The sequence below is a fragment of the Rhizobium sp. 25PS6 genome (genome assembly GCF_032464655.1).
Classification (GTDB): Bacteria; Pseudomonadota; Alphaproteobacteria; order Rhizobiales; family Rhizobiaceae; genus Rhizobium; species Rhizobium laguerreae.
On sequence record NZ_JAWDIV010000001.1, the window covers coordinates 461,374 to 573,272 of the forward strand.

Annotated in this window: 113 protein-coding genes and 5 pseudogenes (1 of these 118 running past the window's edge); 74 read left to right on the top strand and 44 right to left on the bottom strand. The window is 60.3% G+C overall.

The window, feature by feature from the left end; all coding sequences use genetic code 11:
* The 8 genes in view from RWK44_RS02055 to RWK44_RS02090 are tightly spaced (at most 42 nt apart) and all read right to left on the bottom strand, a layout consistent with a single transcriptional unit that may run on beyond the window.
* On the bottom strand, positions 1-59 hold the start of the coding sequence (locus RWK44_RS02055) for an ABC transporter ATP-binding protein (protein ID WP_168280878.1). Its footprint begins 796 nt before the window's first position; the window shows 59 of its 855 coding nt (coding positions 1-59); it begins with the start codon at positions 57-59; its stop codon lies beyond the left edge, outside the window.
* Entirely contained in the window at positions 56-991 is a 936-nt protein-coding gene (locus tag RWK44_RS02060; protein WP_020047134.1) for an ABC transporter permease, read from the bottom strand. The genes RWK44_RS02055 and RWK44_RS02060 overlap by 4 nt, the downstream gene beginning before the upstream one ends.
* Positions 992-995: 4 nt before the next feature.
* Positions 996-2,093: an ABC transporter permease gene (locus RWK44_RS02065; RefSeq protein ID WP_168280873.1), complete on the bottom strand. Its 1,098-nt coding sequence runs from the start codon at positions 2,091-2,093 to the stop codon at positions 996-998.
* A gap of 5 nt (positions 2,094-2,098) precedes the next feature.
* Positions 2,099-3,685: an ABC transporter substrate-binding protein gene (locus RWK44_RS02070; RefSeq protein WP_316028300.1), complete on the bottom strand. Its 1,587-nt coding sequence runs from the start codon at positions 3,683-3,685 to the stop codon at positions 2,099-2,101.
* Positions 3,686-3,727: 42 nt separating this feature from the next.
* The gene (locus RWK44_RS02075) at positions 3,728-4,678 is read right to left on the bottom strand and encodes a dihydrodipicolinate synthase family protein (protein WP_222060711.1); all 951 of its coding nucleotides are present in this window, start codon (positions 4,676-4,678) and stop codon (positions 3,728-3,730) included.
* A complete protein-coding gene (locus RWK44_RS02080) occupies positions 4,675-5,604 on the bottom strand; it encodes an SMP-30/gluconolactonase/LRE family protein (protein ID WP_316028301.1) in 930 nt (309 codons plus the stop codon). Before RWK44_RS02080 ends, RWK44_RS02075 begins: the two co-directional genes overlap by 4 nt.
* The gene (locus RWK44_RS02085) at positions 5,601-6,431 is read right to left on the bottom strand and encodes an NAD-dependent epimerase/dehydratase family protein (protein ID WP_131641243.1); all 831 of its coding nucleotides are present in this window, start codon (positions 6,429-6,431) and stop codon (positions 5,601-5,603) included. Before RWK44_RS02085 ends, RWK44_RS02080 begins: the two co-directional genes overlap by 4 nt.
* 20 nt (positions 6,432-6,451) lie before the next feature.
* On the bottom strand, positions 6,452-7,165 hold the full coding sequence (locus tag RWK44_RS02090) for a FadR/GntR family transcriptional regulator (RefSeq protein ID WP_026160238.1): 714 nt from the start codon (positions 7,163-7,165) through the stop codon (positions 6,452-6,454).
* A 317-nt stretch (positions 7,166-7,482) separates the two neighbouring features.
* On the opposite strand from RWK44_RS02090, the gene RWK44_RS02095 reads away from it, so the two are divergent.
* The 6 genes from RWK44_RS02095 to RWK44_RS02120 all read left to right on the top strand — a co-directional run bounded on the left by RWK44_RS02095 (position 7,483) and on the right by RWK44_RS02120 (position 15,813).
* The gene (locus RWK44_RS02095; protein ID WP_316028302.1) at positions 7,483-9,420 is read left to right on the top strand and encodes an ABC transporter substrate-binding protein; all 1,938 of its coding nucleotides are present in this window, start codon (positions 7,483-7,485) and stop codon (positions 9,418-9,420) included.
* A gap of 123 nt (positions 9,421-9,543) precedes the next feature.
* The gene (locus RWK44_RS02100; protein ID WP_003562632.1) at positions 9,544-10,530 is read left to right on the top strand and encodes an ABC transporter permease; all 987 of its coding nucleotides are present in this window, start codon (positions 9,544-9,546) and stop codon (positions 10,528-10,530) included.
* Between the two features lie 9 nt (positions 10,531-10,539).
* A complete protein-coding gene (locus RWK44_RS02105) occupies positions 10,540-11,661 on the top strand; it encodes an ABC transporter permease (RefSeq protein WP_168320429.1) in 1,122 nt (373 codons plus the stop codon).
* 7 nt (positions 11,662-11,668) lie between these two features.
* Positions 11,669-13,405, top strand: coding sequence for an ABC transporter ATP-binding protein (locus RWK44_RS02110; RefSeq protein ID WP_222060703.1), 1,737 nt, complete (start codon positions 11,669-11,671; stop codon positions 13,403-13,405).
* On the top strand, positions 13,402-14,613 hold the full coding sequence (locus RWK44_RS02115; protein WP_222060701.1) for a mandelate racemase/muconate lactonizing enzyme family protein: 1,212 nt from the start codon (positions 13,402-13,404) through the stop codon (positions 14,611-14,613). The genes RWK44_RS02110 and RWK44_RS02115 overlap by 4 nt, the downstream gene beginning before the upstream one ends.
* A gap of 12 nt (positions 14,614-14,625) precedes the next feature.
* The gene (locus RWK44_RS02120) at positions 14,626-15,813 is read left to right on the top strand and encodes a galactarate dehydratase (RefSeq protein ID WP_168280856.1); all 1,188 of its coding nucleotides are present in this window, start codon (positions 14,626-14,628) and stop codon (positions 15,811-15,813) included.
* Positions 15,814-15,993: 180 nt separating this feature from the next.
* Here RWK44_RS02120 and RWK44_RS02125 read toward each other — a convergent pair whose 3' ends face one another.
* The 7 genes from RWK44_RS02125 to RWK44_RS02155 form a co-directional block, all read right to left on the bottom strand.
* Positions 15,994-16,566 carry an NADPH-dependent FMN reductase gene (locus RWK44_RS02125; protein ID WP_316028303.1) on the bottom strand — a complete coding sequence of 191 codons (573 nt, stop codon included), beginning with the start codon at positions 16,564-16,566 and terminating at the stop codon, positions 15,994-15,996.
* Positions 16,567-16,650: 84 nt separating this feature from the next.
* Positions 16,651-17,316, bottom strand: a complete 666-nt coding sequence (locus RWK44_RS02130) for a nitroreductase (RefSeq protein ID WP_168280854.1) — start codon at positions 17,314-17,316, stop codon at positions 16,651-16,653.
* Positions 17,317-17,696: 380 nt separating this feature from the next.
* On the bottom strand, positions 17,697-18,050 hold the full coding sequence (locus RWK44_RS02135; RefSeq protein ID WP_168280852.1) for an ArsR/SmtB family transcription factor: 354 nt from the start codon (positions 18,048-18,050) through the stop codon (positions 17,697-17,699).
* 194 nt (positions 18,051-18,244) lie between these two features.
* Positions 18,245-18,937, bottom strand: coding sequence for a response regulator transcription factor (locus RWK44_RS02140; RefSeq protein WP_168280851.1), 693 nt, complete (start codon positions 18,935-18,937; stop codon positions 18,245-18,247).
* Between the two features lies 1 nt (position 18,938).
* Positions 18,939-19,316: a response regulator gene (locus RWK44_RS02145; protein WP_017991339.1), complete on the bottom strand. Its 378-nt coding sequence runs from the start codon at positions 19,314-19,316 to the stop codon at positions 18,939-18,941.
* A 2-nt stretch (positions 19,317-19,318) separates the two neighbouring features.
* Positions 19,319-19,960, bottom strand: coding sequence for a response regulator transcription factor (locus tag RWK44_RS02150; RefSeq protein WP_168280849.1), 642 nt, complete (start codon positions 19,958-19,960; stop codon positions 19,319-19,321).
* Entirely contained in the window at positions 19,957-23,592 is a 3,636-nt protein-coding gene (locus RWK44_RS02155; RefSeq protein WP_316028304.1) for a PAS domain-containing protein, read from the bottom strand. Before RWK44_RS02155 ends, RWK44_RS02150 begins: the two co-directional genes overlap by 4 nt.
* A 351-nt stretch (positions 23,593-23,943) precedes the next feature.
* Between RWK44_RS02155 and RWK44_RS02160 the strand changes: the two genes are divergently transcribed.
* The 12 genes from RWK44_RS02160 (at position 23,944) to RWK44_RS02215 (ending at position 35,466) form a co-directional block, all read left to right on the top strand.
* Positions 23,944-24,696 (top strand): SDR family oxidoreductase, encoded by a 753-nt coding sequence (locus tag RWK44_RS02160; RefSeq protein WP_316028305.1) that lies wholly within the window; start codon positions 23,944-23,946, stop codon positions 24,694-24,696.
* Positions 24,697-24,784: 88 nt separating this feature from the next.
* Positions 24,785-25,018, top strand: a complete 234-nt coding sequence (locus RWK44_RS02165) for an AbrB/MazE/SpoVT family DNA-binding domain-containing protein (protein ID WP_221946378.1) — start codon at positions 24,785-24,787, stop codon at positions 25,016-25,018.
* Positions 25,015-25,419 (top strand): type II toxin-antitoxin system VapC family toxin, encoded by a 405-nt coding sequence (locus RWK44_RS02170; protein ID WP_168280837.1) that lies wholly within the window; start codon positions 25,015-25,017, stop codon positions 25,417-25,419. The genes RWK44_RS02165 and RWK44_RS02170 overlap by 4 nt, the downstream gene beginning before the upstream one ends.
* A 579-nt stretch (positions 25,420-25,998) precedes the next feature.
* Positions 25,999-27,192: a plasmid partitioning protein RepA gene (repA, locus tag RWK44_RS02175; RefSeq protein ID WP_168267341.1), complete on the top strand. Its 1,194-nt coding sequence runs from the start codon at positions 25,999-26,001 to the stop codon at positions 27,190-27,192.
* Positions 27,193-27,196: 4 nt separating this feature from the next.
* A complete protein-coding gene (gene repB, locus RWK44_RS02180; protein WP_222010463.1) occupies positions 27,197-28,198 on the top strand; it encodes a plasmid partitioning protein RepB in 1,002 nt (333 codons plus the stop codon).
* Positions 28,199-28,352: 154 nt separating this feature from the next.
* A complete protein-coding gene (repC, locus tag RWK44_RS02185; protein WP_316028306.1) occupies positions 28,353-29,657 on the top strand; it encodes a plasmid replication protein RepC in 1,305 nt (434 codons plus the stop codon).
* A gap of 109 nt (positions 29,658-29,766) precedes the next feature.
* Entirely contained in the window at positions 29,767-30,651 is an 885-nt protein-coding gene (locus RWK44_RS02190) for a dihydrodipicolinate synthase family protein (protein WP_168280832.1), read from the top strand.
* A 7-nt stretch (positions 30,652-30,658) separates the two neighbouring features.
* Positions 30,659-31,336, top strand: coding sequence for a GntR family transcriptional regulator (locus RWK44_RS02195; RefSeq protein WP_011648806.1), 678 nt, complete (start codon positions 30,659-30,661; stop codon positions 31,334-31,336).
* Positions 31,337-31,391: 55 nt separating this feature from the next.
* Positions 31,392-32,720: an ABC transporter substrate-binding protein gene (locus tag RWK44_RS02200; RefSeq protein ID WP_027664815.1), complete on the top strand. Its 1,329-nt coding sequence runs from the start codon at positions 31,392-31,394 to the stop codon at positions 32,718-32,720.
* Positions 32,720-33,658, top strand: a complete 939-nt coding sequence (locus RWK44_RS02205; RefSeq protein ID WP_011648808.1) for a carbohydrate ABC transporter permease — start codon at positions 32,720-32,722, stop codon at positions 33,656-33,658. The genes RWK44_RS02200 and RWK44_RS02205 overlap by 1 nt, the downstream gene beginning before the upstream one ends.
* A complete protein-coding gene (locus RWK44_RS02210; RefSeq protein ID WP_020047105.1) occupies positions 33,658-34,473 on the top strand; it encodes a carbohydrate ABC transporter permease in 816 nt (271 codons plus the stop codon). Before RWK44_RS02205 ends, RWK44_RS02210 begins: the two co-directional genes overlap by 1 nt.
* 18 nt (positions 34,474-34,491) lie before the next feature.
* The gene (locus RWK44_RS02215; protein ID WP_316028307.1) at positions 34,492-35,466 is read left to right on the top strand and encodes a sugar kinase; all 975 of its coding nucleotides are present in this window, start codon (positions 34,492-34,494) and stop codon (positions 35,464-35,466) included.
* On the opposite strand, the pseudogene RWK44_RS02220 reads toward RWK44_RS02215, so the two are convergent.
* Positions 35,463-35,887: pseudogene (locus tag RWK44_RS02220) on the bottom strand (anion permease); the annotation flags it as partial. The gene RWK44_RS02215 and the pseudogene RWK44_RS02220 sit on opposite strands and share 4 nt — an antisense overlap.
* Positions 35,882-35,984: pseudogene (locus RWK44_RS02225) on the bottom strand (nuclease PIN); the annotation flags it as partial. The pseudogenes RWK44_RS02225 and RWK44_RS02220, both read right to left, overlap by 6 nt.
* 255 nt (positions 35,985-36,239) lie before the next feature.
* On the opposite strand from RWK44_RS02225, the gene ugpB reads away from it, so the two are divergent.
* The 7 genes from ugpB to RWK44_RS02260 all read left to right on the top strand — a co-directional run bounded on the left by ugpB (position 36,240) and on the right by RWK44_RS02260 (position 42,863).
* Entirely contained in the window at positions 36,240-37,562 is a 1,323-nt protein-coding gene (ugpB, locus tag RWK44_RS02230) for a sn-glycerol-3-phosphate ABC transporter substrate-binding protein UgpB (protein ID WP_222060680.1), read from the top strand.
* A gap of 65 nt (positions 37,563-37,627) precedes the next feature.
* Positions 37,628-38,512 carry a sn-glycerol-3-phosphate ABC transporter permease UgpA gene (ugpA, locus tag RWK44_RS02235; RefSeq protein ID WP_316028308.1) on the top strand — a complete coding sequence of 295 codons (885 nt, stop codon included), beginning with the start codon at positions 37,628-37,630 and terminating at the stop codon, positions 38,510-38,512.
* 12 nt (positions 38,513-38,524) lie between these two features.
* Positions 38,525-39,373, top strand: coding sequence for a sn-glycerol-3-phosphate ABC transporter permease UgpE (gene ugpE / locus RWK44_RS02240; RefSeq protein WP_003550144.1), 849 nt, complete (start codon positions 38,525-38,527; stop codon positions 39,371-39,373).
* A 1-nt stretch (position 39,374) separates the two neighbouring features.
* Positions 39,375-40,421 (top strand): sn-glycerol-3-phosphate import ATP-binding protein UgpC, encoded by a 1,047-nt coding sequence (locus RWK44_RS02245; protein WP_316028309.1) that lies wholly within the window; start codon positions 39,375-39,377, stop codon positions 40,419-40,421.
* Between the two features lie 55 nt (positions 40,422-40,476).
* On the top strand, positions 40,477-41,226 hold the full coding sequence (locus RWK44_RS02250; RefSeq protein ID WP_168280821.1) for a glycerophosphoryl diester phosphodiesterase: 750 nt from the start codon (positions 40,477-40,479) through the stop codon (positions 41,224-41,226).
* A 9-nt stretch (positions 41,227-41,235) separates the two neighbouring features.
* On the top strand, positions 41,236-42,021 hold the full coding sequence (locus RWK44_RS02255) for a DeoR/GlpR family DNA-binding transcription regulator (RefSeq protein ID WP_168280819.1): 786 nt from the start codon (positions 41,236-41,238) through the stop codon (positions 42,019-42,021).
* The gene (locus RWK44_RS02260; protein WP_168280817.1) at positions 42,018-42,863 is read left to right on the top strand and encodes an HAD-IIB family hydrolase; all 846 of its coding nucleotides are present in this window, start codon (positions 42,018-42,020) and stop codon (positions 42,861-42,863) included. Before RWK44_RS02255 ends, RWK44_RS02260 begins: the two co-directional genes overlap by 4 nt.
* Here RWK44_RS02260 and RWK44_RS02265 read toward each other — a convergent pair.
* The 3 genes from RWK44_RS02265 to RWK44_RS02275 all read right to left on the bottom strand — a co-directional run bounded on the left by RWK44_RS02265 (position 42,821) and on the right by RWK44_RS02275 (position 45,944).
* Positions 42,821-43,666, bottom strand: coding sequence for a carbohydrate ABC transporter permease (locus RWK44_RS02265; protein WP_003550150.1), 846 nt, complete (start codon positions 43,664-43,666; stop codon positions 42,821-42,823). The two genes, RWK44_RS02260 and RWK44_RS02265, sit on opposite strands and share 43 nt — an antisense overlap.
* 3 nt (positions 43,667-43,669) lie before the next feature.
* On the bottom strand, positions 43,670-44,608 hold the full coding sequence (locus RWK44_RS02270; RefSeq protein WP_168280815.1) for a carbohydrate ABC transporter permease: 939 nt from the start codon (positions 44,606-44,608) through the stop codon (positions 43,670-43,672).
* An 88-nt stretch (positions 44,609-44,696) separates the two neighbouring features.
* Complete coding sequence (locus RWK44_RS02275) at positions 44,697-45,944, bottom strand: ABC transporter substrate-binding protein (RefSeq protein ID WP_316028310.1); 1,248 nt, start codon at positions 45,942-45,944, stop codon at positions 44,697-44,699.
* A 573-nt stretch (positions 45,945-46,517) separates the two neighbouring features.
* Here RWK44_RS02275 and RWK44_RS02280 point away from each other — a divergent pair.
* On the top strand, positions 46,518-47,552 hold the full coding sequence (locus RWK44_RS02280; protein ID WP_131662790.1) for a LacI family DNA-binding transcriptional regulator: 1,035 nt from the start codon (positions 46,518-46,520) through the stop codon (positions 47,550-47,552).
* A 20-nt stretch (positions 47,553-47,572) separates the two neighbouring features.
* Here RWK44_RS02280 and RWK44_RS02285 read toward each other — a convergent pair whose 3' ends face one another.
* Together RWK44_RS02285 and RWK44_RS02290 are read right to left on the bottom strand one after the other, a co-directional pair.
* Positions 47,573-48,508, bottom strand: a complete 936-nt coding sequence (locus RWK44_RS02285; protein ID WP_168280811.1) for an alpha/beta hydrolase — start codon at positions 48,506-48,508, stop codon at positions 47,573-47,575.
* On the bottom strand, positions 48,505-49,653 hold the full coding sequence (locus tag RWK44_RS02290) for a Gfo/Idh/MocA family protein (protein WP_168280810.1): 1,149 nt from the start codon (positions 49,651-49,653) through the stop codon (positions 48,505-48,507). Before RWK44_RS02290 ends, RWK44_RS02285 begins: the two co-directional genes overlap by 4 nt.
* A 278-nt stretch (positions 49,654-49,931) precedes the next feature.
* Here RWK44_RS02290 and RWK44_RS02295 point away from each other — a divergent pair, with 278 nt between their 5' ends.
* Positions 49,932-50,750 (top strand): sugar phosphate isomerase/epimerase family protein, encoded by an 819-nt coding sequence (locus RWK44_RS02295; RefSeq protein ID WP_168280808.1) that lies wholly within the window; start codon positions 49,932-49,934, stop codon positions 50,748-50,750.
* Positions 50,751-50,842: 92 nt separating this feature from the next.
* Here RWK44_RS02295 and RWK44_RS02300 read toward each other — a convergent pair whose 3' ends face one another.
* Positions 50,843-51,604 carry a DeoR/GlpR family DNA-binding transcription regulator gene (locus RWK44_RS02300; RefSeq protein ID WP_168267378.1) on the bottom strand — a complete coding sequence of 254 codons (762 nt, stop codon included), beginning with the start codon at positions 51,602-51,604 and terminating at the stop codon, positions 50,843-50,845.
* Positions 51,605-51,848: 244 nt separating this feature from the next.
* On the opposite strand from RWK44_RS02300, the gene RWK44_RS02305 reads away from it, so the two are divergent.
* From RWK44_RS02305 to RWK44_RS02340, 8 genes are all read left to right on the top strand, one after another.
* Entirely contained in the window at positions 51,849-52,649 is an 801-nt protein-coding gene (locus RWK44_RS02305) for a class I fructose-bisphosphate aldolase (RefSeq protein ID WP_168280806.1), read from the top strand.
* Between the two features lie 3 nt (positions 52,650-52,652).
* A complete protein-coding gene (locus RWK44_RS02310; RefSeq protein WP_168280804.1) occupies positions 52,653-53,594 on the top strand; it encodes a PfkB family carbohydrate kinase in 942 nt (313 codons plus the stop codon).
* A 340-nt stretch (positions 53,595-53,934) separates the two neighbouring features.
* The gene (locus tag RWK44_RS02315; protein WP_168280802.1) at positions 53,935-55,080 is read left to right on the top strand and encodes an ABC transporter ATP-binding protein; all 1,146 of its coding nucleotides are present in this window, start codon (positions 53,935-53,937) and stop codon (positions 55,078-55,080) included.
* Positions 55,081-55,213: 133 nt separating this feature from the next.
* Positions 55,214-56,290, top strand: a complete 1,077-nt coding sequence (locus tag RWK44_RS02320) for a Gfo/Idh/MocA family protein (protein WP_168280800.1) — start codon at positions 55,214-55,216, stop codon at positions 56,288-56,290.
* Positions 56,290-57,135, top strand: coding sequence for a sugar phosphate isomerase/epimerase family protein (locus tag RWK44_RS02325; RefSeq protein WP_316028311.1), 846 nt, complete (start codon positions 56,290-56,292; stop codon positions 57,133-57,135). The genes RWK44_RS02320 and RWK44_RS02325 overlap by 1 nt, the downstream gene beginning before the upstream one ends.
* Positions 57,132-57,941, top strand: coding sequence for an alpha/beta fold hydrolase (locus RWK44_RS02330; protein WP_316028312.1), 810 nt, complete (start codon positions 57,132-57,134; stop codon positions 57,939-57,941). Before RWK44_RS02325 ends, RWK44_RS02330 begins: the two co-directional genes overlap by 4 nt.
* 4 nt (positions 57,942-57,945) lie before the next feature.
* Positions 57,946-58,647: a ribulose-phosphate 3-epimerase gene (locus tag RWK44_RS02335; protein ID WP_221952250.1), complete on the top strand. Its 702-nt coding sequence runs from the start codon at positions 57,946-57,948 to the stop codon at positions 58,645-58,647.
* Between the two features lie 14 nt (positions 58,648-58,661).
* The gene (locus RWK44_RS02340) at positions 58,662-59,627 is read left to right on the top strand and encodes an ROK family protein (protein WP_221952298.1); all 966 of its coding nucleotides are present in this window, start codon (positions 58,662-58,664) and stop codon (positions 59,625-59,627) included.
* 57 nt (positions 59,628-59,684) lie between these two features.
* On the opposite strand, the gene RWK44_RS02345 is transcribed toward RWK44_RS02340, so the two are convergent.
* The gene (locus RWK44_RS02345) at positions 59,685-60,698 is read right to left on the bottom strand and encodes a substrate-binding domain-containing protein (RefSeq protein WP_221952252.1); all 1,014 of its coding nucleotides are present in this window, start codon (positions 60,696-60,698) and stop codon (positions 59,685-59,687) included.
* A 269-nt stretch (positions 60,699-60,967) separates the two neighbouring features.
* On the opposite strand from RWK44_RS02345, the gene RWK44_RS02350 reads away from it, so the two are divergent.
* The 6 genes from RWK44_RS02350 (at position 60,968) to RWK44_RS02375 (ending at position 67,170) form a co-directional block, all read left to right on the top strand.
* The gene (locus RWK44_RS02350; RefSeq protein ID WP_316028313.1) at positions 60,968-62,233 is read left to right on the top strand and encodes an ABC transporter substrate-binding protein; all 1,266 of its coding nucleotides are present in this window, start codon (positions 60,968-60,970) and stop codon (positions 62,231-62,233) included.
* Positions 62,234-62,302: 69 nt separating this feature from the next.
* Complete coding sequence (locus RWK44_RS02355; protein ID WP_316028314.1) at positions 62,303-63,289, top strand: carbohydrate ABC transporter permease; 987 nt, start codon at positions 62,303-62,305, stop codon at positions 63,287-63,289.
* The gene (locus RWK44_RS02360; protein WP_131662803.1) at positions 63,289-64,119 is read left to right on the top strand and encodes a carbohydrate ABC transporter permease; all 831 of its coding nucleotides are present in this window, start codon (positions 63,289-63,291) and stop codon (positions 64,117-64,119) included. The genes RWK44_RS02355 and RWK44_RS02360 overlap by 1 nt, the downstream gene beginning before the upstream one ends.
* Before the next feature lie 11 nt (positions 64,120-64,130).
* Positions 64,131-65,156, top strand: coding sequence for an ABC transporter ATP-binding protein (locus RWK44_RS02365; RefSeq protein ID WP_316028315.1), 1,026 nt, complete (start codon positions 64,131-64,133; stop codon positions 65,154-65,156).
* 62 nt (positions 65,157-65,218) lie between these two features.
* Entirely contained in the window at positions 65,219-66,004 is a 786-nt protein-coding gene (locus RWK44_RS02370; protein WP_316028316.1) for a ThuA domain-containing protein, read from the top strand.
* Between the two features lie 128 nt (positions 66,005-66,132).
* Positions 66,133-67,170: a Gfo/Idh/MocA family protein gene (locus RWK44_RS02375; RefSeq protein WP_077977001.1), complete on the top strand. Its 1,038-nt coding sequence runs from the start codon at positions 66,133-66,135 to the stop codon at positions 67,168-67,170.
* Positions 67,171-67,315: 145 nt separating this feature from the next.
* Here the strand turns inward: RWK44_RS02375 and RWK44_RS02380 are convergent, their stop codons facing one another.
* The 5 genes from RWK44_RS02380 to RWK44_RS02400 all read right to left on the bottom strand — a co-directional run bounded on the left by RWK44_RS02380 (position 67,316) and on the right by RWK44_RS02400 (position 72,496).
* A complete protein-coding gene (locus RWK44_RS02380) occupies positions 67,316-67,711 on the bottom strand; it encodes a DUF4112 domain-containing protein (RefSeq protein WP_011648837.1) in 396 nt (131 codons plus the stop codon).
* Between the two features lie 171 nt (positions 67,712-67,882).
* Positions 67,883-68,956, bottom strand: coding sequence for an alcohol dehydrogenase family protein (locus RWK44_RS02385; RefSeq protein ID WP_131661101.1), 1,074 nt, complete (start codon positions 68,954-68,956; stop codon positions 67,883-67,885).
* A 14-nt stretch (positions 68,957-68,970) separates the two neighbouring features.
* On the bottom strand, positions 68,971-70,350 hold the full coding sequence (locus RWK44_RS02390; protein WP_131662809.1) for an aspartate aminotransferase family protein: 1,380 nt from the start codon (positions 70,348-70,350) through the stop codon (positions 68,971-68,973).
* A gap of 31 nt (positions 70,351-70,381) precedes the next feature.
* Positions 70,382-71,878 (bottom strand): NAD-dependent succinate-semialdehyde dehydrogenase, encoded by a 1,497-nt coding sequence (locus RWK44_RS02395; RefSeq protein WP_131662810.1) that lies wholly within the window; start codon positions 71,876-71,878, stop codon positions 70,382-70,384.
* Between the two features lie 120 nt (positions 71,879-71,998).
* A complete protein-coding gene (locus RWK44_RS02400; RefSeq protein ID WP_316028317.1) occupies positions 71,999-72,496 on the bottom strand; it encodes an Lrp/AsnC family transcriptional regulator in 498 nt (165 codons plus the stop codon).
* Positions 72,497-72,597: 101 nt separating this feature from the next.
* On the opposite strand from RWK44_RS02400, the gene RWK44_RS02405 reads away from it, so the two are divergent.
* The 10 genes from RWK44_RS02405 to doeB all read left to right on the top strand — a co-directional run bounded on the left by RWK44_RS02405 (position 72,598) and on the right by doeB (position 82,206).
* Positions 72,598-73,983 carry a MocR-like ectoine utilization transcription factor EhuR gene (locus RWK44_RS02405; protein ID WP_168281547.1) on the top strand — a complete coding sequence of 462 codons (1,386 nt, stop codon included), beginning with the start codon at positions 72,598-72,600 and terminating at the stop codon, positions 73,981-73,983.
* A gap of 121 nt (positions 73,984-74,104) precedes the next feature.
* The gene (ehuA, locus tag RWK44_RS02410; RefSeq protein WP_164563679.1) at positions 74,105-74,890 is read left to right on the top strand and encodes an ectoine/hydroxyectoine ABC transporter ATP-binding protein EhuA; all 786 of its coding nucleotides are present in this window, start codon (positions 74,105-74,107) and stop codon (positions 74,888-74,890) included.
* A gap of 56 nt (positions 74,891-74,946) precedes the next feature.
* Positions 74,947-75,795, top strand: coding sequence for an ectoine/hydroxyectoine ABC transporter substrate-binding protein EhuB (gene ehuB, locus RWK44_RS02415; protein WP_168281545.1), 849 nt, complete (start codon positions 74,947-74,949; stop codon positions 75,793-75,795).
* Positions 75,796-75,876: 81 nt separating this feature from the next.
* The gene (gene ehuC, locus RWK44_RS02420) at positions 75,877-76,536 is read left to right on the top strand and encodes an ectoine/hydroxyectoine ABC transporter permease subunit EhuC (protein WP_020047068.1); all 660 of its coding nucleotides are present in this window, start codon (positions 75,877-75,879) and stop codon (positions 76,534-76,536) included.
* Positions 76,537-76,540: 4 nt separating this feature from the next.
* A complete protein-coding gene (gene ehuD / locus RWK44_RS02425; protein ID WP_003550192.1) occupies positions 76,541-77,200 on the top strand; it encodes an ectoine/hydroxyectoine ABC transporter permease subunit EhuD in 660 nt (219 codons plus the stop codon).
* Positions 77,201-77,202: 2 nt separating this feature from the next.
* Positions 77,203-77,982, top strand: a complete 780-nt coding sequence (gene eutA, locus RWK44_RS02430; protein WP_168281544.1) for an ectoine utilization protein EutA — start codon at positions 77,203-77,205, stop codon at positions 77,980-77,982.
* A 4-nt stretch (positions 77,983-77,986) separates the two neighbouring features.
* Complete coding sequence (gene eutB / locus RWK44_RS02435; protein ID WP_316028318.1) at positions 77,987-78,988, top strand: hydroxyectoine utilization dehydratase EutB; 1,002 nt, start codon at positions 77,987-77,989, stop codon at positions 78,986-78,988.
* Positions 78,985-79,977: an ectoine utilization protein EutC gene (gene eutC / locus RWK44_RS02440; protein ID WP_221946347.1), complete on the top strand. Its 993-nt coding sequence runs from the start codon at positions 78,985-78,987 to the stop codon at positions 79,975-79,977. The genes eutB and eutC overlap by 4 nt, the downstream gene beginning before the upstream one ends.
* 32 nt (positions 79,978-80,009) lie before the next feature.
* Positions 80,010-81,191 carry an ectoine hydrolase DoeA gene (gene doeA, locus RWK44_RS02445; RefSeq protein WP_221946346.1) on the top strand — a complete coding sequence of 394 codons (1,182 nt, stop codon included), beginning with the start codon at positions 80,010-80,012 and terminating at the stop codon, positions 81,189-81,191.
* A gap of 7 nt (positions 81,192-81,198) precedes the next feature.
* Positions 81,199-82,206: a N(2)-acetyl-L-2,4-diaminobutanoate deacetylase DoeB gene (gene doeB, locus RWK44_RS02450; protein ID WP_221946345.1), complete on the top strand. Its 1,008-nt coding sequence runs from the start codon at positions 81,199-81,201 to the stop codon at positions 82,204-82,206.
* Between the two features lie 152 nt (positions 82,207-82,358).
* Here the strand turns inward: doeB and RWK44_RS02455 are convergent, their stop codons facing one another.
* On the bottom strand, positions 82,359-84,176 hold the full coding sequence (locus RWK44_RS02455; protein WP_316028319.1) for a methyl-accepting chemotaxis protein: 1,818 nt from the start codon (positions 84,174-84,176) through the stop codon (positions 82,359-82,361).
* Between the two features lie 200 nt (positions 84,177-84,376).
* Between RWK44_RS02455 and RWK44_RS02460 the strand changes: the two genes are divergently transcribed.
* The 15 genes and pseudogenes from RWK44_RS02460 to RWK44_RS02535 all read left to right on the top strand — a co-directional run bounded on the left by RWK44_RS02460 (position 84,377) and on the right by RWK44_RS02535 (position 94,477).
* Complete coding sequence (locus tag RWK44_RS02460) at positions 84,377-84,625, top strand: plasmid stabilization protein (RefSeq protein WP_077977063.1); 249 nt, start codon at positions 84,377-84,379, stop codon at positions 84,623-84,625.
* Between the two features lie 339 nt (positions 84,626-84,964).
* Complete coding sequence (locus RWK44_RS02470) at positions 84,965-85,612, top strand: TetR/AcrR family transcriptional regulator (RefSeq protein ID WP_131662820.1); 648 nt, start codon at positions 84,965-84,967, stop codon at positions 85,610-85,612.
* A gap of 5 nt (positions 85,613-85,617) precedes the next feature.
* A pseudogene (locus RWK44_RS02475) lies at positions 85,618-85,902 on the top strand (DUF1217 domain-containing protein); the annotation flags it as partial.
* A 193-nt stretch (positions 85,903-86,095) separates the two neighbouring features.
* Positions 86,096-86,481, top strand: a pseudogene (locus RWK44_RS02480) (TetR/AcrR family transcriptional regulator); the annotation flags it as partial.
* A 257-nt stretch (positions 86,482-86,738) separates the two neighbouring features.
* Complete coding sequence (locus RWK44_RS02485; protein WP_025397315.1) at positions 86,739-87,578, top strand: transporter substrate-binding domain-containing protein; 840 nt, start codon at positions 86,739-86,741, stop codon at positions 87,576-87,578.
* A gap of 117 nt (positions 87,579-87,695) precedes the next feature.
* Positions 87,696-88,358: an amino acid ABC transporter permease gene (locus tag RWK44_RS02490; RefSeq protein WP_025397316.1), complete on the top strand. Its 663-nt coding sequence runs from the start codon at positions 87,696-87,698 to the stop codon at positions 88,356-88,358.
* A gap of 5 nt (positions 88,359-88,363) precedes the next feature.
* Positions 88,364-89,023, top strand: coding sequence for an amino acid ABC transporter permease (locus RWK44_RS02495; RefSeq protein WP_011648868.1), 660 nt, complete (start codon positions 88,364-88,366; stop codon positions 89,021-89,023).
* Between the two features lie 12 nt (positions 89,024-89,035).
* Positions 89,036-89,806, top strand: a complete 771-nt coding sequence (locus RWK44_RS02500; protein ID WP_025397317.1) for an amino acid ABC transporter ATP-binding protein — start codon at positions 89,036-89,038, stop codon at positions 89,804-89,806.
* Between the two features lie 152 nt (positions 89,807-89,958).
* Positions 89,959-90,213: a FitA-like ribbon-helix-helix domain-containing protein gene (locus RWK44_RS02505; protein ID WP_025397318.1), complete on the top strand. Its 255-nt coding sequence runs from the start codon at positions 89,959-89,961 to the stop codon at positions 90,211-90,213.
* Positions 90,210-90,635: a type II toxin-antitoxin system VapC family toxin gene (locus RWK44_RS02510; RefSeq protein WP_025397319.1), complete on the top strand. Its 426-nt coding sequence runs from the start codon at positions 90,210-90,212 to the stop codon at positions 90,633-90,635. Before RWK44_RS02505 ends, RWK44_RS02510 begins: the two co-directional genes overlap by 4 nt.
* Before the next feature lie 195 nt (positions 90,636-90,830).
* A complete protein-coding gene (locus tag RWK44_RS02515; protein ID WP_025397320.1) occupies positions 90,831-91,589 on the top strand; it encodes a GntR family transcriptional regulator in 759 nt (252 codons plus the stop codon).
* Positions 91,583-92,368: a transporter substrate-binding domain-containing protein gene (locus RWK44_RS02520; RefSeq protein WP_025397321.1), complete on the top strand. Its 786-nt coding sequence runs from the start codon at positions 91,583-91,585 to the stop codon at positions 92,366-92,368. Before RWK44_RS02515 ends, RWK44_RS02520 begins: the two co-directional genes overlap by 7 nt.
* 78 nt (positions 92,369-92,446) lie before the next feature.
* Complete coding sequence (locus RWK44_RS02525) at positions 92,447-93,118, top strand: amino acid ABC transporter permease (protein WP_316028320.1); 672 nt, start codon at positions 92,447-92,449, stop codon at positions 93,116-93,118.
* Positions 93,115-93,774 carry an amino acid ABC transporter permease gene (locus RWK44_RS02530; protein WP_025397323.1) on the top strand — a complete coding sequence of 220 codons (660 nt, stop codon included), beginning with the start codon at positions 93,115-93,117 and terminating at the stop codon, positions 93,772-93,774. Before RWK44_RS02525 ends, RWK44_RS02530 begins: the two co-directional genes overlap by 4 nt.
* Positions 93,752-94,477, top strand: coding sequence for an amino acid ABC transporter ATP-binding protein (locus RWK44_RS02535; RefSeq protein WP_025397324.1), 726 nt, complete (start codon positions 93,752-93,754; stop codon positions 94,475-94,477). The genes RWK44_RS02530 and RWK44_RS02535 overlap by 23 nt, the downstream gene beginning before the upstream one ends.
* 264 nt (positions 94,478-94,741) lie before the next feature.
* Here RWK44_RS02535 and RWK44_RS02540 read toward each other — a convergent pair.
* From RWK44_RS02540 to RWK44_RS02565, 6 genes and pseudogenes are all read right to left on the bottom strand, one after another.
* Positions 94,742-95,116 (bottom strand): annotated as a pseudogene (locus tag RWK44_RS02540) (type II toxin-antitoxin system RelE/ParE family toxin); the annotation flags it as partial.
* On the bottom strand, positions 95,116-95,373 hold the full coding sequence (locus tag RWK44_RS02545; RefSeq protein ID WP_025397325.1) for a ribbon-helix-helix domain-containing protein: 258 nt from the start codon (positions 95,371-95,373) through the stop codon (positions 95,116-95,118). The gene RWK44_RS02545 and the pseudogene RWK44_RS02540, both read right to left, overlap by 1 nt.
* A 111-nt stretch (positions 95,374-95,484) precedes the next feature.
* Positions 95,485-95,991, bottom strand: a complete 507-nt coding sequence (locus RWK44_RS02550; RefSeq protein WP_025397326.1) for an RES family NAD+ phosphorylase — start codon at positions 95,989-95,991, stop codon at positions 95,485-95,487.
* Positions 95,988-96,473, bottom strand: coding sequence for a type II RES/Xre toxin-antitoxin system antitoxin (gene parS / locus RWK44_RS02555; RefSeq protein WP_025397327.1), 486 nt, complete (start codon positions 96,471-96,473; stop codon positions 95,988-95,990). The genes RWK44_RS02550 and parS overlap by 4 nt, the downstream gene beginning before the upstream one ends.
* Before the next feature lie 281 nt (positions 96,474-96,754).
* The gene (locus RWK44_RS02560) at positions 96,755-97,489 is read right to left on the bottom strand and encodes a PspA/IM30 family protein (protein WP_025397328.1); all 735 of its coding nucleotides are present in this window, start codon (positions 97,487-97,489) and stop codon (positions 96,755-96,757) included.
* Entirely contained in the window at positions 97,486-97,932 is a 447-nt protein-coding gene (locus RWK44_RS02565; protein ID WP_041472593.1) for a YjfI family protein, read from the bottom strand. The genes RWK44_RS02560 and RWK44_RS02565 overlap by 4 nt, the downstream gene beginning before the upstream one ends.
* Positions 97,933-98,035: 103 nt before the next feature.
* Here RWK44_RS02565 and RWK44_RS02570 point away from each other — a divergent pair, with 103 nt between their 5' ends.
* Genes RWK44_RS02570 through RWK44_RS02590 form a run of 5 tightly spaced genes read left to right on the top strand, consistent with a single transcriptional unit; the run spans position 98,036 to position 101,946 of the window.
* Complete coding sequence (locus RWK44_RS02570) at positions 98,036-99,091, top strand: ion channel (RefSeq protein ID WP_222420682.1); 1,056 nt, start codon at positions 98,036-98,038, stop codon at positions 99,089-99,091.
* The gene (locus RWK44_RS02575) at positions 99,088-99,744 is read left to right on the top strand and encodes a YjfK family protein (protein WP_025397331.1); all 657 of its coding nucleotides are present in this window, start codon (positions 99,088-99,090) and stop codon (positions 99,742-99,744) included. The genes RWK44_RS02570 and RWK44_RS02575 overlap by 4 nt, the downstream gene beginning before the upstream one ends.
* Before the next feature lie 35 nt (positions 99,745-99,779).
* Entirely contained in the window at positions 99,780-100,181 is a 402-nt protein-coding gene (locus RWK44_RS02580; RefSeq protein WP_003550237.1) for a DUF350 domain-containing protein, read from the top strand.
* Positions 100,182-100,193: 12 nt separating this feature from the next.
* On the top strand, positions 100,194-100,787 hold the full coding sequence (locus RWK44_RS02585) for a DUF1190 domain-containing protein (RefSeq protein WP_025397332.1): 594 nt from the start codon (positions 100,194-100,196) through the stop codon (positions 100,785-100,787).
* A gap of 1 nt (position 100,788) precedes the next feature.
* Entirely contained in the window at positions 100,789-101,946 is a 1,158-nt protein-coding gene (locus tag RWK44_RS02590; RefSeq protein WP_025397333.1) for a glutathionylspermidine synthase family protein, read from the top strand.
* Between the two features lie 105 nt (positions 101,947-102,051).
* Here RWK44_RS02590 and RWK44_RS02595 read toward each other — a convergent pair whose 3' ends face one another.
* The 4 genes from RWK44_RS02595 to RWK44_RS02610 form a co-directional block, all read right to left on the bottom strand.
* Complete coding sequence (locus tag RWK44_RS02595; RefSeq protein WP_025397334.1) at positions 102,052-102,948, bottom strand: alpha/beta hydrolase family protein; 897 nt, start codon at positions 102,946-102,948, stop codon at positions 102,052-102,054.
* Between the two features lie 107 nt (positions 102,949-103,055).
* Entirely contained in the window at positions 103,056-103,448 is a 393-nt protein-coding gene (locus tag RWK44_RS02600) for a tautomerase family protein (protein ID WP_025397335.1), read from the bottom strand.
* Between the two features lie 58 nt (positions 103,449-103,506).
* Entirely contained in the window at positions 103,507-104,862 is a 1,356-nt protein-coding gene (locus tag RWK44_RS02605; protein ID WP_316028321.1) for an MFS transporter, read from the bottom strand.
* Between the two features lie 61 nt (positions 104,863-104,923).
* Positions 104,924-105,910 carry an NAD(P)H-dependent flavin oxidoreductase gene (locus RWK44_RS02610; protein ID WP_025397337.1) on the bottom strand — a complete coding sequence of 329 codons (987 nt, stop codon included), beginning with the start codon at positions 105,908-105,910 and terminating at the stop codon, positions 104,924-104,926.
* Positions 105,911-106,024: 114 nt separating this feature from the next.
* On the opposite strand from RWK44_RS02610, the gene RWK44_RS02615 reads away from it, so the two are divergent.
* The gene (locus RWK44_RS02615; RefSeq protein WP_316028322.1) at positions 106,025-106,951 is read left to right on the top strand and encodes a LysR family transcriptional regulator; all 927 of its coding nucleotides are present in this window, start codon (positions 106,025-106,027) and stop codon (positions 106,949-106,951) included.
* A 66-nt stretch (positions 106,952-107,017) separates the two neighbouring features.
* On the opposite strand, the gene RWK44_RS02620 is transcribed toward RWK44_RS02615, so the two are convergent.
* The 4 genes from RWK44_RS02620 to RWK44_RS02635 all read right to left on the bottom strand — a co-directional run bounded on the left by RWK44_RS02620 (position 107,018) and on the right by RWK44_RS02635 (position 109,387).
* On the bottom strand, positions 107,018-107,197 hold the full coding sequence (locus RWK44_RS02620; RefSeq protein ID WP_221997864.1) for a hypothetical protein: 180 nt from the start codon (positions 107,195-107,197) through the stop codon (positions 107,018-107,020).
* A gap of 135 nt (positions 107,198-107,332) precedes the next feature.
* Entirely contained in the window at positions 107,333-108,040 is a 708-nt protein-coding gene (locus RWK44_RS02625) for a molybdopterin-dependent oxidoreductase (RefSeq protein ID WP_246621068.1), read from the bottom strand.
* An 82-nt stretch (positions 108,041-108,122) separates the two neighbouring features.
* Entirely contained in the window at positions 108,123-108,773 is a 651-nt protein-coding gene (locus RWK44_RS02630; protein WP_316028323.1) for a cytochrome b/b6 domain-containing protein, read from the bottom strand.
* Positions 108,774-108,781: 8 nt separating this feature from the next.
* Positions 108,782-109,387 (bottom strand): hypothetical protein, encoded by a 606-nt coding sequence (locus RWK44_RS02635; RefSeq protein WP_246621058.1) that lies wholly within the window; start codon positions 109,385-109,387, stop codon positions 108,782-108,784.
* Between the two features lie 185 nt (positions 109,388-109,572).
* On the opposite strand from RWK44_RS02635, the gene RWK44_RS02640 reads away from it, so the two are divergent.
* Positions 109,573-110,244: a heavy metal response regulator transcription factor gene (locus RWK44_RS02640; protein WP_221997858.1), complete on the top strand. Its 672-nt coding sequence runs from the start codon at positions 109,573-109,575 to the stop codon at positions 110,242-110,244.
* A complete protein-coding gene (locus RWK44_RS02645) occupies positions 110,241-111,623 on the top strand; it encodes a heavy metal sensor histidine kinase (protein ID WP_316028324.1) in 1,383 nt (460 codons plus the stop codon). Before RWK44_RS02640 ends, RWK44_RS02645 begins: the two co-directional genes overlap by 4 nt.
* The last annotated feature ends 276 nt before the right edge of the window (positions 111,624-111,899 follow it).

The following is a 111,899-nucleotide window of genomic DNA, read 5'->3' on the forward strand; positions in this document are numbered from 1 at the left end:
CGCACCTGTCCGCCGCCGAAGGCGATTTCGAGGTTCTGAATATCGATCAGGTCAGTCATTCCGAACCTCGCGGATCGAGAACATCGCGAAGCGCATCGCCGACGAGGTTGAAGGCGAGGCTGACGAGCGCAATGGCAATGCCGGGTGCTGCGATGACCCAGGGGCTGTCGAGCATGAATTCACGTCCGCTGGCGGCCATCGAACCCCATTCCGGCCATGGCGGCTGCGCGCCGAGGCCGAGGAAGCCGAGACCGGCGGCAGTGATGATGATGCCGGCCATGTTGAGGGTGACGCGGACGATCACCGAGGGAATGCACATCGGCAGGATGTGACGAGTGATGATCGCAATTGATGTCGCGCCCTGCAGGCGTACGGCGGCGATGTAATCCGCCTTGCGGAGGCTGAGGGTCTCGGCGCGCGCAAGGCGCGCGATCGGCGGCCAGGCCGTCAGCGAGATCGCGATGATTGCATTGGTGATGCCCGGACCGAGCGCTGCGGCAAAACCCAGCGCCAGCACGAGGCCGGGGAAGGAGAGAAAAATATCGGTGACGCGCATCAGGATTTCATCGACGATGCCGCCGAAATAGCCTGAGACAGTGCCGATCAGCAGACCGAGCGGGGCGACGATGACAGTGACGAGCATGATGATGTAGAGCGTCGTGCGGGCGCCATAGATCACCCGGGAAAAGACGTCGCGGCCGAAATTGTCGGTGCCGAGCCAATGGCTCGCCGATGGCGCGGCAAGCCGCCCGGCCATGTCCTGAACGATCGGATCGTAGCTCGTCAGCAGGGGTGCGGCCAGTGCCACGACGATCAGCAGCAGGATGATGGCTAATCCGGCGAGGCCAAGCGGGTGCAGGCTGAATTTCCGCCAGCCCTGATGAATTTGCTGCGCCGACGACTGGAACCAGCCTCGCGGTTCCGGCGCGAGCAGCCAGTTGCGAAGGCCGCCGGTATTGACGCTGTCTGCGTGCTCAGAGGAGATCGTCATGGCGTCACCGTGTCCTCGGATCAAGAATGCGATAAAGGAAGTCCGACAGGATGTTGATCGTCAGGAAGACGGCGCCGATCGTCAGGACGGAACCCATCACGACGTTCATGTCATTCATCTGCAGCCCCCGGGTCAGGTACTGGCCGAGCCCCGGCCACCCGAAGACGGTCTCGATCAGCACCGCGCCTTCGAGCAGCCCGCCGAAGGTCAGCGCCATGATCGTCAGGAGCTGCACGCGGATGTTCTTGAATGCATGGCGCCAGACCACCTTGCGGGTGCCGAGCCCCTTGGCCCGCGCGGTGATGATGTATTCCTGGCTCAGTTGCTCCAGCATGAAGCTCCGCGACATGCGGCTAATATAGGCGACGGAATAGTAGCCGAGGATTGCCGCCGGCAGGATGATGTGGCCGAGCGCGTTGTAAAACACGTCCCATTGCCGCTCTATCGCCGCGTCGATCAGGAGAAAGCCCGTCATCGGCGTGACGAGGCCTTCATAGAAGACATCGATCCGGCCCGAGGCGCCGACGAGCTTCAGCTTTGCATAAAAGACGAAGAGCGCCATCAGCCCGGTCCAGAAGATCGGGATGGAGTGGCCGGCAAGGGCAACGATCCGCGCGATGTGGTCGATAACGGTTCCGCGCCTGACCGCAGCGGTGATCCCTAAGGGAATGCCGACGATCGCCCCGATGATCATGGCGATGATCGCAAGTTCGATCGTCGCGGGAAAGATCGTCAGGAGATCGGTGAGGATCGGCTGGCCCGTCGTCGCCGACATGCCGAGATCGCCTGTGGCGATCTTGCCGACGTAGGAGAGGAACTGCATCCAGATCGGCTGCGCAAGACCCAGCTCGTTATAGACGCGATCGTAAACCTCCTTGCTGACCTCCGCCCCGGTGATTGATAGCACCGGGTCGGCGGGCAGCAGGCGGCCCATCGAGAAGGTCAGGAAGAGCAGGCCGAGCAGCGTCGTCACGACGGCTACGACTCGTCCCGCCAGGCGCCGCAGCAGGCTCAGTGCCGGGTGCGGGGCCGCCTCGGCGAACCCGCCCGCCGGGGAGTGCCGGCTGCTCCCACCCTTCGATGTCATATCGGCGCTCGCCACGCGTTCTACTCCTTGGTCACGTCATGCCAGCGCGTCGACCAGGTCGTATGCCCATGATAGCCCTTCACGTTGGCGCGCATGACATAGGGGTCCGTTCGCTGGAAGAAGATGACCAACGGCGAAGCCATGCCGGCATAGATGCCATCCATCTTCTTGAAGATGTCGGTGCGCTTTTCCGTGTCGCGCTCCTTCATCGATTGGTCGATGAGCGTGTTGAGCTCGTCCACCTTCATGCCCGTGCGCCAGAGGTAATAGCTGCCGAGGCGTGCCTCGTCGCTATTGTCTGGGTTGAAGGCATATTGCGTGGCGACCGCGAAGGGATCGGGCAGGCGGGCGCCGGAATTGCCGAGCAACACTTCGAATTTGCGCTCGCGGAAGGCGGGCGTGAACTCGCCGGGCACGAGATCGAGATCGAGGCCGGCGGCGCGGGCACTCGCCTGCAGCGCTTCGGCGAAGGGCAGGGTCGGGGCTCCCGACGGATTGAGCACCTTTTTCAGGCCATTGGGATATCCAGCCTCCGCCAGCAGTTGCTTGGCCTTGGCAGGATCGTAGTCGTAGCGCACCTCCGCCTCGCCGGGAGCGCCGATCATGCCGCGCGGGATCATCGACTGCCAAGGAAAGCCGGTATGGCGCATGATGTTGCCGGAGATCGCTTTCCAGTCGAAGGCATGCTGGAAGGCCTCGCGAACCTTTGGCTTCTGCAGATCCGGGTCTTTCTGATTGAGGGCGATATAGTAGAAGCCGAGACCCGGGACATTCTCGATGACCATGTCCTTCTTGGTGGCGAGCGCATCGAGATCGCCGCTTGCGACATACTGGCCGACATCGACGTCGCCGGCTTCGAGCTGAAGCCGGAGATTGCCGGATTCCGGGATATGACGAGCGACGACGCGCGCCATGGCCGGCTTGCCGCCCCAGTATTTCGGCTGCGCATTGAAGATCGCGACATCGTTCGGCCGCCACTGCGCCAGGCTGAACGGGCCGCTGCCGGCGGAATTGGCGGAAAGCCAGGCGCCGCCGAAATCGCCGTTCGCCTCGTGCGACAGCACCGTCTTTTTGTCGACGATGCCGATCGACGAGCCCGCCAGCGAATAGAGCACCAGATCGGTATTGACTGCCTGCGGCAGCTCGATCTCGAGCGTGTGTTCGTCTTTTGCGCGAACGAGCTTTTCGACGTTTTCAGGCGTGAAGCCCCAGAGCGCGATGTCGGTGGAGCCGACCTGGCCCATCTTGATGACGCGCTGGATCGACCAGGCCGCATCCTCGGCGGTCACCTTGTTGCCGCTCTGGAAGACCGCATCGTCGCGTAATGTCAACGTGATGATCTTGCCATCCGCCGAGACGCTCCATTGCGTCGCGAGCATAGGCTTCAGCGTTTTTAGATCGTCTGGCGACAGCTGCACGAGGTTGTCGTAGAGGTTCGAGATCAGTTCGGAAACCGTGCGGGCATTGTTCTGCGCTGGATCGAGCGTCCTTATACCGGTGAGATTGGTGCCGATCACCAGCATGTTGGGCGGCGACGCCGCGAAGCTGGGCTGCGCCGTCGTCAGGGCGCCGGCAATTGCGATCGTTGTCAGTACTTGTCTCAGCATCTCAAGACCTCCCAATCCTGTTGTTCGTGGATAATGTCGAAATCAGCCGGCCGCCTTTACGGCCGGCTGGTCTGAATGAGTTTGAATGTCGCCTTCGGCCTCCCAGCCTTGAAGCAGCCGATGAAGCTCCTCGCGGTCATGCTGGTCGAGCTGCGGCAATCCCGGCACACGCACGGGACCGACATCGAGACCGGAATAGGTGACGGCTTCTTTGACGACGGTCACGTTCGCGCCATTGCGGAATTTGGTTCGCATCCGCTCGAATGGCTCGAGCTTGTTGACGATCGCTCTGGCGGCGGCAAAATCGCCTTTTTCAAGCGCAGCGTGGACCCCAAGCGAGAGCTTCGGCGCGACGTTGACGAGGCCGGAGGTGAAGCCGCGGGCGCCGGCCGCGGTAAATGTCGGCGCCCAGCTTTCCGCCAGGCCGCAGACGAACAGCGCGCCGCCGGGGCTCGCCGCCGGGATCGCTCTCGACAGCAACATCAGATCGGTCGTGGCGAATTTGATGCCGGCAATATTGCCGTGATTTGCGAGGCGGACGATATCGGCGACGGCGAAACCATCCGCCCTGACATAGGCGATGAGCGGCAGGGACGAAGCATCCGCAAGATTGCAGAAATAGTCGATCTGGGCCGCAGGTGCCGCGAAAGGATCGACGGGCTGATGTGACATGACGGCGGATGCGCCGATCGTGGCTGCATCTTTCGCCATGCCGATCGCCTCGCGCAGCGACCGGCCGATCGCCGCCGTTACCGGCGCCTTGCCGTTGACGCCTGAAACCGCCGCCTCATGGACGATCCTGATTTCCTGCGGCGTCAGAGCATAGAATTCCCCGGTATTGCCGGCAGCGACGATGTTGTGAATACCCGCTGCCGCCACCCGCTCATAGACCTTCGCCGTGATCCGGGGTTCGACTTCACCCTTGCCGTCATAGGCGGTGACGGGAACACCCGATACGCCTGTAAGCGCCTTGCGCATGGTTGCGATGCTCATCTTTCTTCCCCGTTATCTTTCCATCTGTTCGCCGTCATTCCGACGGGACGATCCCCGAAGCGGAAGGGCGGCAGGCCCACTGCGTCCACGTCGAAGGCGATCACCGTCCCCGCCTCGAAACGTCCAGTGCGGTCTGTCGACAGGCTCGTGACGAAGAGGGTGCGCAGATCCGGCCCTCCGAAACACGGCATCGTCGGTGCGGGGACCGGCAGAATGTAGATTTCGACGATGTCGCCTTCGGGCGATATTCGGTTGAGGCGACCGGCGGACACGCCGGCGCTCCAGTAGAACCCGTCACGATCGGTTGTCGCTCCGTCCGGCCGACCCTCGTCTTCCGTGAAGCTGCGAAGCCGGCGCCCATCGCCGAGGTCGCCCGTATCAGGATCGAAGTCGAATGCCTGCAGGAAGCATTGCCGGCTGTCGGAGTGATACATCCGCCGGCCGTCCGGCGACCAGGCAAGGCCGTTGGAACTCGTCAGTCCGGTTGCAACGGTCCGCGTGCGGCCATCGGCGCCCACGCAGTAAAGTGCGGCCTCATCGGTCTGCGGCTTGGCTTCGCTGAACGAGCCGATCCAGAAGTGCCCGTCGGGGCCGACCTTTCCGTCATTGAGGCGGCAGTTGACGTGGCGCCCGACTGGATCCGACACAAGCTCGAAATCTCCCGAGACAGGATCGAAGAGATGGACGCCCATCTGAAGCGCCACGACGATCCTGTGATCGCGGCAAAGCCCGAGCGCGCCGATTGCGGCCGGCATGTCGAAGCGGTCGATCTTTCCTGAATGCGAAAGCCGGACGAGTGCCGGCGCCAGAATATCGACGAACCACAGAGTGCCGGTCTCCTCGTCCCATACCGGCGATTCACCGACCGTCAGCGGTTGCTGGATAACGGAACGGACGTCCGGGCGGATGACCCGAGGCGCCGTCATTCAACCGTCTCCGGGCTCTTGGCCAAGCCATCGGCGTCGCGCATACGGATGGTGCCGTCGTGATTGATCTCACAGAACCCGCCACCCTGGAACGCCAGCGCGACCGGCCCCTCGGATCCCTCTTCGATCAGGGCGTGGTCACGCGGCCGGTCCTGCGGCTGGTAGCCCAATCGTGTCGCCAGATCGTTCTCCCACCACATCTCCTCGGTGTCGGAAACGCCGTAGACCACTGTTGCTGCGATCAACGGGTGCGAAAGGCCGATCCTGACCAATTGCGCCAGGTCTCGCGCGCTGATCCAGATCGCAATGGATCGCTCGCTGTTGGGATAGGTGCCCGCATTGCCGATGCGGATGGAAAGAGAGCGAATGCCCGATGTGTCGTAATAAAGCCCCGCCACAAGCTCGCCCCAGCATTTGGAAAGTCCATATGGGCTGTCGGGGCGCATCGGGTCGAGCGGCGACACGAGCTGGCCGCGCGGGTAAAAGCCGGTGGCATGATTGCTCGATGCATAGACGACCCGCTGAACCTTGTTGATCCGCGCCGCTTCGTAGAGATTGTATGTTCCAAGCACGTTCGCGTGCAGAATGGCGTTCATGTCCGTGCCGCTTGCGATACCCGCCAGATGGACGACGCCATCGATATCCTTCAGCGCAGCCGTCGCCTCGTCGAGCTTTGTAAGGTCGGCCTTTACGAAATTCTCGTTTTCGCCAAGCCCGTCAGGTTCCTGGAGATCGATCAAGCTGAGGTGCTCGACATGCGACCGAAGAAGCGGACGCAGCAGCGTCCCTACACGTCCGGCAGCACCCGTCATAGCGACCCGTTTCATCGTCTCTCCTCCCATATCGCTCAAACGCCCTGGAACATGCGGGCGCGCGCATTCAGTATGTGTCTTTTCATCGCATCGTGCGCTTCGGTTTCCCGGTGCGCGAAGATCGCCTCGACGATCACCGCATGCTCATCCTGGACGCTGCGGATCTGTTCCGGCGTCCGCTTCAAGCTCAAGCTTCGCGTAACGGAATGCCCGATGGCGAAATGCGGCTTGAACCACTCGCGCAGGGTGATGTGGAACTGGTTACCAGTCGCCATGGCAATTGCATCGTGCAGAGCCTGGTCCTCCTCGGCGCCAAGCTCCCCGTTGCGCAGGCATTGCTCGATCGAAAGAAGCGCTGCCGTTATCCGCTCCTTGTCGACCGGTTGCCAGTTTCGCGCTGCAAGCTCCGCCGCCTCGGCTTCGAGACCGGCGCGGAATTCGAAGAAGCGCTGGACATCGGCCAAGGAGCCGACCGGCACCATTTTCAGCATCGACGAATCCGGCCTTTGCCTGACATAGGAACCGGAACCCTTGCGCGAAACGACCAGGCCATCGGCTCTCAAGCGTTCGAGCGCTTCGCGCACGACGGGTCTCGATGCGCCGAAATCAGCGGCGAGCTTCGTCTCCGGCGGCAGCCGTTCGTTCACCGGAAAGTTGCCGTCGGCGATCATCCCTACGATCTTCTCGTAGATGATGTCGCTGAAGCGCGTTGCGCCCCTGTTCGAAACGGCATCGACCGCGAATGTCATCATGGTCCTTTTCTCTCAACGCCACGTGCGCCGGGTCGGCGGCCGCACCCTGGCTGTCGCCGACCATAGGTTCAGAGCGGCGTACAGCATTTGACAGACCCAACGTTTTTCGTCCTGTTGACCGTATTTCAGCGGCACAACGTCGCATTTCAATGCAGCATGGCTACAAAATTTGTAATTATCTGTCAACTCTTGTAATCATTTGAGAACGTGTCTATGGTTTCGGTCGTAGCGCCGAGGAGGGCGTCAGCGTCGGGTCGGGAGCCCGCCGCATCAGCCGGTGCAAAGGCTGCGCCGGCACAAAAGGGAGGAATTCGATGGCCAAAGAAATACTGTCGCGTGGCGTCACCCGCCGCGCCGTGCTTGGCGGCATGGCTGGTGTCGCGGCGCTGTCTATCGCCGGTCGCGTCTCTGCCGCAGGCGGCGAAGCGCCGGCCCTTGCGCAGCTCGCCAAGGATGGAAAGCTGCCGCCGCTCGCCGAGCGCCTGCCGAAAAAGCCGATGGTCGTGACGCCGTTCGAGAAGGTCGGCACCTATGGCGGTTCGCTGCGCCGCGGCCTTCGCGGTTCATCCGACCATAACGGCATCCTGCGTATGGTCGGCAACCAGAGCTTTGTGCGCTGGAACCTCGATTTTACCGCCGTGCAGCCGAACCTTGCCCAGCGCTGGGAGGTCAGCGACGACGCAACACAATTCACCTTCCATCTGATCGAAGGCGTGCGCTGGTCCGACGGTCATCCCTTTACGGCCGATGACGTCGTCTTCGCGATTGAAGACTGTGTCAAGAACACCGAGCTCTACAGCTCGACACCGGCGCAGCTTGCTGTCGCCGGCAAGCCGGTCACGGTCGAGAAGATTGACGATTATACAGTGAAGTTCACCTTTGCTGCGGCCAACGCGCTTTACCTGGAAAACCTCGCCACACCGCTTGGCCAGCATCCGACGCTGTTCCCGAAACATTACTGCAGCCAGTTCCTGCCGAAATATAATCCCAATATCGAGGCCGATGCGAAGAAGGCCGGCGTCACCAGTTGGACAGAGCTGTTCCGCAGCCGTTGCGGCGACATCGAGATCCCGTCGCGATGGGGCAATGTCGACAAGCCGACGCTCGATCCATGGGTGGTCAAGGAGCCCTATGCCGGGGGTGCCACGCGCGTCGTCATGACCCGCAATCCTTATTTCTGGCAGGTCGATACCGAGGGCAATCAGCTCCCCTACATCGATGAAATCAACTTCGGCATCTCGCAGGACGTCGAATCGCTGATGCTGAACGTCATCTCTGGAAAGATCGACATCCAGGAACGTCACATCAGCGTTCTCGCCAACAAGCCGACGCTGTCCAAGAACATGGAAAAGGGCGATTATCGGCTGCTGACACTCGTGCCTTCGGCCGCGCAACAGTGCCAGATCTACTTCAACATCACCCACAAAGATCCTGCCATGCGTAAGATGTTTGCCGACAAGGCGTTCCGGCAAGCGCTCTCGATCGGCATCAACCGCCAGGAGCTCATCGACATCGTCTATTTCGGACAGAGCGAGCCCTACCAGGCCGGGCCGCGTCCGACCCATCCCTGGTATAACGAGACATATGCGCGCCAATTCACCGAGTTTGACGCCGACAAGGCAGGCGCAATGCTCGATGAGGCCGGCTATAAGAAAGGCGGCGACGGTTTTCGCCTCCGGCCGGACGGCCAGAAGGTGTTCTTCTCGATCGACGTCATTCCGACGCTTTATCCCGACCTCGTCGATGCCCTGGAACTGGTCAAGGCGCATTGGGCTCAGATCGGTATCGACATGAAGGTCAACACGATCGAGCGGGCGCTCTATTACACCCGCGGCGACGACAACGCCCATGATGCGGCGGTGTGGCCGGGTCCTGGCGGTCTCGATCCGATGCTCGATCCGCGCGATTTCTTCGCCTTCCATCCGCAGGGTTCGCGTTACGCCATCCCGTGGACGCTTTGGTACACCTCCAACGGTGCCCGCGGCGAAGAACCGCCGGAAAGCCAGAAGAAGCGCATGAAGCTCTTCGACGAAGCGCGTTCGACGGCCGATCTCGACAAGCGCGGCGCGATCATGAAGCAGATCTTCGACATCGCGGCCGAGGAGTTCGAGACCGTCGGCCTTTGCCTTGCCGTCGGCGGCTTCGGCATCATCCGCAACAATCTGCGCAATGTCCCCGAGAAGGAGCCGGATAGCTGGTCCTGGCCTAATCCAGGGCCTGCGCTGCCGCAGCAATTCACCTTCACGAGCTGATTCTCGTCTTAAGCGCCGTACCATCAGGTACGGCGCTTTCTTTCAGTTCGCCCTCCGAGATGCCTTGCTGGTCCTGACGGCCGACAAGGCCGGGAAGGCGGCGTTCAATGCAAGAGGCGCCTCATGCTGGTCTTTATCGCCAAACGCTTCCTATGGATGATTCCATCGCTGTTTGCCGTCAGCTTCCTGGCTTTCGTGCTGATCCAGCTGCCGCCGGGCGATTATGTCACGACCTATATTGCGACGCTGGCAGCATCAAACGAGATCGTCGATCAGAACACGGCGGCGCAATTGCGCGAGCGCTTCGGCCTCGGCGACCCGATGCTCGTCCAATATTTCAAATGGATATGGGGCATTCTCACGCGCGGCGATTTCGGCATCTCCTTCGAATGGCAGCAGCCGGTCTCGGACCTGATCTGGGAGCGCATGGCGCTGACGCTGGTTCTGGCCCTGTCGACATTGATCGCTACCTGGGCAATCGCGCTGCCGATCGGAGTCTATTCCGCCGTGCGCAAATATTCGATCGGCGACTATTTCTTCACCGCCTTCACCTTCTTCGGCCTGGCCGTTCCGTCCTTTCTGCTGGCGCTGGTGCTGATGTATGTCGCGGCGGTCGAATTCGGACAGGATGTCGGCGGGCTCTTTTCGCCGGAATATGAGAACGCGTCCTGGAGCTTCGCCAAGATGGTCGACCTCTTCTCGCATCTCTGGCTTCCCGTCATCATCCTTGCCGTCTCTTCGACGGCGAGCCTCATCCGCGTCATGCGCGCCAACATGCTCGATGAACTGCCGAAACCTTACGTGACCACGGCACGGGCAAAAGGGCTCTCTGAATTCCGGCTGCTGATGAAATATCCTCTGATGATCGCGCTCAATCCGTTCATCTCGACGATTGCCTGGTTGCTGCCCAACCTCATTTCCGGCTCGGTCGTCGTTGCCATCGTTCTCAATCTGCCGACGGCGGCACCTTTGCTGCTGCAGGCGCTGATGGCCCAGGACATGTATCTCGCCGGCGCCTTCGTCCTGCTGATCTGCGCGCTGACGCTGATAGGCTCTTTGATCAGCGACATACTGCTTGCGCTGGTCGATCCCCGCATCCGGTTGGAATAGGAGCCTCACATGGCCGACATCACCGTTACGAACATTCCGCCGGATCGCGCCGCCGTTGCATCCCAGTGGCAGCTCATCTGGTGGGCTTTCCGCCGGCACCGGCTGGCCATGGTGGCGCTCGTCGTCACCGTGCTGATGTATATCGTCGCCCTTATTCCCGGCTTCTTCGCCATCAACGATCCGTACCTGCAAAATGCGCGAGCGACCTTTCACCCGCCGCAGAAATTGCATCTGATCGATACCGAGAACGGGTTCTCCTTCGGCCCGCATTATTATCCGATGAAGCTGACCCGCGATCCGGAAACGCTGGCCGCCATCTTCAAGGAAGACACGACGAAACGTGTCGATGTCCAGTTCTTCGGGCGCGGCTATGAATATTCGGTGTTCGGCCTGTTCAGGACCAACATCCATCTGATCGCCTCGCCCGACAAGACGACGCCGCTGCTTCTGTTCGGCGCCGACAGGCTTGGGCGCGACGTCTTCAGCCGAACGGTGCAGGGCTCGCAGATTTCGTTGTCGATCGGCCTCGTCGGTGTCTTCTTCTCGCTGATGCTCGGCATCGTGCTCGGCGGCATCTCGGGGTATTACGGCGGCCGCATCGATTTCTTCCTGCAGCGAGTGATCGATTTTGTGCTGTCGCTGCCGACGATCCCGATCTGGCTGGCGATGGCCGCGGCCCTGCCGCAGGACTGGCCTGCGACGCTGCAATATATGATGATCACGATCATCCTCTCGCTGACCGGCTGGGCGCAGCTCGCCCGCGTCGTTCGCGGCCGCTTCCTGTCCTTACGCACCGAGGAATTCGTCGCCGCCGCGAGGCTCGACGGCGTTCGCGAAAGGCGCATCATTTTTCGCCACATGCTGCCGAGTTTCGCCAGCCATATCATCGCGTCGATCACGCTTGCGGTGCCGGCGATGATCCTTGCCGAAACCTCTCTCTCTTTCCTGGGGCTCGGTCTGCAGCCGCCGACCATCTCCTGGGGCGTGCTTCTGCGCGAGGCCCAGAACATTCGCTCGATCGCCACCGCGCCATGGCTCTTCATGCCGGGCTGCGCCGTCGTGGTCGCCGTGATGGCGCTCAACCTTCTCGGCGACGGCCTGCGCGATGCGGCCGACCCCTACAACAAATGAGGCCGGCATGACCGATATCCTTCCTATTGCCGGCAGGCCGCTATTGCAGGTGAAAAATCTGACGGTCGAGTTCCCTCTGCGCACCGGCGACTTTCGCGCCGTTAGCGATCTGTCTTTCTCGATCGAGCCGGGCAAGACCCTCTGTGTCGTCGGCGAAAGCGGATCCGGCAAGTCGGTGACGGCGCGTTCGATCCTGCAGATCGTCGATGCACCCGGCCGCATATCCGGCGGATCGATCACACTGAACGATCAGAACGGCGGGTCGATCGATCTGACCAGCCTCAATCCGCGCGGGCGTCAGATCCGAGCGATCCGCGGCCGCGACATCGCCATGATCTTCCAGGAGCCGATGTCGTCGCTCTCACCGATCCACACGGTCGGCAACCAGATCGTCGAGGCGCTTCGCCTTCACACCCGGATGAGTAAGGCAGAGGCGCGCGCGGAAGCCATATCGCTGCTCAGCCAGGTCGAGATTCCCTCGCCGGAAAAAGCGCTGGACCGATATGCCTTTCAATATTCCGGCGGGATGCGCCAGCGCGCGATGATTGCCATGGCGCTCGCCTGCAAACCGCAGCTGCTGATCGCCGACGAGCCGACCACGGCCCTCGACGTGACGACGCAGGCCGAAATTCTCGACCTGATCGCCCGGCTGCAGAAGGCCAAGGGCATGGCCGTTCTCTTCATCACGCATGACATGGGTGTTGTGGCGCAGATCGCCGACGATGTGCTGGTCATGCACAACGGCGTCGCCAAGGAATATGCGCCGGTCGAGCAGATCTTTCATGCGCCGAAAGACGACTATACCCGCATGCTGATCGGCTCGGTGCTGAAGCTGGAAGCGAAGGCCGAAATCCGGCTGGCGCGCCCGCCGCTCGACACGACGGCGCCACCGATCCTCGAACTTCGCAATGTATCAATGGATTTCGGCGAGGTGAAAGCGCTGGACGATGTTTCCATTTCGCTTCTGCCGGGCGAGACTCTCGGCATCGTCGGCGAGAGCGGATCCGGCAAGACGACGATGGGCCGCTCGATCATGCGGCTGATCGATCCGACTGCAGGCGAAATCCTCTATCGCCGCGCCGACGGCGACATCATCGATCTGGCAACGGCAAAAGGTCAGACGCTTGCCGCAGCAAGGCGGGAATTGCGGATGGTTTTCCAGGATCCTTTCGGCTCCCTCAACCCACGCATGACCGTCTCCCAGATCATTGGCGAGCCGTTGCTCGTCAATGGCGTCGCAAAGGGGCGGGCGCTGGAGGAGCGCGTTTGCCATCTGATGGAGCAGGTTGGCCTCGACCCGAGGGCGCGCGAGCGCTACCCGCACGCATTCTCCGGCGGTCAGCGTCAGCGCATCGGCATTGCTCGCGCCATCACCCTCAATCCGCGCGTCATCGTTGCCGACGAGGCAACCTCGGCGCTCGACGTCTCGGTGCGCTCGCAGGTGCTCGATCTGTTGATGCGCCTGCAGGACGAACTCGGTCTCGCCTATATCTTCATCAGTCATGATATCGGCGTTATCCGCTACATGTGTGACCGTGTCGGCGTCATGTACAAAGGCCAGCTCGTCGAAATCGGTGACGCCGAGAAGGTCTGCCGCACACCCGAGCATGCCTATACGCAGGCGCTCATATCAGCGATCCCGCGCCCCGATCCGCGTGATCGCGATCAATCGCGGCGTTTCCGATACGTCGCGCCAGATAATCTGAAGCCAGGCATTCTGAAGAATGGAACTTTTCAGAGATGAAAATCACCGGGATCCGCACTTTTCTCATGCATGTCGGTCAGCCCGATCCCGCGAACTGGGCTTCCGACCAACGGTCCAGTAGTGGCGCCTCGAAACAGTTCGGCGGCACCAGGAACTGGCTCTTTCTGAAGATCGATACCGATGAGGGCATCACCGGCATCGGTGAATGCTCCGGCTGGCCGCGCGTTGTCGAGACGGCGATCCATGATCTCGCCCCACTCCTCATTGGCGAAGATCCGGCCCATACCGAGCGGCTGTGGCAGAAGATGCATATCGCCATGATGGGCCATGGCATGCTCGGGACGGTCGGCGGCGGTGCGATGACCGGGATCGACATGGCGCTATGGGACATCAAGGGCAAGGCGCTCGGCGTGCCTGTCTGGATGCTGCTCGGCGGCAAGGTGCGCGACCGGATCCCGATCTATTCGCATGCGAATACACCCGAGCGCGCGCTTGCCCTCAAGGAGCGCGGCATAAAGGCGATCAAGTGCGGCGGCGTCGCCGATCCGGTCCGCAAGGTTGCTGCGCTGCGTGAGGCCGTCGGCGACGACATGGACATCGCCATCGATCTGCATGGGCCGCCGTGGCTGACGCCTGCGGATGCCTGCCGGCTGGTGCGGGCGCTCGAACCCTATGAATTGATGTGGGTGGAAGATCCGATCGCGCCGGAGAATGTCGACGGCTACCGGCGCATCCGCGACGCAGCGCATGTGCCGCTTGCCGCCGGCGAGCGCTTTGCGACCATCTTCGGCGAGCGGGAGCTCATCGAGAAGGAACTGGTCGACGTGATCCAGCCGGATACCGGGAGGGCCGGCGGCATTACTCAGATGAAGAAGATCGCAGCCATGGCCGAAGCGCATCATATTCAGATGGCGCCGCATTCGGGCTCGCTCGGGCCGGTGGCGGAATATGCGGCCCTGCAACTGCTTGCGGCGATCCCCAACGCCCTCATCCTCGAACGCCTCGACGACGACTGGGACGGCCGCCGCCAGACGATCGTGCCGCACCCGCAACAGGTCGACGGTTTGATCGCCATTCCCGATGGCCCGGGACTTGGCTGCGATATCGACGAGGCCTTCGTGGCGCGATTCCCCAGCGACGGCAATGTCTCGGTGCCGCAAAGCGCCGGCGCCTACAATCCCGGAACCGACAATGAGCATGTCTACGTCCAGACGCGCCAGTCGCGCCGCACCTATTTCAATCGCTAGAAGGACAGAAAGATGAAGATCGACCGCATGCGGGTTTTCATGACCCGCGACAAGGACCGCCCCCGCGTGATCGTCGCGCTCGACACCGATGACGGGCTGATGGGCTGGGGCGAATGCTACAATCACGGCCCCGATAAGGCGCTGCCGCCCCTCTTGGATTATCTGTACGAATTTCTCTCCGGCCAGGATCCGACACGCGTCGACTATCTCGTCAATCTGCTGATCCAGCAAAGCCGGTTTCCGCCGGGAGCGCTTGGTCTTGCCGCGATCTCCGCGCTCGATCACTGCCTGTGGGACCTTGCTGCCAAGGCGGCGAATGTCCCGGTCTACAAGCTGCTGGGTGGCGAAGTGCGCGACCGCATCAAGGTCTATGCCGGTGTCTACACCGCACCGGATGCGCCGGCGGCCCGCGACGAGTTCGATCGTCTCAAGGAGGGGTGGGGTTTTACCGCCTTCAAGCTCAGCCCCTGGCGCATCGACATGCACTCTAACCGCTGGGGTAATGTCGTCAAAGCCTCGGCGGATTATTTCCGCTCGCTTCGCGAAACAGTCAATGACGAATACGAAATTGCCTTCGATGCCCATGCGAAGATTTTCGAGCCGATCGCGGCTCGCCAGCTCGGCAATGCGCTGGCGCCTTATGATCCGCTGTTTTTCGAGGAGCCGCTGCGTCCCGAAAATATCGAGGCCTGGGGCGACCTGAAACAGGGCCTCAACTGCACGCTTGCGACCGGCGAGTCGCTCTACAACAGAAACGAGTTCCTGCGGCTGCTGCAGGTCAAGGGCGCCGATCTCATCCAGCCCGACATCTGCGTCGTCGGCGGCATCAGCGAAATGCGCCGCATCGCCACTCTCGCCGAAGCCTTCTTCGTCGGCGTGGCGCCGCACAACCCGATGGGTCCGCTTGCGACGGCGGTCAACGTTCATTTTTCGGCGGCGGCACAGAATTTCCGCATCCTCGAATACCGGCTGCCGAAGGGACAGGCCTACGTTTATGGCGGCCTCGATATCGAGAAGCGGGAGGGGGAAACCCGTTACGTCGTCGATCCCTATCTGCCGAAGGACGGCTATCTGGAGCTGCGTCCCGACCGGCCGGGCTGGGGCGTCGAAATGGACGAGAAGGCGATGGAAGAGGAAGGTTACATCCATTGGCAGCGGCGCGTGCCGAAGCGGCCCGACGGCTCCTACGCCTTCGCCTGAAGGCATCGCCCGCTTAAAACAGGAGCTGGCCGCTCGGATGGCGCGGCCAGCTCCCGCAGGGCGACGCTTCTAGAGCATGATGCCGAAAAGTGTGAGCGGTTTTCGGGCGACATCATGCTCTAACTACTTAATTTAGAACAGGATTCAGATTTTAGGCCGCCGGCCTAAAATCATTCTGTTCTAGGCATCTTTCGGCAGCACTGAGCGAACCCTTGCGATGAAGATATGGAAGTCCTGCATGAAGGTGCGAAGGAAATCGGCGGTTTTGTCGTTCGTGACCTCGCCGTCATCGGTGATCAGCCCCGGTGTGAACTGAATGTAAGCTTCCGGGGCATTCATCTGGGGAGAGTTGCAGAAACTGAGCACACTGCGCAAATTCTGCTGGGCGACTGCTGTGCCTATCGCGCCCGGCGACGTGCCGATCACCGCTGACGGCTTGCGTGTGAACGAGTTGGTGCCGTAGGGGCGGCTCGCCCAGTCGATTGCATTTTTCAGCCCGCCGGGTATGGATCGATTGTATTCCGGCGTGACGCACAGCACGGCGTCGACGGCCGCTATTGCCGCCTTGAATGCCTTGCCAGCCGGAGGGTAGTCGGCGTCATAGTCGTAGCTGTAGAGCGGCAGGTCCTTGAAGGATATCTCCGACATTTCAAGTTCCGGCGGCGCGAGCCGAACCAACGCTTTCGCGAGCTTGCGGTTGATCGAGCCCTTTGCGAGGCTGCCGATGAGATAGCCTACTTTATGCGTGGTCATGGCGGTCTCCAATATCTCGCATGATAAAGGATCTATCATACGCAAAAATCAAAGAAGGGTCTCTTGTCCTTCGATCGCAGGCAACTAATCGCCGACGAACGTGACCGTCTCGTCGAGCGGGGCGCGGCCTGTGCGGGTGTAACTGACCGTGGGATCCTCGTACCCGATCGACATGCCGCAGAAGAGGATGAGCTCGTCCGGGGGTGACAGGACTTCTGCGACCGTCTCGCGAACCTGCGACCACGCCATCTGCGGGCAACTGTGCAGACCTTCGGCGCGGAGCAGCAGCATGACGGTCTGCAGATACATGCCGACATCGGCCCATTGGGCTAGGCCCAAGTCACGGTCGATGTAGCAGAACAGGGCGGCGGGCGCGCCGAAACAGTTCCAGTTGGCGATCGCCGCCCGCTGGCGCGCCTCCCAGTCCTCGCGCGCAATGCCGAGCGCGCTGTAGCGCTCCTTGCCGAAGGCGGATCGGCGCTCCCCGTAGGGGGACTTCAGCACGGCCGGGTACATCTCGTACTGCCGCTTGTCCCACGCGTCGCCGTGGGCCACGCGCTCGACGGCGGACGTCTTGAGCTCAGCCAGCGGTGCGCCGGTCATCACATAGGTGTTCCACGGCTGGATGTTCGATCCTGACGGCGACCAAGCTGCGGCGGACAGCACTCGCTCAAGCACCTCCCTCTTCACAGGCTCGCCTTTGAATCCGCGCACCGCCCGTCGGCTTGTGACTGCCTCATATACGTCCATGATCGCCTCCATGCCGCCGGTCGTTCGGTACGTCCATAGTCATGGTCGTCTCCTCCTGACTATTCCCGTTCCTGATGTGGTTCATTATCTCCATTCGCAATGGAGGCGTAATCACACCGTCGTCTAGGAGGCGTATATCAAACGTACATCAGGGATCGAGGCATTCGAGGGGCATGTGGGCGAAGCATCGCGGGACCCCCGTGATTGCATCCAGGCCTTGGAATTTCGCCCATTGATCGGCAGTCATCTTCCTCGACACCGTGGTCTTCGCCTTTGCATTGCTCTTCGTTGCCGCGGCGCCGATCCTGAGGTGACTACAAAATCATCCTCAGCGGAATTGGGCGCCAATCATAAGCCGCAAGAGCAACGCTTCGCCTTTGTCAGGCGCCCACGGCTCGCGCACGTGCTATTTCGGTGTGAGGGTACCATCCGAAGATGTCGGCGAGCGTGTCGAGCATCGCTCTGGCCGCGTCGGATTGAAGTGAATAGTAGATCGTCTGGGCAGCCCGTCGCGTTTGCACGAGGTCCTGTTCTCGAAGAATTGCCAAATGCTGGGAAGTCGAGGATTGGCTCAATCCCACCTCGTCAGCCAGGACGGACACGGACATTTCTCCTTCGGCCAACAGATGCAGAATGTGAAGCCGTTTGGCATTCCCCATGGCCGACAGGAAATTTGCTTCGTTGTCGAAGGCGTTGGTTTCAGGGGGAGGCGCAGCTGACGATTGATTGTTCAAGGCGAGATCTCCTTTGGGGAACCAAAGCCGGGCACCAGGTCATATCCCCGAGCTTTAATTTAGAGATAACGCATGGGTGCGGGGCCGAAACCCATTTTCGGCGCCGTACCGTCTTTTCCGGCGCGAATCGGATACGGCGCGCATCAAATGGACAGCGGCGGCAGATCCTCTTCGAGGCCGGCATCCTTCGCCTACTAGCGCGGGCCGACCTGGCGCATTTGTGCGGGCAGTGTTTCCCAGGCCCGGATCAGTTCGCCGATGGAGGCCGCCTCCATCTTGTGCATGACATTGCTGCGATGCAGCTTGACCGTCACTTCGCTGATGCCGAGGTCGAAGGCGATCTGCTTGTTGAGGCGGCCGCGCGCCACTTCATGCAGGACCTCGCGCTCGCGCTGCGTCAGTGTCTCCAGGCGTTTGATATTGCGCTTGGTGATCGCCGCTTCGGCTCGTCGCTCGGCATCCATCGCAATGCCGGCAGTCACGGCGTCGAGCAACGTCTGGTCTCGCACCGGCTTGGTGAGAAAATCCACGGCGCCGGCCTTCATCGCCTGGACGGTCATCGGGATGTCGCCATGCCCGGTCAGGAAGATGATCGGCTTGGAAATGCCGTTTTCGGCCAGATGGCTCTGCAGGTGAAGGCCGCTTGCGCCTGGCATGCGCACGTCGAGGATCAGGCAGCCGGGGCAGTCCAATATATCGGCGTCAAGCAATTCTCGGGTCGAAGCAAAACTGGTCGACTGGAAACCCGCCGACAGGATCAGCTCCGACAGCGCTTCGCGAACCGATGCGTCGTCATCGACGATAATGACAAGCGGCTGGTTCTCTTCATAACTGTACTGCAATGATAGCGGCGCCGATCTCCGCAGCAACGGCTGGTCAACTCTCATGTCACCCTCCATCTGTCGATTTACGCAAAGCGTTGGCAATGGCCGCCAGCAGGGCCTGGGCATCGAAGGGCTTGCGGAAAAATCCGCTCGCGCCTTGAGCGCGTCCCTGATCCGCTATTTCGTGGCGGCCCGTGATCATGAATACCGGCAGCTCCGGACGCGACTTCCTCACGAGGTCACGAAGTTCGAAGCCGTCGATGCCAGGCATTCCGATATCGGTGATGAGCAGGTCGAGGTCCGACAGCCCGTTGACGAGCAGCGAGCCCGCCGATGAGAAGCTGCGGGCCACATAGCCCGCCGATTCCAAAAGGTCGCCCATCGATTCAAGCAATCTTGGATCGTCATCGACAATTGCCACGACATGTCTTGTCTTGTTCATGTTCAATTCCCTCCCACTCTGCGCGAGTGGGTTATCGGTATTTCCAATCTCTCCGCGATCCGCACCAGATCGGCGAGTGATGCCGCGGCCATTTTCTGCATCACGTTTCTTCTGTGGATCTGCAGCGTGACTTCGCTGATCCCCAGTTCGGCTGCGGCCTGCTTGTTGAGAAGGCCGCTGACGACGAGCGGCAGCACCTCGCGCTCGCGCGGCGTCAGGTCGAGATATTGTTGTCTGAGCATGTCGATCTCGGCGCGCTCGGCTCTCTTTTCCCGATCCTGAGCAATCGCCGCGTGGATTGCCGCCATCAGATCCGCATCGCTGAACGGCTTGGTCAGGAAGTCCACCGCGCCATGCTTGATCGCACGCACGGAGGAGGGAATGTCGCCGTGTCCCGTAATGAAGACGATCGGCGGATGATCCCTGTCGGCGATCTGTCTCTGCAGATCGAGACCGTTGATGTCAGGCAGCTCGATATCCAGTACGAGGCAGGCGGGCACATCCGGCTTGTCCGCTCTCACGTAGTCGCAGGCCGATTCGAAGGCGATGGCGTGCATGCCGTGCGAGTCCAGCAGCTCGACGAGCGCTTCCCGGATACGTTCATCGTCGTCGACGATGAAGACGATATGGTCGTCGGCCGTCATGGCGCCGCCTTCGTTTCAATAGGCAATGTGAAGATCAACGTCGCTCCGCACGGATTGTTCTTCTCGGCCCACAATCGTCCGCCGTGCAGTTCGACGATCGAGCGGCAGATGGCCAGCCCCATGCCCATGCCGTTTTCCTTCGTCGTGAAGAACGGCTCGAACATCTTTTCGGGAAATTCGATGCCCTGGCCGCGATCGCTGATCTCGGTCTGGAGGATATTCCCGATCTGGCGCACGCGGATTTCAATGACCCTGTCGCCTGTCGTGGCGTCCATTGCCTCGATGCCGTTGCGGATGAGATTGATGAGAACCTGCTGGATCTGGACGCGGTCGATTGCGATGAGCGGAAGGGTGGCGTCGACCTCCACCTCCATCCGAACGTGACGACGCCAGGCCTCGTCGGCCATGAGGTTGCGCGCTTCGTTGACGATACCGGAGAGCGTCGATGGGGTCCTCCTGTCTACGGATTGCTTGAACAGAGCGCGAATGCGGCTGACGACATCCGCCGCCGAGTTGGCATCCCGGATGATGCGCTCGACCGTCCTCTGTGCCCGCTCCATATTCGGCGGCTCGGCCATGAGCCAGCGCTGGCAAGCGTGTGAGTTGGCCACGACGGCCGCGAGCGGCTGGTTCACCTCGTGCGCAATGGAGGCTGAAAGTTCGGCCAGGCTCGCCACTTGGCTCGCCCGTGCAAGACCCTCTCGCGCTCGACGCAGATCTTCCTCCGTGTGAACCTCACCGTCGATATCAAGGCAGATGACATTCCACTGGACGATGACGCCTTCGGCATTGCGCATCGGTGCCGCACGCGTCTCGACCCAGCGATATTCACCATCATGGCGCCGCAGACGGTGCCTACGCGCATAGGGCTCGCCAGTGGACAATGAATGGGCATAGTTTTCCTTGACACCTGCCAAATCGTCGGGATGAACACCGGCATCGAGTGTGCCGTCCAGCCGGGTTTTGTCCGTTCCATCCAGCTCTTCGAGATTATAACCGAGGAAATCGCGCAGTTGCTGGCTGCGATAGATCGGTTCTCCATCAGGTGCTGCGCAATCGATCATTGCCGGCAGCGTTTCAACGAGCTGCCAAAGCGAACGCTCTCTCTCCCGCAGTGCCTCCTCGACGCGCAGTTGATCGTCGATGTCATGCGACAGACCATACCATTGGACGATCCGGCCGCCCTGATCCCGCAGCGGCTCCGCGCTGCCTTTCACCCAGCGGTAGACGCCATCGGCACGCCGCAGGCGATACTGGCTGGAGAAGCGCTCCCCGGTGGCGAAGGAATGGTTGAGCGCTTGCTCGAGGCCGGCGGCATCGTCGGGATGGACGGCGGCCTCGATGAGCGCCGCCAGCCGGCTGACGCCCGGCTTTTCCATATCGGCGATATCGAAACCGAGAAAATCGATCAGGCGTTGGTTGAAGAAGGTCGGAGAGCCTTCCGGATTGAGCCGCCAGAGCAGGCTCGGAACCATGTCCACGAGTTGGGAAAGCTCCCGCTCCCGGTCGCGCAGCGCTTCCTGCGCGCGCATCTCATCGTCGATGTCGACGGAGATGACATACCATTGCATGATCGCGCCGCTTTGATCGCGTAGCGGCTCGGCTCGGCCATCGACCCAGCGATAGGCTCCGTCGAAACGGCGCATGCGATATTTTATCGAGAAGGGATCGCCGCTGGCGAGGGAATGATGAACCGTCTCGAGCAACCTTGATGCGTCATCGGGATGGACGAGGGTGTGAATGACCGACGAGAGGCGGCTCATGCCTGGCTTGTCCATATGGCCAACATCGAGACCGAAAAAGTCGATCAGGCGCTTGTTGAAGAAGACCGGCTCGCCTTCCGGCGTCAGGCGCCTGATCTGCACCGGGACCATGTCCACGAGCTGCGAGAGCTCGCGCTCTCGGTCGCGCAACGCCTGCAGCGCACGCACCTCCTCGTCGATGTCGAGGGAGACGCCGTACCATTGCACGACCGTTCCGTGGTCGTCACGCCGAGGCTCCACTCTGCATTCCGCCCAGCGATAGACGCCGTCCTTTTCAAGCCAGCGGAACCGCATGGTGGTGCCGCCGCCGGTTTCGAAACAGGTGTGCAGCGTGCGCTGCACTTCGGACGCATCCTCGGGATGGACCAGCTGCTGCAGCAGTTCATCGATGCGCGGTTCGGCCTGCGCGTCAAAATTGGCAATGACGGCGTGGAAATGATCCTGGTAGCGTTTGTTGAAGTAGATCGATCCGCCTGTTGGTTCCACGCTCCATATGCGGACCGGCACGGCATCGATCATCTGTTGAAGCTGCCGTTCGCTCCGGCGCACGGTCTCTTCGGCATGCACCTGATCGTCGATATCGTGACAAAGCCCGTACCACTGGACGATGTTGCCGGCCTGATCGCGCATCGGCTCGGCGCGGCTCGACATCCAGCGATAGAGACCGTCGGCGCGCCGCAGCCGATACCGCATGACGAAGCTCTCGCCGGTCGCAAGGCAATGGCGAAGGGCGTCCCTGAACCCAGCTGTATCATCGGGATGAACGGTGGCCTGCAGGACCGCCTCCAGCCGGCTCATGCCTGGCCTGTCCGAGTCCGCCACGTCGAGACCGAGGAAATCGACCATCCGCCTGTTGAAGAAGGTCGGCTCGCCGTCGGGCGTCAGACGCCAGACATGGCTCGGAACCATGTCCACGAGCTGCGAGAGTTCCCGCTCCCGGTCGCGCAACGTCTCCACGCTTTGGCGCAGTGTCAGCACCGCCAGCTGGTGCTGCCGGGATATAGCGGCAACGATGAGCGCCGAAAATGCCGAAATGGCCAGAAACAGCTGCAGCATGATCTGCTTGTGTTTCTGGGACTCGGCGTCGCCGACAAATTGGCTGGCGCCGGTTATCGTAAATACCGCCGTGATCAGAGCGAGCAGGGCGAGCGATACGGCTGCACCCTTGAACTCGAAACGGACCGCCGCCCAAAGAAGAGGCGGCATGATGATATAGGCGAAGGGAAGATAGCCGCTGAGCGAAAGAGCCGCGACACCGAGAAAGATGAGCCCCAGGACGCAGGCTTCCACCCATTGCGCGGTCGAGAACTGCGTCTTGCCGCGCCAGCTGTGAAAGAGCACCAGCGCCAGCGGCGCTACGATCAGAACCCCGGTTGCGTCTCCGATCCACCATAGCGGCCAGGCCGTCGCGAAGGATTGCGATTGGATCGCGAACCAGGCAAGGGTCGCACTTCCCACGGTCGCGCTCACGATCGGTGCGATTCCGGCAGCTAGGGCGACGAATGTGAGAACCTCCTGCAGGGTCTCCATCCGAACCGGATGCTCCAGGGCCCGATTCACCAGCCATGCTGCGACCATTGCTCCAAGAGCGTTGCCGACATAGATCAGGAAGGCCGCCGGCACGGGGCTGTAGAACCATAGGAAATTGCTGAACATTTCTGCCAGGCAGCCAGCCAGGATCCACCATGGCCAGCTGCGCCTGGAGGCAAGAATGAGCGTAGCGACGAAAAGCCCGCCCGGAGGCCAGATGGAAATACCCGTTCCCGGCACGATTGCCAGCGACTGTGCGAAGCCGCAGGCGAGTACATAGGCGAAGAAGAAAAGCCCCAGATGCAGGAACTGGGGACGGTGCGACCAGACGCTCAGCATCAACTGCCCCTGCCGGGCAGAGAGAATCGGGGGATCATCAGCATTTCTTGCAGCAGTCGTTCTCGATTTTGGGGCTGGCGAGCTCATGTTGCAAAGCGTAATCCCGCTGCACCACAACCGCAACTCATGGAAACCCATGCATTGCGCGGAAATGTAGCCGGAATGTTCGGGCGAACGACGGATTGGAAGAATGCTCTGTTTTCCCGATGGCGCATCCTAGACTTCAGGCTGGTTCCGATATGCCGTAAGGCTAGGGCGCCAGACCTCAGGCACGATGGAAGGCGTCCGGCTTTCCGGTCATTGTCGATCCGCGTGAGGCATGGCAGAAGGCATGCAACAGAGGATGCCGATATGAAAGTTACGGTGGTGGGAGCAAGCGGTCTCATCGGAACGCGGCTCAGCGAGAAGCTGCGCCGATCGGGCCACGACGTCGCGGCCGCATCATTGTCGCTTGGCGTCGACACGGTTACCGGCAAGGGTCTGGACCTGGCGATGGCGGGAACCGAAGTCGTAGTGGACGTGACCAATGCCGCATCGTTCGGTGACAGTTCGGCGCTCGATTTCTTCAAGGCGTCGACGAAGAACTTGCTCGCAGCTGCAGCGCAAGCCGGCGTCCGGCACTATCTTGCACTCTCGGTCGTCGGCACGCCGCGCCTCGTGGAAAGCGACTATTTTCGCGCGAAAATGGTGCAGGAAAATCTGATCCGCGCTTCAGGTCGACCTCATACGATCCTCCGCTCCACGCAATTTTACGAGTTCATAAACGGATTGATCGACATCGGCGCTGAAGGCAATGTCTTTCGATTGCCATCGGCCTTCATGAGGCCGGTCGCAGCCGGGGACGTCGCCGCATTCCTGGCGGAGTTGGCCGCCGGCGCTCCCTCGGGCGATGTCGTCGAAATCGGCGGCCCGGAGCAGTTCGGCATCGATGAAATCGCCCGGATCTATCTCGCCGCGAACGAAGACGAACGCCAGGTGATAACCGATCAATCCACGTCGTATTTCGGCGTCGAACTGATCATCGACGCACTGATTCCCGGCGCCGGTGCGCGCATGGCGAGCCAGACGCTTTCCGACTGGCTCTACCAGTCGATGGCCGCTTAGCAACCGGTTTCCGCAGCAAGCATTGGGCTTGAAATTTTACAATGCAGGTAATACTCTTCAACAGGAAAGTATTACAAAGGCGCCCAATATGGCCACGACAGTTACCGCAAAAGGGCAGGTGACCATTCCAAAGCGGGTCCGGGATTTGCTTGGCATCGTTCCCGGCAGCCAGGTCGATTTTCATCGCGCTGCCGACGGCAGTGTGATTCTGATGCGCGCCGACAGGAAGCGGCCGGCTAGCCGCTTCGAGAAGCTGCGCGGCCATGCCGGCAAGGGCCTCGATACCGACGCCATCATGGCTTTGACGCGTGGCGAAACGTGACGCTCGTCGACACCAATGTTCTTCTGGACCTGGTGACCGATGACCCGAAATGGTCGAGTTGGTCCATAGCCCAACTCGAGACGGCGAGCGTCGAAGGTTCCCTGCTGATCAATGATGTCATCTATGCCGAACTTGCGGTTCGATACGACAGGATCGAAGCTCTCGAGACTTTTCTGGAAGAGGCCGGCCTCGAGATGAGACCAATGCCGAAGGCCGCCCTGTTTCTTGCGGGCAAGGTCTTCACGGAGTATCGCAAGGCAGGCGGGTCACGCACTGGCGTGCTTCCCGATTTCTTCATCGGCGCTCACGCAGCCGTAGAACAACTGCCGCTTTTGACTCGTGATGTCGGCCGCTATCGCACCTATTTTCCGTCATTAAAATTGATAGCGCCTGTTTCCTAAGCTCATTGATGCTCATTGATACGGCGTGTGTCGAAGCATTCAAGAAACCTTCATGAAGCTCAGGGTTGAGATGGCCGTGCCCAGCTCCAAACTCCGTCGGCGGTAGTCGAACGCGAGGGGAGGGGCGCATGAGCAACGCGCATATCGATCGGACGGGACAAATCGGCCTTCGGCTTCGTTCTCGTCGTTCGACGTGACCGACGCAGCGGCAGGACGGAAGGCATGAGCATATTCGAACCCGACATGGTTCCGACGGGCTTCTGGTGATCAACGGCAACAACTACCTGAAGGACGATGGGAAATAGGCAGACAGCGTCCAACCTATTGATGAATTTGGATTTCTACGGCGAATTCATTGGCCTCCCGGTCGGCTTGAAAGCCACCCGGCCTATCAGTCATTTCGAGCCAATGGCATTGCTCATGCCGCCTGAAATCTGCCTAGCGTCGCCAGCCGTCTCGGCGGGCTGCAACGGGCGGTTTGGTTAAGCATTTGTAAATTGGTAACGAATCGAGGCATATAGTAACTGCGCAACTGAAGCGCTTTCGTTCAAAATTGCGCAGTTACCTGGGAAAAAGATCATGCAGCCGAGCCTTGCTCTTCAGGACGATCAAGAGCATCTCCCGTCGCTTCTGGCAACAGATGCGAAGGAGTTATCCTATCAACTTCAGCAGCATCAGGCAAAAATCTTTCCCCCGCTCTCGCAAAAGACCATCAGAACATTTTCGCCGGCGGAAGCTGCGGCCTTCATCGGTATCGGCGAAGGTTATCTCCGCCAGGTAGCCGCCGACGGCCATGGGCCCGATCCGCTTGCAAACGGACGGCGGCTTTACAGTGCAACCGATATGGACCGGATTCGCCGGGTCCTCGACGAGCGAAACGGAACGCCGAAATATGTACCGGCCCGCAGGCCGGGGGAAAAACTCCAGATCGTCTCGGTCATGAATTTCAAAGGCGGCTCGGGCAAGACCACCACCGCGGCCCATCTGGCGCAGTTCATGGCGCTCAGGGGCTACCGCGTGCTCGCCGTCGACCTCGATCCGCAGGCCTCCTTGTCCGCCTTGTTCGGCCATCAGCCGGAGTTCGATGTCGGAGAGGGCGAAACGATCTATGGTGCGATCCGATATGAGGAGCCGCGCCCCATCGCCGACATCGTGCGCGCCACCTACACGCCCAATCTGCATCTCATTCCGGGCAATCTCGAGCTGATGGAATTCGAGCACGAGACCCCGAAGGCGATGGCGTCGGGGACGGCGGAGACGATGTTCTTTGCCCGCATCGGCGAGGTCCTGACGGAGATCGAAAGCCTTTACGACGTCGTGGTCATCGACTGCCCGCCGCAGCTGGGGTTCCTGACGATGTCGGCGCTCTGCGCGGCAACCTCGGTCTTGATCACGGTCCACCCGCAGATGCTGGATGTCATGTCGATGTCGCAGTTTCTGACGATGACGAGTGAGCTGATGTCGGTCGTGGAAAAGGCCGGCGGGCGTACCAGCTATGACTGGATGCGCTATCTCGTGACGCGGTTCGAGCCGAACGACGGACCGCAAAGCCAGATGACCGGCTTCATGCGAGCGATCTTCGGCAATCGAATGCTCCACAACGCCATGGTGAAGTCGACGGCGGTCGCCGACGCCGGCGTCACCAAGCAGACACTCTACGAGGTCGAGCGGTCGCAGTTCACACGCGGAACCTACGATCGGGCACTGGACTCCCTCAACCTCGTGAATGGCGAGATCGAAGCGCACATTCGCTCGACCTGGGGAAGGAAATAGATAAATGGCGCGCAAAAACCTCATCGAAATTTCCGCTCCGAACCCGGCAAGGGCGGAAACGGTCGCGCCGCGCGACAATCGTCCGATCGCCGGATTCGTGCCGCAGGAGCGCAGTGCCGCGCCTGTCGGCGGCATTACCAAGACGCTTGGCAACATTACCGAGAAAATGGAGCGGGCGAGTGAACTGGAACGGCAGCTTGCCACCGGCCAGACCATCGTCGAACTCGATCCCGGCCTGATCGACGCTTCCTTCGTCAGCGATCGATTGGCGATCGATGCGGCCGAACTCGCGCAACTTGTCGAGCAGATCCGCGAGCATGGGCAGCAGGTTCCGATCCTTGTCCGCCCGCATCCCGAAACCAGGGGACGCTATCAGGTCGCTTACGGCCATCGACGCCTGGCGGCCACCCGAGAAATCGGCATCCGGGTGCGTGCGGTCGTCCGCGATCTCACCGACGGTCAACTGGTCGTCAGCCAGGGACAGGAAAACAGCGCTCGAACCAATCTCTCCTACATCGAGCGCGCGCTCTTTGCATCGCGGCTCGAGGAACGCAGCTTTGGCCGCGATGTCATCATGGCGGCTCTCGGCGTGGACAAGGCGGCGCTGTCGAGAATGCTGATCGTCATCCGGCAGGTCCCCCTTGATCTCGTCAACGCCATAGGCGCGGCACCTGATATCGGCCGCCGGCGATGGTTGGAACTGGGCGAGCGGCTTGAGAAAGCCGACGTCGAAAAGATCATCGCCGAGTTGTCCGCGGACGACGCGCGTAAAATTTCGAGCGACGAGCGGTTTCACCGTGCACTCGTTCTGGCAACGAAGAAGACGCCTGCGCCGAAGCCGGCGGTGGCCAAAACCCAGGTTGGTGGCGTGCCTGTCATGATCAAGAAGACAGCGTCCGGTGCGACCTTCGTCTTCGACGGCAAGACCGCGCCCGGTTTCGATCAATTCGTCCAGGAAAGGCTGAAGGGCCTGTTCCAGGAGTTCAACAAGGACAGAGGAGCGTAGCGCGCAAAAGAAAAAGGCCCCCAACGACGCCGTCGTGGAAGCCCTTCTCAGATCTTAAGCACATCGAGAATCGCATTTCCACGAATCACAGTCAAGCGTCTTAGGCACCAAATTGGTGGATGGTTTTCTTTTGCCTGAACGAAGGTGACGGCAAATGGAGAGTGGATATGTGACGACGCCCTTTGGGCGGCGGCCGATGTCGCTTGGCATGCTGGCAAGCCAGCAACTGACCGAGACCATCGAGCCAGGAATGAAACGCAGCAAATGGAAGCTGTTCAGGGCGATCTGCGAAGCGCGGCCGGCGCTTGGCGTCACCGATCGGGCGTTGACGGTGCTCGACGCGCTTTTGACCTTCTATCCTGACGACGAAATCTCCGAGGAAAAGGGACTGATCGTCTTCCCGTCGAATGCGCAGCTTTCGTTGCGCGCTCGTGGCATGACCCCAGCCACCCTCAGGCGGCATCTTGCCGTCCTAGTCGAGGCCGGCCTGATCCTGCGCAGGGACAGTCCGAATGGAAAGCGTTATGCGCGCCGCGACAGGGCAGGGGCTATCGGCGAGGCCTTCGGCTTCAGCGTTGCACCGCTTCTGGCCCGTGCTGTCGAAATCGAAAGCCTGGCCGCCCAGGCGGTTGCCGACCGGGAGTTGTTACGGGTGACCAGGGAACGCCTGACGGTGTGCCGGCGCGATATCTCCAAGCTGATAGCGGCCGCGCTCGAAGAAGGGATTTCCGGTGATTGGGAGGGCATTTCGGCGATGTTTCGAGCGCTTCTTGCCCGAATTCCACGCGTGGCGACCGCCGAAGACCTGACGCCGCTGCTCGACGAGATGGGGCTACTGCGCGCCGAGATCGTCAACATGCTGGAAAGACGGATAAAAGCAAAAAAATTGGACGCCAATGAGTCTCAAATTGAGCATCACAAACAGAATTCAAATCCCGACTCCATTAATGAACTTGAACCAAGCTTCGAAACGAAGCAGGGCGAAAAGGCAGCGGCCGATAACGACCCGAACGCCGGGCCGTCGGACGAACGAAGATTGAAACAGCAAAAGCCTTCCGGCGGGATGAGCAACAGGGCGGGGGGCGCGGCCGATCCGGGCGCCGGAGCAAGCCTGAAATCCTTCCCGCTCGGCCTCGTCCTCCAGGCCTGCCCCAGTATTCTCGATTACGGGCCCAGCGGAACGATCGGCAATTGGCGAGACCTGATGTCGGCCGCCGTCGTCGTGCGCTCGATGCTCGGCGTCAGTCCCTCGGCCTATGAGGAAGCCTGCTCGGGCATGGGGCCGGAAAACGCCGCAACCGTGATCGCCTGCATTCTGGAAAGGGGAGGGCACATCAACTCGCCCGGCGGTTATCTCAGAGATCTGACCCGAAGGACCGAAAGGGGCGAATTTGCGATCGGCCCGATGCTGATGGCGCTCGTGCGGGCGAACGGGCCGACGGCGAGGCATGCCAGTTGATCGTGAGAAAGCGACTGCCTCGACATTCGCGTCGGCAGCGTGCAGTCACCTCTTTACATCTAACATGTTAGTTTGCTACATCTGATCCATTCTTTGGGAGGAAGCATATTTGACACAAAAATTCGGGCTCTCGGTCGCTCTCGCCACACCGTTCGACAGCAATGGCGATATCGCGATCGAGGCGATGATCGAGCAGGCACGCCGAAGCCTCGCTGCGGGGTGCTCGAGTGTGACCCTGTTCGGGACGACGGGTGAAGGCTCTTCCATCGGCACGCGGGAACGGGAGAATGTTTTCGCTTCCTTGCTCGATAGTGGGATAGCCGCAAATCAGATCATCGTCGGTGTGCTGGTCGACGCGGCCGAGGATGCGGCGATGCAGGCCGGGCATGCGCTTTCCGAGGGAGCCCGCAATATCCTTCTTGCTCCTCCTTCCTATTTCAAGAACGTGAGTGACGACGGCGTCTTCCAGTGGTTTTCGGCCGTCTTCGCCATCCTGGGCGACAAGGCGCGAGACATTATCGTCTACAACATTCCCTCGGTCACCATGGTTCCGCTGACTGTTTCGCTGATCGGCCGCCTGCGGACCGCCTTTCCCAACGTGGTTACGGGCGTCAAGGATTCCTCCGGCGACTGGCCTTTTACCGAAACGCTGCTGAAGGCGCATGGCGATCTCGTCATCCTGGTGGGCGACGAACGTCACTTGGCGAAGGGCGTGCGGCTTGGCGGCCAGGGCGCGATCTCCGGCATGGCGAATTTCGTACCTCGCGAAGTCAAGCTGATGGCGGAGGAAGGCAAGGACGATTCTCGCATCGAGGATTTTGTGGCCGAACTGCTGAAATTTCCGGTCACCGCTGCCGTGAAAGCGATGGTCGCTCACCTGACGTTGGATGAAATCTGGCTTGCGGTTCGCCCGCCACTTGTTTCAATATCCGGCGAAGGGCAGGCGCAACTCGCTCTTGCGTTCGACACTCTTTTCCGCTCGAAAGCGGCATAGGTCGGAGATGTTTCTGGGGGAGGCGATGGACGGAACGGACGAGCAGCCGACACTGCGGGAAAAGGCGTATGAGAGCTTCACACGCCACCTTCTTGCGCGTGACGTGCGCCCCGGCCAGTTCGTTTCGCAGCGTCGCCTCGTCGAGTTGACGGGGCTGACGCTTGGCGCCATCCGCGAACTCATCCCGAGGCTCGAAGCCGAAGGTCTGATCAAGACGGTGCCCCAACGGGGGTTGCAGATCGCTCATATTGATCTGAACCTCATTCGCGAGGCGTTCCAGTTGCGCGTCTTCCTGGAGAAGGAAGCGGTCGCGCTTTTCACCCGCTCTGCGTCTGACGAGACGGTCGCTGGGCTCCTGAAGCAGCATCGGGATATCGCCGACGCCATTCGAAACGGCGATGGATCGCACGAACTGGAAGTGCACGCGCAGGCTGTTGATTGGGGCATGCACGATGCTTTTATTGATGCTTTGGGAAATACCATCATCTCGAACGCCTACCGGGTGAACTCGATCAAGATGCGCCTGATCAGTCAGGACCGTTTTCGAATCGATGGTCACGTCGGACCTGTCATGGTTGAGCACCTGAAGGTGCTCGAGGCGATCGAACGACGATCGGCGGAGGACGCCGTCAACAGCCTTGTCGCACATATCAATCATGCAAGAGATCGTGCGCTCAGGATATAATCGGAAATAAACAGCCGGGGGTGAGGAGATCGCCGGCAAAAGGAGGAGGAATCACATGTCATCGTTTTTGAACCCGACGAGACGCGGCTTTCTGGCGGGTACGGCCGCTTTTGGCGCCAGCAGCATGCTCGGCGTCCGGTTGGCATCGGCTGCCGTCGATTGGAAGCGCTTTGCCGGCACGACGCTGGAAGTCAACCTGGTCAAGAGCCCGCGCAGCGAAATACTTCTGAAGTACTTGTCCGAATTCGAGGAGCTCACCGGCATCAAGGTCAATGCCGAAGCGACGCCCGAACAACAGCAGCGTCAGAAAACGACCATCGAGCTGAGCTCCGGCAAGCCGAGCTTCGATGTCGTGCACATGAGCTACCACGTCCAGAAGCGGCAGTTCGAAAAGGGCGGCTGGCTTGCCGATATCGGCGGTTTTCTCAAGGACCCCTCTCTGACCGACCCGTCTCTGGTTGAAAGCGACTTCGCCGAAGCCGGCCTGACTTTTGCCAGAGATCCGGACGGCGTTCTGCGTTCGCTTCCATTCTCGGTCGATTACTGGATCATCTACTGGAACAAGACGCTGTTCGAGAAGAAGGGGCTCGCCTATCCGACGACGTTCGAAGAACTCGCCAGTGCTGCGGAGGCGCTCACCGATCCTTCCACCAACACCTACGGCTTCGTCGCCCGCGGCCTGAAGAACGCCAATACGCCGGTCTGGACGTCGCTGCTGCTTGGCTATGGTTCGAGCCCGCTCGGTCCGGATGGCAAGCTGCGCACGACATCGCAAGAAGCGATCGATGCAGCCAAGCTCTATCAAAGACTGATGACCAAGACCGCCCCTCCCGGCGTTTCTGGCTTCAACTGGGCCGAGGCGCAGTCGGCCTTCCTGCAGGGCAAGATCGGCATGTGGCTGGACGGCGTCGGTTTTGCGCCGCCGATCGAGAATCCGGAAAAGTCACGCGTCGTCGGCCAGGTCGGTTACGGCATCATGCCGAAAGGTCCGAAGGCACAAGCCGCAGGCACTTTTGGCGACGGTCTTGGCGTCGTCGCGGCAAGCCAGAAGAAAGAAGCCGGGTACCTCTTCTGCCAATGGGCGATTTCGCATGAAATGGGCGCACGTCTGCTGCAGGCCGGCGCCGGCGTTCCTTTCCGCCAGTCCGTCCTCGAGGATGCGAAGGTCCGCGAAGGCGTCAAGATGCCGGGCGCCTGGCTGGATGCCGTCGTCGGTTCCGGCAAGATCTCGCAGCTCGCGCTGCCGGTTATCATTCCTGTCACCGAGTTCCGCGACGTCTATGGTGTCGGTCTCACCAACATGATCGGCGGCGCCGATCCCGAAACCGAGCTGAAGGCAGCGACGGCACAGTTCGAACCCGTCCTGGCGAAAAGCGAGGGATAATGGCCTCGACAAGCATCGAAACGGCCGCAGTGGCCAAGACGTCGAAGGGAAGGAGCAAACCGGACCGGTTTGCTCCCAACTACTGGCCTTTCGTCATCCCGGCGCTGATCGTCATTGCGGCCGTCATCGTTTTTCCATGGGTGTTTACGCTTTGGATGAGCGTCAACAGCTGGACGCTTGGCCAGTCCCAGGTCTTTGCGGGATTGGACAACTATGCCCGGCTGGTCGTGGACATGCGCTTCTGGGACTCGCTGTGGCATACGGTGCTCTATACGACGCTTTCCGTGGTGGTCCCCCTTTTTCTAGGGACGCTCGCCGCGCTGATCTTCGATGCTCAATTTCCGTTGCGCGGTCTTATCCGCGGCATATTCGTGATGCCGATGATGGCCACACCCGTCGCCATCGCTCTCGTCTGGACGATGATGTACCATCCGCAGCTCGGCGTCCTCAACTATCTCCTCTCCTTCATCGGTATTGGCCCGCAGGAGTGGATCTATAATCAGAGCAGCGTCATCCCATCGCTGGTACTGGTCGAGACCTGGCAGTGGACGCCGCTTATCATGTTGATCGTGCTCGGCGGTCTGGCAGCGGTTCCGCGTGAGCCCTATGAAAGTGCTGAAATCGACGGGGCCAATGTCTGGCAGAAATTCCGCTATCTGACGCTGCCGATGATCGCACCGTTCCTGATGATTGCGGTGATCATCCGCAGCATCGATGCGGTGAAAAGTTTCGACATCATCTATGCCATGACCCAGGGCGGCCCGGGCACAGCGTCGGAGACGATCAACATCTATCTCTACAACACCGCGTTCGCCTACTACGATATCGGCTATGGCTCGGCCATGGCGGTTGTGTTCTTCATCCTCATCGTGCTGCTCTCCTTCGTCCTTATGATGCTCCGGCAGCGCGTGAATTGGTCTGACGGGGAGGCACGCTGATGAAGCGCAAGACGCTCGATCGCATCGGACTGCTGTTTGTTGCCCTGGTGATGATCTCGCCGGTCGTCCTGTTCTTTCTCTGGATGATCTCGCTGTCGCTGAAATATGAGATCGACAACGGCGCCTATCCGCCGGTCTTCATCCCGGAACGCTTAGCCTGGTCGAATTATCTGAAGGTTTTCGAAGAGAACAACTTCTTCCTCTATCTCTGGAATTCGGTGCTGGTGACGGGTGCGGCCACGCTTCTGGCGCTGTTGATCGGCGTGCCCGCCGGATATGGCATCGCGCGGCTGAAGGCGGAGAAGTCCGCGATGGTCATCATGATCGCGCGCATGACGCCGGGCCTTTCCTTCCTGATACCGCTCTTCCTGCTGTTCCAGTGGCTGAACCTGCTCGGCACGCTCATGCCGCAGATCATCATTCATCTCGTCGTCACCGTACCGATCGTCGTGTGGATCATGATCGGTTATTTCGAGACGACGCCGATGGAGCTGGAGGAGGCTGCAAGCATCGACGGCGCGACGCCCTGGCAGGTTTTCCGCCTGGTCGCCTTGCCGATCGCCAGGCCGGGCATCGTCGTCGCCTTCATCCTGTCGGTCATCTTCTCGTGGAACAACTTCGTCTTCGGCATCGTGCTCGCCAGTCGCGAGACGCGCACGCTCCCGGTTGCGGTCTACAACATGCTCTCGTTCGAGCAGGTCAGTTGGGGTCCGCTGGCGGCGGCGGCGTTGATCGTCACCTTGCCCGTGCTGATATTGACGGTGTTTGCGCAACGGCAGATCGTGGCGGGCCTGACGGCCGGAGCCGTCAAATAAGCGGGTGAGAAAACGGTTTTGACGACGTCTTCTGCCTTCGATGCACCTCCCGGTCCGGTGCGCCGCGTTTTGTGTGTCGGCGCGGCGGTTATGGATACCCTGTTTCGGGTCCGCTCGCTGCCCACCGGCCAGGGCAAAATTCTGCCCTATGAGATGCTGCAGATCGCCGAAGGCATGGCATCGAGTGCTGCCTTTGCGGTCGCCCGGCTGTGCGGCGATGCCAGCCTCTGGGGCGCAGTCGGCAACGATGCCATCGGCGAACGGATCATTGCCGATCTCAGCGAGAGCGGCATAGACACGAGCGGCATGCTGCGTGTGGAAGGCGCCCGCTCGGCCATCGCGACCATCCTTGTCGACGACCAGGGCGAGCGCTTGATCGTGCCTTTCTACGATGCGGGCTTGCATGAAACGGTCAAGCCGGTCACCAGACAGGACGTTTCTTCTTTCGATGCGGTGCTGGTCGACGTCCGTTGGCCGAAGCTTGCATTGCGGACGCTGTTGGCTGCCCGAGAGGCGGACAAACCGGCCATTCTCGATGGCGATGTCGCAGGCGATGGCGTGATTGAGATGCTCGCACCGGCGGCCAGCCACATCGTCTTCTCGCAGCCGGCCGCCGAGCGCCTTGCGGGTGCAGCGGAGCTGGTGAAGGTCGTCGGCCTTCTGAAACGAAAGTTCGAGCAAGCTTTCATCAGCGTCACGGCGGGCGAAAATGGCTGCTTCTGGTTCGATGACCGAACCGGCGAAATCGCCCATCTTGCCGCTCCGAAAGTGAGGGCGGTCGATACGCTCGCAGCCGGCGATATCTTTCATGGCGCTTTCGCGCTGGCTGTCGCCGAAGGCTTGCCGATCGAAGAGACGATGCGCTGGGCATCCATGGCGGCGGCGCTCAAATGCAAGGTATTCGGCGGTCGTACCGGCGCGCCCAGCAGAGCTGAGGTCTGCAATGGCCTGCGGGATTGGGACGTGCCGATAACCAAGATGAGGGATCGTTAATGGAAGAGGTCCGAAAGCCAATGGCCTAAGGCTGAAGTGATCGCAGCGACGGGGAGTGTGACAACCCAGGCAACAACAATGTTGCCCGCCAAGCCCCAGCGGTGACTGTGTGTGGTCGAAACCGCGATGCCTAGCCAGGTTGCGCCAACCAATGTCAGAGCTCCACCTGTTTCGGCACAAAAGCCCTGCATTGGGTTGAGACGCGTAATCTTCGATCCAATCGCGTGGACCATCCGCCAGCCGCCGAAAAGCGTACCGAGTGCTATTGCACTTGGCATGAAAGGACGACCAAGAGAGGTAGCTGGAAATCACCCGCCAATATCGTTGCGAATATAGCAAATCGGCGATGATGCCCATCGTCTTTTGAGCGTCATTGCCCCATGGCCGAGAGAATAGAGGGCGGGGCGGACACAAACTGGAGGGCTTCGGCCGCACCGACGACGGTCTTTGCGTGTTTGGGCGAACAAATCGAAGAAGCGATCTTCCCGCGGCATCAGTTTTCGGAACCAGTTCAGCATCTGCGCTCCATCGAGTGTCGCAAACTGCCACAAAGCACGCCGCTGCCCGTGAAAGCTGTTTCCCAAAGCTGGGCCAGTGCACAAATCGATCGGCCACTCAACTCATACTTCCAGCCAGCAGCCCTTATGACCGTCGGGTTTGGTGTCATCAGATGTTCATATGAACATTTCATATTTGCAATGTGAAACTCGCCTGTTACGATCGGCTTACGTTCGTAGCGGGAGGCTATGAACCGACAACAAGTGGGAGTGAGGATGAACAAGATCGCTTTTTTCCTGTCCGCAGGACTGACCAGCCTTTCGTTATCCGTTCCAGCCATGGCCGCCACGAAGATCCAGTGGTGGCACGCAATGGGCGGCGAGAATGGCGCGAAGCTTGAACAGATCGCCAAGGGGTTCAACGCGTCCCAGTCCGATTATGAGATCGTGCCGGTCTACAAGGGCACCTATGACGAGACGCTGACCGGCGCGATCGCGGCGTTTCGTGCCAACCAGCAGCCGGCAATCGTCCAGGTCTATGAAGTCGGCACCGGCACGATGATGGCAGCACAGGGTGCGGTCTATCCCGTCTACCAGTTGATGAAGGACGAGGGGGAGGCCTGGGACCAGAGCAAATTCATTGCCCCGGTCGTCGGCTACTACTCGGACACCAGCGGCAACGTCTTGTCCTTGCCGTTCAATTCCTCGACGCCGATCATGTATTACAACAAGGATGTCTTCCAAAAAGCGGGGCTCGATCCGGAAACACCGCCGAAAACATGGGCGGACGTCGAAGCCTTCTCGCGGACGATCATGAAGTCCGGCGCTGCCAAATGCGGCTTTACCAGCGCCTGGATCTCCTGGATCCAGACCGAAAACCTCAATGCCTTGCACGACAAGCCATACTCCACCAAGGCCAACGGCTTTGGCGGCTTGGATGCGGAATTCACCTTCAACAACGATCTGACGGTTCGCCATTGGGGCAATCTGAAGAAGTGGCAGGACGAGGGGCTCTTCAAATTCGGCGGGCCTGGCGGCGGCGATAACGCTCCGCCGATGTTCTATTCTCAGGAATGCGCGATGTACATGAATTCGTCCGCCGGTCGGGCGGGGGTCATCAACAACGCAAAGGCTTTCAAGGTCGGTTTTGCGCCGCTTCCCTACTATGACGACATTATTCCGCAGCCGCTCAACTCGATTATCGGCGGCGCCACGCTCTGGACGCTGAAGGGTCGCCCGGAAGAGGAATACAAAGGTGTCGCGAAGTTCTTCACCTACCTGCAAAAGCCGGAAGTCCAAGCCGATTGGCATCAGTTCTCGGGCTACCTGCCGATAACCGAGGCTGCCTATAAGCTGGGCCAGGACCAGGGCTATTACGAGAAGAACCCCGGAGCAGATATCGGCATCAAACAGCTGACGCGGGTGACACCCACCGACAATTCCAAGGGCATCCGGTTCGGCAACTACGTCCAGGTGCGTGGCATCATCGACGATGAGTTTGCGGCCTTGCTGGGCGGGAAGAAGGCGGCGAAGGAAGCAGTTGATTCCGTGGTCGTACGAGGCAACGAACAGCTTCGCGATTTCCAGTCCGCCAACTAATGGGCTCCGCGACGGGGGCTGGTGAAAGACCGGCCCCCGTTTCCCATCCGTCTGTGTGAGGGCCCATGCAAACCAAACGGACCGTATTTCCCAACAAGCTTTTACCTTACCTGCTCATCGCTCCCCAAATTTTCGTGACGGTGGTCTTTTTCCTCTGGCCTGCGGCAACTGCATTCTGGCAATCTTTCCTGCGCCAGGACGCTTTCGGTTTCAAAACGAGCTTCGTCTGGTTCGAAAACTACCGCCGGCTCTTTGCCGATCCGATCTACATCAATGCTTTTGGCCACACGCTCATCTTCGCCATTCTCGTGACGGTCCTATCAACGTCGATTGCGCTGCTCCTGGCTGCAGCGGCAATGCGCGTGTTGCGCACCTCTCGAATTTATTCGACCTTGCTCATTTGGCCCTATGCCGTCGCCCCCGCGATCGCCGGCATTCTTTGGTGGTTCATGTTCAATCCGTCGATCGGTATCGTCGCGTATATGTTGCGAGCGATGGGGATCAACTGGAACCATCTGATCAATCCCGATGATGCCATGGTTCTGATCGTGATCGCGGCGACGTGGAAACAGATTTCCTATAACTTCTTGTTCTGCTTGGCTGCGCTGCAATCCGTCCCGCGCTCGCTTCAGGAAGCCGGGGCGATCGACGGAGCCGGGCCGATGAAGCGTTTCTGGACGATCGTCTTCCCGCTGATCTCACCGACGACCTTCTATCTGATCGTCATCAATATCGTTTACGCGATGTTCGATACGTTCGGCATCATTCATGCGACCACCCAAGGCGGACCGGCGCGCGCGACGGAAATCCTTGTCTACAAGGTCTATTTCGACGGCTTCATCGGACTGAATTTGGGTTCGTCGGCGGCGCAGTCGGTCATTCTCATGGTGATCGTCATCGCTCTGACCGCGGTCCAATTCCGCTTCATCGAACGCCGCGTGCAATATTGAGGAATCCCAAGGATGGTTGAAAATCGCCCCTTCCTAAATTTCCTGGCGCACCTTGTCCTCATCATTGGCGTCACGATCGTGGTCTTTCCGGTCTACGTGGCTTTCATCGCATCGAGCCACGGCCCAAACGACTTCTTGTCAGGTGTCGTACCGCTGACACCAGGTAGCCACATCATCGAGAATTATTCGACGATGCTCTCATCCGGGATGACAAGCTCCGGGGCGCCACCGATCGGGCCGATGATGATCAACTCGCTGATCATGGCGGTTGGCGTCGCCGTCGGGAAGATCGTCATTTCGATCCTTTCGGCCTTTGCCATCGTCTATTTCCGGTTTCCGTTCCGGACCTTGGCATTCTGGATGATCTTCATCACGCTGATGCTGCCGGTGGAGGTGCGCATCGTGCCGACCTACAAGGTCGTCGCCGACCTTGGAATGCTGAACAATTACGGCGGCCTCATCATTCCGCTGATCGCCTCGGCAACCGCAACCTTCCTGTTTCGTCAGTTCTTTCTGACAGTCCCTGACGAACTGATGGAGGCTGCCCGTGTCGATGGGGCAGGGCCGATGAAGTTCTTCCGGGATATCCTGCTGCCGCTGTCGATCACCAATATCGCGGCGCTCTTCATCATCCTCTTCGTGCTCGGCTGGAACCAGTATCTCTGGCCGCTCATCATAACGACTGACCAGAGCTTCTATACCGTCGTGATGGGAATCCAGCGCATGGCAGCGGTTGCCGATGCCGAACCGCGCTGGAACCTCGTGATGGCAGCGGTCATTCTGGCCGCCCTGCCACCTGTCCTCGTCATCGTCGCCATGCAACGCCTTTTTGTCAAAGGCCTGGTCGAAACGGAGAAATGAAATGGCAACGATCAACATCATCGACGTCAAGAAGAATTATGGCGCCGTTCCGGCGGTCAAAGGCATCAACCTGTCTGTTGCCGACGGCGAACTCATCGTGCTTGTCGGCCCGTCCGGCTGTGGTAAGTCAACTTTGCTTCGCATGATTGCCGGGCTGGAAACGATCAGCGAAGGCCATGTCGAGATTGCCGGCCGCAATGTCAACAAGGCAGAGCCCGCCGACCGCGATATCGCCATGGTCTTTCAAAATTACGCGCTTTATCCGCATATGACCGTGCGTGGAAATCTCGAATATGGTTTGAAAAATCGCGGCACCGAACGGGCGGAAATCAACCGCCGTGTGGCGGAGGCGGCCGAGATCCTCGAAATCGGGCCGATGTTGGATCGTAAACCTCGCGAACTGTCCGGCGGGCAACGCCAGCGTGTTGCGATGGGGCGCGCCATCGTTCGTGAGCCGGCCGCCTTCCTTTTCGATGAGCCTCTGTCCAATCTCGATGCCAAATTGCGGGTACAGATGCGCGTGGAAATACGCCGGCTGCAACGGCGCCTGAAGACCACCAGCATCTACGTCACCCATGACCAGCTTGAAGCGATGACGCTGGCAGACCGGCTGGTCGTCATGAACGGAGGACTTGTCGAACAGGTCGGCACGCCCGTGGCGGTCTACGATCGCCCGGCGAGCCTGTTTGTGGCCAGCTTCATCGGCTCACCGCCTATGAATCTTGTGCCGATCGACGTCCTCAGGGCAGCCGACAGCGAAAGTGCCCTGGCATTGCCCGCCGGCACCGACATGGTCGGTCTTCGCCCAGACGCGCTGCTCGTCACCAAGCCGGTTGAGCCTTCCGTTCGTCTCAATGCAACGGTCGAGTTGCTCGAGCCAGTTGGGGGAGAAAGCCACCTGCATGTGCGATTGGGTGGGAGCCAGCAGACGGTCGTCCTGACTGTACCGGGGCGTCCAGATTTTGCCGAGAATGCAAATATCGACGTCTTCGCACGTGTCGGGGCGATGCACCCTTTCAACAGCGATACCGGAAAACGCACAGATTGACTCCGGTTTATTATTTCTCCATCCCACCCCAGAAGACGACGAAAGAGATGAGACGATGACGACCGTAGAGCCGCGATCCGGCCCGAGACGCAGTGAGGTTCAGGCGCATCGAGGCGCCTCTGCCATTGCGCCCGAGAATACCATTGCAGCTTTTCGGGCGGCCGCTGAACAAGGCGCGGAATGGGTCGAACTCGATGTTGCACTTCTTGCCGACGGTACCCCGGTCGTCATCCACGACGTCTCCATCGATCGCTGTTCGTCGTCGAAGGGAAATCTTGCCGACCTCACCGCGTCGGATCTCGATGCCATCGACGCCGGCTCGTGGTTCAGCCCGAAATTCAAAGGCGAACCACTGCCGACGCTGGCCCGCGTTGTTTCGGCGCTGGGCGAACTCGGCCTCAACGCCAATGTCGAGATCAAACAGCATGCCCATCACAAGTCACTCGACCAGCTGGTCAAAGTCGTTGATCAACATCTGAAGGCGCGGGCGGCGCACACCAAGATCATGATCTCAAGCTTTGATGCCGCTGCGCTGAAGGGAATGTACGAGATCGATCAAAGCTACGAACTCGCCATGCTGTGGAGCAAGTTGCCTGCGGATTGGCTGGATGTCCTTCGGTCGATTCCCGCAAAGACCATCCATCTTGACTACAAGGCTCTGAGTATCGGGTTTCTCGAAGAGGCTGTTCGTCGTGGCATCAAGGTACGGGCTTGGACTTGCAACGATCCCAGGCGGCTCGCATCGTTCTGGGATGTGGGTTTGACCGGTGTGATAACAGACGACCCCAGTGTCTACCTCACGTAAGGAGCGGCGATGGGGCAGCGGATCATATCGAGCCGGCAACGTGAGATCCTCGCGCTGATCGAGACGGAAGGTGTTCAGTACATCGAGGAACTGGCACGTCGATACGATTTGACGACGCAGACGATCCGGCGCGATATCAATGCATTATGCGATCTCGGGCACGCGCGCCGCTTTCACGGCGGCGTCGATCTGCCGGTCGAAGGCAGCAACATCTCGCTCAATGCGCGCGCCCAGCTCAATCGGCGCGCCAAGCGGCTTATCGCCAAGCGTGTCGCTTCCGATATAGGTGCAGACGCGACAGTGTTTCTCGGGATCGGCAGCACGGTTCGGTTCGTTGCCGAGGCGCTGCGTGATCACCAGGGCCTGACGGTGATCACCAACAACATCCACGTCGCCCTGAGCCTTTGCGACGCGCCGAGCGTCGAGGTCCATTTGACGGGCGGTCTTTTGCGTCACGATGACCGCGATGTGGTCGGCACGGATGTAATCAGGTTCGTCGAAAAATTCTATGCGACTTACGCTGTCGTCGGCGCTGGCGCGTTGAGCCCGCTTAACGGTCTGATGGATTTCAGCTACAGCGAAGCCCAGATCACCAATGCCCTGCTGGAGAATTCACAAACGCAGATCCTGGCCGCGGACGTCAGCAAGTGGACGCGCAACGCGGCCGTGCGTGTGGCGCCATTCAGCAAACTCACCCGTTTCTACACCGATCGGCTACCTGGCGACGCGGCCGCCACAAATGCTCTGGCCGAGAGCAGCTTGGACGTGGTCACATGCAGCGAGGATATGACATGAGCTATGTAGACTTGGCGCCATCAGCTCGTGAATTACGGGATGTGCGCTACCTGTTCACCGACATCGACGATACGCTGACCACCGAAGGCAAGTTACTGCCGCAAACCTACGAAGCTCTCTGGGATCTCAGCCGGGCGGGCATTGCCGTCGTGCCGGTGACGGGGGGCTCAGCCGGATGGTGCGAACATATCGTTCGTGCCTGGCCGGTAGCCGCGGTCATCGGCGAAAGTGGCGCATATTGTGTCACCCGTCAGGACGGCGCAGTCGTCTTCGACTATTGGGAGGACGCCACCCTGCAGGCTGAGCGCCAGCGCCAGCATCTCCAGGCAATCAAAGAGCTGGTCTCTCAGGGGAGCAAGACGTTCAGAATTGCCCACGATCAGGCCTTTCGGCTGGCGGACGTCGCGATCGATATCCAGGGTCACGACCCGCGTGAGGTCGAGGACCTCGCGTCCAGGATAAGAGCCATTGGCGGAACGGTCGCGATCAGCTCCATTCACATCAACACGTGGATCGGCGATTACAACAAGCGGTCGATGAGCGAACGCGTTCTAACCGAGATATTCGGTGTCGACTCGGCTGAAACTCCCGCCGTTACCGCCTTCGTCGGCGACTCTCGAAACGATGCGCCAATGTTCGGCTTTATCCGCAACTCCTTCGGGGTCAACAACATCATCCCGGTTCTTTCACAATTGCAATACACGCCGAAATGGGTCTCCTCGCAGCCCGCCGGGCTTGGCTTTGCCGATATTGCCCAAACGATCTTGGACGCGGCTGGCGCGGGTTCTGAGACGTCTCGTCAGCTTTTGACCGAGCCGGCGGTCATGCCCGCCAGGAAGTAGCGTTGAGCAACCAGGTAAAGGACCAGAAGGGGAAGGGAACCGAGCACGCTCATCGCCATCATCTCGTTCCATTCGAAAGCGTGCTGGCCCATCAGAAGCTGGATGCCGATCGGAACGGTTCTGAGGTCCATCGATTTCGTCAGCGTCAGCGCAAAGAGGAATTCGTTCCAGGCCAGCAGGAAGGTGTAGACCGCGGTGGCGACGATCCCCGGGATGGAAACCGGAACGATGACGCGCCATAGCGCCGTCCAGCTCGAACCGCCGTCGACCAGGACGGCCTCGTCCAGCTCTTTCGGCAGGGTGTTGAGATAGCCCGTCATCAGCAGGACGGCGTAGGGCAGGGTGAAGACCATGTAGGTGAGGATCAGCGCCAGATAGGTATCGAAGATCCTGAAGGCGACTACCATTCCGAAGTAGGGGATGAGAAGGGTGATCGGCGGAACGGTCTGGGTGCTGATGATGAAGATGTTCAAGGTGTTCTTGAACCGGAACTGATAGCGGCTGAAGCCGTAGGCGGTTACGATCGCGACAACCAGGGTCAGGGCGGTGACGACGCCGGCGACGAAGTAACTGTTGATGAAGAACCGCACTTTCACTGGATCGTTGAAGATCGTCAGATAGGCGGCCACCGTAAAATCATCGGGCAACAGCCGCGGCGGAAGGGCGAAGATTTCCGTATTCGATTTCAGCGAACTGAAAAACATCCACACGATCGGAAAGGCCGAAAAGACGAGGCCGATCGCCAGGCCGAGATAGGTCAGGATGGTCGGCAATACCGAGCTCTTGAAGGAACGCTTTGCCATGGATCACCTGCGCTGCTGGTGTTTAATGTAGAAGTAGGTGACGCTCATCGAGATGATGAGGATGATCATTGCGCTCGCCGAAGCCAGCGAGAATTCGTACTGGGAAAAGGCGAGTTTGTAGGTGAAGGTGGAGAGCACTTCCGTCGAATAGATCGGGCCGCCGCCCGTCGTCATCCATACGAGTGGAAAAACCTGCATCGTCCAGATGAAATCCAGGAGCGCGATGCTGATGATGATCGGCATCAGCTGCGGAATGGTGATGTACCAGAACTTTTGGATTTCGTTGGCGCCATCGATGCCGGCTGCCTCGTAAAGCTCCTTCGAAATGCCCTGGAGGCCGGCGAGCAGGCTGACCATGTAGAGCGGATAGCCTGCCCAGATGTTTGCGAAGGTCAAAGCGTGGATGGCCGTGCGCGTCGAGGAGAACCACTCGACCTTGAAGTTGATGATATGGAGCGCCATCAGCACGCTGTTGACGACGCCATTCGGGTCGAGCAGCAGGCGCCAGATGATGGCGATGATGACGGCCGTGAACAGCCAGGGCAGGATGAAGAGCACGCGCAGAATGCTGCGAATGAGCGGATCGACGCGGTTGGTGTTCAACAGCAGCGCGAAGGCCAGGCCGATGATGAAGTGGAAGATGACGCTCATGATCGTGAAATAAAGCGTCTGCACGACCGACTGCCAGAAGACCGGGTTCTCGAAGATGGTCATATAATTCTGGAGGCCCGCGAAGGCAGCGTCCTTTTTCATGATGGCGCCGTCCATCAGTGAATATTTGAGGACCATCACCATAGGAAACAGCATCAGCAGGACAAGCAGCAGGGTCGCCGGCGAAACGTAGAAATACGGCACCAGCTTCCTCAGGGTGCTGTAACGAAGCCATCCTTTTCTTCGCGCTTTGGCTTGCGCAGCGACCAGAGCCGTAGCCGAATGATTCATGAGCTGTGACTTTCCATTCTGCCGAAATTTGACGACTTGCACCGGCAGCGCCTGGTTGCGCTGCCGGTGATCCGTGAAAGCGACGTGCTTAGAACTTCGCCAGCCAAGCCTTCTCGGTATTGGTAGCTGCCTCCTTGGCTGACTGCCCACCGTCGAACATCTTCTGAACTTCGACGTTCATGTCGCGCATCAGCTCTTCGGCAACCGGAAGGCCGACGAACTCGTTCGCAGGATAACCGCTCTGGAAGATTTTGAAGGCTTCCGCGAAGATCGGGTTTGAGGCCACGAAGTCCGGCTTGGCATGGACGTTGCCGGGGAAGGCGTTGGCAATCGAGACGAGACGGCCATTGACGTCAGGGCTCATCAGATATTCGACGAGCTTCCAGGCTTCTTCCTTGTGCTGGCTGCCCTCGCTGATGCCGATACCCCAGGATGCGTAGGGCATGCCGCGCTTGCCGGTGTAGCCGTCAATGGCCGGCAAGGCGGAGATGCCGAAATTGAGCTTCGGATTGCGCTCGCGGATGAGGTTCACATGGGCGAGGGAGTCGACCATCATGCCGACGCGGCCATTGACGAATTCCTCGACCTTGTCCTGTTCCTTCTTGGCAAAAATGCCGGGAGAAATAACGCCTTCCTTGTTGAGGGAAGCGATATAGTCGAGCGTGCCGACGACGGCTTCATTTTCGAGGTCAGGCTTGCCGTCCTTCAGCATCGAGGCGCCGGAGGCCCAGACCCAGGACATGACGTCGTTCTGGATTCCGCTCGGAGACTGCAGCGATAGCGGCAGGACCCAGCCGTACTGGTTCTTCGAGGCGTCGGTCATTTTCTTCGCGGCTTCGGCAAATTCCGTGCGGGTGGCCGGCAGCTTGTCGACGCCGGCGGCCTTGGCGATATCCAGGTTGACGAAGACCGGGTAGACGAAGGATGCCAGCGGGAACATCACGCTCTTGCCATCGATCTTAACGATATCGGTGATCTGGCTCTTGTCGTATTTCGCCTTCTCCATCAGCTCGTCCATGGAGGCGATTGCGCCCTGCTTGGAGAGCCCGTTTACCCACGCACCATCCAGGCCCACCACGTCGCTCAGCGTTCCGGAGGCTGCACCGACGACGATCTGGTCACGCGTTGTGGCATAGGGACCGCTGACCAGCGTCACCTTGATGCCTGGGTTTTTGGCTTCGAAATCGTTCATGATGCCGCGCAGAGCGCCCGACGGCATTTCGGGTTCCCACCACTGAATGAACTCGATGGTGGTGTCGGCAAACGCCGATGTGGCGCAGAGCGCCCATACCGCCACGGCAGCCCGCATCGTCACGCCGAATTTTCTGATATTCATCTGTGCCTCCCAAAGATTGTCAGTTAACCGATCCTCCTCAAGATCGTAGGCAAAGTAGGTTCCCTGACGGCCCTATCTGTCAATGAAGAACTGCGATCTGGAAAAGATGGGAGGCCGGCATGCACGGAGCGAGTTGCGTTAAATCGTTGATAAAAAATCATAAAATTGATTGACATCATCAGTGTTTTTCTGCAGCATTTGTATTGCTTGTGACGCATTTTTTCTTTACTTTCGTAAACAAATGAAAGTTTACCCAACAAAATGAAAAGCGTGGCACCCGGCGTCTTCACTGCAAATTTTCGAATTTTGGGTGCTGAAACAAGCGCCTTTTGCAACCACGCGGCGCAGACGGGGCAAGTCGCAGTGAAGGGAATATTTCGCTTTTCGAAAGCGAGGGCAGGGCCCGCACCAAAAACGACGGATCACGCCGGCTTACGCGGTGATTTTCGACGATTCAGGATCCGAAGATCACCTGTACAAATTGCCGAATGCGTGATTTGGCGCGTCGGCGGATCTGCCGTTGTGCGAAATCGTTCCCGATCAGTTGTCGTCGTCCCGCCAATAAGGAATTGAATGGCCAAGAAAAGTTATAAATCGATGGACGACTTCGCGAGCGCCTCCGGCGTATCGCGTCCGACCTTGTCGAAATATTTCGATGATCCCTCGCAGATCAAGGAGGTGACCCGCAAACGTATCGAGGCGGCTCTCAAGAAGTCGCATTTCGAGCCGAACCTTTTCGCGCGGCATCTCAATCGCAAGCGGACCAGGAATATCGGCATTCTGGTCCCGACCATGTCGGATCCCTTTTATGTGCAGGTCGTTTCGCTGATCGAGCTGGAGTTGCGCGAAAAGGGATTCTGGCCCGTCCAGATTTCTTCGCACACGCGGCCGGAGCTGGAGGCGGAGGCCGTTCGGACCTTGCTCTCGCTGAAGGTCGCGGGTGCGATCGTGGCGCCGCTCGGAGCCGGTTCGCGCCGTTCCGCGCTGGAAAGATTAAGGGATGCCATCCCCGTCGTCTGCTTCGACAATCCTGCCGACGCCGACCTTCCTTATGTCGGCAACGACAATGCGCAAAGCATGGCAGCCATTGTGCAATATCTCTGCCGGTCCGGTGAGCCGCCGATCTTCCTGGAAATTCCGCATATGACCGAAAATGCCGGCGAGCGGCAGGCGGGCTACCGCGCGACCATGGCGAGGGAAGGGCATTCCCCGCTCGTCATCGATTGCGACGCGCCGCCTTCCTGGGAATTCGAGCGTCTCGGATACGAGCAGATGCAGAGAATTCTTGCGAATGGCGGTCTTCCGGGCAAAACGCTGCTGTGCGCCAACGACCGCTTTGCTTTCGGCGCGATGGCAGCCGCATTCGCTTCGGGACTGAAAATCGGCCGGAATGACGATTGCGACGTGCGCATTGCCGGGCACGACGATCACCCGCTTAGCCGATACACCTGTCCGTCGCTGACGACGATGGCCCAGAACGCGCCCGAGATCGCCGCGAAGTCCGTGGAGCTTTTGCTGGCGCATATCGAGAGCGAGGATGATGGGACCACCCCTGTGACGAACAAGGTAATCCTCGAGGCAACGCTGGTCATGCGCGAGTCTGCTTGAGGGCGGCACAGATTTCCGCGTCAACGGGCAAGCGCTGGGTCCATAGCGCGCCATGCCGTTGCGATGGCTTCGAGGGCCTCTTGCCCCTCCGGAATGGCCCGTCTCTTCGATACGAAGCCATGGATCTGTCCGGGCCAGGTCCGGGTCGTTGCCTTCGCCTCGGCGCTGAGCCGCTCGGCATAAGCGGCCCCTTCGTCGAACAGCACGTCATGTCCGGCAAGGATCACGAGAGCCGGCGCCACGCCTGCCAGCGACGCTACGTTAAGCGGCGAGGCTCGCCAGTCCGACCGGCTCGCGGCGTCCGGCAGATAGTGGTCTCGGAACCATTTCATCGCCGCGGCCGTCAGGCCGAAATCCTCTTGGTAACGTGAGTAGCTGTCGCTAGTCTGCGACTGGTCGGTCACCGGATAGATCAGCACCTGTCCGATGACAGCCGGCACCCGTCCGTCCCGCGCCAGCAGGGCGACGACGGCGGCCAGATTGCCGCCGGCGCTATCGCCAGCGACGACAACCCGCAAGGGATCGATGCCGAGGGCATCCGCCTGCTCCGTCATCCAGACGAGTGCGGCGGCGCAGTCGTCAATGGCAGCGGGAAAGGGGTGTTCCGGAGCCAGGCGATAGTCGGGCGAAACCACGACGGCGCCTGCCATATTGGCAAGCGTCCGGCAGATGTCCTCATGGGTTTCCGGCGCGCCGATCACAAAACCGCCGCCATGGAGATAAAGCAAGGCCGGCGCGCCCTGCCGCGGCGCAGCGCGGCCGCGCCATATCTTCAACCTGATTGCGCCTGCATGCCTTTCCAGGGTCTCGACCACGTCTTCGGGCGGCCGTTGAATGTCTGCGAAACTATCCAGATATTGCTGCCGCGCCAGCGCCGGCGTGCAGCCTTCGACCGGCGTTTGCGGATCGCCAGGCCATGCAAGCGCGCGTTTGGCGGATTCATCCAGTTGTGTCATTTGAGCAAACTCCTCGCTTCGTCTTCCCGCAATTCCCTCGGCTGCGCGACGGTACCCGAAATGGTCTGCGCGATACCGGTTTCGCCGGCACGCAGGATCGCTTCCATGACTTCGAGCACGTGCAGCGCCAGATCGCCTGAAGCGCGCGGCGCACGTCCTTCGATGATTGCGCGTGCGAGATCGGCAAGGCCAAGCATGCGATAGTTGGCACGGTCCGGCGCTGCGATCGGCCAATTGACGGCACCGAAGAGTTCGCCTGATGTGTCCGTTTCCTGCCAGGGCGCGCCGCGGCCGGAGAGCGCGACGGAGCCGCCGAAATTGTCGGGGTCGGGCAGGCGCAGCGAGCCTTCGGTTCCGTGGAGTTCGATGGGGTGGTTGGAATGGCGGAATACGTCCCAGGAGGTGCCGAAGGTGACTGTCGCACCGCACTCGAATTCCAGCAGCGACAGCACGCTGGTCGGCGTGCCGACCTTGAACGTCGTGCCCTGCTTCGGTCCCTCCGCCGTGATGAGCCGCTCTTCCTGCCCGCTTGTGGCGACGGCCTGCACACGGCGGATTGGCCCCATCAGATTGACCATCGTCGTGAGATAGTAGGGGCCCATATCCATCAGCGGGCCTGCGCCGGCCTGGTAATAAAAGCTGGGATCCGGATGCCAGTGCTCCATGCCGCGCCCCATCATGAAGGCTGTCCCGGTCACCGGCTTGCCGATGGCGCCGGCTTCCATCTGCCGCCGGGCATGGCGTCCGGCCGCGCCGAGGAACGTGTCTGGCGCCGAGCCAAGCATGAGGCCCTTCGCCGCGGCGGCATCCACCAAGCTGCGTCCTTCGGCGGCCGTGATGCCGAGCGGCTTCTCCGTGAAGACATGCTTGCCCGCCGACAGAGCCCGCATCGAAACGTCAAAATGCGCAGCCGGGATCGTCAGATTGAGGACGAGGTCGATGCTGTTGTCGTCAATGAGGCTATCGACGTCAGTCGCGCGCAGATTGAACTCCGCCGCGCGACGCTTGGCGGCGTCTGCGTTGAGGTCTGCGCAGGCGGTGATTTCGACGCCGCAAAACAGCGGCGCGTTGCGCATATAGGCGAGCGAAATATTGCCGCATCCCACCACGCCGATCCTGAGTTTCATACCATTGGTCTGTGCCATCTAAGAACCTGATTTGCCGGTGCGGCGCGGAGAGTGGAGGATGTTAGTGTTTTAAGCGCAAGCAATAAATTATATTGACGCACGGTAACATTTGACCGTACGTAATGACAAGACGCTGGGAGGCGTCGCAATCTCCGATGACGAGCCTGCCGTCCCAGTTTCGGCCGCCTCTCCCGCGGAAGGGGCTTTCGGCAAGGCCGGCGAAGCTTCCGAGGATTGCGTGCGCGCTGCCGGCTTCGGGTATCGGCTGTCGTCAACGGATGGGTCAGGACCAAGATATGAAAAATGCTGAGCTGCAGATCGGCTGCCAGACATTCACCTGGGAGATGCTGGGGACAGATTGGGGCGGCGGTCCGGACGATCTGGTGCGCGCCATTGCCGATGGCGGATATGCCGGTATCGAAATCACCGACACGATGATTGGTCACTACGCGCTCAAGCCCACCGACTTTGCCCGTACGCTGACGGATGCCGGCTTGACGCTGGTCTCCTTTGCCTTCGGCTCCGCCAGTGGCTTCACGGTGGCGGAAAAGATTGACTCCGATCTCGACACGGCGCGGCGATGGGTCGATTTCGCGGCGCATTTTCCCGGTGCATTGGTGTCCATGGGATCGGCGACGGTTGTCTCGGATGGCCTGCGCGATGAGAAATTCGCCATTGCGGCCGAGTGCTACAATCGTGCGACCGAGATCGGACAGTCGGCTAGCGTCACTGTAGCTGTCCATCCTTCCTCGCATCACAACACGCTGCTCTTCACGCGGAACGACTATGATCAGCTGTTTGCTCTCTTGGATCCACAAGTGGGTTGGGTGCCGGATACCGGCCATATCCTGCGTGGCGGCCAGCCGATCGACGACACGCTGGTGGCCCACCGGGACCGGATCCGTTACGTGCACCTGAAGGATGTCGACGCCGGCGGGACTTGGGCGATGCTCGGCCAAGGTGTCTGCGACGTGCCTGCCGTGATTTCGGCCGTTCGGGATGCGCCGAAGTTTATCGGCTGGATTGTGGTCGAGGAAGAATCGGACCATGCCGCAACCGATCCTGCTGCCGCCGTTCGCACGAACCGCGAGACGCTTCGATGTCTGGGCTTCTAGCCCATCTAGTGTTCCCCCGTGTCGGCCGAAGCCACTGGTCTGCGCCGAAGCGTCGCCCCGATCTCTTCCAAAGTGGAGAGGTTGACTGCAGGTCACGCGTAGCGAACCTCCACGCCCAGCTTGTCCAGCCGGTGGCGAATGTTGTGCGGCATGTTGCTGTCCGTGATGATCATGTCGACGCGCGACAGCGAGAAGGCTTTGGAGGAGGCGCCGATGTCGAATTTGCTCGAATCCGCCACGAGGACGACACGCCGGGCCATGCGAACGAGGTTGCGCTTGGTCCGCGCCACGTCCTCAGAAACATCGACGACGTCAAACGCCTGATCGATCGCGTGGGCGCCGACAAAGGCCTGGTGGGCGACGAGGCCGCCGACCGCCCTGTCGGAATCTTGTACGATCGTGCTCACGGTGCTGGGAAATACGCGGCCGCCGATCATGTGTACGTCGAGCCCTGGCCGGTACATCAGATGCTGGGCGATGTTCATCGCCGTTGTCGCAACCACGACGTTGTTGACCGCTGGCATCTGCATGGCCACCTGCAGCAGGGTCGAACCGCTGTCGAAGACGATCGACTGGTTATCGATGATCTGTCGCGCAGCCATCTGGGCGATGCGTCGCTTTGCATCGAAATTGCGCTGCATGCGTTCCTCGAAGGCCGCTGCCGGCGAGTCGGACGGCAGGGCGATTGCCCCGCCATGTGTTTTGATCAGCTGTTTCTTGGCGTCCATGATTTCGAGGTCGGAGCGGATCGTCACTTCCGAGACTTCGAAGAATTCCGCCAGCTGACGGGTGCGTGCCTGACCGACCCGTTGAAGTTCCAGCATGATCTGCTGCCGCCTCTGTTCTGCAAGCATGTGTGATCCCGACCGCCGTTATTTGCAACAATGCGACTTTTGAAAAACGAAAGTTCGCCATCTCATCCCACGTCTATTGCTGCAGAAATAGCCGTTCAATGGCAGAAATGCACGCCTAAAATTCAGCATTCATGTAAAAACGAAAGAAATCGAAATATTGAATGTTTGTTTGTTTTCGAGTTAGGGTTTTGCCAGCATCGGCGCCAGCAATCGCAAAGGCTGCCATCACAAAGGAAGTATCGCCATGGGTCTCGGAATCAAAATCCGCCTCGCACGCCTGTTCTCGAACCCATCGGGTCATCTGTTCGGGGGTGCCGTCGATCATTTTGTCGGTTATGGCAATGTGCGTGAGGGCGGGCTTGCCGACCTGCCGGGCGCGCTCAGACGCGTCATGGCGGGAGGCCCCGACTATATCAGCATCCAGCCTGGCGCGGCGCGCCACTTGTGGTCGGAATATGCCGGAAAGGCAGCGCTCGTCATTCAGGGTGGTTGCTTCACCGCCGACGACCGCATTCGTCAGCTCATTGCGACTCCGGAAGACGCGGTGCGTTACGGTGCTGACGCTCTGGCTGTCGCCATCCCCGTGCGCGGCGCTACCGAAGGAGAGTATATCCGCTGGCTCACCGATACGGTCAACGCCGCCGCCCGCTTCGAGATGCCGGTCGTCGCCCACGTCTATCCCCGCGATTTCTCCGACGGCGGCAAGATCGTGTTCACCCCGGATGAAATCGCTTACGCCGTGCGCATCGGCTTCGAGGCCGGCGTCGACGTGATCAAGGTCGGCTACACCGGCGATTTCGAGTCCTTCCGCGAGACCGTTGCGACTTGCCCGATTCCGGTCGTGATCGCTGGCGGCCCGAAGACCGATACGCTGCTTGGGGCGCTCGTCCAGACGTCGGAAGCACTGCGCGCTGGGGCCAAAGGCGCGGTCGTCGGTCGCAACCTCTGGGGTCACGGCGATACGACCATGGCCGCACGCGCCTTCAAATTCGTCATTCATAAGGGGATGACGCCGGAGGATGCTCTGGCGGCGGCCGGTGCCTGAGACGTGTCGCGCCCTTTCCAGGTTCTGGGCTTCGGCGCCCTGGCCATCGATGACATCATCTATGTCGATCGGGGGCTGACGGCCGGCAAAGGGAAGGTGACGAAACGCGCCACGGACCATGGCGGCAACGTGGCGACGGCCCTTGTTGCCGTCGCCCGGCTTGGCGGGCGCGCCGGCTTCATCGGCTGGCTCGGCGATGAGCGGGCGGCCGACGTGGCGGGCAGCGAGCTCGAGCGAGACGGCGTCGACATATCGCTGGCTCCCCGCCACGCGGATGCCGCGCCGATCCGCTCCGTGATCACGGTCGGTCCCGACGGCGACCGGTTCATCGCTTATGACGATGATGTGCTGCACGGCACGTCGGATGCGCTGCCCGACGAGGTTTTGATGCGGGCCCCGGTACTGCTGATCGATGGTTATGCCACGCACTCCGAAAGTGTCGTGGCGCGCGCACGCGCTTTGGGCCTTGCCGTGATAGCCGATATCGAATGGACGGTCGGTGCCGCGACCGACCGGATCCTGGCTTTTGCCGACCACCTGGTGCTGCCGCTCGCCTTCGGGAAGGAATACACCGGCGAAGGTGATCCCACGATGATCCTGGACAAGCTTTGGTCAAAGGATCGGTCCGCGGTTGTCCTCACCGATGGCGAACGAGGAACTTACCTGCGCCAGAAAGGCGATGCCACCCGGTGGCATGTGCCGGCCTATCAGGTTCAAGCAATCGACACGACCGGCGCCGGGGATTGTTTTCACGGTGCCTACGCCCTTGCCCTCGCTAGGGGTAAGAGCCCGCTTGATTGCACTGCCTATGCCGCGGCGGCTGCCGCCATTTCCGTGACTGCACGGGGAGGGCGCAGAGGCCTGCCAGATCACCAGACGTGCCTGACATGGATGGCGGCGGAGAATGCGCCCGCGCCGCTCCCGATTCCCGGATGTCAAGAATGAGCACGGGCGGCGATGGGTGCCGGCTCCGGTCGACCGCCCGAGCAGAGCCTCAGGGCTGAAGTGTCATTGAATCGCATTGAGCGAACTCTCAACGGCTGAAACGTCGATCATAAAAGTTACGCGCGGTAAAAAATATAATTCCGCAGTTTATTTTTCATTTATCGTAGAAGTTTGATAGTTTTCAAATAGATATGAAAAACATCTGGTGATCTGTGGCGAATTATCCCTCGATTCTTTGGTTGACTTTTAGGTCCAGGCCTGAGCTTTCTTGTCGAAAGGATCGGAGACGTCGGGAGCGCCGTTGGAAGATGTGATCCGAACTGGTACGGGAGGACGAGACGTGGCTGTGGTTGTACTCGACAAAATCTGCAAGACCTATGGAAACAGCTACCATGCGATCAAGGATCTGAGCCTGACGATCCATGATGGCGAGTTTCTGATACTGGTCGGGCCGTCCGGATGCGGAAAGTCGACCGCTCTGCGCATGATTGCCGGGCTCGAGGAAATCAGCAGCGGAACATTGAGCATCGGCGGTCAGGACGTCGTGGATCTCGCGCCCAAGGACCGGGACATTGCCATGGTCTTTCAGAGTTATGCGCTTTATCCGCATATGACCGTCTTCGACAACATCGCCTTTTCGATGAAGCTGGCCGGAAAGAACAAGGCCGAACGCACCAAGCGCGTGCACGAGATCGCCAAGATCCTGCAGCTGGAGCCCTTGCTGGGCAACAAGCCCGCGCAGCTCTCCGGCGGCCAGCGCCAGCGTGTTGCGATGGGCCGCGCCATGGTCCGCGAGCCTGCAGCATTCCTCATGGACGAACCGCTCTCGAACCTCGATGCGAAGCTGCGTGTTCAGATGCGGGCAGAGATCGCAAGCCTGCAGAGACAGCTGGGCGTGACGACGATCTACGTGACCCATGACCAGACCGAAGCGCTGACCATGGGCGATCGGGTCGCAGTGCTGAAGGGCGGTGTACTTCAGCAGGTGGATACGCCCAAGGCTCTGTATCACCGCCCGGTCAATGCGTTTGTCGCGGGCTTTATCGGTTCGCCGTCGATGAACCTTTTCGAAGGGCGTCTGTCGAGCGGGCGGATCCATCTGCCGGGCTTCTCCATTCCCTTATCCGGCGGCGCCTTCGAGCGTGCCCCCGGTCTATCCGCTTTCGAGGGAAAGGACGTGATCTTTGGGGTCAGGCCCGAGGACCTCTACGACAGCCGGTTGCCGTCTGGAGCTTCCCATCCGACGATCCCGGTTGTCGTGAAGTCGATCGAGGAGCTCGGCTCCGAGTTGATCGTGCATTTGAAGATCGACGCGGTCCGGATCGACTCGGGCGATCCCGACGCCGTTGAGGACCTGAGCGGGGCCGCCAACGCCGTCGCGCGGTTCGAAGCGGTCAGCGCGGTCGAGACGGGCCAATCGATCGATCTGGCCATCGACCCGGCGAAACTTCACTTTTTCAATCCTCAAACACATATGGCGCTGTGAAGTGACGAGGGAGAGCCGACACGCCGGTGGCGGTCCGGCCAGAAGACGTCGGCAACGTTCGATGTCTTGAACGCATTCCATCCGACGCCGAAACCAGCATTCATCTTCAATATCCGATCCAAAGGGCTTATCGATGCCAGCAAAACAGGAACGACGTCTCCGCATCGGCGTATTGGGCGCGGGCCAGATTGCCCAGGCCGCGCATTTCGAGAGCTGCACGAAGGCAGCCAATGCTGACCTCTATGCGATTTGCGACGTTGCCGAAGATCTCCGCGAACGGATGGCCATCACCCACGGGGCGGAAAAAACCTATGACGACTACGACAAGATGCTGGCCGATCCCGACCTCGATGCCGTGGTCATCGCGACCGCCGATGCCTTTCACGTCCCGGCCTCCATTCGCGCCCTTCAGGCAGGAAAACATGTCCTCTGCGAAAAACCGGTCGGCGTCACCATCGAGGAATGCCTTAAACTGAAGGCTGTGGTCGACAAGTCGGGGAAGGTGTTTCAGGTCGGGCATATGAAGCGTTTCGACGCTGGGCTCCAGGCCGCCAAATCCTTCATCCGCGATGAAATGGGCGAGATGGTTGCTCTGAAAGCATGGTATTGCGACAGCACGCACCGCTATCCGATGACCGATGCGGTCCAGCCTCTGATCGTCACCAGCGCCAATGCGAAGAAACCCTCCACCAATCCGAAAGCCGACCTGCGGCGCTACTACATGCTTGCGCATGGTTGCCATCTGATCGACACGGCACGGTATTTCGCCGGCGACATCGTCTCCGTCAACGCGCGTCTGTCCGAGCGCGCCGGTATCTGGTGCTGGTTCGTGGACGTGGAATTTGCCTCCGGCACGCTCGGCCATCTCGATCTCACCGTCCAGGTGCGCATGGACTGGCACGAAGGCTTTCAGATCTACGGCAAGAACGGCAGCATTTTGGGCAAGACCTATAACCCGTGGTACTACAAGACCAGCGAGGTGGACATTTTCCGGGAGGCGGACGGCGCCACCCATCGCATTCTCGGTGCCGACGGCCATTTCTATCGCCGCCAGGTCGAGGGCTTTGCCCGCACCATTCTGGATGGCGCGGTGATGGAAGGCGCCGATATCGATGATGGCCTGGCATCCGTACGGGCCATGGTCGCCGTTGCGCGCTCCGTCGAAAGCGGCAAGGCGGTTGCGCTGTCCGACGTCACGGGCGGCGTGTGATGAAGCTCGGCATCTTCGCAAAGACCTTCGAGGGAACGGACCCCTTGACCGTTCTCAATTCGGTCGCTGGCGCCGGGTTCACCTGCGCACAATACAATATGGCTTGCTCAGGCCTTCCGCCGATGCCGGAGATCATCACGGAAGCCCAGGCCCGCGCAGTCGGTGAAGCGGCGCGCGAGAGCGGCGTCGAAATCGTTGCTGTTTCCGGCACTTTCAACATGATCCATCCGGACCCCGCCGTGCGCGAGGTCGGCCTTCGCAGACTGGCAACGCTGGCTGAGCGCTGTGCCGACATGTCGACGAGCTTGATCACGCTCTGCACCGGCACACGCGACCCCGTCGATCAGTGGAAGGCGCATGCCGACAACGACACGCCGGAGGCCTGGCAGGATCTCCTCGGGGCCATGGGCGCGGCCATCGAGATCGCCGAGCGCTATGATGTCGATCTCGGCATCGAGCCCGAGCTTGCCAATGTCGTCAACTCGGCTGAGAAAGCCTATCGGCTGATCGCGGCACTGAAGAGCCCCCGCATCAAGATCGTGCTCGATCCGGCCAATCTCTTTGAGGTCGCGACGCTCGATGAGCAGCGGAGCATTGTCTCTTCCGCCATCGACCTTCTGGCCGATTGGATCGTCATGGCGCATGCGAAAGATCGCAATCCGGACGGCAGTTTCGCGACCGCCGGCAAGGGTGTCCTCGACTGCGCGCATTATCTCGGCCGTCTCAAGGCGATTGGCTTTAAGGGCAGTCTTATCACGCACGGTCTTTCGGCCTCGGAGGCGGCCGGTGCGGCAACCTTCCTGAGGAATAGCCTCGACGGTAATTTTGCGGAGGCTGGCAGATGAGACGGGCGCAGCCATTCGAAACCAGCGACGGGACCATTCTCAATGTCGATATGGCGGGCGAGGGCGCGTCCGTCATGTTCCAGCACGGTCTATGCGGCGACGCGGCGCAGACCGCTGAGGTCTTTCCGCTCGACGCAGGTTTTCGCCGGCTCACGATCGAGGCGCGCGGCCACGGCTATTCCCAAGCCGGCAAACTGGAGCAGCTGTCGATCGCGACCTTCTGCGATGATATCGCCGCCTATATCGAAAAGAACCTTACGCCGCCGATCGTGATCGGCGGCATCTCGATGGGGGCGGCGATCGCCTTGCGTCTCGCGGTCATGCGCCCCGATCTTGTCAAGGCTCTGATCATCGCAAGGCCGGCCTGGCTGACGGCAGCTGCGCCGGAGAACATGGCACCCAACGCCGAAGTCGGGCGGCTTCTGAAAACTCTGCCACTGGGGCCGGCAAGGACCGCATTCCTTGCCGGGCCGTTGGGTGTGCGGCTCGCCGCCGAGGCGCCGGACAATCTGGCCTCGCTCGCCGGTTTTTTCTCCCGCACACCTTTGGATGTGACCGCCGAGCTGCTTACCAGGATTTCCAATGATGGTCCTGATGTGAGCGACGAGGAGGTCGGCAATCTCACCTTGCCGACGCTGGTTATCGGTCATGATCGGGACAGCATTCATCCTATTGGCTACGCGCATGCTCTTGCCGAGCGGATTGCCGGCGCGCGTTTGGTGCAGATCACATCGAAGACCGAGAGCCGCCCGCAATACGTCGCCGACTTCCGGCTTGCCATGGGCAATTTTCTGAAGGAGCTCTGAAACAATGACACCCCCCTCCAAGACCTGGATCGCCGATCTTCCGAAGGATCGCCTGATTGCCGAATTCTCCGTCTGGTCGGCCGATCTCGTACGTCTGGCGGATGATCTGGCGCGCGTCGATCCTCACGTCGACATTCTCCACATCGATGTCGCCGATGGCCATTTCGCACCGGCCATGTTGTTTTTCCCTGATCTCGTTGCCGGCGTGCGCAAAGTGTCCTCGCGCCCGATCCACGTTCACCTGATGGTCGCCGACAGCATCCTCTTGTCGCAGATCGAGCAGTTCGCCGATGCCGGCAGCGACCTGATCAGTCTTCATATTGAAAACGAAAGCGTCGCCGCCGAGGCGCTCGATCTTCTCGATCGCCGCGGCGTCGCAGCCGGCATGGTGCTCAAGGTAGGCACTCCTGTCGAACGCGTCGAGAAATATGCGTCCCGGCTGCGCTTTGTGACGCTGCTCGGCACGGCGATCGGCGTGAAGGGCCAGGGCCTCGACGAGAAGGCCGGCGCGCGGCTTCAGCAGGCAAAGCAAATCATCGCCGGTTGCGGCGCGGCGCATCGGATCGTGCTGGCGGCCGACGGCGGTATTCGCGAGCACACCGTGCCTCTTCTGCGCCAGTCAGGTGCGGAAACGGTTGTCCTCGGTTCCCTGGCTTTCAATGCGCCATCGCTCGACGAGCGGATGGCATGGGTGCGCGCACTCTAACTCATGGTCTTCACATGCAGCAGATTGCCATTGGAATCGACCTCGGTGGGACGCAGGTGCGCGCTGCCCTCGTCGACGAGCAGGGCAGGATCCTGGCGCGTGCAGCCGAACCGACGGATGCGCTGGCAGGCCCCGACCGGGTGCTCGCCCAAATCTGCGGCTTGACCGATGGACTGCTTGCAGCATCGAACCCTGCCTCGGTAGTGGGCGTCGGCGTATCCGCTCCGGGCCCGCTCGATACGGTCGCCGGTGTCGCCTCGAATATCCCGACCCTCTCCGGCTTTGTCGACTTTCCGCTGAAGGCGGAATTGCAGAAGCGGTTTCCGTTTCCGGTCGACCTCGAGAACGATGCGATTGCCGCTGCCATCGGCGAGTGGCAGTTCGGAGCCGGCAAGGGCCTCGATAATCTGGTCTATGTCACGGTGAGCACCGGCATTGGCGGTGGCGTTGTGTCGGACGGTCGCGTCGTGCGCGGCCGCAAGGGCATGGCAGCCCATGTCGGGCACATGTCGGTCGTGCCGAACGGAGAGCTTTGCCCGTGCGGCAACAGGGGTTGTTTCGAGGCCTACGGATCCGGAACAGCTTTTGCGCGCCGCGCTCAAATGCGGGCGATGGAATCCAGCGGGACGACGATCGGCAGCGATGGCGGCGCCATCGACAGCCGCAGCGTTTTCGCAGCCGCAAGAGATGGCGATCGGCTCGCAAATCAACTGATTGACGAAGAAGCGGAAATTCTCGGTCGCGGCTTCACCAGCCTGATCCATATCTTCAGTCCCGATATCATCGTGATGGGAGGCGGGCTTTCCCACGAGTTCGATCGTCTACAACCCGGCATTCAAGCCTACATCACGCAATGGGCAATGCCGGCATTCAAGGATGTCAGGGTAATGCTGGCCGCATTGGATCAGAACTCGGGCCTGGTCGGCGCAGCGGCTCTGGCGTTTCTGAGCGGCAAGGTTCCTGCGATCGATCAGCTTTAAAAAAGCAGGCCGATCCTGCGTGCGTCGGCAAACGCACTATCGAGAGGTTGCTCTCCGTCAGGGCGGCGGGGCGGTACTTTCCCTCAGGATCAGTTCGACTGGCCACAATTCGTGGATCTCATCGACGGCACGTCCAGCGATAAGCTGTAGCGTTAGCTCAGCGCAGCGCGTGCCCGCGGCACGCATGGACGATCGTGTTGTCGAGAGCGACGGCACCATGCTTTCGGCCGTTAGATATGGGAAGACGTCGTCATGGGCGATGACGGAAACATTCTGCCCCACCGTCATCCCAAGCGAACGGACGGCACGGTAAACACCAAGCGCTGTCATCGTGGAGCCGGCAACGATGGCAGTCGGCGCGTTCGCCCTCTCGAGAAAAGAGCGGGCATGTCGAAAGCCGCTCTCGTCGGAGAATTTATCGCAGACCATTAGGTTGGGATCGGCGACGAGCCCACGTTCCTGATGCGCGACCCGAAAACCCTGCTCGCGATGGATCGAATACGTCTTGCCCCGCAGACCATTGATCATGGCAATGCGCCGATGCCCGAGATCGAGCAGATGTTCGGTGGACCGACGCACGGCATTTTCATTGTCGATATCGAGCCACGCGTGAACGTGCTCGGATTCCGATCGGCCGTGAACCAGGAAAGGCAGGCCTAAGCTGTTCAGCACTCCGATCCGCGGATCCCTCGGGCGAGGCGAATGAATGATCACCGCATCCACCCGGCGGCTTTCGACCAGGCGTCGGTAGGCCTGCATCTCTTCCTCATCATTGTGTGCGGTAATAGGCGTGATGAGAATATCGGTATCGGCCGTTTCCAGGCGCTGTGCCATACCTGACATGAATTCGGCGAAATGGATTTCTCCAGAACGCGCCATCATGACGCCGATCGCTCCGGCTCTCCCGGTCTTTAGTCGCACGGCATTGATATCGGGACGATAGCCAAGCCGCATTGCTTCGCTCGCAACCCTGGCGCGCGTGGCTTCGCTCACCTCGGGATAGCCGCTGAGCGCACGGCTGACCGTCGTCGGAGAGAGCCCAAGCTGCTTTGCAAATTCACGGAGTTTCATCGGATGTCTTCTTTGTCCCGGCAATCAATGGACGAAGCTTTGGCGATGCGCAACGGGCAAGTGTCAGTCCAACGAAAATTGAAATCGGTTTCAATTTTGTTGCTTTGAATCCCTGCTCGCAGGGGTAAAAAATACCGCTACTCACTGTATATCAGTCAAGTTCTCTTCATAATGCAACTGTGGATCGCTAATCTCCGTGGGCTTGACGCCTCTGCGACCTTCTGCAATGGTCTAATCGCCAAATCGATTTCAATTTCTGGGAGGAGATCATGAAAAAATTTGCTTTGGGCTTGTCCGCGCTCGGAATCGCCATCGCGGCCGCCGGCCCGATCCGCGCTGCCGAAATTTCCTTTGCCGCCAACACTACGGGAAAAAACGTAGAATTCTTGAACAAGCAGCTGGCTATTTTCGAGAAAGATACCGGCAATCAGGTCAAGCTCGTGACCATGCCGTCATCGAGCAGCGAGCAATTTTCGCAATATCGCCTATGGCTTGCTGCTGGAAACAAGGACGTCGATGTCTATCAGACCGATGTCATCTGGGCACCGCAGCTTGCCGACCAGTTCGTCGATCTGAAGGAGGCAGCCAAGGACGTTGTCGGCCAGTTCTTCCCGTCGATCATCGCGTCTCAGACTGTCAATGGCCGGCTTGTGGCGCTGCCGTTGTTTACCGATGCTCCTGCGCTGTTTTACCGAAAGGACCTGCTGGAGAAATATGGGAAACAGCCGCCGAAGACCTGGGACGAGATGGCCGCAACCGCCAAAGAGATTCAGGATAAGGAACGCCAGGCCGGACAGAAGGACCTCTGGGGCTACGTCTTCCAGGGCAATTCCTACGAAGGGCTTACCTGCAACGGACTGGAATGGGTGAAATCGTCGGGCGGCGGCCAGATCGTCGAGCCGGACGGGACGATCTCGATCAACAACGAGAAGGCGGCAGCCGCGCTTGAACGGGCCAAGGGCTGGATCGGCACGATCTCACCGCCAGGGGTGCTCGCATATCAGGAAGAAGAATCGCGCGGCGTCTGGCAGACCGGCAACGCCGTCTTCATGCGCAACTGGCCTTATGCCTATTCTCTCGGAAACGGTGCCGACAGCGCCGTGAAGGGCAAGTTCGACGTGATGACGCTACCGGTTGCAGCCGTCGGCGATAAGCCGTCTTCGACACTTGGCGGCTGGAACCTGGCGGTTTCGAAATATTCCGAAAAGCAGGACGCAGCCATCGCGCTCGTAAAATTCCTGGCGTCGAAGGACGTTCAAAAGGCACGTGCCATCGAACTCTCCAATTTGCCGACCCTGACCGACCTTTATGACGACAAGGATATTGCTGCCGCGCAGCCCTTCATGCCGAACTGGAAACCCATTTTCCAGGACGCGGTGCCACGCCCTTCGGCGACGGCCAAGGTAAAGTACAATGAGGTGTCCTCAAAGTTCTGGACTGCGGTGCACAATACCTTGTCAGGCAGCGGCTCAGCTGCCGAGAACCTCGAGCTTCTTGAAGCCGACCTAACGACCCTCAAAGGCGATGCTTGGTGAGTACTCCGACCGGCGGCTGTCAGGCCGCCGGTCCGGTCTTCGGACACGCTAACGAGGGATAGACGTTTCATGAGCGAAATCGTAGTTCCACAAGCAATCAAGCCCAGGGTTTCCCATTCCAGAGCCACCACGGAGTTGCGGTCCGAGCGCATTCGATCGGCATGGATGTTTCTCGCGCCGACGCTGTTGATCTTGGCAATCGTCGCTGGCTGGCCGCTGTTCAGAACGATCTATTTCAGTTTTACGAATGCGTCGCTGAACGACCTTGGCAATGCGCAGTTCGTCGGCTTTGACAATTATTTGTCTTGGGTGACACTGAAGAGCGGAAGGACCGTCTATCGCGGGCTGCTTGCCGATCCGGTCTGGTGGAATGCCGTCTGGAACACTGCCAAGTTTACCGTCCTTTCGGTGGTAATCGAGACCGTGCTCGGGCTGATCGTCGCCTTGGTGCTGAACGCTCGGTTCTTCGGGCGTGGGATCGTACGGGCCGCAATCCTCATTCCCTGGGCGATCCCAACAATCGTCTCAGCAAAGATGTGGGCCTGGATGCTCAATGATCAGTTCGGCATTCTGAACGATATTCTGCTCGGCTTCGGTCTTATCAGCGAGAAGATTGCCTGGACCGCCAATCTGGAAACGGCGATGATCGCAGTGCTGATCGTCGATGTCTGGAAGACGACGCCCTTCATGGCGCTTCTGATTCTTGCGGGGCTACAGATGGTTCCGGGAGACATCTATGAGGCTGCCAAGATCGACGGCGTCAATCCGGTCAAGGTTTTCTGGCGTCTGACGCTGCCGCTGATCCGACCGGCCATCATGGTTGCCGTGATCTTCCGGATGCTGGATGCGATGCGCATCTTCGACCTGATCTATGTACTGACGCCCAACAATGCTCAGACGAAGACCATGTCGGTCATGGCGCGCGAGAACCTGTTCGACTTCGACAAGTTCGCCTACGGCGCCACCGCATCAACGGTGCTTTTCCTCATCATTGCCTCCGTAACCGTCCTTTATATCTGGCTCGGTCGCGTCAAGCTCGGCGGGGAGGAACGTTGATGCTGCTTTCGATCGCCAAAAATACGCTCTTCTACCTGCTCGTCACAATCATCGTCATCATTGCGGTATTTCCGTTCTACTATGCAATCATCACGAGCCTGAAGACCGGCACGGCCCTTTTCAAAGTCGATTATTGGCCGACCTCGATCTCCTTCGGCAACTACACTTCCGTGATGGGCCAGGGCGGTTTCGTCCGCAGTCTGGCGAATTCCGCGATGATCGCCTGCGTCGTGGTTTCAGCATCGCTGCTACTTTCGATCACCGCTTCCTTCGCTTTGGCCCGGGTGCACTTCCGCGGGCGGGCACTGTTGATGTTGACGATCCTCTCGGTGTCGATGTTTCCGCAGATTGCCGTTCTTGCGGGTCTCTTCGAACTCATCCGCTGGATCGGCATCTTCAACACGCCCTTCGCGCTGATCTTTTCCTACATGATCTTCACGCTCCCCTTCACCGTCTGGGTGCTGACGACCTTCATGCGGGAATTGCCGATTGAAATTGAGGAGGCGGCGATCGTCGACGGCGCCTCACCATGGGTCATCATCACCCAGGTGTTCATGCCGTTGATGTGGCCGGCGCTGGTAACAACCGGACTGCTCGCCTTCATCACCGCCTGGAACGAGTTTCTTTTCGCGCTGACGTTCACGTCGTCGGATACGCAGCGAACCGTCCCGGTTGCGATCGCCCTGCTATCGGGCAACAGCGAATTCGAGATTCCCTGGGGCAACATCATGGCGGCTTCAGTGATCGTCACCGTGCCGGTCGTCGTGCTTGTGTTGATATTCCAGCGCCGGATCATTTCGGGGCTGACCGCCGGCGGCGTCAAGGGTTGAGGGAGTAGGACATGGCAGAAATCCGACTGGAGAATATCCGCAAGAGCTTCGGCGCTTTCGAGGTGATCAAAGGCGTGACGATGGACATCCGCCGGGGCGAGTTCATGGTGTTCGTGGGGCCGTCGGGATGCGGCAAGTCCACGCTGCTGCGGCTTATCTCCGGGCTCGAGGACATCACGTCGGGAACCCTCTCCTTCGACAACAAGACGGTGAACCAGCACGCGCCGTCGAAGAGAGGGATCGCCATGGTGTTCCAGTCCTACGCGCTCTACCCGCATATGACGGTCTTCGACAACATGGCTTTCGGCATGAAACTTTCCGGGAGCACCAGAGACGAATGCCGCCAGCGTGTTGAACAGGCCGCCGGCATGCTGCAGCTCTCACCCTACTTGGACCGCTTGCCGCGACAGCTTTCCGGCGGGCAGCGTCAGCGCGTCGCAATCGGCCGGGCGATCGTACGCGATCCCAAGGTCTTTCTCTTCGACGAGCCGCTGTCCAACCTCGATGCGGCGCTTCGCGTCGCGACGAGGCTGGAAATCGCGAAGCTTCATCGCAGCATGCACAACACGACGATGATCTATGTGACCCATGACCAGGTCGAGGCCATGACGCTCGCCGATCGGATCTGCGTGTTGAGGGACGGCGTCGTCGAGCAGATCGGCACGCCGCTGGAACTTTACGAAAGTCCCAATTCGGTCTTCGTTGCCGGCTTCATCGGTTCACCTAAGATGAATTTCCTCTCGGGCGTGCTGGCGCAACCCTATGATAGCCATACGATTGGTGTGCGCGCAGAGCATGTTCGCATCACGCCCGAGTCGCCCGTTTGGAGCGGCACGGTCATCCATTCGGAAATCCTCGGCGCCGATAGCTTCGTCTATCTGGATATCGGGGCGGATGAGCCGTTCGTCGTGCGGGAAGCCGGTGTCTCCCGCCACGCGCCTGGCCAAACGCTTGGCCTTGTGCCGCTTGCCGGCCACGTTCACCGTTTCGACCGGTCGGGCCGGGCGCTTGAGCGAGCATCCATGCGGGCTGCCTGATTTTCCCAGGGTCGATGTTCCTCCCAAGGCTCGATCCGTTTTAACTATAAGGAGAGAACGACGTGACCATTCGCACCGTTGTGTGGGGTGAGAACATCCACGAGAATAGCAATGAGATCGTCCGGGGAATCTATCCCGAAGGCATGCACACAACGATCGCCAATGCGCTGAACACCGATCCAACTATCTCGGCGACGACAGCGACGCTGCAGGAGCCGGAACACGGCCTCAGCGAAGCCCGTCTTACTGAGACCGACGTACTGACCTGGTGGGGCCACAAGGATCACGGCGCAGTTTCCGACGTCGTCGTCGAGCGTGTCGCCAAGCGCGTCTGGGAAGGCATGGGCCTGCTGGTGCTGCATTCCGGCCATTTCTCCAAGATCTTCAAGCGGCTGATGGGCATGCCCTGCGCGCTGAAATGGCGCGAGGCGGGGGAGCGCGAGCGTCTGTGGACGATCAACCAGCGCCATCCGATCGCCGCCGGTATCGGCGAACATTTCGAGCTTGAGAACGAGGAAATGTACGGTGAGCAGTTCTCGGTGCCGGAACCGCTCGAAACGGTATTCATCTCCTGGTTCCAGGGCGGCGAAGTGTTCCGCTCGGGCCTGACCTGGCGCCGCGGCGCCGGCAACATCTTCTATTTCCGCCCGGGCCACGAGACCTATCCAACCTATCACGACGTCAATGTCCAGAAGGTGCTGATCAACGGCGTGAAGTGGGCCTATAACCCCGAGGGTGCATTGAAGAGCATTACCGATGCCCCAAATGTGCCGGTAGAAACAGCACTGGAGCCGATCGTCGAACGCGGCCCGAGACTGCACCAGGCCGGCGAAGCCGGTTACCGCTGAGAAATTGAAACGCCTTCCTTGGGCGTGGAGACCATGACAGACGGGCGCTATCGGCAAGGGTGTCTGGTGCTTGTGAAAGACGATCGATTTTGCTGCTAACAGTTCGATAAACGACCATGAGGACAAAAATGCGCTTGATCATTCTCGGAACCGGAGGATGGGCAAACACCCATGCCATGAATTTTTCCGAAATCGCTGACGTAAAAATCGTTGCTGCTGTCGATACGGACGAGGTCCGGCTTCGGGCCTTCGCGCTCAGGCATGGTATCCCACTTACTTTCACGTCGCTTGATGACGCGCTTGCCTGGGGAGAGTTTGACGCCGTGACCAATGTCACGCCGGATCGCGCGCATTATTCCACGACAATGAAGATACTCGGCGCCGGAAAGCATGTCCTCTGCGAGAAGCCGCTTGCGGTTAACTACCGCGAAGCCAAAGAGATGGCCGACGCCGCCGCTGCGTCCGGCAAGGTCACGATGGTAAACCTTACCTATCGTAATGTAGCGCCGCTGCAAGCAGCGCGTAAGATGGTGCTGGACGGACGCATCGGCGCGATCCGCCACTTCGAAGCGTCTTATCTCCAGAGCTGGCTGGTCTCAAAGGCGTGGGGCGACTGGACCAAGGAATCGCAATGGCTTTGGCGACTGTCGACAAAGCACGGCTCCAATGGCGTGCTGGGCGATGTCGGTATCCATATTCTCGACTTCGCGGTTTTTGCCGCCGGAAGTGACGTCAAGGCGGCCGCATCGCATCTCAAGGTGTTCGACAAGAGCCCCGGAAATCGGATCGGCGAGTATGATCTCGATGCAAATGACAGTTTCCTGATGATGGCTGAACTCGAAAACGGTGCCGCTGGCGTCATTCACGCAACGCGCTGGGCGACTGGCCATCTGAACGAATTGCGCCTGCGCCTGCATGGAGACAAGGGCGCGCTGGAGGTGGTGCATACGCCTGAAGGTTCGACGCTCAGGGCATGTGAAGGTCCCGACGCGGACAAGGCAATCTGGCGCACGATCGAGGTCGAACCGGTCATCACCAATTTCCAGCGATTTGCAAACGCCGTACAAAAGGGGCAGCCAGATGAGCCGGGTTTCGGCCACGCCGCCAAGTTGCAATTCGTTCTTGACCACGCAGTGAAGACGGCCGGCGCTCTGACTGAACTTTAAGCGAAAGCGCTCCAGTTCAGATCCACCTCTGCAGGTTGCTCGTCTTTTAAGGCGAGGGCACCGGTTACGCGGCCTCCTTGGAACCGGTGCCGACGGCCTCGTACAAATTCCTCGACAGGGAAGTTGCAAAGGGACGCCGGCTTGGTCAGATGCGCCGATTCAGCTCATCTTCGCTGATCCCAAAGTGGTCGAGAATGATGCCGACGTTTCGGCGATGAGATTTGAAATAGACGTCGAAGATATCGCCAAGTAGCGGAACGGTTCCGCCGGCGGCGTCGATCCCGAGATTGACGGCCATGCGTGCGAGCTTGTGGGTGGGAATGCCGAGGCGTCTTGCCTCATCGATGATGAAAAGACCGATGAGGGATGCGGCAATGTCGCCGACGGCCGGGATAAGGCCGAGAATCGAGTCTGCACCGATCCGCACGCCGATGACAGGCAATCTGACAGCGGTATCCATCAGGCGCGCTATGCCGACGGCGCGCCGAATTCTTCCAAGTTCGATGGACGTCAGGTGTTTCGTGCTGGCGGAGGCTGGCATCAGCGACCTTTCGGCGTAAACGACCGTACCGCCCCCTCCAGCGAGGGCGCGGGAAGGATGTCATCGCATTGCTGCGAAATATTCCGACGCAGCGAAAGCCCGGTGCCATGATGATATTCCATGGCCGTGAAACGCGGCAAACCCGATAAGGTTCGCCCGCGAAAGCAAGGATCATCTCTCGTCGGGAACCACGACCAATTTGCCCACGAAGTTCTTCGCCATGAAGTCGGTCTGCGCGCGGTGGAATTCCGACAGCGGATAGACGCCGCCGACGAGAGGCCGGATTTTCCGGCTTTCGATATAGCCGACGATCCGGCGGAAGTCGGCGCGGCTTCCCTGGCTCGAGCCGTGCAGCTCCAGCTGCTTCAGATACATGGTCCGCAAATCGAGCTGAACGACCGGACCGGCGATGGCGCCGGCTGTCGTGTAGCGGCCTTCGGGGCGCAGGATCTTCAGGAGATCGTTGAACAGCGGCCCGCCGACGAGATCGGCGACGACATCGATCGGGTGGCCACGGCTGGCGGAATGGACGGCTTCCACCAGATCGCCCTTGCCGCGGGTCACCACCGCCTCGGCGCCGATATCGAGCATCGCCGCCTCCTTGCCGGGGCCTGCGACCGCGATCGGGATGGCGCCGCGGGCACGTGCGAGCTGGATGATCGCCGAGCCGACGCCGCCCGAGGCGCCGGTCACGAGGACGCGTTCACCGGCGACAAGCCTTGCCCGTTCCAGCATGCGCTCGCCGGTCAGATAGGCGCAGCAGAAGGTGGCGAGTTCGACGTCGGTCAGATCGGTTGCGACGACATGGGCGTTCTCGGCCGGCAGTGCCATGTATTCGGCATAACCGCCGTCGCGGCCATGGCCCATGTAATCGATGTCGGCGAGGCTGTCGTCGTCCCGGTTATAGATCGAGAAGTCGACCATGACGCGTTCGCCGATGCGCGCCGGATCAACGCCGGCGCCGACGCCGACGATATGGCCGACCGCATCGGTGCCCTGAATGCGCGGGAATGTCAGCGTATTGCCTTGCCTGCGCCATGTGGAGACGGCCGACGGATCGTCCTCGGTGCCGTAGGCGCCTTGGCGGACCCAGACGTCGGTATTGTTCATGCCGCAGGCCGTGACGCGGATCAGAACCTCGCCGTCCGTGGGTCTCGGAACAGCCACGTCCATGCTGTAGACGAGCTTGTCCAAACCGCCATGGCCGGTGAGCAATACCGCAGCCATCTTTTCCGGGATCGTCATGCCGCTCTTCTCCCTCAGATGTTCTTGAAGACGGTTTCGATCGCATCCGCCGCGGCCTTGACCACGATGTCGGCCTCCTCGCGTGTCAGGCAGAGCGGCGGGGCGAAGCCGAGGATGTCGCCCTGCGGCATGGCGCGGCCGATGACGCCGCGTTCGAGGAGGGCAGAGGCGACCTGCGGGCCGATCTTGCGGCCGGCATCGAAGAACGTGCGGTCGTCCCTGTCCTCGACGAATTCGATGGCCGCCATCAGCCCGTCGCCGCGGACTTCGCCGACGTTGCGGTGGCCGCCGACGGCCTTTGCGAGTTCCGAACGGAAGTAGGCGCCGGTCGTGCCGGCATTTTCGACAATGCCGAGTTCATCGATCAGTTCGAGATTGGCAATTCCTGCGGCAGCACAGATCGGATGGGCGGAATAGGTCCAGCCGTGACCGATCGCGCCCATCTGATCGGAACCCTGCACCAGGACTTGCCACATCTTGTTCGAAACGATCGTGCCGGAAAGGGGAGCGTAGGCCGAGGTCAGCCCCTTGGCGATGGTGATTAGGTCCGGCTTCATGCCGTAATGATCCGAGCCGAACATCGTGCCGAGACGGCCGAAGCCGGTGACGACTTCATCGGCGACGAGCAGGATGTCATATTTGTCGAGCACGGCCTGGATCTTTTGCCAGTAGGTTTTCGGCGGCGGCACGATGCCGCCGGTGCCGAGGATGGGCTCGCCGATGAAGGCGGCGACCGTTTCCGGGCCTTCGGCGATGATCATCTCCTCGAGCTTGTCGGCGCAATATTGCGAGAACTGCTCCTCGCTCATCGACCGGTCGGGGCGGCGGAAATAATAGGGTGCTTCGGTGTGCAGCACCGGCGCCCGCGGCAGATCGAAGGCATTATGGAAGAGCGCCAGGCCGGTGAGGCTGCCGGTCATGACGCCGGAGCCGTGATAACCGCGCCAGCGCGAAATGATCTTCTTCTTTTCCGGACGGCCGAGGATGTTGTTGTAGTACCAGATGAGCTTGATGTTGGTCTCGTTGGCGTCCGAACCGGAGAGACCGAAATAGACGCGGCTCATGCCGGCGGGGGCGCGGTCGATGATCATCTTCGACAGCGTAATCGAGGCTTCCGTGCCGTGGCCGACATAGGCGTGGTAATAGGCAAGGTTCTTCGCCTGTTCGGCGATCGCGTCGGCGATCTTCTGGCGACCGTAGCCGACATTGACGCAATAGAGGCCGGCAAAGGCGTCGAGGCTTTTGCGTCCTGTCGTGTCGGTGATGTAGACGCCTTCGCCGCCGGCGACGACACGGGTCGGCGTCTCGCCGCGGGCATGCCCACCCATATGGGTCGAGGGATGGAAGAAGTGATCGCGGTCCCAGGCGGTGAGTTCGTTACTTCTATCGAGCATGTCGTAACCTCTTTCTTGAAAATGGGGCGGCTCAGGCGGCCGTGTCGATGCAGAGATATTTGAGCTCGGTGAAGGCCTCGAGCCCATGGCGTGAACCCTCGCAGCCGAGGCCGGACTGCTTCCAGCCGCCGAAGGGAATGGGAGCGCCGGTGATTTTTACGCGGTTGACGGCGACCATGCCGTATTCCAGCGCGCGGCCGAGCCGCATCTGGCGGGCGCCGTTCTCCGTGACGATATAGGCGACAAGACCATATTCGGTATCGTTGGCGCGGACGATGACCTCGTCTTCGGTGTCGAAAGTGGTAACCGCCGCAACAGGCCCGAAGGTCTCTTCGCGCATGATCAGCGCATCCGCCGGCATATCGGTCAGCAACGTCGGCTCATAGAAAAGCCGGCCGGCCTTGTGGCGCCTGCCACCGGTGACGAGCCGTGCGCCATGCGCCAGCGCGTCGGCGACCTGTCCCTCGACCTTGGCGACGGCGCGTTCATGCATCAGCGGTCCGATCTCGGCGCCATCCTCGAGCCCTGGACCAACTTTCAGTTCGGCAATGCGGTCTGCGAAGGCCTTGGCAAAGCCATCGGCGATCCGCCGCTGGACGAAGATCCGGTTGGCGGCAAGGCAGTCCTGGCCGGAGGTTGCAAATTTGGCGTTGACGGCGATCTCGACCGCCTTTTCGATATCGGCGTCGTCGAAGATGATCAGCGGAGCGTGGCCGCCGAGTTCCATCACCAGCCGCTTCAGGGTCGGCGCGCACTGGGCGGCGATCAGCCGTCCGATCCCGGTGGAGCCGGTAAAGCTCATGGCGCGCACGCGGACATCGGCGCACATCCGTCCGACGATCGTTGCGGCATTGCCGGTGACAACGTTGAAGACGCCGGCGGGAATGCCGGCACGCTCGCCGAGCTCGGCAAGGGCCAGTGCCGAAAGCGGCGTCTCGGAGGAGGGGTGGGCGACGACCGTGCAGCCGGCGGCCAGCGCTGCGGCAGCCTTTCGGGTGAGCATGGCAGAGGGGAAATTCCAGGGCGTGACGATGCCGACGACGCCGAGCGCCTCGCGCCTGACGATCATTTCCGCGCCGGGCAGATGGCTGGTGACGCTCTCGGCGTTCAGCCGCTTGCCTTCCTCGGCATACCATTCGACGAAGGAGGCGGCGTAATCGATCTCGCCACGCGATTCAGCCAGCGGCTTGCCCTGTTCGAGCGTCATGATCAGCGCCAGATCCTCCTTGGCGGCAAGCATCAGCTCAAACCATTTGCGCAGGATCGCCGCGCGGCTCTGCGGCAGCATCGCGCGCCAGCCGGCGAATGCCTCCGACGCTGCATCGATCGCCAGCGCCGTCTCATCGGCGTCAAGGCTTGCAACCCAGGCCAGCGTCGCCGAAGAGGCGGGATCGGTGACCTCAAAACTTTTCCCTGATTTGCCGGCGATCCACCGGCCGCCGACATAGGCGAGATCGCGCAGGAGATGACGGTCGGCGAGCCGCGACAGCGCGTCATGATAGGCGGGGCGGGCAAAAACGGCGGTCATATCCATTCTCCTCGTGGCGGTTGACGCAAGTCTTCCACGGGAGCGGGCGAGAGATTGTCTGTTGGCGAATGCGAAAAGAGAGAGATGGTCTAAAGGATGGCCGCCTGGCAGAGAGATTGTCTACGACGCGCTCGGTTCTTCATCGGTGGCAGTGAAGGAAGAGACCGAAAGGACTGTGTCCTCCTTCACCGTCTTGGTGACGATGTAGGTGAAGTAGCGGTCGATGCCGAGTTCGCGGTCGAGAAGCCCGTCGACCAGCCGCTGATAGGCATCGATATCGGGCGCGATGATCTTCAGGATGTAATCGACGCCGCCGCCGACCGACCAGCAGGCGACAATCTCCGGGATCGCGGTCACGGCGCGCTCGAAGCGCTCGAAGTCTGCCTGGCGATGGTTGGCGAGCGTCACTTCCATCATCACGCTGGCGATCGGAGCGATCCGCCGCGGCGCGATGCGCGCGTGATAGCCGGTGATAACACCCGCCTTTTCGAGCTTGCGCAGCCGCATCCAGCACGGCGTCGGCGACAGCCCGGCCTTTTCGGCCAGCGCCAGTTTGGTGATGCGGCCGTCGCGCTGGACGGCGTCGAGAATGCGCAGGTCGATGGCGTCGAGCTTCATGGTGCTTTCTTTAGAAAGAAATCATTTCAAACGCAGGGAAAAGACAATGGGAGCGCATTTTGGCATTGTCAATTGAACTGATTTTCAGCAGTGTTGAAATCATGACAAAGTGGCGCCCCGATCCCTCGCAACTTCGCCGGCCGGCCTATCTCTCGCTTGCCGAACAGATCGCAAGCGCGATCACGGACGGCAAGCTCTCCGACGGCACACAATTGCCGCCGCATCGCAAGCTGGCGGACGATCTGCATCTTTCCGTGCAGACGGTCAGCCGCGCCTATGACGAGCTGATCCGCCGGGGGCTGATATCAGGCGAGATCGGACGCGGCAGCTTCGTCCAGACCAGGCCGCGCGAGCCGGAACCGCCCTATCTGCCGGAACGGCTGGGCGAGGTGATCGATCTGTCGATCCTGAAACCGGTCTGCGAGCAGATCCATTTGGAAAGGCTTCGGCAGGCCTTCGGCTGGCTTTCGGAAAACCTGCCTTCCAGCTCGGCCCTTTCGTTCAGACCGAACATGGTGTTTCCGCGCCACCGCGCGGTCGCCACAGAATGGCTGGCGCGCTGCGGGCTGGAGGTATCGCCGCTGAACATCAGCGTGACGAACGGTGCCACATCGGGCATGACGGTGGCGCTGATGAGCGTCGCCCCGCCCGGCTCGACGGTTGCGACCGAAGCGATCAGCCACCATACGCTCGTTCCACTCTCCACCTATCTCGGTCTGCACCTCGAAGGACTGGCGATCGACGCGGAGGGCATGATCCCCGAAGCGCTGGACGAAGCCTGCCGAAAGGGACCGATCCGGGCCATTTTCCTGCAGCCCTCGGTGATCAATCCGATGGCTGCGCTGATGAGCGCGGAGCGTAGGCAGGCGCTTGCCACCGTCGCTGCCAAACATGATATCGCGATCATCGAAAACGATATTCTCGGCCCGATGGTCGAGGGTCGTGCGCCGCCGATGGCCGCGTTTGCGCCGGAGCGGACACTCTACGTCACGAGCTTCACGAAAATTACTGTTCCCGGCCTGCGGATCGGTTATCTCACCGCGCCTGACCGCTATGTCGCCGCCGTCGCCAACCGGCATCTTGTCTCCAACTGGATGGCGACGCCTGCCATGGCCGAGATCGCCACCCGCTGGGTCAGCGACGGCACGGCGATGGAGCTGGTCAACTGGCAGCGCCGTGCCCTTTTGAGCCGGCACGCGATCGCGGCGGAGATGCTGGCCGGCCTGCCGTACCGGGCGCATCCGCAAAGCCTGCACGTCTGGCTGCCGCTCTCCGGCAATCATACGGAGGACGGTTTCGTATCGCAGGCAAGGTTGCGCGGCGTGGCGATCGCGCCCGGCAAATCGTTCCACACCGCCGATCAGGGCTGGACGCCGGCCGTGCGTATCTCGCTTGGTTCGACGACGGAAAGTGAGTTGCGGACCGGGCTCGGCATCGTCGCCTCATTGGCGCAAGGCAATCCGGAAGAGCTGCTGCTTGCGATCTGATGCCGCTGCCTTGTATTTGAGCGTGTGCAGAATAATTGTCATGGTATTATTTTACGAATTGACATGATTTTGATGGACCGTCATCGTTAGACATTGCTTGTCTCAACAGGGAGAGACATGAATGCTTCCGCCCATCATCCGCATCGACAATATCGTCAAGAAATACGGCCCGCTGACCGTGCTCGACGGCCTGTCGATGAATGTCATGCCGGGCGAGAAGCTGGCGCTGATCGGGCCGTCCGGCTCCGGTAAGACGACGATCCTGCGCATTCTGATGACGCTGGAGACGATCAGCGGCGGCCATATCGAGGTCGACGGCGAACAGCTCTACCATATGCCTGATAGCAGCGGGCTGGTGCCGGCCGATGAACGGCATCTGCATCGGATGCGCGAAAAGATCGGCATGGTCTTTCAGCATTTCAATCTGTTCCCGCATAAATGCGTGCTCGACAACGTGACGCTGGCGCCGATGCTGACGAAGGGCATCAAGCGGCCCGCGGCGGAAAAGCGGGCGATGGAGCTTCTCGATATGGTCGGCCTGGCCGACAAGGCAAAGAGCGTTCCGGCGCAGCTTTCCGGCGGACAGAAGCAGCGCGTCGCCATTGCCAGGGCGCTGGCGCTGTCGCCGAAGATCATGCTGTTCGACGAGGTGACGTCGGCGCTCGACCCGGAACTGGTCGAGGAGGTGCTGAACGTCATGCGGCGGCTCGCCTCCGAGACCGACATGACCATGCTTCTCGTCACGCATGAGATGGGCTTCGCCCATGATTTCGCCGACCGTGTGCTGTTCTTCGACCGCGGCAAGATCGTCGAGGAAGGCAAGCCGGGCGACATCTTTCGCAATCCGACGCAGGAGAGGACGCAGACTTTCCTGCGCAAGATCATTGCGGCGGGGCACCGCGTCTGAACTCAGACATTGCCCGCAAGAACAAAACTCAAGGAAAATCAGAGGAGTTGGGAACGATGAAAACAGGATTTCTTTTGAGCGCCGCCAGCCTGTCGGTGCTTCTGGTCATGACGGCCGCCCCGGCCTCCGCCGCCGATGACAAGCTCGAGCAGCTGAAGGAGCAAGGCTTTGCGCGTATCGCCATCGCCAACGAGCCGCCGTTCACCGCCGTCGGCGCCGACGGCAAGGTGTCCGGCGCCGCACCCGATGTGGCGCGCGCAATCTTCGAAAAGCTGGGCATCAAGGAAGTGGTCGCCTCGATCTCGGAATATGGCGCGATGATCCCCGGCCTGCAGGCCGGCCGCCACGACGCGATCACCGCAGGCCTCTTCATGAAGCCCGAGCGGTGCAACGCCGTCGCCTATTCCGAACCGATCCTTTGCGATGCCGAAGCTTTCGCTCTCAAGAAGGGCAATCCGCTGAAGCTGACGAGCTACAAGGACATCGCCGACAATCCGGACGCCAAGATCGGCGCGCCGGGCGGCGGCACCGAGGAGAAGCTGGCGCTCGAGGCCGGCGTGCCGCGTGATCGCGTCATCGTCGTTCCGGATGGCCAGAGCGGCATCAAGATGCTGCAGGACGGCCGCATCGACGTTTACTCGCTGCCGGTTCTGTCGATCCACGATCTGATGGCCAAGGCAAACGACCCGAACCTCGAAACCGTCGCTCCCGTGGTCAATGCGCCGGTCTATTGCGATGGCGCGGCCTTCCGCAAGCAGGACGTTGCCCTTCGCGACGCCTTCGATGTCGAGCTGAAGAAGCTGAAGGAATCCGGCGAATTCGCCAAGATCATCGAGCCCTACGGCTTCTCGGCCAAGGCGGCGATGTCGACGAGCCGCGAAAAGCTCTGCACCGCGGCGAAGTAATAAAGGGTAAGCAGCCGGCCATGCCATGGGCATGGCCGGATCGTCCTCGAACGATCTCCAGAGAAGAGAAGTGAGCTGCCGATGTCGGGATGGTCCGGCTATCTGACACTGATCCTTGAGGGCGCCCTGGTGACGCTCGAACTGACGATCATGGGGTCTGCGCTGGCGCTGGTGATGGCCTTCCTGGCGGGCCTCGGCCGCCTATCGCGCTTCTTCGCCGTGCGGGCTCTGGCGACGGCTTATATCGAGTTCTTCCGCGGCACCTCGATCTTCGTCCAGCTCTTCTGGGTCTATTTCGTGCTGCCTTTTGCGGGTTTGACCCTGACGCCGCTGCAGGCGGGCGTGCTGGCGCTCGGGCTGAATGTCGGCGCCTATGCGGCGGAAGTGGTGCGCGGCGCCGTCAAGGCCGTCGGGCGCGAACAGTCGGAAGCCTGTATCGCGCTCAACCTTTCGCGATACCAGCGCATGCGCCACGTCATCCTGCCGCAGGCGCTGCCGCTAATGCTGCCGACCTTCTGTAATAATGCGATCGAACTCCTGAAGGGCACGGCGGTCGTCTCGCTGATCTCGCTGACGGATATGACGTTCCAGGCCCAGGTGGTGCGGGCACAGACCGGCAATACGCTGGTGCCCTTCGCGACGATCCTCATCCTCTATTTTCTCATGGCCTCGGCGATCTCCGCGACGATGCGCTGGCTGGAGCGGCGGATGGCGCGCAGCCTCGACGGCATAAGGACCTGATCAGATGGAATGGGATTGGGATTTCGTTTGGCAGATCATGCCGACCCTTCTCGAAGGGTTCAAGATCACCCTTCTCGCGACCATCCTCGGCGCTGCCGTCGCCATGATCGTCGGCCTGGGGCTCGCCATTGCGCGGCGCTCACCGGTCGCCGGCATTTCCAGGACCGTCGCTTTCGTCTCGGAATTCATCCGCGGCACGCCGCTGCTGGTGCAGCTCTACTTCATCTTCTACGTGCTGCCGGATATCGGCATCCGGCTGGCGCCGCTGGTCGCCGGCGTCATCGGCATGGGCATTCACTATGCGACCTATACCGCCGAAGTCTATCGCGCCGGCATCGAGAACGTGCCGCGCGGACAATGGGAGGCGGCCAAGGCCACCAATCTGTCGACGCGCCAGGCCTGGATCCACGTGATCCTACCGCAGGCGATCCCGCCGATGATCCCGGCGCTCGCAAATTACTTCATCGCCATGTTCAAGGAAACGCCGCTGCTTTCGGCGATCACCGTGCTCGAACTCATGAACCAGGCAAAGAGCATCGCCAATAGCAACTACCGCTACATCGAGCCGATGACGCTGGTCGGCGTCTTCTTCCTCGTCATCAGCCTGATCTCGGTGGTGGGTTTGCGCTGGCTCGAGGAACGCTACGCCAGGATGGACGACTGACCATGACCGTAGAGATCGAGATCATCGCTGCCGGCCGGCCGCCGCGGCTGGAGGACCGGCCGCTGGAAAAGCGCATCGGCCTGGTCATCCTCGCGACGGACCATACGACGGAAGTCGACTTCCGGCGTATGGTCGCCGGCGATCGCCTCGGCGTCTATGTCAGCCGCATCCACTATGCCAATCCGGTCACGCCGGAAAATCTCCTGAAGATGCAGCCGTCGCTGACGGAAGGCGCGGCACTGATCCTGCCGGACGAGGCGCTCGATGCGATCGTCTATTCCTGCACCTCCGCCTCGGTGGTGATCGGCGACCGGAACATCGAGGCGGCGATCCATGCGGCCAAGCCCGGCGTGCCCGTCGTGACGCCGACGGCTGCCGCCGTGACCGGCCTGAAGGCGCTGGGCGCCAGACGGATTTCGGTGCTGACGCCCTATACGATCGAGACCAGCCGGCCGATGGCGGACTATTTCGCCGATCTCGGCTTTGCGATCGACCGCTTCACCTGTCTCGGCCTCACCGATGACCGCGAAATGGCGCGGATCGCACCGGACGAGATCGTCGCCTTCGCACGCGAAGCGCTGGCGCCGCAGTCCGATGCGCTGTTTATCTCCTGTACGGCCGTGCGGGCAGCAGAGGTCGCGGCCCGGATCGAGGCTGCGATCGGCAAGCCGGTCGTTACCAGCAATCTTGCGACGGCCTGGGCTTGCCTGCGGCTTTGCGGCGATGATCGGGCGCGGCCCGAACTCGGTCAATTGATGACCAAGCCCTATCGGGAAGGCTGAGATCATGGTGAGCACCTTGCCCGTTTCGCTGGAGGATATCCGCGCAGCGGCGCGCCGGATTGCCGGCCGTGTGCTCGCCACACCGATGGTGCAGTCCGCTTCACTTGGCGAATTGGCCGGCGCGCCGGTCCATCTCAAGCTTGAGCATCACCAGACGACCGGCAGCTTCAAGCTGCGCGGCGCGACCAATGCGATGCTGTCCTTGTCGCCGGCCGAGCGCTCGCGTGGTGTCGTCGCGGCCTCGACCGGAAATCACGGCCGGGCGCTTGCCTATGCGGCAAAGGCGGAAGGCGCCGTTGCGACCATCTGTATGTCGCGGCTGGTGCCGGAGAACAAGGTATCGGAAATCCGCCGCCTCGGGGCCGATGTCCGCATCGTTGGATCATCGCAGGACGAGGCGCAGCAGGAGGTCGACCGGCTGGTTCGCGAGGAGGGGCTGGTGATGGTGCCGCCCTTCGACCATCCTGATGTCGTAGCCGGGCAGGGGACGATGGGGCTCGAAATCATCGAAGCCTTGCCGGAGGCGGCCACCGTGCTGGTGCCGCTTTCGGGCGGCGGCCTTGCGGCCGGCGTTGCCGCCGCGGTCAAAGGCATCAGTCCGACGACCAAAGTGATCGGCCTGACGATGGAGAAGGGCGCCGCGATGAAGGCGAGCCTCGATGCCGGACGGCCGGTGCAGGTGGAGGAAGTGGCGAGCCTTGCCGACTCGCTCGGCGGCGGCATCGGCCTCGACAATCGCGTGACCTTTGCCATGTGCCGCGACCTTCTCGACGAGATCATCCTGCTGACGGAGGCGGAAATCGCCGCGGGCATGCGCCATGCCTATGCCTGCGAACGCCAGGTTGTGGAAGGCGCTGGCGCGGTCGGCATTGCAGCGCTTCGTGCCGGGAAGATTGTGGGGAACGGTCCTATCGTCGCGATCCTGTCCGGGCAGAATGTCGACATGGAACAGCATCTTCGGGTGATCAACGGGACTCAGTCGCTCTATCGCGAGGAGGGCCCATGAGCCGAATGATCATTCTGACGGAAGCGGAACTGAGAAAAATCATCGGGCTTGACCGAGATGCTGTCGCCTGCATCGAGGCCGCTTTCGCAGCGCTTGCGACCAAGGCCGTCGCCATGCCGCCGATCCTGCGACTCGACATTCCGGAATATCGGGGCGAAGTCGATGTAAAGACCGCCTATGTGCCCGGCATCGAGGGCTTCGCGATCAAGATCAGCCCCGGCTTCTTCGACAATCCCAAGATCGGCCTGCCGAGCACCAACGGCATGATGGTGCTGCTGTCGAGCCGAACCGGACTGGTGCAAGCGCTGCTGCTGGACAACGGCCATCTCACCGACGTGCGCACCGCAGCAGCCGGCGCTGTGGCGGCAAAACATCTGTCGCGGGAAAATGCGTCCGTGGCCGCGATCTTCGGTGCAGGCATGCAGGCGCGGCTGCAGCTCGAAGCACTGACGCTGGTCCGGCCGATCCGCGAAGCGAGGATTTGGGCGCGCGATGCCGCCAAGGCGCAAAGCGTGGCAGCGGAACTGGCGGCAAAGCTCGGCTTTCCCATCACCGCCACATCGGACGCCAAAGGTGCGGTGAGCGGCGCTGATCTCATCGTCACCACCACGCCGGCGGAAATCCCGATCATCGAGGCCGGGTGGCTGGAACCCGGACAGCATCTGACGGCCATGGGCTCGGATGCTGAGCACAAGAATGAGATCGATCCGACCGCCATCGCAGGTGCCGACGTCTATGTCGCCGACAGCTTGAAGCAGACGCGGCGCCTCGGCGAATTGCATCACGCAATCGATGCCGGCCTGGTCGCAGGCGATGCGGTCTTTGCCGAGCTCGGCCAGATCGTCGCCGGTCGGACGCCGGGGCGGACGCGCAACGACCAAATCACCATTGCGGACCTGACCGGGACCGGCATCCAGGACACCGCCATCGCCACGCTCGCCTTTGCCCGTGCCGGCGCGGCAAATGCCGGGACCACGTTCGAAAGCTGACCGGCGCGGCGCCGGAAAAGAAGGGAAGAAACATGACCCAGCCCAAACTCAAATTCTCGCTCGGCGAATATGCCGCGCGGCTGGAAAAGACACGGCGTGCCATGGAGACGAAGGGCGTAGACCTGCTTGTTGTCAGCGACCCGTCGAACATGGCCTGGCTGACCGGCTATGACGGCTGGTCCTTCTACGTGCACCAGGCGGTGATCGTGCCGCCGCAGGGCGAGCCGATCTGGTTCGGCCGCGGCCAGGATGCCAATGGCGCCAAGTTCACTACCTATCTGAAGCACGACAACATCGTCGGTTATCCCGATCACTATGTGCAGTCGACCGAGCGCCACCCCATGGACTACCTCTCGGGCATCCTGATCGAGCGCGACTTCGGCAAGCTCACGATCGGCGTCGAGATGGACAATTACTGGTTTTCGGCGGCGGCCTTTGCGGCGCTGCAGAAGCACTTGCCGAATGCGCGTTTCGTCGACGCGACCGCCCTCGTCAACTGGCAGCGAGCCGTCAAGAGCGAGACCGAGATCGGCTATATGCGGAATGCCGCCCGTATCGTCGAAGCGATGCACGCCCGCATCTTCGACAAGATCGAGGTCGGTATGCGCAAGTGTGATCTGGTCGCGGAAATCTACGATGCGGGCACCCGTGGCGTCGACGGCATCGGCGGCGATTATCCGGCGATCGTGCCGCTGCTGCCGTCCGGCGTCGAAGCGTCCGCACCGCACCTGACCTGGGACGACCGGCCGATGAAGAAGGGCGAGGGCACATTCTTCGAGATCGCCGGCTGCTACAACCGCTATCATCTGCCACTGTCGCGCACCGTCTTCCTCGGCAAACCGACACAGGCCTTTCTCGATGCCGAAAAGGCGACGCTGGAGGGCATGGAAGCCGGTCTTGCCGTCGCCAGACCCGGCAATACCTGCGAGGATATCGCCAACGCCTTCTTTGCGGTGCTGAAGAAATACGGCATCGTCAAGGATAACCGCACCGGCTATCCGATCGGCCTTTCCTATCCGCCGGACTGGGGCGAGCGCACCATGAGCCTGCGGCCGGGCGACCGGACGGAACTGAAGCCCGGCATGACCTTCCATTTCATGACCGGTCTCTGGCTCGACGACATGGGTTTCGAGACGACCGAGAGCATCCTCATCACCGACAGCGGCGTCGAGTGTTTCGCGAACGTGCCGCGCAGACTGATGGTCAAGGATTGAGGCTGTCATGACAGAGATTGGCTTGCGGCCGTCGCCGATCAGCGCGACGGTCAATTTCGCCGCCGAGGGCATCCAGCACGGATTCCTGCGCCTGCCTTACAGCCGCGACGATTCCGCCTGGGGATCGGTGATGGTGCCGATAACGGTCGTCCGAAACGGCAAGGGACCAACGGCCCTTTTGACCGGCGGCAATCACGGCGACGAGTATGAAGGACCGATCGCACTCTTCGATCTTGCCCGCTCGCTGAAGGCCGAAGAGGTGAGGGGCACTATCATCATCGTGCCGGCCATGAATTATCCGGCATTCCTGGCGGGAACCAGGACCTCGCCGATCGACAGGGGCAACATGAACCGCAGCTTCCCGGGCCGGCCGGACGGCACGGTGACCGAGAAGATCGCCGACTATTTCAGCCGCGTGCTTTTGCCGATGGCGGATCTCGTTCTCGACTTCCATTCCGGCGGCAAGACGCTCGATTTTCTGCCGTTCTGCGCAGCCCACATCCTGCCGAACAAGCAACAGCAGGAAAAAGCCTTCGAATTCGTCAGGGCGTTTGCCGCTCCCTATTCGATGAAGATGCTGGAGATCGATGCGGTCGGCATGTACGACACCGCTGCCGAAGAGATGGGCAAGATCTTCATCACCACGGAACTCGGCGGCGGCGGCACCGCCACGGCCAAAAGTGCGGCGATTGCCAAGCGCGGCACCATGAACGTGCTGCGCCACGCCGGGATCGTCGCGGGCGCAGTCGATCCCGGTCCGACGACCTGGCTCGACATGCCGGACGGTCGCTGCTTCTCTTTCGCAGAGGAGGGCGGGCTGATCGAACCTGTCATCGATCTCGGTGAAGCCGTCACCGACGATGCGGTCATTGCTCGCATCTATCCGACCGGGCGGACCGGGGTGGCCCCCCGCGAGATCCGCGCCGGCATGAACGGCATTCTCTGTGCCCGGCATTTCCCAGGGCTGGTCAAGGCTGGTGACTGCGTTGCCGTCGTGGCGATCGTTGACGGCTAGAACAGGATGATTTTAGGCCGGGTCGACCTAAGATCTGAATCCTGTTCTAAATTAAATGGTTAGAGCATGATGCCGAAAACCGCGCACACTTTTCGGCATCATGCTCTAGGTGATCGGACAGGCAGAGGCGGGATCAGACTGCTGATCACACCTCAAGCAGCTTTCTGTGGTCTGGACGTGCTGGCTCCCGCATCGACCTGAAAGCGGTTGACGACCCCTTCCAGCGTCTGCGTTTGGCTGCCGAGCGCCCGGCAGGCTGAGGCGGTTTCGACGGCCATGGCTGCGTTGCGTTGCGTGACCTGATCAAGCGCGTTGACGGAGGCGTTGATCTCGCCGATCGCCACCGCCTGCTCGGAGGACACCGAAACGATGCGGGCGATCAGGCCGGCAACTTGCTCGACCTGCCCTTCGATTTCCAGCAGCGCCTTGCCGGTGCGGTTGACAAGCTGCACCCCGGTGGAGACCTGGGACGAGGAGGTGGAAATCAGTGCTCTGATCTCCTTGGCGGCGTTGGCCGAGCGCAAGGCGAGCTCGCGCACTTCCTGCGCCACCACGGCGAAACCCTTGCCTGCTTCGCCCGCACGAGCGGCTTCAACCCCGGCATTGAGCGCCAGAAGATTGGTCTGGAAGGCGATTTCATCGATGACATTGACGATGGCGCCAATCTGAGAGGACGAGCCTTCGATCCTATCCATGGCGGCGATTGCTTCGCGAACGACGGCCGCCGAATGTTCGGCGCTGGTGCGGGTCTGAGCCATCATGCCTGTCGCCCTGCCGGCATGGTCGGAGGCGTCTTTGGCTTTGACATTCATTTCATCGAGCGCGGCTGTGGCCTCTTCGAGCATCGCGGCCTGCTGTTCCGTGCGCGAGGCAAGGCTGTCGGCTGCATCGGTGATGCCGGCCGAGGAACTGCCCACTTGCTTGGAGGTCTGGGCGATCTCCGCCATCGACGCGCAAAGCGCGTCCATACTGTCGTTGAACTTGGCGCGCAAAGTCTCGTAGGCGGTGGCGAACGGCGTCGTGATCCGGCAATCGAGATTGCCGGTCGATAGCTGTTCCAGGCCGTATGTCAGCCGATCGATCACCGTTTCGCGGATCTGCTCCTCGGCTGCCCTTTCGGCCAGCTGGCTGCGTTCGCGCTCAAATTCCGCATCGCGTAGTGCGGTCTCGCGCCTCTGCGCCTGCTGCCGCTCGAGCGCGTTGCGGCGGAATACCGCCACGGCCTTGGACATGGCTCCGATCTCGTCGGACCGGTTGGCGTAGGGAACTTCGGTCGAAAAGTCGCCTTCGGCAAGGTTGCCCATATAGGCCTTCATGCCATCAAGCGGCACGATTGCTCGGTGACGCAGGAGATAAAGCCCCACCAGCAACAGCCCGAACGATCCGAGGCCCGCAGCACCCGCATAGATCGTCCAGGTGACGATCTCCGAGGCTGCATTACGCTCCTCGCCCTTCAGGAAGGCGTCGGAATTGGCAACGAGTTTCTCGACCGCGTCCTGGTGCGAATGAAAGGCGACGCGCAGCTGCTCGATCGCACCATGCGCCTTGTCTTCATCCTTGGCATTCAGGGCCGGGATGATCTCACGGTTCATCACCCCCCAGAATGTATCGCCCTTGGCGATGACATCGTTTTCAAGTTCGTCCTTCAAAGCCTGCGGCAGGCGGGTGGTTTTCCAATAGGCGCGGCGGTCGTCGTAAGCGGCCTTGAGATTTGCGATCTTGGCAAGATTGGTTTCTGTGAGCTCCGGAAATTTGCTCGCCTCGAAGGACAGCATGTAGGATTCGACCACAAACAGTGGCGGCGGCAGAATATCGGCGATCAAATCCTTGCCGTAGACGACCTGCTCGTAAACCGGCCCGTTGACTTTCAGCCGTTCGAGCGCCGATTGCTGCAAACCGATCGACATGAAAAGGCCGGCTGAAACGGCGACACCAAACGCCACTAGACTACGAGCAATGGTAAGTGCCAAGACTGTCTCCAAATAACTTTTGGCCTCTCTGCTTCGAGATGCCTGATCTACGTATGGCATTATTTCGTAAGACCACTGAGATATGGTTAATTCTTTTAGACATCGGAACAAAATCAGGACCCTGAATACTTGTGGTATCAAGCCATCAGTTGCCATGTTGATGGCTGACTGATGCTGTATACAGGTGAAAGGAGACCGACATGGCTGAACCTCGACTTTCCGCGCGCAGTGCGAAGGCACGCGATCTTGCGCATCGGCTTGCCCGGCGCGAAAATCGCTCAACAGCTGACATCGTTGAGCGGGCTCTGGAATCGTATGAAATACGGGAAGCCGGCCGCGAGGCAGCCACGACCTTCTATGCTCGTCTTCTGCAGCAAAGTGCCACGGATATCGACCTTGAATCAGTTATCAAAGAGGACAGGCGGGCACACAAGGGCATCGAACTTTGATCTTTCTCGATATCAACGTCATATCGGATCGGCGCTGCTCGACGTCTCTCCGTCGAGCAGCCCGCTTTTGGTTGCTTTTGCCGACGAAACCGTATTAGAGGATAAGATGTCCTGGGACGCGGATGTCGGGCGCTTGCTATAGGAATAGGAAGTGACTGATGTTGCAGTGGAAATGGTCGTCATAAGCGCTCCATCGCTAGGGAGGCGGGGACGCAATGCACATTGCGGAACTGATTAGCTAAATCACTAATGCCACAACCGAGAACACTATCCCTCAGAAATCGTAGTCTACGTTCTCAGGTCGTCGCTACGCATTTCGGCAGAGCGGTCTAGACCATCATGGATTGTGTCGACGAGCCTGCGGCTGAGCCGCGCAAGCGGGGCCGGCCGAAAGTTTCCAGCGACGAGGACAAGCGGGCGCATATCGTTGAAGTCGCCGGGCGCGTTTTCGTCAAATACGGTTACGCCGGAAGCACGACCGCGATCGTCGCCTCCGAGGCGGGCGTTTCGAAGCAGACGCTCTATAAGCTGTTTGAGAGCAAGGAAGAGTTGTTTGCTGCCGTGGTCGGCGCGCATCGACGCCTGATGCTCGATCTGCCCAGGCCTGTTGAAGATATCTCGATCGCCGCGAGCCTCGAACGTATCTTCATGATCGATATGGACGAGGACAAGGATGTCGATCGCACCGGCTTCCTGCAGCTCGTCTTTCGCGAAGCGGCGCAATTTCCGGAACTTGTCGATATCCTGCAGCGCGAAGGCATGCTTGCCAGCCGCCAGCATCTCGCCGACTGGCTGAGCGAACGCCGGTCGGAAGGCAGATTGACGCTGGACGATACGGCGAGCGGAGCCCGGATGCTGATGGATATGATCCTCGGCGGCATGGGTCCGCCGGAAGGGCGCGCGCGGGCCTGGCCCGATCGGGCTCAACTGTTTGCCCATCTTCGCCGCTGCATTGCCATCTTTGCCGCAGGCGTCGGCGCCGCCTAAAGCGCATTCGAAAAATCCTGGAAAGCGATGCTCGGACTCGAAGCTATTTCAACAGCCTCGATGATGACTGGCTAGTCGCCGAAGCCATCAACTTCGACAGCAATGTGACGCGACCGTTCCGCTGCAGGCCATGTCGAGTCCGTCGTCGACGACTATGCAACCTACTGCAAGCAGGACAAGATCCGATATCTCGAAGGCGACGACCACGGCCAGCGAATTCCTGGCCGACGATCATCTGTTCCTTCATGCTCGAGGCGAAGGGGCTCGATCCTAACGATGTCACGTCGGAGGCGCGCGTCGTCACGACCCGTCCGATCATCGCAAGCTGGTCAAGGTCATCAAGATTGCAACTGACATCACTGCCGCGCTCTTCGAGCTTCTCGAACAGTTCCGTTTCAACGATGCGCCGAGATCCAGGTCTTCGTTTGCGCGGGCGGATCGTCACCCTGCCGCACCGACGGCTCTGAAAGTCGTTCGTACTTCGCCCCTCTGGAGGCGCGCGACCAGCCCAACCTCGCTCTGTTCAAACGGTGCTAGGCATCTTTCGCAATCTTGCCCGCGCGGCCCGCCATCGGAAATGGAAGGGCTGCGGCTTCCTGCGCACTTCTGCGGAACTCGCCAATATGCCTGGCCATCCAGCCATGAGAGTCGGGATTGAACACAAGAAGAGGGTCGAGGCCTGGCTACGGGTGACGTTCGAGGCGGCCGGAATCAAGGCGGAAGCGCCGCAACTCGCCCGGCAGATCGTCCTGCTGCTCGATGGCTCGTTCGGCGTCGTTCTGTTGCATCGCGACCCGACCTATATGGAAGCCGCGGGCGAGGCGGCTGCCTCACTGATCCGCGCTGCGACCGAAAACGCAAACGCATAAGGCCGGCCACTCTGAAGACCGCATCTTTCGCCCTCGGCATGGCCTGAGGGCGCTGAGCGGGAAGGGCATGATGTTGAGCCTCTAAACAACAGAACAATGCTGCACTGCCGAAAAAATCGCCACGCGTACCACTGCGCGTTTTTTCAGCATGACCCATTGACAATTCATCCCTGATGGCACTTCATAGCATTATTCCAGTAAAACAGACATGCGTCCAGTATACTGGAACAATAGGAACAATCCATAAGGGGAACGCCATGACCATTTCCTTTCGCACCGGCGTGATGTCGCTGGCTGTCGCCGCTCTGTTGTCCACGCCTGCGCTGGCCGAAGGCAGCAAGCTCGATGAAGTGCTGGCCCGCGGCCATCTCGTCCTCGGCACGGGCAGCACCAATGCGCCTTGGCACTTCAAGAGCGCCGACGACAAGCTTCAGGGATTCGACGTCGACATGGGCCACATCATCGCCAAGGCGCTCTTCGGCGATCCTGAAAAGATCGAGTATGTGAACCAGTCCTCCGACGCCCGCATCCCGAACATCACCACCGACAAAGTCGACATCACCTGCCAGTTCATGACCGTTACCGGCGAGCGCGCCCAGCAGGTTGCCTTCACCATTCCTTATTATCGCGAGGGGGTCGGCCTGATGCTCAAGGCGGATGGCAAATATGCCGACTACGCCGCCCTCAAGGCGGCAGGCTCCTCCGTCACCATCTCGGTTCTCCAGAACGTCTATGCCGAGGCAATGGTGCATGCGGCATTGCCTGAGGCGACCGTCGACCAGTATGATTCCGTCGACCTGATCTATCAGGCGCTGGAATCGGCACGTGCCGATGCAGTTGCCACGGACCAGTCGTCGCTCGCCTGGTACATGACGCAGAATCCGGGTCGCTATAAAGATGCAGGCTACGGCTGGAACCCGCAGACCTACGCCTGCGCCGTCAAGCGCGGCGATCAGGATTGGCTGAACTTCGTCAACACCGCCCTGCACGAAGCCATGACCGGCGTCGAATTCGACTTTTACGCCAAGTCCTTCAAGACCTGGTTCGGCAAAGATCTGACGCCGCCGCAGATCGGCTTCCCGGTCGAGTTCAAGTAACAGCCATGCGGAGCGGGACATGTTTCCCGCTCCGCATTTAAAAAGTGAGAGCATGACGTTGTCCGAAAACCGCTCAGACTTTTCGGCATCATGCTCTGGTCTGAAAGGGCGGCCCGTATGGGTTACACGTTGAATTTCGCTGCCGTCTGGCGCAATTTCGATTTTCTTTTGAGCGGGCTCGCGCTCAGCCTCGGCCTTGCGGTGATCTCGATCCTGATCGGCGCCGCGATCGGCCTCGTCGTGGCCTTCGCGCTGACGTCCAAAAGCCGTTTTGCAGTCGTGCCGGCACGGGTCTATGTCACTGTCATTCGCAACCTGCCGATTCTCGTCCTGGTGCTTTTCGTCTTTTTCGCGCTGCCGCAAATGGGCCTGCGCCTCGACAAGATAAAAAGCTTCGTCCTGGTTCTGTCGCTTTATTCCGGCGCCTATTTGGCCGAGGTGTTCCGCGCCGGGTTGCTGTCTATTCCGAGAGGACTGACGGAAGCGGGGCTTGCCATCGGCCTGACGGGGATGCAGATCCGCAGCTCTATCATCGCTCCGCTGATGCTGCGCAACGTGCTGCCATCGCTGTCCTCGACGATCATCTCGCTCTTCAAGGACACCTCGCTCGCCGCCGCCATCGCCGTGCCGGAACTGACGTTTGCCGCCCGCAAGATCAACGTCGAGAGCTTCCGCGTCATAGAGACCTGGATGGTGACATCCGCGCTCTATGTCGCGACCTGTTTCCTCATCGCCGCCGTGATGCGCTTCGTCGAGCGCCGTCTGGCCCTGCCGAGATAGACCTGATGTCCCACACCTTTCTCGAACAACTCTGGATCGCCCGCTACGTCATCATGAACGGCATCGGCGTGACCGTGTCGATCTCCCTGCTGGCCATCCTCGCGGGTTCCATACTCGGCGTTTTCGTCGGTTTGGCGCTCGTCTATGGCGGCGTTGTTTTGCGTCTGGCCGTGCGCGCCTATACGGACATCATCCGCGGCACGCCGGTGCTCGTGCTCGTGCTGGCGAGCTACTATGTCTCCGCCGCCGTCGGCCTCGATCTCGGGCCGTTCTCGGCCGGCGTGCTCGCCCTTGCCATCTTCTGCTCCTCCCATGTCGGCGAAATCGTGCGCGGGGCGCTTCAGGCAATCCCGAAGGGGCAGACCGAAGCCGCCAAGGCGATCGGCCTGACCTTTACACAGACCTTCACCTCGGTGCTGTGGCCGCAGGCCATGCGCCAGTGCCTGCCGGCCTGGGTGAATACCGCGGCCGAGATGGTGAAAGCCTCGACGCTGCTCTCCGTCATCGGCGTCGCCGAGCTTCTCCTGCGCACGCAGGAGATCATCTCCCGCAATTTCATGAGCCTCCAGTTCTACTTCCTGGCTGGCGGTCTCTATTTCATCATCAACTATGGCATCGAGCACTTCGGCAAATATGTCGAGCGCAAGACCGCCCTGCCGTCCTGAGGAGTTCCCCCGATGGCCAAGACCATTCTCGACATCCAGGGTCTGCGCAAGACTTACGGCATCCACGAAGTCCTCAAGGGCGTCGATTGCGCCGTGCAGGAAGGCGAAGTCATTTCCATCATCGGCTCGTCCGGCTCCGGAAAGACCACCTTGCTGCGTTGCATCAACATGCTCGAGGAATTCCAGGGCGGCACGATCAGCCTCGACGGCGAGGAGATCGGATACCGCGCCGAAGGCGCGACGCGGCGCCGCAAGAGCGAGAAAGAGATTGCACGCCAACGCGCGTTGACCGGCATGGCGTTTCAGCAGTTCAATCTTTTTCCGCATATGAGTGCCGCTGAAAACGTCATGCTCGGCCTCGTCAAGGTGAAGAAAATGACCAAGCCGGATGCCCGCGCGATCGCGGAAAAATGGCTCGATCGTGTCGGCCTTTCCGCCCGCTCGAACCATTATCCCGGACAGCTTTCCGGCGGTCAGCAGCAGCGCGTCGCGATCGCCCGCGCCATCGCCATGTCGCCGAGGCTGATGCTGTTCGACGAAGTGACTTCCGCGCTCGACCCGGAACTGGTGGGCGAAGTGCTTCAGGTCATCAAGGGGCTTGCCGCCGACGGCATGACCATGCTGCTCGTCACGCACGAGATGCGCTTTGCCTACGACGTTTCGTCACGCGTCATCTTCATGAACCACGGCGTCATCTGCGAAGAGGGCGATCCGAAGGACATGTTCGTGCATCCGAAGACCGAACGGCTGGCGGAATTCCTCAAAACCTCGAGTTTCAACTAGGCGAAAACAAAAATCCATGCCAATCACACGTTACGGTGGCGCAACTCCCCTAACGACTGGTTGGCTTACGATCGCATGGCAAGCGCACATTGAATGTGATGGCAAATTCACTATATTGCTAGCATCGCTATCATGTCCCACAGGTTGCCATCATGCCCGCAGTCACAATCAGAAACCTCTCCGACGCGACGCACCGTGCTCTCAAGGTGCGTGCGGCTCATCACGGGCGCAGCGCCGAAGCGGAAATGCGCGAAATCCTCGAGGCTGCCGTCCGTCCGGAAACACGCCTGCGTCTTGGCAGCGCGCTCGCCGAACGGAGCCGTCGCCTCGGGTTGACGAATGAGGACTTTGCCGTTCTGGACCAAGCTCGCGACACATTGCCTGCAAAGCCGATGAGCTTTGAATGATTATCGTCGATACGAACGTCGTTTCCGAAGCGATGAAACCAGCGCCCGACGAAGCCGTGAAATTCTGGCTCGATGAGCAGGCAGCCGAAACCCTCTTCCTTTCTAGCGTCACGATCGCCGAATTGATGTTTGGAATCGGCGCCCTCCCGGCTGGCAAACGCAAGGAAAGGCTCTCCGACGCGTTGGACGGTCTGATGGAACTCTTCGAAAGCCGTATTTTGGCTTTCGACATCACAGCGGCACGGCGCTATGCCGATTTCGCGGTCAAGGCCCGAGCCGCTGGCAGAGGATTTCCCACTCCGGACGGCTATATCGCCGCCATCGCGGCATCAAAAGGGTTCGCCGTAGCCACGCGCGATACAAGTGCTTTCGACGCTGCAGGTGTTGAAGTGATCAATCCCTGGGCGGCTTCGACCGCATAAGGTCGTTCGGCCAGTAAGAACAAGCCGCCACGTGAGTGGTTCGACGCTGGTCTGCGTTTGCAAGGAATTGCAGGCACTCGCTCAATTTACGCTCAGTCTGCATTCCCAGCGTGCAAATTCCAGGGGGAGGGATCCGAGACATCTTGGAAATCCTGAACGCAGGATTTTGGCACGAGCTTTGCTTTCCTGTCTTGTATGCAAGATAGCCAGACATCTGAGACCCCGCAGAAGACCATCGAGGAGACGATCGTCTCCGGGATTCTGTCAGCCAGGATCCGGCCCGGGACGCGTCTCAGCGAAAACCAGCTGGGGGCGCTCTTCAGCGTGTCTCGAACCCGCGTCCGTGAAGCCATGATGCGTCTGGAAACGCGCGGCATCGTGCATGTCAGTCCGAGACGGGGCTGGTTTGTCGTCGAGCCGTCCGCTGAAGAGGCGATTGCGGTCTATGAGGCACGGCGGGTCATCGAGGCCGGGTTGCTGCGCAGCATGCGTGTGCTGACCGACGAGGGACGCGAAGCGCTCGGCGCGCATTTGAACGAGGAAAAAAGCGCAATGGCTGCGGGCGAACGCCAGCGCCTGACCTATTTGATGGGTGATTTCCACATCCGCATCGCCGAATTGAGCGGCAATGCCATCATCGTCGATATCCTCCGCGATCTCACCGCGCGGACGATCCTCATTTCGATGCTCTATCAGTCTGAATTTCACGCCGCACAGTCTCATGACGGGCATTGCCGCATCTTCGAGGCCATGCAAGCGGGCGATTTCGTCAGAGCCGCCGAGCTCTCCATCGAACATCTGGACGAAGTGGAAATGGGCCTCGACCTCACCACCCGCCCGGATCCGCTCTCGGAACTGCGCAGTTCGCTGTCACTCCCTCCCAAGGCCGTGTCCTCCGGCCCAACTGTCAGACCCAAAAACCACAACTTCAAAGGAGCAATTAAAACATGCTGACAAGACGAGTCTTCTTCGCAATGGCGACCCTGGCTGCAACCTTCGGCTTCGGCTCCGCGTCTTACGCCGATGCTCTCGCCGACATCACGGCGCGCGGTACGCTGCGGGTCGCCGTCCCGCAGGATTTCCCGCCCTTCGGCAGCGTCGGTACCGATATGGCGCCGATGGGCTACGATATCGATGTTGCCAATCTCATTGCCGAAAAACTGGGCGTCAAGACCGAGCTCGTGCCGGTCACCAGCGCCAACCGCGTCCCCTACCTGCAGACGAACAAAGTCGATCTGGTCATATCAAGCCTCGGCAAGAATGCGGAGCGCGAGAAGGTGATCGATTTCACCACGGCTTACGCCCCCTTCTTCAACGGCGTGTTCGCGCCTGCCGATCTTTCGATCGCCAAGGTGGAAGATCTCGCCGGCAAGAGCATCGGCGTTACGCGCGGCGCCGTCGAAGACCTCGAACTGACCAAGATCGCGCCGGCCGACGCGACGATCAAGCGCTACGAGGACAACAACGGCACCATCTCGGCATTCCTCTCCGGCCAGGTCGATACCATCGCCACCGGCAACGTCGTAGCCGCGGCGATCCTGGCCAAAAATCCTCCCAAGCGCCCTGAGATGAAGTTCCTCATCAAGAACTCGCCCTGCTATATCGGCCTTAACAAAGAACAGGCGGCTCTTCTGGAGAAGGTGAACGGCATTATCGCCGCGGCCAAAACCGATGGCGCGCTGAACGCCATATCGCAGAAGTGGCTCGGCGCCGATCTCCCCTCGGATCTCTAAGGACCCGGTCTTACGGACGTCATCCCGCGCCCGCGCGGGATGACGTGACGCTCCGTTACCGCAAGAGGGGACAGTTCCTTGAGCTACCATTTCGAATTCGGCTGGCTGCTTGAATATTATCCTGAGATCATCAAGGGCATATTGGTCACGCTGGAGCTTATCGCGATCGGCGGCGTGCTCGGCATTTCGCTCGGCATCTTCTGTGCCTGGGTGCGGGCACTCGGCCCGGCCTGGCTGAAGCCTGTCGTTGCGACCTATGTCGAGCTGATCCGCAACACGCCGTTCCTGATCCAGCTCTTTTTCATCTTCTTCGGTCTGCCGTCGCTCGGCCTCCAGCTTCCCGAACTGACGGCTGCCAATCTCGCGATGGTCGTCAACCTCGGCGCCTATAGCTGCGAAATTATCCGCGCGGGCATTCAGGCAACGCCGAAGGGCCAGTTCGAGGCAGGTGAGAGCCTCGCCATGACGCGCTTCGAAACCTTTCGGCATGTCGTTCTCGTGCCGTCCCTGCAGCGCATCTGGCCGGCCCTGTCGTCGCAGGTCGTCATTGTCATGCTCGGCTCATCGGTCGTCTCGCAGATCGCCGCCGAGGATCTGACCTTCGCCGCGAACTTCATACTATCGCGAACCTTCCGCGCCTTCGAGGCCTACATCGTCTCGACAGCCATCTATCTTGTGCTGGCGATCCTGCTCCGGCAGCTGCTGGCGGTGGTCGGCGGCTTCATTTTCCCGAGGAGAGCAGCACGATGATCGAGTTCACACTCTGGGACATCCTGCGCAACCTGCTGCTCGCCACCCGCTGGACGATCCTGCTTTCGCTCGTCTCGTTCATCGGCGGCGGCGCGGTCGGACTGGGGCTGCTGTTCCTGCGCATCAGCAAGCGCAAGGCGTTCAGGGCATTCGCGAAATATTATATCGAGCTCTTCCAGGGCACACCGCTGCTGATGCAGCTCTTCATCGCCTTTTTCGGTCTCGGCCTCTTCGGGATCGACGTGCCGGCCTGGCTTGCCGCGGGATTGGCGCTCACCCTGTGGAGCGCCGCCTTTCTCGCCGAAATCTGGCGAGGCTGCGTCGAAGCGGTCGTGAGGGGTCAATGGGAGGCCTCCGCCAGCCTCGGCATGGGTCGGCTGCAGCAGATGCGTTATGTCATCTTGCCCCAGGCGCTGAGGGTCGCCATCCCGCCGACGGTCGGTTTCTCGGTTCAAATCGTCAAGGGAACGGCGCTGACCTCGATCATCGGTTTCGTCGAGTTGTCGAAAGCCGGCACCGTCGTCACCAATGCCACCTTCCAGCCCTTCACCGTCTATGGGCTCGTCGCCCTTATCTACTTCGCCCTTTGCTGGCCTTTGTCGAAAAGCAGCCAGATCCTGGAAAGGAAGCTCAATGTCGCTCATCGAAATCACTGAAGTCCGCAAGAGCTTTGGCACCACCGAGGTGCTGAAAGGCATCAATCTCGATGTGGAGGCTGGCGAAGTCATCGCCATTATCGGCAAGAGCGGTTCGGGCAAGTCGACCTTGCTTCGCTGCATCAACGGCCTGGAGACCATCACCGACGGTTCCATCTCCGTGGCCGGTGCGCAGCTCCTCGATGATGAAGTGCATCTGAAGGCACTGCGCCTCAAGGTCGGCATGATCTTTCAGCAGTTCAACCTCTTCCCGCACCTGACCGTCGGCGGCAACGTCATGCTGTCGCAGACCGTGGTCAAGAAGACGCCGAAAGCCGAAGCCGAGGCGACCGCCCGCAAGATGCTGGAGCGGGTAGGGCTGGGCCACAGGTTCGACGCCTATCCGGACGAGCTGTCGGGCGGCCAGCAGCAGCGTGTCGCCATCGCCCGCGCGCTCGCCATGCAGCCTACAGCACTTCTCTGCGACGAAATCACCTCCGCGCTCGATCCGGAACTGGTCGCCGAAGTTCTGGCCGTCGTGCGCGAACTCGCCGCCGAGGGAATGACCCTCCTGATGGTGACGCACGAGATGAATTTCGCCCGCGACGTCTGCAACCGCGTCGTCTTCATGCACCAGGGCAGAGTCCACGAAGCAGGCCCGCCGGAGGATGTTTTTGCCAATCCGCAGACTGCGGAGTTGAAGCAATTTCTCGGTGTCAACTAAAGCATGTCGCGCAAAAGTGCGCAGCGGTTTTGCGACAACGACATGCGTAAAAACAAAGAGCTAAAGCGCGACAAGCGAATCTGAAAGATCGCGACACGCTTTAGGAGGCAGTGAGAATAGCCGACTTGGCGGATCGAGCATTTTATGGCGTGCTGCGTTTGCGCGTCGATTATCCGCTCGGTCTCGGTAAGCGGGGCGCCTCTCGCCTATCCAACGCGGCTTGCTGCTCGATCTGCTGCCGCGCCGCGGTGATCGGGGCCGACCGTCCTCAGGACGTCGGCCGGGATGTCCCATCAACGCTTCATACTCCTTGTCGGTCAATCGTTCGACTGTCCTCAGCTGTGCGGGAACATCCATCCGCTCATGCAAAACCGTGGCGATGACGAAGGTTGAGTCGTCAACGACGATGTACACGGCGTAATGGGGTTCTATCTTGTGGAGCCGGAAGAGCGAATTCCCGGCGCGATCGTCCCTTTTTATCCTTACGCGGGCATAGGCTTTGGCGATGCGTTCAAATCCCGCCTGCAGTAAGCGGCCATATGCTTTCGCCTGTTCGGTGGACCATTTTCGCGCCGTTTCGCGGACTGCCAGACGGTAGTTATCAAGGGCGGTCGGCAGGATGAGAACGCGAGGATCCACTAGCGCAGTTCTTCATCCAGTTCCATGTCGATGGCATCCAGAGCAGAAAGGGACAGCATCTCTCCGCGCCGGAATTCCTCTTCCGCCCGCAGCAGCGAGCGGATGGCATAGCGGCGGTCTTTTTCGCGTGCCATATCTTCGCGAATAAGGGCGCGTACATATTCGCTCGGCGTCGTGTACTGGCTCTTGCCGTTGGCGCGCATATCGACGAAGGCGCGCATTTCATCGGGCAAGCTCACATGCAGGCTGCTGGTCATGTAGCACCCTCCTTATCAAATTTCTGAGATTGTTCTGCATCCTGGTCTTGATGCCAATATTTGACATTGAGATTCGGTAAACCTCTAAATTTCCCCGTGGCTCCAAGACGTTCATGACGTGGGTGGATGCAGCCGTGTATCGAGGGCAAAGGCCTCCTGGAATTTCACCGCATAGGCGCTGGTTGCGCCGCCTGCCAGAAAAATCAGGTTCCAGCTATGCCGCGAGACCGCGCTCGGGATCGCCACGAAACGATACTGTCGAAGCAAATCGTCTCCGAAGGCTTGCTGTCCGGCGCTGGGAATGCCTGGGCGCAACCAGTTGGGATTGGGTACGTTTCCAGGATCGACAACATGGATATCGCCAGCATCGGCAATGACAGCTGCCGTCATCCTGTGAGCCACGGTGTCGAGCGCCCGGAACCCCTTGTGGACCGCGACTTCAAGGATCGCAGTCGCGGGATCGAGCGAGCAGTAGACCGCGCGAACCCCCTTGCTGTTCCAGCGGCCGCCAACCCGATAGGCGCCTTCTCCGCTATCCCAAGTCGGCGCATGGGCGGCTTGATCGAGCCGCCACGCGACCAGCTCGGTCCCGCCGAGCGCGATCGGCAAAAGCATCATGCATAGACGCCGTATTCCAGGCGGTCGAGATGATCCTCGACAAGCTCGACGCCGGCGGGCGTCCCGAGAAGATCGATCGGACGGCGTTGCTCAAGTCCGACCGCCGGACGCTCCAGCCATTGTTCGGCTTCTGCCTGCGATCCGAAGATATCCGTTGCCTTTGCGAGGATCTCGGCGAATTTCCACGCGCGGCCGCTCTGTTCCTGGCTGAGCGGCTTGGAAGGCGTATCCTTCCGCCGCTGCCAGGTGCGCAAGCTCATGCCCACCGCCTTTTCGAGAGACTCGTTCTTGCCGAGGACGACGAGAGTACCGACAAGATGATCCAGTGCTGTTGCAGGCAGGCCGTGCAGGAGCAGCTCATGGGCATCGAGCGCATTGGTCAGGCTGCGCGACAGAATGCGCGAGCCGCCGAGCAATGCCTCTATTTTTTGCAGTTCACCACCGCCTGCGGCTGAAGAAAGTGCTTTTGCTGCGACGACCATGATTTCTCTCCTGCGTCATCTGTCGCTTTCTATATGTCATGTGTCGCGACAAATTTCAAGATCTGACGGACGTATCCGGCGTATCGGCCACGGAACCGCGCCTTCTCGCTGCCGGCGCCAAACGAGCGGGCAGGCGGCGATGGCACCGCCTGCCAAGGGCAGCTTGCAGCGGATTAAATTGCCGCGATCCCCGATCCTCACTGCTTTAAGAGGCTGGGTCACGGCGCTTCAATTCGGTAAGCGCGCGGGAATGGCAGGCAGGGCTGCCGCTCCCAGAATTGTCAGTCTTTTTTGCCGGTCGGCGCCGGCAGCAAGATGGGCTCGACCGAATGTTTCGGTGCCATCAGTTGTGCAAGAATGTCGTCGGCCGAGTGACTGGAACTGCCAATGCCGGCCTCGCGCAGCTGACGATCGAGGTCGCTGCCGTTTTCCAGCGCGGCCAGTTCAGCACCGGCTTCGATGCGGCCGGCAGTGATTTCCTGGCGTTTCTTGATGCGTTCAAGACTTTCGACGGCGCTGCCGAGGCGGGTATTGATGCCCGACTGGCTATGGGCGATCGCCGATTGAGCGCGCAGCAGCGACTCATTGGCTTTGACATTCCCCACCTCGCGCTTCATCTGAGCAATGCGCGCTTCGGTCTCCTGGATCGTGCGCAGCATCTGCTGCTGGCGAGGCAGCAGCCGGTCGAGTTCTTCCTGGTCGCGCTGCACTTCGGCACGGATACTCGCAATGCGCTGAGCGAGACCTTGAGCGAGATCCGTGCGGCCCGCGGAGATGGCAGCGCGAGCGCTGTCGGTATCCTTGGTCTCCTTGGCGCGGTTTTCGTCAAGTCGGCGCATGACGCTCTTGTTGGACGCCATGATGCCGGCCAGATCGGATCGCGCACTGCGCAGCGACTGTTCGGCGTCGCGGATTTCTTGGTCAAGAATGCGCATGGACTGGCTGTCGGCGGCCGCTTCGGCTGCCTCGTTAATGCCGCCGCGAATGGCGGTGAAGATCTTTCCCCAGGTGCTCACGCTGCAATCTCCCCGCTTTTCCATTCTTCAATCATATGTGCCGCATCGACGGCATTGGCAGCCAGAATCGCGACTTCCTCGACCACCGTCTCGGCCGGCGAGCGTGCTGACAGGGAGCCGAACAACTCATACCATTCCTCACCGTCGATCGTGGTAATGCCGAAGCTGGAGAGCGGCACGAACTTATGGGTCTTCAGCACCATACGTTCGAAGGCTTCTCGATTGGACACGTCCTTGCACGGCGCCAGAACAGCGCTGACAAGGATGTCACGCTCCCCGCTTACCGCGACGAAGACGTCGAGATCGCCTTTTTCCTTAAGAGTCACGCATATGACGTCGCCCTGTTCGGGTACGGCTACATCCACATCGCCCAGTGCGTCGGGATCGGCGGCGAACAGGCGCGTTAAAGTGGTGAGGTTCCAGGTCTCCAAAAAGTCCTCCATCGGTTGGAACGCCAAAATATTTGGGTAATCGGTTTGCAACTTAAAGATCTGGTGCGCTAAATAAATTTCGCTAGGGTACGCGTTGGGAACGGGGGCGAATCGCTTGCCATTTATCGCTTCATTGATGCGGCGTGTATATCTCTCGCTCAGCGAATTGGCTTGGTCAGCCCTTTTTGTTATCCTCGTGATCCACCTGGTCGCTTCTTACCTGCTCTTCATGCTGGCCGGCGAAAGCGATCTCGTCGGCAATCCGGTAGACTTTCTTTATTACTATATGGTGACGGCAACGACTGTCGGCTATGGCGATCTTTCTCCAAAATCGGGGCTCGGCCGATTAATTGCCGTCCTGTTCGTTCTTCCCGGCGGCATTGCCATCTTCACCGCTGTTCTTGGCAAGTTGTTGACAACGATCGGTACGATCTGGAGGAACCGCATGCGTGGATTGGGTGATTACAGCGAACGCGCCGGCCATATCATCGTCTTGGGCTGGCAAGAGGGGCAGACATACCAGACGCTGCGGCTGCTGCATGCCGAACGACAGGCCAACGAGCCGATGAGTGTTCTGGTTGCCAAGGACCTGCCGGAAAATCCCGCCAGCAATTACGCCGACTATATCAGAACCGAGCGGCTTGCCGATGCCGACGCTCTGGTGCGGGCCGGAGTGGCCCAGGCGCGCGCGATCATCGCGCGCGGCGCAAATGACGACGAGACGCTGGCCGCCGTGCTGATTGCCGAAGACCATGCGCCCAATACTCATATCGTCGCCTATTTCGCCGACGACCGCACGGCACAGATGGTCAAACAACGCCGGCCGCGCGTCGAGGCGGTGGGCTCGCTCGCCGAAGAACTGCTGTCGCGTTCCGCCCGTGACCCGGGCTCTTCGGAAATCGCCGCACGGCTGCTGTCGGCCGCCTCCACCGACACGGCCTTTTCCCTGCCGGTACCGCACTTGCAAACACCGCTACTCTATGGAGACGTGTTTTTAAGCCTCAAACGTCAGCACAATGTGACGCTGGTGGGCATGCTGAGCCAGGGCGTGACCGACCTCAATTGCCGAGACGAGACGCCGCTTCGGGGCGGCGAGACCCTTTACTACATCAGCGGAATGCGGCTAGATCCCGCTGCCATCGCTTGGGCTCGAATGGGAGAGGTATCATGATCGGGTGGTTCGGCAGAGACAAGAACGAAAGGCCCTTACCCAAAGAACTTGGCCCGTTGAGCGCCGCCATCGGCGGGGCGTTGGAGATCGATTTCCTCTCCCTCGAAGCCGAGGCTTTGGCCGGCCAGCCGGCGATGCCGCTGCCACGGAGTGGCCCGTTCATCATTGCCGCCTACGGTGAGGTTTCGCTCGATGCTGCGACGGTTCTGTCGCGCTACTACGATGAAGACCATCGGATGATTCAGGTGATGTCGACGTCGGGCCAGACGGGTGATGTCGACGACATCAGCTTTTATCAGCCCTGGGACAGCGTCGTGCCTGCCGGGCAGGGCGAATGGAACCGCTGGACCGGGCAGGACGGCCTGATCGGCCAGCCAACCTACGATGCCGACGGCATCCTCTATAGCCGCTTCTGGGGCGAAGGCCCGGAACGCACCCCATTGGCGGAGTTTGTCGAGAAGGTCGACGACGGTGAGGCGCAGCGCTCCATTCACCAGACCTGCATGCTTTATTATCGCCCGCTTGGCTCGACGCGCGAAATGCTTTTGATCAATGTCGAGCGCGACCTCGATCTCGGACAGAGCCAGGCGGGCAGTTCGGTGGAATTTCTGATCGGCTACGGACTCGCTCCGGCCGATGTTCGCCGCGTCTGAGGGGATCCTATCAATTTCAACGGAGGACGTTTTCAATGCTCGATTATGTGGCGGGTCTGCCTGCCTTCCTCGGCTATTTCGCCGTCGGTCTTGCCGCTTACGGCGTTTTCGCGGTGATCTACACATTCCTGACGCCGCAGAAGGAAGTCCAACTTATTCGCGCAGGCAATCTTGCCGCCGTCACGGCATTCTTGGGCGCGCTTGTTGGTTTCAGCCTGCCTCTGGCTTCGGCCGCAGCCAATTCGGTCAGCATCGTCGACTACATCATATGGGCGGTGGTCGGCATTCTGGCGCAGATCCTGGCTTACTATATTGCGAATTTCACCATGACGGATCTGCATGAAAAGATCACTGCCGGCGATATCGCCGCGGGCATATGGGGCGGCGGCATCGCGCTGGTCATCGGTATTCTCAACGCCGCCTGCATGACCTATTGAGGGGAGGGAATGATGCGCAGACGTAAGAGCGGGCACAAGCGACCTTTCCTGGCCCTCGGTACCATCGCCGCCTCGACCCTGGCGCTGTCGGGTTGCGGCGATCAGACTCCTTCGGAGACGATGTTCACCTCGGTCGACCAATGCGTGACTTCCGGCATGGACCGGCAGGTCTGCCAGGCCGGCTATCAGGATGCGATGCGCGCCCATCTCGCCGCCGCGCCGCGTTTTAACGGCATGGCCGCCTGCGAAGCCGAATACGGCACCGGCCAGTGCACGGAACAGTCGGCCAGTGCCGTCCCCAACAATACCGGCGGAGGCGGCAGCTTTTTCGTGCCGTTCCTGACGGGCTACGTGCTGTCTTCCGCACTGAACAACATCGGCGACTATTACAATTATCGCCGGCGCCAGGAGGAGAGTGGCTCCTACGGCTCGACACCGATTTATCGCAATCGCTCGGGGCAAACGGTGACAACGACTGTTCGCTCGGGCGGCAACGACACCGCGATCGCGCCCTCGCGTCAGACTGTCAAGCCCGTCAACGTCAACACTCGCACCGTCGCCCGTCAAGGCTTCGGGGGCCGTTCGTCCTTCAGTTTCGGCGGCTGATATGAAACGCATCACCCTTCCGGCGCGTCCTGATTGGCTTGACAAGGCGCGCGCCGTCGGCTTCGGGTTTCACGTCATGTATGGCGAGCCCTATTGGCTCGACGATGCCGCCTATACGTTCACGCTCGATGAGATCGAGATGCAGATCGAAGGGCCGAGCCAGGAACTGCACGACATGTGCATGGATATGGTCGGCGATATCGTCGGAAGCGAAGAGACGCTCGACAGGCTAGCCATTCCGCAGGACCTGCGCGATGTGGTGCAGCGCTCCTGGCAGCGCCGCGACCGGCACCTCTACGGCCGATTCGATCTTGCTTACGACGGCACTGGCCCGGCCAAGTTGCTCGAATACAACGCCGATACCCCCACTTCGGTGTTCGAGACAGCCTATTTCCAGTTCAACTGGCTGACCGACCAGATAGCTTTGGGGGTCCTGCCCAAGGACGCGGACCAGTATAATTCCTTGCAGGAAAGCCTCGTCGAGGCGTTCGGGCAGTTTTCCAAAGAGCCGATCTTCCACTTCGCGGCGATGACCGACAATGAGGAGGATCGCGGTACCACGGTCTATCTGATGGACTGTGCAGTGCAGGCCGGCCATCGCGTCGAGCTCCTGGACATACGCGAGATCGGCATTGATGCGCAGGGCCGTTACACCGACCTCAAGGATCGGGTGATCGACCGCTGCTTCAAGTTGTATCCGTGGGAATTCATGCTGCGCGAGCTGTTCGCCCGCGACCTCGTGCGCTCGGGCGATGTTTTCGTCGAGCCCGCCTGGAAGGCCGTACTCTCCAACAAAGGGCTTTTGCCTCTGCTCTGGCAGCGCCATCCCAATCATCCCAATCTGCTGCCCAGCTATTTCACCGACGACCCGGCGGCCTCGACCTTGACGGACTATGTGCGCAAACCGCTGCTGTCGCGAGAAGGCGAGAACGTCACGATATTCAGAGATGGCCGGGAAATGATTTCCGCCCCCGGCGGTTATGGTGACGAAGGCTTTATCGTCCAGGCTTATGCCCCGCTTTTCGAAAGCGATGGCGGCTTCGCCGTGCTCGGCAGCTGGATCGTCGGTGATCGCGCTTGCGGCCTTGCCGTCCGCGAGGACCGCTCGCGCATAACCGCCAATCTCTCGCGTTTCGTGCCGCACGTCATAGTCGGGTAGGAGGAGATATTTCGCATGCGCGGCGTCTTCGTGTGCCGCTACGGCCGAAGACGCCGCCACGTCCGCCAATTTATCACCCCGATGGGCGCCATTCGCCCCTCACGATCATTCGCCGTCGGACTTTAGGAACGCGACCGTCGCTGAGATCAGCTTGTCCACGGTCTCGGCGTTCTGTTCGACGCCGAAACCGTGATCAACGGGTTCAGCCCACAGTTCCTCCGGACCGTCGTGATAGGACAGCAGCGACTTGGCGAGAACGGGTTGGGGAAAGACGATGCTATCGCGCGTGCCGACCGCCAGGAACAGCGGCCCCTTGTAGCGCGAAATTTCGCCGGCAGGCTGCACTGCGTACAGGCTCTCGAAGAAGCGGCCTTTCAAGGGAATTTCCTTGCCATCGCCGAGGCGCTTGGCCGGATAGACGTTATCGCCAGCTTTCACAGCTTCAGCCATTTGCTTCTCGCCGAAGATCGAAATGAATGCCGCGGGAAGATTGATACCGGGGTTCCAGAGCACCACAGATTTTAAAGGTGTTTTTGTCCGGCCGGCGACGGCGGTCGTGACAGCGCCGCCCAGGCTCATTCCCATCACCGAAATCCGCTTGCCATCGACGCCGTCATTCGTCGATAGGAAGTCGAGCGCCGCTTGCGCGTCCGTTATCTCGGTTTCGACCGTCATATCTTCGAATTTGCCGTCGCTCTCCCCGCTGCCGCGAAAATCGATCCGAAGCGAAGCGATGCCGTTCTTTGCGAGCACCGGCGCAGCATGCCCGAACAGGCCTTCCTTCACTGCGTCCGAACTCCATTCGTTGCGGCTGCCAGTGAAGCCGTGAAGCATCAGGACGACAGGGGGTTTGGCAACATCATCCGGCGTAACCATCGTCGCTACGATTGTCTGGCCTTCGACTTTAAGTTTGACGATGGTCTCCTCGGCTTGCGCGGAAACTAAAAAGCTTGTCATCAGCACTCCCAGTGACGCGGCAACGGTTCGGTATAGCTGTTTCATAGCTGCTCTCTTTCTTGTTTGAATTTGCGGTCGGCCGGTCAAAGTGGCGCGGCCGTATCGGATTGGCATTGGGCGTTGATGTCCTTTCACCGCCGCGGATGCCTGATTCAGTGAAGTTCGCCGGTTATGAATTGAGCTCGACCAAGGCCGAAGGACCAATCCGCGTCGCCATTCTCCACGATGCTGACTACGACATCTGCAGGGTCGATCGCACACGCATCTGAAAGCCCCGTGGTAACGAAACGATAGAAGGCCTCCTTATCTCCGGCGGACCGTGCCCGCGAGATCACCTCGATAATGATCAGCCTGTCACTGCGAGAAATTCCGAGGCCAGTGTCCTCTGCACGGACATGGGTTGGCTCGTGCTCATACAGAATCTGATAACGATCTGCCGTCGGCACATTGAAAGCCCTGACGACCGCCTCATGGATGCAGTTGAGTATCCTCTCATGATCGTTTGGCGATCGGCCCTTCAGAAGATTGATTTTTATCAGCGGCATGGGTCGTCCTCGGGGGAAAGGAGAGCGGAGAACGGCCCGCGCCGTTCCCCGCCTGCACTTAGTTTGCTTCCGCCGGGAGGGCGGCTGTGGCGGGTTGGATATCGACAGACAGGGCACGGGGGAAGCAGAGCAGGTTCACGACCGCGCTCATGATCGCGATCGCGATGGGATAAGCCAGGCCCGCATAGATGTTGCCCGTATAGGCAACGAGCGACAGGCTGATGAGGGGAACGAACCCGCCAAACACGCCTGTGCCGATGTGATAGGGAAGCGAGAGCGAGGTGTAGCGCAATTTCGCCGGGAAGAGCTCGACGAGGAAAGCCGCCATCGGCCCGTAGACCAGCCCGACGAAAACGAGTTGGGCGACGATGAGGGCCGTGACCAGAACGAAATTCTGCGCAGCGACGGCGGCGGCGATACCCTGATAGATCGGAACATAGAATACGGCTGCCAGAATGAAGCCGGTGACAATCAACTTGCGGCGGCCGATCCGGTCGGACAGGGCGCCGAAGAAGACGATGAGCGGCGTTCCGATCACCAAAGCAGCCGCAAGGCAAAGGTTCGCCGTCAGGAAGTCCAACTTCAGCACGCTCTGCAGGAAATAGAGGGCGTAGAACTGCCCGGTATACCACACACATCCGAGGCCCGCGGTCGCCCCGAACAGTGCGAAGGCTGCGTAACGCACACCATGACCGGTGGCGAAACTCTCACGGATCGGGCTCTTTGCAGTCTTCCCGCCTTTGCGAAGCTCCTCGAACACCGGGGATTCGCTCAGCTTAAGGCGCAGATAGAGCGACAGGACGATCAAAACCGATGACAGCAGGAACGGGATTCTCCAGCCCCATTGCTTGAAGAGTTCTTCGCCGAGCGACAGCCGGCACGTAAGAACGACGACAATCGCCAGGAAAAAGCCCACGGTTGCCGTTGTCTGGATAAAGCTCGTGAAAAACCCGCGCCGGTTAGCCGGTGCGTGTTCCGCAACGTAAACGGCAGCCCCACCGTATTCACCGCCGATCGCCAATCCCTGGATCAGCCGGAGCACCACGAGCGCGATCGGCGCGAAATATCCCGCGGTCTCAAAGGTCGGCAAGATGCCGACGAGCGCGGTCGCAATTCCCATCAGAATGAGCGTCATCAAGAAGGTGCTCTTGCGTCCGAAGCGATCGCCGATGCTGCCGAACAGCAGGGCTCCCAACGGGCGCACGACAAATCCCGTGGCAAAGGTTGCGACGCTGATCAGAACGGCTGCAGTCGGCCCATTGGCTGGGTAGAAGAGTGTCGAGAAAAAGATCGCCAGGCTTCCGTAAAGATAGAAGTCGTACCATTCGATGACCGTGCCGGCGCTTGATGCGAGAACGACGGTCCAGATGCCTGGTTTGCGGACGGAATCGTCCCTTTGCTGTAGCTGTTGCATGCTGCAGTCCCCTTTTTATGTTTTTGGAAGTGGTCGGCCCTTTCATTTGGGCCGCGGCAATTTAGCTCGCGATGCGCTGATCGAATGCGTAGAGGCTAAGTCTTTCGCTTGCCTCGCGCACCGTTCGGCGAACAATGTCCTTTGCCGATGGAAGGTCGTTGATGAGGCCCACCGCCTCGCCGACTGTCACGTTGGCCGTGTCATAGTCACCAGAGGCCCAAGCGACCTCGACCTTCGACAATTCTTCGCTGTGCAGCGTACGCAACTCTTCTTCTCGACCATGCCATTTGTCGATGAAGCCGTTCCTAAGCAGCCTTCCGGTATAGCCAGCGGGCCAAGCCTTCTGACGGACGATATCGTAGACCGATGTCCGGATTGTCTCGTCGCCAGAAGCGGCGACAACCTTGTCTTTGGCGGCCTGATGGATGAGCGACTCGCGCGTTGCCCAGAACCTCGTTCCCATCAGGACCCCGTCTGCTCCGAGCATCAGCGAAGCGGCAAGGCCCCTGCCGTCGGCAATGCCGCCAGCGGCCACGACAATGACGGAAGGCGCAATCTTGGCCACAAGATCCACGACCGAGGGAACGAAGGGCATGGTCGAACGCGCGACCAGACCGTGGCCGCCGGCCTCGGTCCCTTGAACGACAAGAACGTCGGCGCCAACGTCTATTGCACGTCGGGCATGTTCGAGCGTGTGGATCATGCAGATCAGTGGGACACCTGCCTGCTTGACCCGTGCCGCGAGCTTCGCCGGATCGGAAAAGGACAGCATCATCGCGGAAGGACGCTCTGCGAGCGCACGATCAAACAGATCAAGGTCGGACTCAACTGCCCAGGTGATGAACCCGCAGCCGACGTGTTCGTTGGTGATTAGTGATGATTCCGTCTTGTACCATGGACGATCAGCATATCCGCCGCCCAAAAGACCCAAACCGCCGGCATCGGCGACGGCGGACGCAAGCGCGCCACCCGCTGCCGGGGTCATCGGTGCCAGGATAATCGGGTGCTCAATATTGAAAAACTCTGTCAGACGCGTCCGTATCGTCATCGCACTTCTCCCAGTTTGTAGAATGTCCCGTTATTTTTCTTTGACGCTATTGTGACGCTTGACGAATGACAAACGATTAGATCTGATGTTTTCCATCAGAAAAGGAGATGGCTGATGAACAGCGTCGATCTCAAGTTTTTCCAGGCGGTGGTGAGAGCAAACAGTATTGGAGGGGCGGCCGGTGTGCTGCACACCGTCCAATCCAACGTCACCGCACGAATAAAATCGCTTGAAGAAGAAATCGGTGCGCCGCTTTTCCATCGCTCCAGGCGAGGGGTTACATTGACAGCCACCGGCATTCAGCTTGTTCCCTATGCCGAGCGCGTCGGAGAGCTTCTGGACGAAGCCAAGCGTGTCGTCACGGACCACGGTACGCCGAGCGGTTTACTCAGGATCGGCTCGATGGAGACCACTGCAGCGCTACGCCTTCCGCCAATCCTGATCCGCTATGCTGAAGAATATCCAGAGGTCGACGTCCTGGTGGAGGCTTCACCGACGGAACAGCTGGTCAGCGATGTCGTCGCTCGCAAACTGGATGGCGCGTTCGTCTCCGGCCCCATCGCTCATCCCGAACTGCAGAGCCTGTCGATCATCGAAGAGGAGCTCGTTGTCATCTCCTCGCCGCGGGTTCGCGAGCTTGCGGATTTGAAGGCATTGGCTGCATCGCCGGCCCTCAAAGTCCTCGCCTTTCGATCGGGCTGTTCCTATCGCCGGCGCATGGACACGTTCCTGGCGGCATCTGGGGTAACCAATGTCCGCTGGATGGAACTCGGAACGATGGACGGGATCATCGGCTGCGTAGCCGCCGGGGTAGGAGTGGCCATGCTACCTCGGGGGGTTGTTCAGGATGCGGCAGCCGACGGACGGGTCATGATACACAAGCTTCCTGACAATCTGCGATCGGCGCCGACTGTTTTCGTGACGCGGAGCGATGAATATCTTTCTGCGGCACTTCAGGCTTTCATGACGGTGGCGTCTGAGACGCATGAACAGCCTCAGCCGGAAAGGCCGGAGCCGGTTCGATACCTGCAGCAGGCTTAAGAGAGGAAAAGGCTCAAACCCATGCCGATAGCCAGCACAATGGCCGCGGCAACGGTCGTGTTTGTCTCAGACTGCCGCATTTGCCTCTTCCTTGATGCCCGAGAACTGGGTGAGCGTATCGCGGAACTCAACGAAGGCCGGTGTCACAAAGCCAGGCCGGCAAGCGAGACGGGTATCGACTGTTATCAACGGCTTTTCGGCAACGGAAGCAGTATGGCGCATCAGGTTGAGCACAGTGCGCGGCATGATGCTAATGCAGGAACCGGCGGCCGTGCAGGCGAACATCGCATGATACGATCGAACATCCTGGATCGCACCGCGAGTCAACAGCCTATCAGTCGATTGTGGAAGTTTAGAGCCGCCCGGGTGGGCGGCAGCTCTTCAAAGCCCGCTGAACCAGTTGTAGCCCTGGTCTTCCCAGTAGCCGCCCGGATAGTCATTGGTAACGAACACCTCAACGATATGCTTGGGGTTCTTGAATCCGAGTTTGGTCGGCACCCTGAGCTTCAGGGGTGAGCCATATTTCAGCGGCAACGGGTTCTTGCCGAAGTCGAGCGCCAGGATGGTTTGCGGATGCAGCGCTGTCGGCATGTCGATGCTGGAATAGTAGCGATCCGCGCATTTAAAGCCGACATATTTGGCTGTCATGTCCGCACCAACACGCCGGAGGAAGGCGCTCAGGGGAACGCCGCTCCACTCACCGATCGCGCTCCAGCCCTCGATACAGATATGCTGCGTGATCTGGGAGACCTGCGGCAAACGGCGAAGATCATCAAGGCTCCACGGTGCTTTTTTGTCGACGAGTCCGGAGACTTCCAACCTGTATTCCAGGAGGTCCATCTCCGGCGCGCTGTCCTCGGGATAGAAAGCATTGAACGGAAACGGGTCCGTGATGTCTTCTGGCCGGTAGGTCGGTGCGAGCCGACTGCGGTCGAACAGGAGCGCCTGCACCCGGTCGTTCCAGCGGGACATCGCCCAAAGTACCTTGTCGACAGCTGTGTCGTCCTGGAGAGTGCAGCCCGTCAGCACCGTCAGCGCGCCCAAGGAGAGGCCCTGGCGAAAGAACAGGCGTCGGCTGATATTTTCCAATTGAGCACGATGGTCACCGAGCACAACTCCGCTCTTTTGTTGTTTGCGCCCCACTAGAGTGGTGGGTGCCACTTTTTTCGGCTCAGGCTGCTCCGCCATCACACTTTTCCTTTCTTCCATTCAAAAGTCTCGCACCAACAGTCATGGACAGCAGTGTTTTCGGAACAAGGGCAACCATGGCGACGTGGATAAAGAGAAATCCCAACAGAGCCGCCATACCAGTGAAATGCACGATACGGGCGGAGTCGAAGCCGCCAAGGAGCGCCGTTAACAAGCCAAACTGGATGGGCTTCCAGAGGACCAATCCAGATGCAACCATCAACACGCCGAGAAGAAGAACCCCAAGGTACATGGCCTTCTGTATGGCATTGTAGCCGTGGGCTTCATGCCGGAGATTGAAAGTCAGTGCCAGGCGAAGATCGCGCAGGAGATCGCGCAGACGCAATCTCAGCATGCGTTTACGGAGATAATTGCTTGCCGTGCCGAAGGCGAGATAGACGAGGCCGTTCCCGACAAAGAGCCACATCACTGCGAAATGCCAGGCGGTGGAGCCGCCAAGCCAGCCGCCAAGCGTCATTTCCTCAGGGAAGCGGAAGGGCAGGATGGGATGGGCGTTGTAAATGCCCATTCCGCTCATCACCATACACACCATCGCAAAGGCGTTGATCCAGTGCGTGAGGCGAACCACAACAGGATGGCCTGCCGACCGGGGATCCTTCTTTTCTTGTCGCATCCTGCGCCTCACATCGGTGGCGCGATGCCGTTAGCGCCGACGCTGATGGATGCCGCCGTCAGCGAGCCGTCCTCGGCCTTCGTGGCGAAGAGAACAAGCTTCGCGCCGGTTGCAAGGAGCGAGTGGTCACCCGGCTCGAGGCTGACGACCGGAACATCGGCAGGCACGAAGACCTTCTTCTCGCCGTTCTTATACTTGACCGTCAGCGTGCGGCCGTCGGTGCCGAGAATGCTGCCGACCGCGCCATTGGTCATCGAACTGTCCTTCGCGCCGTCCCAAGGCCTGGAGCCTTCGCCGACGCCACGCATGGAGGCCGGAAAGATGTGCACCTCGAGAGCCTTCAGTGTTCCATCGGGCTGAGGGGCAGCAGCCGTGCCGATGTAGCTGTCAGGCTTAATGGCGCTCAGATCGGTGAGCGCGACGGATATGATCATGGTGCCGGCCGAAAGCTTTACGGCAATGTCCTTGCCGTCTCGCGCCTTGACGTGGATTGCATCCGCCGTCACCTCGGTGATGGCGCCGCGAACGCGTACCGGATCTGCCGCATTGGCAGCGCCGGCCAAGGTGGTGAGCAGTGTGATCGTTAGAGCTGCCGACCGGAAGGTCGATTTCATGGATTGGTGCATTGTTTCAAAGCCTCACTAGCAGGTGGAAGAGATGCGGTGAAACTAAGCCGGCAGGCCGCTCTCTGCGGTGACGCCAGAATGACAATTTCGTCATTCATCTTTCACCGAATTGCCCCGCGTGAATTGCTAGAAGACAATGATCTGAGATAGAGGGGGCAGGGGGCGGGAAAAAAATGGCAATCCTGATCATCGAGGACGATACCAAGACCGGTGACTATCTCCGCAAGGGGCTGAGGGAGAGCGGTTATGCCGTGGATCTGGCGCGTACCGGCACTGATGGTGTGCATCTGGCGATGCAGCAGGGCTATGACCTGATCCTTCTCGATGTGATGCTCCCGGGCATCGACGGCTGGGAGATCATCCGCCGCATTCGTGAACATCGCGATCTGCCCGTCATCTTCCTGTCTGCGCGTGATGATGTGAACGATCGCATTCGTGGCTTGCGGCTCGGAGCCGATGATTATCTGGTGAAGCCCTTCTCCTTCGTCGAACTGGAACTGCGCGTCCGTACGATCCTTCGTCGCGGCCTGACGCGCGAAAGCGATGTCTTCGAGGTAGCGGACCTGCGTCTGGATGTGCTGAGGCGCAAAGTGACGAAAGACGGGGTCGAAATTGCACTCACCAACAAGGAATTCATGCTTCTCCATCTGCTGATGAAGCGACAGGGCGAGGTGTTGTCACGCACGCAGATCGCTTCCGAAGTCTGGGACATGAATTTCGACAGCGATACGAATGTCGTGGACGTCGCAGTCAAGCGGCTAAGAGCGAAGGTCGACGCGCCTTTCGGGCGAAAACTGATTTCCACGATCCGAAGTGTCGGATACAGCCTGAGCCTCGACGCATGATCCGCAACAGTCAAAGGTCATCCTCGCTCATCCTGCGGCTGATGGCCTCCTCTGTCTCAGTCCTTTGCGTTCTGACTGGAGTTCTTGGCATCTACTTTTATCACTCGGTGCGTTCCTCACAGGAACAGCGCGTCGAGACGATCGTCTCGGGCCGGGCGAGCTACTATGCTCGGCTTGTCAGCGAGATGTATCCTCTGGGCGAACTGAAGGAGCGGCCGTTGCTGGTTGCCAAGATGCTCGGCGCCGAGCGCGACGTCCTTGCTTTCCGCTATCCCACGGGAGAGGTCGTGATCGAGGTCAATCCAGACGGGATCCCACTTCCTCCACCCGCCGCCGCTGCATCGTCCACCGCCAGAACGGTCACCAACGCCGGTATTGAGGTCTACTGGACTTCGGTGCAGACAAAAGCGCTGGATACGAACGAACCGATCGAGGTTGTGGCCGGACACCCGATGGCCGACGAACAGGCCATGCTGGCGACGTTCCGCGACCGTTTCCTGATGGCGACCATTGCTGGTGTCATCGTTGCGACCGCGATCGCCTATGGCCTTTTGCGGCGTGGCTTGCTGCCGGTCCGGGATATGGCCACCAGAGCCGCCGAGATTCATCCAGGGCAGCTGCATGTGCGGCTGGATGTCCTTCACGCCCCAACGGAGCTGCGTGCGCTGGCCGGCGCCTTCAATGCGATGCTGGACCGGCTGACCGACGGTTACCAGCGCTTGTCGCAGTTTTCGGCCGATCTCGCGCACGAAATCCGCACACCTCTTGGTGTTTTGATCGGCCAGACCCAGGTCACGCTTGCCCAGCCAAGGACTGTAGATGAATATAAGTCCGTTCTGGAATCGAACCTCGAGGAGTTCGAGCACCTCAACCGCTTGAGCGAGAATATGCTTTTCCTTGCAAGGGCGGACGAGGGACGACAGCTGGTCGATAAGGTCGCGATCGACATGGACCATGAACTTCATAAGATCGCCGATTATTTCGAAGGCCTGGCATTGGAGCGCGATATGCGCTTCAGTATCGAGGCTGCGGGCGCTGCAAATGTCAGTGTTGACCTTTTTCGCCGGGCCGTGGGCAATCTCGTCGTAAATGCCATTCGTCACGGCCGGGAAGGGACAACGATCCAGCTGCGGGCGGCCAGCGCTGGTGACAAGGCGATTATCGAGGTCGAGAACGAGGGAGTGAGCCTGTCACCGGACCAATTGGACCGGTTGTTCGACCGCTTTTACCGGGTAGACGCAGCCCGCAGCGGCAGCTCGTCTTCGCACGGACTGGGTTTAGCGATCGTCGATGCTATCATGCGGCTGCATACGGGCGTGGCGGATGTTTCATGCCCAGAGGAGGGTATGATCCGTTTTCGCCTCTCCTTTCCGGTGTAAGTTGCCAGCCCCAATTTGAAAGCCGCCGGAAATAAAAGCAAAAGGCGCTCTTGCGCCCCGAAGCGTACCGGCGGCTGTGAGGGAACGACTTCGAGGCGATGCAACTCTTTCTGCGACATGGTGATCATAAAGGACATGACGACTCCGACCGCTCATGGTCTTGACCAGGCTGAAGATCGTCATCCTTGCTCCCAACGTTGGCTTTGACCAGTGCGTCGAGAGGCGAGACTGTCGCATCTCTAACTGGCCCAACTGTCGCATTACTAAATAGCCCCC

What these genes read in the sequence shown, in the direction of transcription:
- RWK44_RS02060 (WP_020047134.1), bottom strand. Translation starts at nt 991, where the DNA reads ATGACGATCTCCTCTGAGCACGCAGACAGCGTCAATACCGGCGGCCTT.
- RWK44_RS02070 (WP_316028300.1), bottom strand. Translation starts at nt 3,685, where the DNA reads ATGCTGAGACAAGTACTGACAACGATCGCAATTGCCGGCGCCCTGACG.
- RWK44_RS02075 (WP_222060711.1), bottom strand. Translation starts at nt 4,678, where the DNA reads ATGAGCATCGCAACCATGCGCAAGGCGCTTACAGGCGTATCGGGTGTT.
- RWK44_RS02080 (WP_316028301.1), bottom strand. Translation starts at nt 5,604, where the DNA reads ATGACGGCGCCTCGGGTCATCCGCCCGGACGTCCGTTCCGTTATCCAG.
- RWK44_RS02085 (WP_131641243.1), bottom strand. Translation starts at nt 6,431, where the DNA reads ATGAAACGGGTCGCTATGACGGGTGCTGCCGGACGTGTAGGGACGCTG.
- RWK44_RS02090 (WP_026160238.1), bottom strand. Translation starts at nt 7,165, where the DNA reads ATGACATTCGCGGTCGATGCCGTTTCGAACAGGGGCGCAACGCGCTTC.
- RWK44_RS02095 (WP_316028302.1), top strand. Translation starts at nt 7,483, where the DNA reads ATGGCCAAAGAAATACTGTCGCGTGGCGTCACCCGCCGCGCCGTGCTT.
- RWK44_RS02100 (WP_003562632.1), top strand. Translation starts at nt 9,544, where the DNA reads ATGCTGGTCTTTATCGCCAAACGCTTCCTATGGATGATTCCATCGCTG.
- RWK44_RS02105 (WP_168320429.1), top strand. Translation starts at nt 10,540, where the DNA reads ATGGCCGACATCACCGTTACGAACATTCCGCCGGATCGCGCCGCCGTT.
- RWK44_RS02110 (WP_222060703.1), top strand. Translation starts at nt 11,669, where the DNA reads ATGACCGATATCCTTCCTATTGCCGGCAGGCCGCTATTGCAGGTGAAA.
- RWK44_RS02115 (WP_222060701.1), top strand. Translation starts at nt 13,402, where the DNA reads ATGAAAATCACCGGGATCCGCACTTTTCTCATGCATGTCGGTCAGCCC.
- RWK44_RS02120 (WP_168280856.1), top strand. Translation starts at nt 14,626, where the DNA reads ATGAAGATCGACCGCATGCGGGTTTTCATGACCCGCGACAAGGACCGC.
- RWK44_RS02125 (WP_316028303.1), bottom strand. Translation starts at nt 16,566, where the DNA reads ATGACCACGCATAAAGTAGGCTATCTCATCGGCAGCCTCGCAAAGGGC.
- RWK44_RS02130 (WP_168280854.1), bottom strand. Translation starts at nt 17,316, where the DNA reads ATGGACGTATATGAGGCAGTCACAAGCCGACGGGCGGTGCGCGGATTC.
- RWK44_RS02140 (WP_168280851.1), bottom strand. Translation starts at nt 18,937, where the DNA reads ATGAGAGTTGACCAGCCGTTGCTGCGGAGATCGGCGCCGCTATCATTG.
- RWK44_RS02145 (WP_017991339.1), bottom strand. Translation starts at nt 19,316, where the DNA reads ATGAACAAGACAAGACATGTCGTGGCAATTGTCGATGACGATCCAAGA.
- RWK44_RS02150 (WP_168280849.1), bottom strand. Translation starts at nt 19,960, where the DNA reads ATGACGGCCGACGACCATATCGTCTTCATCGTCGACGACGATGAACGT.
- RWK44_RS02155 (WP_316028304.1), bottom strand. Translation starts at nt 23,592, where the DNA reads ATGCTGAGCGTCTGGTCGCACCGTCCCCAGTTCCTGCATCTGGGGCTT.
- RWK44_RS02160 (WP_316028305.1), top strand. Translation starts at nt 23,944, where the DNA reads ATGAAAGTTACGGTGGTGGGAGCAAGCGGTCTCATCGGAACGCGGCTC.
- RWK44_RS02165 (WP_221946378.1), top strand. Translation starts at nt 24,785, where the DNA reads ATGGCCACGACAGTTACCGCAAAAGGGCAGGTGACCATTCCAAAGCGG.
- repA (WP_168267341.1), top strand. Translation starts at nt 25,999, where the DNA reads ATGCAGCCGAGCCTTGCTCTTCAGGACGATCAAGAGCATCTCCCGTCG.
- repB (WP_222010463.1), top strand. Translation starts at nt 27,197, where the DNA reads ATGGCGCGCAAAAACCTCATCGAAATTTCCGCTCCGAACCCGGCAAGG.
- repC (WP_316028306.1), top strand. Translation starts at nt 28,353, where the DNA reads ATGGAGAGTGGATATGTGACGACGCCCTTTGGGCGGCGGCCGATGTCG.
- RWK44_RS02195 (WP_011648806.1), top strand. Translation starts at nt 30,659, where the DNA reads ATGTTTCTGGGGGAGGCGATGGACGGAACGGACGAGCAGCCGACACTG.
- RWK44_RS02200 (WP_027664815.1), top strand. Translation starts at nt 31,392, where the DNA reads ATGTCATCGTTTTTGAACCCGACGAGACGCGGCTTTCTGGCGGGTACG.
- RWK44_RS02205 (WP_011648808.1), top strand. Translation starts at nt 32,720, where the DNA reads ATGGCCTCGACAAGCATCGAAACGGCCGCAGTGGCCAAGACGTCGAAG.
- RWK44_RS02210 (WP_020047105.1), top strand. Translation starts at nt 33,658, where the DNA reads ATGAAGCGCAAGACGCTCGATCGCATCGGACTGCTGTTTGTTGCCCTG.
- ugpB (WP_222060680.1), top strand. Translation starts at nt 36,240, where the DNA reads ATGAACAAGATCGCTTTTTTCCTGTCCGCAGGACTGACCAGCCTTTCG.
- ugpA (WP_316028308.1), top strand. Translation starts at nt 37,628, where the DNA reads ATGCAAACCAAACGGACCGTATTTCCCAACAAGCTTTTACCTTACCTG.
- ugpE (WP_003550144.1), top strand. Translation starts at nt 38,525, where the DNA reads ATGGTTGAAAATCGCCCCTTCCTAAATTTCCTGGCGCACCTTGTCCTC.
- RWK44_RS02245 (WP_316028309.1), top strand. Translation starts at nt 39,375, where the DNA reads ATGGCAACGATCAACATCATCGACGTCAAGAAGAATTATGGCGCCGTT.
- RWK44_RS02250 (WP_168280821.1), top strand. Translation starts at nt 40,477, where the DNA reads ATGACGACCGTAGAGCCGCGATCCGGCCCGAGACGCAGTGAGGTTCAG.
- RWK44_RS02255 (WP_168280819.1), top strand. Translation starts at nt 41,236, where the DNA reads ATGGGGCAGCGGATCATATCGAGCCGGCAACGTGAGATCCTCGCGCTG.
- RWK44_RS02260 (WP_168280817.1), top strand. Translation starts at nt 42,018, where the DNA reads ATGAGCTATGTAGACTTGGCGCCATCAGCTCGTGAATTACGGGATGTG.
- RWK44_RS02265 (WP_003550150.1), bottom strand. Translation starts at nt 43,666, where the DNA reads ATGGCAAAGCGTTCCTTCAAGAGCTCGGTATTGCCGACCATCCTGACC.
- RWK44_RS02270 (WP_168280815.1), bottom strand. Translation starts at nt 44,608, where the DNA reads ATGAATCATTCGGCTACGGCTCTGGTCGCTGCGCAAGCCAAAGCGCGA.
- RWK44_RS02275 (WP_316028310.1), bottom strand. Translation starts at nt 45,944, where the DNA reads ATGAATATCAGAAAATTCGGCGTGACGATGCGGGCTGCCGTGGCGGTA.
- RWK44_RS02280 (WP_131662790.1), top strand. Translation starts at nt 46,518, where the DNA reads ATGGCCAAGAAAAGTTATAAATCGATGGACGACTTCGCGAGCGCCTCC.
- RWK44_RS02285 (WP_168280811.1), bottom strand. Translation starts at nt 48,508, where the DNA reads ATGACACAACTGGATGAATCCGCCAAACGCGCGCTTGCATGGCCTGGC.
- RWK44_RS02290 (WP_168280810.1), bottom strand. Translation starts at nt 49,653, where the DNA reads ATGGCACAGACCAATGGTATGAAACTCAGGATCGGCGTGGTGGGATGC.
- RWK44_RS02295 (WP_168280808.1), top strand. Translation starts at nt 49,932, where the DNA reads ATGAAAAATGCTGAGCTGCAGATCGGCTGCCAGACATTCACCTGGGAG.
- RWK44_RS02300 (WP_168267378.1), bottom strand. Translation starts at nt 51,604, where the DNA reads ATGCTTGCAGAACAGAGGCGGCAGCAGATCATGCTGGAACTTCAACGG.
- RWK44_RS02305 (WP_168280806.1), top strand. Translation starts at nt 51,849, where the DNA reads ATGGGTCTCGGAATCAAAATCCGCCTCGCACGCCTGTTCTCGAACCCA.
- RWK44_RS02320 (WP_168280800.1), top strand. Translation starts at nt 55,214, where the DNA reads ATGCCAGCAAAACAGGAACGACGTCTCCGCATCGGCGTATTGGGCGCG.
- RWK44_RS02325 (WP_316028311.1), top strand. Translation starts at nt 56,290, where the DNA reads ATGAAGCTCGGCATCTTCGCAAAGACCTTCGAGGGAACGGACCCCTTG.
- RWK44_RS02330 (WP_316028312.1), top strand. Translation starts at nt 57,132, where the DNA reads ATGAGACGGGCGCAGCCATTCGAAACCAGCGACGGGACCATTCTCAAT.
- RWK44_RS02335 (WP_221952250.1), top strand. Translation starts at nt 57,946, where the DNA reads ATGACACCCCCCTCCAAGACCTGGATCGCCGATCTTCCGAAGGATCGC.
- RWK44_RS02340 (WP_221952298.1), top strand. Translation starts at nt 58,662, where the DNA reads ATGCAGCAGATTGCCATTGGAATCGACCTCGGTGGGACGCAGGTGCGC.
- RWK44_RS02345 (WP_221952252.1), bottom strand. Translation starts at nt 60,698, where the DNA reads ATGAAACTCCGTGAATTTGCAAAGCAGCTTGGGCTCTCTCCGACGACG.
- RWK44_RS02350 (WP_316028313.1), top strand. Translation starts at nt 60,968, where the DNA reads ATGAAAAAATTTGCTTTGGGCTTGTCCGCGCTCGGAATCGCCATCGCG.
- RWK44_RS02355 (WP_316028314.1), top strand. Translation starts at nt 62,303, where the DNA reads ATGAGCGAAATCGTAGTTCCACAAGCAATCAAGCCCAGGGTTTCCCAT.
- RWK44_RS02360 (WP_131662803.1), top strand. Translation starts at nt 63,289, where the DNA reads ATGCTGCTTTCGATCGCCAAAAATACGCTCTTCTACCTGCTCGTCACA.
- RWK44_RS02365 (WP_316028315.1), top strand. Translation starts at nt 64,131, where the DNA reads ATGGCAGAAATCCGACTGGAGAATATCCGCAAGAGCTTCGGCGCTTTC.
- RWK44_RS02375 (WP_077977001.1), top strand. Translation starts at nt 66,133, where the DNA reads ATGCGCTTGATCATTCTCGGAACCGGAGGATGGGCAAACACCCATGCC.
- RWK44_RS02380 (WP_011648837.1), bottom strand. Translation starts at nt 67,711, where the DNA reads ATGCCAGCCTCCGCCAGCACGAAACACCTGACGTCCATCGAACTTGGA.
- RWK44_RS02385 (WP_131661101.1), bottom strand. Translation starts at nt 68,956, where the DNA reads ATGACGATCCCGGAAAAGATGGCTGCGGTATTGCTCACCGGCCATGGC.
- RWK44_RS02390 (WP_131662809.1), bottom strand. Translation starts at nt 70,350, where the DNA reads ATGCTCGATAGAAGTAACGAACTCACCGCCTGGGACCGCGATCACTTC.
- RWK44_RS02395 (WP_131662810.1), bottom strand. Translation starts at nt 71,878, where the DNA reads ATGACCGCCGTTTTTGCCCGCCCCGCCTATCATGACGCGCTGTCGCGG.
- RWK44_RS02400 (WP_316028317.1), bottom strand. Translation starts at nt 72,496, where the DNA reads ATGAAGCTCGACGCCATCGACCTGCGCATTCTCGACGCCGTCCAGCGC.
- RWK44_RS02405 (WP_168281547.1), top strand. Translation starts at nt 72,598, where the DNA reads ATGACAAAGTGGCGCCCCGATCCCTCGCAACTTCGCCGGCCGGCCTAT.
- ehuA (WP_164563679.1), top strand. Translation starts at nt 74,105, where the DNA reads ATGCTTCCGCCCATCATCCGCATCGACAATATCGTCAAGAAATACGGC.
- ehuB (WP_168281545.1), top strand. Translation starts at nt 74,947, where the DNA reads ATGAAAACAGGATTTCTTTTGAGCGCCGCCAGCCTGTCGGTGCTTCTG.
- ehuC (WP_020047068.1), top strand. Translation starts at nt 75,877, where the DNA reads ATGTCGGGATGGTCCGGCTATCTGACACTGATCCTTGAGGGCGCCCTG.
- ehuD (WP_003550192.1), top strand. Translation starts at nt 76,541, where the DNA reads ATGGAATGGGATTGGGATTTCGTTTGGCAGATCATGCCGACCCTTCTC.
- eutA (WP_168281544.1), top strand. Translation starts at nt 77,203, where the DNA reads ATGACCGTAGAGATCGAGATCATCGCTGCCGGCCGGCCGCCGCGGCTG.
- eutB (WP_316028318.1), top strand. Translation starts at nt 77,987, where the DNA reads ATGGTGAGCACCTTGCCCGTTTCGCTGGAGGATATCCGCGCAGCGGCG.
- eutC (WP_221946347.1), top strand. Translation starts at nt 78,985, where the DNA reads ATGAGCCGAATGATCATTCTGACGGAAGCGGAACTGAGAAAAATCATC.
- doeA (WP_221946346.1), top strand. Translation starts at nt 80,010, where the DNA reads ATGACCCAGCCCAAACTCAAATTCTCGCTCGGCGAATATGCCGCGCGG.
- doeB (WP_221946345.1), top strand. Translation starts at nt 81,199, where the DNA reads ATGACAGAGATTGGCTTGCGGCCGTCGCCGATCAGCGCGACGGTCAAT.
- RWK44_RS02460 (WP_077977063.1), top strand. Translation starts at nt 84,377, where the DNA reads ATGGCTGAACCTCGACTTTCCGCGCGCAGTGCGAAGGCACGCGATCTT.
- RWK44_RS02470 (WP_131662820.1), top strand. Translation starts at nt 84,965, where the DNA reads ATGGATTGTGTCGACGAGCCTGCGGCTGAGCCGCGCAAGCGGGGCCGG.
- RWK44_RS02485 (WP_025397315.1), top strand. Translation starts at nt 86,739, where the DNA reads ATGACCATTTCCTTTCGCACCGGCGTGATGTCGCTGGCTGTCGCCGCT.
- RWK44_RS02490 (WP_025397316.1), top strand. Translation starts at nt 87,696, where the DNA reads ATGGGTTACACGTTGAATTTCGCTGCCGTCTGGCGCAATTTCGATTTT.
- RWK44_RS02495 (WP_011648868.1), top strand. Translation starts at nt 88,364, where the DNA reads ATGTCCCACACCTTTCTCGAACAACTCTGGATCGCCCGCTACGTCATC.
- RWK44_RS02500 (WP_025397317.1), top strand. Translation starts at nt 89,036, where the DNA reads ATGGCCAAGACCATTCTCGACATCCAGGGTCTGCGCAAGACTTACGGC.
- RWK44_RS02505 (WP_025397318.1), top strand. Translation starts at nt 89,959, where the DNA reads ATGCCCGCAGTCACAATCAGAAACCTCTCCGACGCGACGCACCGTGCT.
- RWK44_RS02510 (WP_025397319.1), top strand. Translation starts at nt 90,210, where the DNA reads ATGATTATCGTCGATACGAACGTCGTTTCCGAAGCGATGAAACCAGCG.
- RWK44_RS02515 (WP_025397320.1), top strand. Translation starts at nt 90,831, where the DNA reads ATGCAAGATAGCCAGACATCTGAGACCCCGCAGAAGACCATCGAGGAG.
- RWK44_RS02520 (WP_025397321.1), top strand. Translation starts at nt 91,583, where the DNA reads ATGCTGACAAGACGAGTCTTCTTCGCAATGGCGACCCTGGCTGCAACC.
- RWK44_RS02530 (WP_025397323.1), top strand. Translation starts at nt 93,115, where the DNA reads ATGATCGAGTTCACACTCTGGGACATCCTGCGCAACCTGCTGCTCGCC.
- RWK44_RS02535 (WP_025397324.1), top strand. Translation starts at nt 93,752, where the DNA reads ATGTCGCTCATCGAAATCACTGAAGTCCGCAAGAGCTTTGGCACCACC.
- RWK44_RS02545 (WP_025397325.1), bottom strand. Translation starts at nt 95,373, where the DNA reads ATGACCAGCAGCCTGCATGTGAGCTTGCCCGATGAAATGCGCGCCTTC.
- RWK44_RS02550 (WP_025397326.1), bottom strand. Translation starts at nt 95,991, where the DNA reads ATGATGCTTTTGCCGATCGCGCTCGGCGGGACCGAGCTGGTCGCGTGG.
- parS (WP_025397327.1), bottom strand. Translation starts at nt 96,473, where the DNA reads ATGGTCGTCGCAGCAAAAGCACTTTCTTCAGCCGCAGGCGGTGGTGAA.
- RWK44_RS02565 (WP_041472593.1), bottom strand. Translation starts at nt 97,932, where the DNA reads ATGGAGGACTTTTTGGAGACCTGGAACCTCACCACTTTAACGCGCCTG.
- RWK44_RS02575 (WP_025397331.1), top strand. Translation starts at nt 99,088, where the DNA reads ATGATCGGGTGGTTCGGCAGAGACAAGAACGAAAGGCCCTTACCCAAA.
- RWK44_RS02580 (WP_003550237.1), top strand. Translation starts at nt 99,780, where the DNA reads ATGCTCGATTATGTGGCGGGTCTGCCTGCCTTCCTCGGCTATTTCGCC.
- RWK44_RS02585 (WP_025397332.1), top strand. Translation starts at nt 100,194, where the DNA reads ATGCGCAGACGTAAGAGCGGGCACAAGCGACCTTTCCTGGCCCTCGGT.
- RWK44_RS02590 (WP_025397333.1), top strand. Translation starts at nt 100,789, where the DNA reads ATGAAACGCATCACCCTTCCGGCGCGTCCTGATTGGCTTGACAAGGCG.
- RWK44_RS02595 (WP_025397334.1), bottom strand. Translation starts at nt 102,948, where the DNA reads ATGAAACAGCTATACCGAACCGTTGCCGCGTCACTGGGAGTGCTGATG.
- RWK44_RS02600 (WP_025397335.1), bottom strand. Translation starts at nt 103,448, where the DNA reads ATGCCGCTGATAAAAATCAATCTTCTGAAGGGCCGATCGCCAAACGAT.
- RWK44_RS02605 (WP_316028321.1), bottom strand. Translation starts at nt 104,862, where the DNA reads ATGCAACAGCTACAGCAAAGGGACGATTCCGTCCGCAAACCAGGCATC.
- RWK44_RS02610 (WP_025397337.1), bottom strand. Translation starts at nt 105,910, where the DNA reads ATGACGATACGGACGCGTCTGACAGAGTTTTTCAATATTGAGCACCCG.
- RWK44_RS02615 (WP_316028322.1), top strand. Translation starts at nt 106,025, where the DNA reads ATGAACAGCGTCGATCTCAAGTTTTTCCAGGCGGTGGTGAGAGCAAAC.
- RWK44_RS02620 (WP_221997864.1), bottom strand. Translation starts at nt 107,197, where the DNA reads ATGCCGCGCACTGTGCTCAACCTGATGCGCCATACTGCTTCCGTTGCC.
- RWK44_RS02630 (WP_316028323.1), bottom strand. Translation starts at nt 108,773, where the DNA reads ATGCGACAAGAAAAGAAGGATCCCCGGTCGGCAGGCCATCCTGTTGTG.
- RWK44_RS02635 (WP_246621058.1), bottom strand. Translation starts at nt 109,387, where the DNA reads ATGAAATCGACCTTCCGGTCGGCAGCTCTAACGATCACACTGCTCACC.
- RWK44_RS02640 (WP_221997858.1), top strand. Translation starts at nt 109,573, where the DNA reads ATGGCAATCCTGATCATCGAGGACGATACCAAGACCGGTGACTATCTC.
- RWK44_RS02645 (WP_316028324.1), top strand. Translation starts at nt 110,241, where the DNA reads ATGATCCGCAACAGTCAAAGGTCATCCTCGCTCATCCTGCGGCTGATG.